Here is a 115,343-nt window from a genome sequence, read left to right on the forward strand (position 1 = left end):
ATCGGAGAATAAGCGAATGGCTGATCAATCATATAATTTCTTTCATATTTTTAGAGTAATGAAAGATAATATCATTGCTTAATATAGCGAGATAAATACATATACGAAAAGAGGAATAACGTATGCGATATATTACAGCTGGTGAATCTCATGGTCCACAACTTACAACGATTATAGAAGGTATTCCAGCAGGACTGCCTTTAGTAGCGGATGATATAAATGAAGAGTTAGCTAGAAGGCAAAAGGGATATGGGCGTGGTAGACGCATGCAAATTGAAACAGATCAAGTGCAAATTGCAAGTGGTGTTAGACATGGAGAGACATTAGGTTCTCCAATTGCACTTGTTGTTGAAAATCGTGATTTTGCACACTGGACAAAAATTATGGGTGCAGAGTCGTTAACGGAACAAGAAGAAAAAGAAATGAAGAGGAAAGTAACAAAACCAAGACCTGGACATGCTGATTTAAATGGTGCGATTAAATATGGTCATAGAGATATGAGAAATGTACTTGAACGTTCTTCAGCACGCGAAACGACAGTGCGTGTTGCTGCTGGTGCGGTTGCTAAAAAAGTGTTAGCGGAACTTGGTATTACAGTGGCAGGCCATGTAATTGAAATTGGCGGTGTACAAGCTAAGGAGATTACGTATCGTTCAATTGAAGAATTAAAAAGTATTACAGAAGCATCACCTGTACGTTGTTTAGATGAAGAAGCTGGCAACCAAATGATAAAAGCAATTGATGATGCGAAAGCAAATGGTGATTCAATCGGTGGCATCGTTGAAGTAATTGTGGAAGGAATGCCAATTGGAGTAGGAAGTTATGTGCATTATGATCGAAAACTGGATGCGAAATTAGCAGCCGCGATTATGAGCATTAATGCCTTTAAAGGTGTTGAGATTGGAATTGGTTTTGAAGCAGCGCATAGACCCGGAAGTGAAGTTCATGATGAAATTCTGTGGAATGAAGCACGTGGATATACACGAAGAACGAATCATGCAGGTGGATTAGAAGGCGGTATGACGACTGGAATGCCAATTGTTGTGCGCGGTGTGATGAAACCGATACCTACACTATATAAACCTCTTCAAAGTGTGGATATTGATACGAAAGAACCTTTTACAGCAAGCATTGAACGTTCAGATAGTTGTGCTGTACCAGCAGCTAGTGTCGTTGCAGAAGCTGTTGTGGCTTGGGAATTAGCGACTGCTTTAATAGAACAATTTGGATTAGATCGTATGGATCTTATTCGTGAAAATATGGAGAAACATAATGAATATGCGAGGGGATTTTAATGGAAAACATACATATTCAAACGAAATCAAAAGAATATGATGTACATGTTGGGAAAGAGGCATTATTACATTTGACAACATTTGTTCAAAATATGCAGCCAGTTGTATCTAACGTAATGATCATTTCAGATGAAGTTGTTGCATCTTTACATTTACAGACAGTTGTGAATGCATTGCAAGTAGAGCAAGAAGTATTTTCATTCGTTGTACCGAGTGGTGAAAAAGAGAAGTCTTTTGAAAATTTCTATGCGGCTCATACGTCAGCTCTTGAAAAAAAATTAGATAGAAATTCTTTAATTATCGCACTTGGAGGCGGAATGATTGGAGATTTGGCTGGTTTTGTTGCTGCGTCGTTTATGCGTGGCATTCGCTTTGTCCAAGTTCCAACGACTTTATTAGCTCACGATAGTGCAGTAGGCGGGAAAGTAGCCATTAACCATCCGTTAGGGAAGAATATGATTGGTGCATTCCATCAGCCAGAAGCGGTTGTATATCATACACCATTTTTATACTCTCTTCCTGAAAAAGAATGGCGTTCAGGTTTTGCAGAAGTGATAAAACATGCTTTGATTGGTGATGTTGAACTGTATCATTGGTTAAAAGAAGAAGTGCAAACATTGGCGGATCTTCGTGATGAGAAGTTAATTCACATATTAATGAAGGCGATTCCTATAAAAGCAAATATTGTATCGCAAGATGAAACAGAAAAAGGTGTACGTGCTCATTTGAACTTTGGACATACGCTAGGGCATGCTCTTGAAAAAGAGATTGGATATGGAAATATTACTCACGGTGACGGAGTAGCAGTTGGGATGTTATTTGCTTTATTTTTAAGTGAGCAAGTGTATAAAGTTGATCTTGCTTATGAAGAGATAAAGCAGTGGTTCTTGCAATACGGCTATCCAAAAATGCCAAGCGATTTGAATGTAGAGCGCCTCGTTCAACTGATGAAACAAGATAAGAAAGCAAATGCTGGAACAATTCATATGGTACTTATGCAGGAATATGGGGTGGTGAACGTCGTATCTATTCCTGATGAGACTGTTCATATTGCGTTAGAAGCATTTCAAAAGGATATGGCTTAAAAATATAGGGAACAGTTATGAAGTGCTTATTTAGAGATGTTTTCGTAATAGTGACGGTTATGATAAAAGATTACAGTAAGGGATTATAATCACTTACTGTAATCGAATTCAATAAAATGACTGGGGGAAGAAAAATGAGAGTGAAAGAGCAATTGTTAACTTTGAGAGCATATGTACCTGGGAAAAATATTGAAGAAGTAAAAAGAGAATATGGATTATCAAAAATTGTGAAATTAGCATCGAACGAAAATCCATTCGGTTGTTCTACAAATGTGACAGAAGCGTTAACATCATTAGTGAGTCAATACGCTCTTTATCCAGATGGATATGCTTTTGAACTTCGGACAAAAGTAGCTGATCATTTAGGTGTAAAAGCGGAACAACTGTTATTTGGTAGTGGGTTAGATGAAGTTATTCAAATGATTAGCCGTGCCTTACTACATGAAGGAACAAATGTTGTAATGGCGAATCCTACATTCTCGCAATACCATCACCATGCTGTTATTGAAGGGGCAGAAGTTCGTGAAGTATCACTTAAAGATGGCATTCACGATTTAGATGCAATGTTACAACAAGTAGATGATAAAACGAAGATTGTGTGGATTTGTAATCCGAATAACCCGACAGGTACATATGTAGAGAAACAAAAATTACTTTCATTTTTAGAATCAGTACCTAAGTCAGCGCTCGTTATTATGGATGAAGCATATTATGAATATGCGGAAGCAAAAGACTATCCGCAAACATTGCCACTTCTTGAAAAATATGAAAATCTTATGGTATTACGTACATTTTCAAAAGCATATGGCTTAGCTGCTTTTCGAATTGGATATGCGATTGGTGATGCGAAGTTAATCGGGCAGTTGGAAGTAGCAAGGTTACCGTTCAATACATCGACTGTAGCCCAAGCTGTAGCAATAGCTGCATTAGAAGATCAAACATTTTTACAAGACTGTGTGCAAAAAAATGCTGAAGGGTTAAATCAATACTATGCATTTTGTAAGGAATATAACGTATTCTATTATCCGTCTCAAACAAATTTCATTTTCTTAAAACTTGGTATTTCTGGTAATGAAGCTTTCGAACGATTAATGAAGAAAGGATATATTGTTCGTTCTGGTGCTGCATTTGGAATACATGATGGCATTCGTATTACCGTCGGATTGAAAGAAGAAAATGATGAAATTATAGAATTACTGAAAGAGCTTGTAAATGAGCAAGTTAAGAAAGAAGAAACCTATTCTTAAGAAATTGTGAAGGCTCCTTTTATAGGAGTCTTTTTTATCCCGCATGAACAGCTCCTAAAAGCTTGGTTGGTGTTGCTTCATAATTAATAAGGGAAGTTATTTGCACGGTCATGAAAGAAAACGGTACAATAGAAAGTAGTGAGGGATCGGTGTCACATCCGAACTTTTTGAACAAGTAGCTACGCTATAAGAAAAAGTACAAGAAGGAGCATGCTCATTCTAAAGGTTGCGTTATAAGAGTGCGTTGCTTATGATAAAGTGAAACTTTAATCAGTGGGGGATGTTTATCCCCCGCTAATTATTAGTTGAACCAATCGGGCTTTTACGGGCAGTTGATCCCAAAACTAACTTCTTTGCCTTAGCTGAATTTTGAGGTGGCGGTCTTACTGCCCGTTAATAGCGGGGTAAATGAACAGAAGAGAATATTTTTTAGAATTAAAGGAGACGTTTATGCAAAAGTTTGAACAAGCTGTGTCATATATTGAAAATGGTGAAGCGGAAAAAGGATTACAATTATTAAAAGAACAATTACAAGTTGCGAATGATGAAGAGAAGTATGATATCGCTCGCTACTATCATACACTTGGGTTTACGGATGAGGCGCTAGTAATAACAGAAGATTTACGCTTGCTATATCCAGAAGAGAGTGAATTTACGGTATTTTTAGCAGAATTATATATTGATTTAGATAAAGAAGATGAAGCGATTGAAGTACTTCATGATATTCCAGAAAATGATGATTTATATGTTCAATCGTTATTGCTTGTTGCAGATTTATTCCAAATGCAAGGTTTTGATGATGTAGCAGAGCAAAAACTATTAAAGGCGAAAGAATTGATGCCTGACGAACCTGTTATTACGTTTGGATTAGCAGAATTATATAGTAGTAAAGGTGAAGAACAAAAGGCAATTACTTATTACGAGTCGCTATTAGCGGAACATAAAGTAATGGGGGGTGTTGTCATTGCACTTCGTCTCGCAGAAACGTTAAGTGCAATTGGAAACTGGGAAGAAGCGATCTCTTACTATGAAGCAGGCTTAGAGGAGCAAAAAGATATTCACTCCTTATTTGGATATGCTTTCACATTATATCAAGGAGAAGAATATCAAAGAGCAATTGGTGCTTGGCAAGAACTAAAAGAATTAGATCCTGAGTACGCATCACTATACATGTATTTAGCGAAAAGCTATGAAAAAGAAGGAATGCTGCAAGAAAGCTATGAAACACTTCAAGAAGGAATTAAAATAGATGAGCTTGCTGTTCCGTTTTATGTAGAATTAGCGAGCATTGCAGCTAAATTAGGAAAAGTAGCAGAGGCAGAGGAAGTGCTTCAAAAAGCGCTTGAGTTAGATCCAGGACATTTAGGTGCAATATTAAAATATGCATATATTTTAAAAGGACAAGAAAAGTATGAAGAGTTAATCACAGTTGTAGAGCGTGCTATTGATAGCGGAGAGCCAGATACACAACTACTTTGGGATCTTGCGTTTGCAAAAAAACAATTAGAAATGTATTCGGATGCATTAAAGCACTATGAAAGTGCATATACTTCTTTTAAGAATCATCCAGACTTCTTGGAAGAGTACGGTTATTTCTTATTGGAAGAAGGAATGCGAAAAGAGGCCAAAGAAGTGTTTACTCAGTTATTACAACTAGACCCGACACAAATTCATATTGAAGAGTTGTTATATAATTTAGAGGATTTTTCATAAGTTGGAAGGAAACTGAATGCCGCTTCTTGAATCTAAAAAGAAAAGAGAAAGACAGAGGAGGGACTTAATTGCTATGAATACCCCTGTTTCTGTAAACGAGAAGAAGGATTTTGTAAAATGGTTTTTGAATAATTACCAACTGAAACAGCGTGAATGTGTATGGATTTTGAATTATTTAATGAGTCACGACCAATTAATGCATAAAGTCCACTTCGTAGAGCATGCAAAATATTGTCCGCGTGGCTTAGTGATGTCAGCAAATTGCGTGAAAGACACACCGTTTCACTTTTTTAAACAAAATGTTATGACCACAGATGCTGAAAAATCGTTTCATGATATTCGTTTAAATCGAGATGAGGATATTTATATTCAACTCAACTTTAAATCATCGTTCCAAAACGCAAACTATGTAGCTGTATTAGAAGACAATCCATATTTACCAAAGCATATTGAAGTAAATGAAAAAGATCGTTTACTTGCAGAGAGATTTTTAGAAGAGAGTGTATTTTCATTTAGAAGAGAACGTCTTTTGAAACAAATTGATGAAGCGTTGGATAAGCAAGATAAGGAAGCGTTTCATAGGTTAACAGCGGAGTTAAAGACTTTATAGGATTTATTTGAATTATTAAATTTTTACAAATTTCGGACTTTTTTAAGAAAAACTACCTATCTTGGGTAGTTTTTCTTTTTTTACCCCTTTTAGTATGGTTTAATATATATAAAGTGAAAGTTCTGTCATTTTAGCTGGAGGGAGGGAAGAAATGTGAAATGGATTGTAAAAGACGTGGAACAGTTTGAGCAAGCAAGGGAGTATGTAGATACAGGGGTAATACCTCTTTTGTCAATTTCAGCAGCAAAAGAAATGAAAACGGTAGTAGAACAAGGTGAATTTATTGAATTGTTGAGTATGGAGTTGGAAAGAGAATATAAAGGAAGAGTGCTGTTACTACCTGCATTTACGTATTTAGTAGAAAGTCAAAAGAATGAAAAAGCTCGTTTGCAAGAATGGACAGATCATTTACAAAGTCAAGGCTTTAAACATATTGCTTATGTTACAAGTGATTTTTCATGGAAAGAAGATATGCAAGAGTTACAGGGGGATTTATTTTGGTTACCCTCATTAGCGTTAGAACAATTTAGTGATCAAGCGAAGAGAGAAGTCATTCACGCTCATATAAAAAATATAATGGTAATGTTAGAAGAAAAATGGGGAAAATAGCAATAAACAGAAAGTTCTTATTATTATGAGTAGTATGATATTGACCTGTGCATGAGGGTATTATATCATGATAGTGTCCTAGTATTTATTTTTTATATTATTTTTCACGAGGGGACAATTTCTGATAGAGGGGGGAAATTTTCGTGAGCGAGAAAGAACATCGTGTGTCAAGAAGACAGTTTTTAAATTACACACTTACAGGAGTAGGAGGCTTTATGGCAGCGGGTATTTTAATGCCGATGACGCGATTTGCGCTTGATCCGGTGTTAAGAAAAGAAGCGGGAACAGATATGGTTGCTGTTGCGCAAGTAAAGGATATTACAACAGAGCCGAAGCGTTTCGACTTTAAGGTGAAACAGGTTGACGGATGGTACAAGTCTGAAGAGCCAAAATCTGCTTGGGTGCATAAAGATGAAAGCGGAGACATCGTTGCATTTTCTCCAGTGTGTAAACATTTAGGGTGTACAGTGAACTGGAATTCGGACAAAGCACATCCGAATCAATTCTTTTGCCCGTGTCACGGAGGACGTTATACAAAAGATGGTATGAACATTAAAGGCACACCGCCACTTGCTCCGCTTGATGTGTACGAGTCTAAAGTGAAAGATGGAACGCTGTATTTAGGAAAAGCGAAGCCAAAAGGGGGTGCAAAGTAGATGCTAAATAAAATTTATGATTGGGTAGATGAACGTTTAGATATTACACCGATATGGCGCGATATCGCTGATCATGAAGTACCTGAACATGTAAACCCGGCACATCACTTTTCTGCATTCGTTTATTGCTTTGGAGGACTTACCTTTTTCGTTACTGTAATTCAAATTTTATCTGGAATGTTTTTGACGATGTATTATGTGCCTGATATTAAAAATGCGTGGGAATCTGTTTACTATTTACAAAATGAAGTTGCGTACGGGCAAATTGTTCGTGGCATGCACCACTGGGGTGCTAGTCTCGTAATTGTAATGATGTTTTTACATACACTCAGAGTTTTCTTCCAAGGTGCGTATAAAAAACCTCGTGAGTTAAACTGGATTGTTGGTGTTCTTATTTTCTTTGTTATGTTAGGTCTTGGTTTTACCGGATATTTATTACCGTGGGATATGAAAGCGTTATTTGCTACGAAAGTAGGGATTCAAATCGCAGAGCAAACGCCGCTCATTGGTCCTTATATTAAAACATTACTCGCTGGTCATTCCGAAATTGTTGGCGCTCAAACATTAACTCGCTTCTTTGCTATTCATGTCTTCTTCTTACCAGCAGCACTTCTAGGTTTAATGGCCTTCCACTTCATCATGATTCGCAAACAAGGTATTTCCGGTCCACTATAAGAGATTGCTAAATTAAAGGGGAAAGAACTAAAGGAGGGAGATTATGCATCGCGGCAAAGGAATGAAATTTGTAGGAGATTCTCGAGTACCAGTAGCTCGGAAACCAAATATTCCAAAAGATTATTCTGAATACCCAGGAAAAACAGAAGCATTTTGGCCGAACTTCTTGTTAAAAGAATGGATGGTTGGTGCAGTTTTTTTAATCGGTTATTTATGTTTAACAGTGGCACATCCGTCACCGCTTGAGAGAATGGCGGATCCGACAGATGCCGGATATATACCACTTCCAGATTGGTATTTCTTATTTTTGTATCAGTTACTAAAGTATTCTTATGCTTCTGGTTCATTTACTGTAATTGGAGCGTTTATTATGCCAGGGATTGCGTTTGGAGCATTACTGTTAGCTCCATTTCTCGATCGAGGTCCAGAAAGACGCCCGTTGAAGCGTCCTGTAGCAACTGGATTTATGCTTTTAGCAATTGCATCGATTATCTTTTTAACTTGGGAATCTGTAGCACACCACGACTGGGAAGCCGCAAAGAAACAAGGCGCAATTGTAAAAACAGCACCAGTTGATAAAAATGATGACGGCTACAAGTTAATGCAAAAAAATACTTGTTTAACGTGTCATGGTGATAATTTACAAGGCGGGGCGGCAGCACCAGCTTTGCAGAACTTAACTTTAAAACCTGAAGAAATCGCTAAAATTGCGAAAGATGGAAAAGGTTCCATGCCTAAAGGTGTATTTAAAGGTACGGATGAAGAACTGAAAAAGCTTTCGGAATTCGTTGCAAAGTATAATAAAAAGTAATAGAAAAGCTGACTACAAATTTTGTGGTCAGCTTTTTATTTTGATGACAGAAAGTTTACTATATAATAGAGTAGAGTTTGAGGAGAGAATGAAAGGTGTTGGACATACAGCTTGGTTTACTTGTATGCAATGTTAAGACAACGCTCAGTATTATTATTTTTATTGATTGTTAACATACTAGGTACAATTTACGGATTTATATGGTATGGAAATCAATTAAAAGAAACGTCACCTATATTTTGGCCGTTTGTACCAGATAGTCCTATGGCGACTCTCTTTTTTGTCTTTGTTTTAATTGCTTTCTTGGTAAAGCGAAACTGGGGATTAATAGAGGCGCTGGCAATTGTAACTTTAATAAAATATGGTGTATGGGCTGTTGTTGTAAATGGGGTTATGATTTATGTAAAAGGTCCTATTGGCCTGATGGGGTATATGTTAATGCTATCGCATTTTGCAATGGCAGTGCAGGGAGTGTTATATGCTCCGTTTTACCGTATAAAAAAATGGCATTTTGTAGTAGCAGGTATATGGACATTACATAATGACGCAATTGATTATTTATTTTGGCAAATGCCGAGATACGGAATTATGCATTTGTTTGTAGAGAAAATTGGTTATTTTACATTTTGGTTAAGTATTGTCGTACTGTGCATCACATACTATTATTGCTTACGTGAGCGCCGAAAACAGTTTTCTTTATGATGGTGTGAACATTTAGGGGGAGAAAATGAAGAGAAGTAAGAGTGGAAAAATATTGGATCGATTGATTACGTTAGTTGTTTCATATAGCATAGCATTTTCTATTTTTGCACTTGCAACAATGGCAGTTGTATATGGAAAATGGCTGTATTATTTTGAAATTGATTTTTTAAACATTCCAGATTTAGCGGATATGACAAAAGATGAAATTAAGAGAAATTATGATGTGCTAATTACATATTTATCTCCGTTTTATGACGGAGCATTACATTTACCGACATTAGATATGTCTACAAATGGTCGTATTCATTTTGTAGATGTTAAAAATATTATAGTAAAGATTCAATATGTGATGTATGCGACAATTATGATTGTAGTGATAGGCGGCGTTTATTTATTAAAAAGAAAAAACGAAAAATTTTTACTGCATGGATCGATTGTAACAATTATATTTCCGATAGCACTGGTGTTGCCAATCGCTATTAATTTTGAAAAGAGTTTTGTATTATTCCATAAGCTGTTATTCAGTAACGATTATTGGATGTTTGATATTGAATCGGATCCGATTATTTTAATGCTACCAGAAGAATTTTTTATGCATGCGGCGTGTGCTATTTTATTATTCATTTTAGGTGGTAGTATACTTTGTTACAGCTTGTATAGATATTTCGTAAAAAAGAAAAGGATTTCAAAGGAAAAATTCTCTGCTTAAAGAGAATTTTTTTGTTTGTAAAACGATAATATATTTTTCGGGACAGTTCTGTTCTATTCTTGTCCAATTCCACATATTTTGTACTAGTAGTTATAGGGGGGACCGGGATGAAGAGAACATTAATTGGATTGATAGCATTTCTAATTATAATGTTTCCGTTACGTATATATGCTGAAGAGTGGAGTGAACTAACGGGGTTGCTAGACGACTCGTTACAGTTAGTGAAGCGTAATGAAGATGAAAAAGCAGTACAAGTATTACAATATTTCTCGGAGCAGTTTTTAGTGAAGGGGAATGAAAAGAAGCAAGAAGTAACACCAGATCAAATTAGAGTCATTTCTTTAGCTTACGACAAAGCGAAACAATCTCTCTCGGAAGAAGATTTAGGTAAGCAAGTTAAAATTGATAATGTGATAGCATTACAACTTGCTGTTGATGCGCAAGTATCGAAATATCAACCGCTTTGGATGGAAAGAGAAGGGAAAGTAATGGATGCTTTTTCTCAAATGGAAAAAGCGATGAAAAAAGAAGATACTGGACAGTTTCAGCAAACGTTAAATACATTCTTAAATGAATTTAATATTATTTACCCAAGCCTAATGATTGCTTTGCCAGAAAACGAGGTGCAACGTGTAAATGCTCATTTATCTTATTTGGATGAATTTCGTAACGTTATGTTAAAAACGAAAGGTGGCCAAATGCAATTAGGAATCATTAAAGGAGATTTGCAAAAGATATTTCACACAGTAAAAAAAGATGAAATTGCCCCCTCTCTCATTTGGTTTATGACAATTACTGGAGGACTTATTTTATTCACATTAACTTATGTTGGATGGAGAAAGTATAAAGGCGAGCGAGAGAAAAGAAAAAGTAATGTACATTCTAAAAATAGATAATGCGATAAAGTGAAACTTTACTCAGTGGGGAGGTTCATCCCTCATTGATTATTAGCCCTCATCAATCGGGCGTTTACGGGCAGTGGATATACCGCCTAACTTCTTTGCTCCAGCAGAATTTTGAGGTGGGAGTCTAACTGTCTACAAATAGCGGGATAAATAAAGATACGGATTGTAAGGTTTATTCATTGACAATGGTGGCAGAAAAAAATAGAATGAGAAGTACTATAATTAAAACTTCAATGGAGGTTCATGATGTTTTATTTAATTTACTTCGCGATCATTTTGATCATACCGTTGTATGCACAGTCAAAAGTACGTAGTGCCTATAGCAAGTATTCACAAGTTTATTCAACATCAGGTATGACAGGAGCAGAAGTGGCTCGGAAAATTTTAGATGAAAACGGATTATACAACGTAGCTGTAGAAGAAACGCCAGGTCATTTATCAGACCATTATGATCCAACTGCCAAAACAGTTCGATTATCAACAGATAACTATTATGGCCATTCAGTTGCTGGTACAGCAGTAGCAGCACACGAAGTAGGGCATGCGATTCAAGATGCAAAAGATTATAATTTCATGCGTGTTCGTCATTCATTAGTGCCAGTTGCTAATTTTGGCTCGAATATGTCTTGGGTTTTCGTCTTAATTGGTGTGTTTGCACAAATGTCTGGTTTATTGTTGCTAGGAATTATTTTGATGGCAGCAGGTGTTGTTTTTCAACTTGTTACATTACCAGTTGAGTTTGATGCATCAAAACGCGCAATGCAACAAATTGAAGCACTTGGTATCGTATCGACAGATGAGTACGGCCAAGCTCGTAAAGTATTAAATGCGGCAGCATTAACATATGTAGCAGCTGCAGCTGTAGCGGTATTTGAATTATTACGTCTTGTATTAATATATACTGGTATGCAGCGTAGCGACGACTAAAGACTATCAATTTTGATAGTCTTTTTTTATTATCTGTAATAAATGGACAGGATAAAATGAAAGAAATATTGTAGGGAAATCATAATTAAGTAGCATACGATGAGGGGGAAGATAATGGAATATCCAGACTATATAGTAAAGCAAGTGAAAGAGCGTAGTGCTTCGTATCAGCTAGAAGGTTTTCTAAGTGGACAAGGCCCTGGAAACCCCAAAATTATGCTCGTTGGTGAAGCACCTGGTGAAACAGAAATTCATAATGGGATTCCGTTTAGCGGTAGAGCTGGAAAACATTTAATGGAGTTTTTAGAACGTATTCATGTTACAAGGGAAGAAGTATATATTACGAGTGCGGTCCGGAGTAGGCCATATAAATGGCGAGAGAAAAAAGAACGAAATGGCGAAAAAATACAGAAAAAGTATAATAGAACACCAAATCAAGGAGAAATACTTGCTCATGCACCTTTATTAGATTATGAGTTGGAATATATAGACCCTCCTGTTATCGTTACGCTTGGTAATATTGCATTACAGCGTTTAGTCGGTAAAAATCATAAAATTACAGATGTTCATGGAGAATTGTTAAAACAACCCGTGCAACAATTGAAAGATAGTTGCTGTACAGAATTTGTATGGACAGAAAAAGAATATTCTATTTTTCCGACCTTTCATCCAGCTTCTATTTTTTATAATCGGAGTTTGTTGGAGCTTATTTATGAGGATTGGGAGAAGCTTAAAAGATATGTAATAAAAAACTAGAAAAGCTAAAGAGCTTTTCTAGTTGAATTTAATTATGTACCGGATTTTTATTTTCATCTAATGTAAAACCTTCACCAACTACATCATGTACGTCACTTACAGCAACAAAGGCATGAGGATCTACAGAAGTAATAATATTTTTTAATTTCACGATTTCATTTTTAGCGACAACGCAATACAATACGTTCCGTTCCACTTTCGTATACGATCCAACAGCTTTTAAAAAGGTTGCTCCGCGCTCCATGTCAGATAAAATTTGGGCAGCAATTTCATCGTTTTTATCTGAGATAATAGTTGCTCCTTTTGCCGCATAGGCTCCTTCTTGCATAAAGTCAATGACTTTCGCTCCGATAAAAACAGCAACTAACGTATACATGCCTTCGCGGTATGATAAATAGGTAAGAATAGAGACGATAATGACGATAGCATCAAACATAAACATTGTTTTCCCCATACTCCAGCCAACATATTTATGAGCGAGTCTTGCGATAATATCTACACCGCCAGTAGTCCCCCCATATTTAAATATTATGCCAAGACCGATACCGATAAATGCCCCGGCGAATAAAGCCGCGAGTGTCATATCATTTTGTAAGTTTAAATGTAAGTTAAGAACGTCGTAACGCTGAAAAATCCATAGAAATAAAGATACGCTGAATGTGCCGATTAGTGTATAGATAAATGTCGTTCTTCCGAGTAACTTCCAACCAATAAAAAATATAGGGATATTTAAAATTAAGTTTGAATAAGAAGGGTCAAACTTAAATAGAAAATACAATAATAGTGTAATACCGGTAAATCCACCTTCTGCAAGGTGATTTTCAATATTGATATTCACAATACCGAAAGAAAAAATAGCGGAACCGATTAAAATGAAAATGATATTTCGAATCTTCAAACTCGATGTCATATAGAAATCCCCCTAATTATGTAGATTGCATTGCTCCGCTGAAACGGTAAAACATAATGATAAGTAATTTCTAGTTGTTAATAAAAATAGCGAAGGCTATAAAAAAACAATTGATTTTAGCTGATTTTTTGCCAAAACCGCAAAAGAAAGTTTCACTTCATTATAGTCTATCCAAAAAAGGGTCGCAAATAGGTGTTTGGCGGGGAATAATATTTGTCAAATCGCGATGAATTGGCTAACATGAAAGAGGAAGGATTAGAGGTGATTAGTATGGAAGCAAAAACGATGAAAGATATGCAGAAAGAAGTAGATGCATATATTGGTCAGTTTAAAGAAGGTTATTTCAGTCCGCTTGCAATGATGGCTCGTTTAACGGAAGAAATGGGAGAGCTTGCGAGGGAAGTAAACCATTACTACGGTGAGAAACCGAAGAAAACAACTGAAACAGAACGTAGTATTGAAGAAGAGCTTGGAGATGTATTGTTTGTTATGATTTGTATGGCAAATAGTTTAAATATTGATTTAGAAACAGCGCATAACATTGTAATGGAAAAATTTAATACACGTGATAAAGATCGCTGGACACGCATTGATGAGGGAGAGAAAGAATAATGAAAGAAATTAAAGTAATTATCGCTGGACCAAGAGGGCGTATGGGACATGAAGCAGTCCTTCTTATGGAAAGAACAGAACATTTCAATTTAGTAGCAGCAGTAGACTATAAGCACGGTGGAGAAAAGATTTCAGACTTACCTGGTATGCCGATGTTAGATACACCGATTTACGCAGATTTACATACTTGTTTAGATGAAGTGGAAGCAGATGTATTATTAGATTTAACAACACCAGAAGTTGGAAAGAAACATGTGACACTTGCAGTTGAACGTGGACTTCGATCTGTTATTGGTACAACTGGATTTACGGAAGAAGAACTAAAGCAATTAACAGAAAATGCAAAAGATAATAAAGTAGGAACAATTATCGCTCCAAACTTTGCAATTGGTGCAGTTCTTATGATGAAATTTTCACAAATGGCAGCGAAGTACTTCCAAGATGTTGAAGTAATTGAATTACACCATGATCAAAAATTAGATGCACCATCTGGTACAGCTGTCAAAACAGTAGAATTAATTCGTCAAAATCGTGAATCAAAGCAGCAAGGTCATCCAAACGAAGTAGAGCAACTAGAAGGTGCTCGTGGTGCAAATGTAGACGGTATTCACATTCATAGTGTACGTTTACCGGGACTTATTGCACACCAAGAAGTAATGTTCGGCGGGGATGGACAAATGTTAACGGTTCGCCATGATTCATTCAATCGTGCATCATTTATGTCAGGTGTAAAATTATCAATTGAAACAGTAATGAACATTGATCATCTTGTGTACGGTTTAGAAAACATTATCGACTAAAGGGGAGACAACGGATGAAAATTGCCTTAATCGCACATGACAAAAAGAAAAATGACATGGTTTCGTTTGCGTACGCATATAAACCAATTTTTGAAAAACATGAATTGTTTGCAACAGGAACGACAGGACTTCGCATTATGGAGGCAACTGGCTTAGTTGTAACAAGATATCAGTCGGGTCCTCTTGGTGGCGATCAAGAAATCGGTGCCATGATTGCAAAAAACGATATGGATATGGTGATTTTTTTCCGAGATCCACTAACTGCTCAGCCGCATGAGCCAGATGTAAATGCATTACTTCGTTTATGTGATGTATATGCGATTCCACTTGCAACGAACATGGCAAGTGCTGAAATGTTAATGCACGCATTAGAACGAGGGGATTTAGATTATCGCAAGTTAAGAAAATGAGGGGAACAATTATGAGTGGATTACATATATTAGCGTTTGGTGCTCATGCTGATGATGTTGAAATCGGCATGGCGGGTACCATTGCAAAATATACGAAGCAAGGGTTTGAAGTAGGTATTTGTGATTTAACAGAAGCTGACCTTTCTTCAAATGGAACGATAGAGTTGAGAAAAGAAGAAGCAAAGATCGCAGCTCGTATAATGGGAGTAAAAACGAGACTGAATTTAGCGATGCCAGATCGTGGTTTGTATATGAAAGAAGAGTTTATACGTGAAATTGTAAAGGTGATCCGTACATATAAACCAAAACTCGTTTTTGCACCATACGATGAAGATCGTCATCCAGATCATGCAAATTGTGCAAAGCTTGTGGAAGAGGCTATTTTTTCAGCAGGAATCCGTAAATATATGCCAGAACTTCCACCACATCGTGTGGAGTCTTTTTATAATTATATGATTAATGGTTTTCATAAACCGAATTTTTGTATAGATATTAGTGAGTACCTATCGCAAAAAGTGGAAGCATTAGAAGCGTATGAAAGTCAGTTTTCAACAGGGAGTGATGGTGTTAAGACGCCGTTAACAGAAGGTTACGTTGAAACTGTGGTCGCTCGTGAGAAGATGTTTGGGAAAGAAGTTGGAGTCTTGTATGCCGAAGGATTTATGAGTAAGAAACCGGTTTTATTACATGCTGATTTAATAGGGGGATGTAAATGAAATTAAAAATAGGTATTACATGTTATCCTTCTGTAGGTGGTTCTGGAGTTGTTGGAACAGAATTAGGAAAGCAATTGGCGGAACGCGGGCATGAAATTCATTTTATTACATCGGGTTTACCATTTCGATTAAATAAAGTGTATCCAAACATTTATTTTCATGAAGTGACGGTGAATCAATACTCTGTATTTCAATATCCACCATATGATTTAGCGTTAGCGAGTAAAATGGCAGAGGTTGCACAAAGAGAAAGTCTTGATATTTTACATGTGCATTACGCAATACCGCATGCAATTTGTGCTTATTTAGCGAAACAAATGATTGGTGAGCGTATTAAAATTGTTACAACCTTGCATGGAACAGATATTACTGTGTTAGGTTCCGACCCTTCGTTAAATAATTTAATTCGTTTTGGTATTGAGCAGTCTGATGTTGTTACTGCTGTCTCGCATTCATTAATTGACGAAACGCATGAGCTTGTAAAACCAAATAAAGACATTCAAACGGTATATAACTTTATAGACGAACGTGTATATTTCAAGCGTAATATGTCTCAATTAAAGAAAGAATACGGTATAAGTGAGAGTGAAAAGGTACTTATTCACATTTCAAATTTCCGTAAAGTGAAACGTGTGCAGGATGTTGTTCAGGCATTTGCTAAAGTTGCTAAAGAAGTTGATGCGAAATTGCTTCTTGTTGGAGACGGACCAGAATTTTGTACAATTTTACAGATAGTGAAGAATTTACATATTGAAGATCGCGTTTTATTCCTAGGGAAGCAAGATAATGTTGCAGAACTGCTTGCGATGAGTGATTTAATGTTGCTTCTATCAGAGAAGGAAAGTTTTGGTCTTGTTTTATTAGAAGCGATGGCGTGTGGTGTACCTTGTATCGGAACAAGGGTTGGAGGTATTCCAGAAGTCATTCAACATGGTGAAACAGGATATTTATGTGAAGTTGGCGATACAACAGGTGTGGCCAATCAAGCCATTCAGCTATTAAAGAATGAAGAGCTTCACCGTAATATGGGAGAGCGAGCAAGAGAAAGTGTTTATGAGCAGTTCCGCTCAGAAAAAATCGTCTCACAATATGAAGCAATTTACTATGACATACTAAGGGATGACAAAAATGGAAATATTTAAAAAAGCTAGTTCTATTATTGAGATATTAAAACAACAAGGACATGAGGCTTATTTTGTTGGTGGGAGCGTACGAGATCTTATTATCGATAGGCCGATTGGAGATATTGATATTGCGACATCTGCTTTACCAGAAGAAGTAATGGATATATTTCCAAGACATGTTCCTGTTGGTCTTGAGCATGGAACTGTAATTGTTGTAGAAAATGGTGAACCTTATGAGGTAACCACTTTTCGAACAGAAAGCGAATATGAAGATTTTCGAAGACCTAGTAGTGTTCAATTTGTTCGTTCATTAGAAGAGGATTTAAAACGTCGTGATTTCACAATGAATGCGATTGCTATGACAGAAGAAGGCGAAATAGTGGATTTATTTGCTGGGCAGGAAGCGATTCAAAAGAGAGAAATTGTAACAGTTGGAAATGCAGCGAATCGTTTTCAAGAAGACGCACTAAGAATGATGCGTGGCATTCGGTTTGTAAGTACGTTAGGGTTTTCTTTAGAAACAAAAACGAAGCAAGCGATTGAAACGTATGGACACTTGCTAGAACATATAGCAATTGAGCGCATCACAGTAGAGTTTGAGAAACTGTTAACTGGTACCTATTGTGTGAAGGGCCTCAAAGAATTAGTAGAGACGAAGTTATTTTCTCATTTGCCCTATTTACAAATGTCAGAAGAGAGACTGTTAAAAGCTACGCAGTATAAATGGGATTCTTTTGAAACAGACATTGAGGCATGGGCATTTTTCTTATATTGTATCGGAGAAGAGCATCCATCTGTATTTTTACGTCAATGGAAGTTTTCGAATAAAAAAATAAAAGATATTGTCGCAGTTTTATTAACAATTCGTACGAGAAAGGAGAAGGATTGGGATACAGTCCTTCTTTATAAAACGGGAATTCATATCGCTGAAATGGCAGAGAGAGTATATGAAGCGATGATTGAAAACTATAACCCTACATCTGTTAAACGAGTACAATCAATGTTTCATGCATTGCCAATCAAGGGTCGTCAAGAAATGAATGTGAGTGGGAATGATCTATTAAACTGGGCGAATAAAAAGCCTGGTCCGTGGGTTGCTGAAATGCTTCAAAAAATCGAAGAAGCGATCGTACAAGGAAATGTAGTTAATGAGAAAGAGAGTATAAGGGAGTGGCTGCAAAGATGCAATCTACTATAAGAAAGCAGTTGTTGCAAGTTTTTTCTGAAGCGGATGGAGAGTTTGTATCTGGCCAAACGATTAGTGATAAACTTGGTTGTTCAAGAACCGCTGTGTGGAAACATATGGAGGACCTTCGGAATGAGGGATATGAACTTGAAGCTGTGCGTCGATTAGGTTACCGCATTGCGGGTAAGCCAGACAAAGTAACTGCTAATGAAATTCAGTTAGGATTACAAACAGAGCGTATCGGTAGAACGGTTTATTTTGAAGAATCAGTTGAATCTACTCAGCATATTGCAGCAAAACTTGCTTATGAAGGAGTAGAAGAGGGAACAATTGTCGTTGCGGAAGAGCAAACTGCAGGTAGAGGCCGTTTAAGTAGAAAGTGGCATTCGCCAAAAGGAACAGGAATTTGGATGAGTATTATTTTGCGTCCATCGATCCCGGTTCATCATGCCCCGCAGCTCACTCTGCTAGCGGCTGTTAGTGTTGCACAAGCAATTGAAAAATGCACAGGTGTAAATGTAGGAATTAAATGGCCGAATGATATTTTAATTCAAGGTAAAAAGGCTGTAGGTATATTAACAGAAATGCAAGCGGATCCTGATAAAATCAATGCTGTCATTATGGGAATTGGTATTAATGCGAATCAAAAACAAGAACATTTTGATGAGGAAATTCAGCAAATTGCCACTTCTTTAGCGATTGAATCAGGTAAGCCAATTGTTCGTGCGGAACTTATGCAACAAATCTTTTTACAACTAGAAAAATTATATGAAGAGTATTTACAAAATGGTTTCTCTGTAATTAAAATTCTTTGGGAAAGTTACGCTGTGAGCATCGGGAAAGAAATTACTGCCCGAACGATGAGACAGACGATTACGGGGCTAGCAAAAGGGATTACAGAAGAGGGTGTATTGCTTCTGGAGGACCATGAAGGGAAAATACATCATATTCATTCTGCGGATATCGAAATGAAGTAAAAGAAGTTCCTTTTTTGGAACTTCTTTTTTATTTCAACATTTTTGAGTAGGCTTTGTAATGTGACAATATACTTTTTACAACTTAAGTTGTATGTAGAGTAACGTTCGATTAGCGCTGCTTATTATTTGATTATTACTTTTCCTTCCATTCCTTTAAGGAGATGGTATCTACATATTAATTCATATGTACCAGTATTTTTAGGTTTTATGGTAATGTTTTTTTCTTTTCCTGACTCAACTACGACGTCAATTCCGAGTCTTTTCACTGTAAAGGTGTGCTCGTTCTTACCTTTATTTTTTAATAACAATGTTGTTGTTTCTTCAATCGGAATAGTGATGACATTCGGATTAAAGTAATCATCGTTCAGTTCGACTTCAATCACTTTCGTTGACTCAATAGGTTGTGTTACGACGTTAGCTGAGGCAACTACGTTGATGGAGTCTAAAGTTATCACACTCACAATCATTACAAACAAACCGAGTAATGGAAATAACCACTTGTTCATAGACATTCGCAATTCTCCTTTTCTAAGTGCTTTTCTTCAATTAATCTGCATCATTAGTTTTAGGCTTATACTATACAGTCAAATAAAATATCAGTATCTTTAAATCAATTTTTCGCATTTAAATGGATTACAAAAGAAATTAACTTGGAGTTGTAAGGTATGTATGAGAAACACACCCACTTATTTTTTAGGACTGAATTCTCTGTAAAAACTATATAGCATATACACTATCTAATTAAATTTCACATACCGTAATGGAAATAAAAAATTATTTTTTCAAAAAAATGTAGTAATTTCTTTTTGTAGTTTGCTATAATTAGTTCGAATGTGGGCAGTATCAGAGCGAACTGCACCATGATTCGAAGCAGTACAAAAAATAATAACTTGGATTCTGCCTTGATCCAATAACGGACTGGGACAGAGGGATGAATAATGCCGACTAACACACAACCCTTCTGCCCTTTTATGGCCAGAGGGGTTTTTTATATGATTTCGGCCATCGCCTCTCTCCTGTATAAAGGAGGAGTAGTTTTTGAAAACAAAAACAGATTTTTTGAAGATGAAAGAGCAAGGTGAGCCGATTACGATGCTAACGGCGTATGATTATCCTTCTGCTAAATTAGCAGAAGAAGCTGAAGTCGATATGATTTTAGTTGGAGATTCTCTTGGGATGGTTGTACTCGGATATGATTCAACAGTACCTGTAACAGTAGAGGATATGATTCATCATACGAAAGCTGTACGCCGCGGAGCGAAAGAAACATTTATTGTAACTGATATGCCGTTTATGTCTTATCACATATCGTTACAAGAAACGATGGTGAATGCACGCCGCATCGTTCAAGAGAGCGGAGCACATGCACTAAAAGTAGAAGGTGCTGGAGAAGTTATATCAACGATTCATTATTTAACGAATGCAGGAATTCCTGTCGTAGCGCATTTAGGTTTAACTCCTCAATCTGTGGGAGTATTGGGTGGATATAAAGTGCAAGGAAAAGATGCTGAAAGTGCAAAGAAATTAATAGACGATGCAAAGAAATGTGAGGAAGCTGGTGCGATAGCACTTGTGTTAGAATGTGTGCCAATGCAGTTAGCAGAATTAATTTCGAAGCAATTAACAATTCCAATAATAGGGATTGGAGCGGGACAAAAAGTAGATGGGCAAGTTCTTGTATATCATGATCTCATCTCATATGGGGTAAATCGTGTTCCGAAATTCGTAAAACAGTATACGTCTGTTCAAGAGGAAATTGTACGTGGGATTTCTCAATATGTTGCTGAAGTGAAGACAGGGCAATTTCCTGAAGAGAAACATTCGTTCACAATGAAAGAAGAAGAATGCTTAGCGTTATACGGGGGAAAACAGTAATGAAAATCATAACTACAGTGCAAGAGATGCAGCAAATTACGAGCGAACTTCGTACAAGTGGAAAGAATATTGGTTTTGTTCCAACGATGGGTTATTTACATGAAGGGCATGCTACTTTATTACGCAAGGCAAGAGAAGAAAATGAAATTGTAGTTTTAAGTGTGTTTGTAAACCCACTACAGTTTGGGCCGAACGAAGATTTAGAGCGATACCCTCGTGATATTGAGAGAGATGAAAGTGTAGCAAAAGAAAACGGTGTGGATTATTTATTTTATCCGAGTGTAGAAGAAATGTATCCGGCAGAACAAACAACAACAGTAGAAGTTGTAAAGCGTACTGACGTATTATGTGGAAAACAAAGACCTGGTCACTTTTCTGGAGTTGCGACTGTACTAATGAAATTATTTAATATTGTAATGCCAAATCGTGCTTATTTCGGTATGAAAGACGCACAACAAGTTGCTGTAATTGAAGGATTTGTAACTGATTTCAATATTCCAGTAACGATCGTACCAGTTGATATTGTAAGAGAAGAAGATGGATTAGCAAAAAGTTCTCGTAATGTGTATTTATCACAAGAAGAACGTGAAGAGGCTTCTCATTTATACCGCAGTCTATGTATAGCGAAAGAAAGAATTGAGGCAGGCGAACGTAATTCAGAAATCATTACAAATCTTGTGAAAGAACATATTGAGACGTATACGAAAGGTACTGTAGATTATGCGGATTTATATGCATATCCGTCATTGGCAATAGTAGGGGAAATGGAAGGAAGAATCATTTTAGCTATTGCAGTTAAGTTTGAAAATGTAAGATTAATTGACAATATAACATTAACGGTTAAATAAGGGGGAGCATCTATGTTTCGCACAATGATGAGAGCAAAGTTACATCGTGCAACTGTAACGGAGGCAAATTTAAACTATGTAGGTAGTATTACAATAGATGAAGATTTAATGGATGCAGTAAATATTGTAGAGAACGAAAAAGTTCAAATTGTAAATAATAATAACGGTGCGCGCTTAGAGACATATGTTATTAAAGGCGAACGCGGTAGCGGTGTTATTTGTTTAAACGGTGCTGCAGCAAGGCTTGTACAACCGGGAGATAAAGTAATTATAATTTGTTATGGCTTAGTTACGGAAGAAGAGGTTCATAAACAAGAACCAAAAATTGCAGTGTTAGACGATCAAAATCAAATTGTTGAAATGTTAGGTGCTGAAAAGGCTGGTACAATATTATAAAAGAGGAAAGCTATCTCTATATCAGGAGATAGCTTTTTTGTGCATCTTTTCATTAAGATGAGATAAAACGTGGTATAGTAACATTATATGAATTATTGTTGTTTGAAAGGTAAGAAATTGAGGTGTTACATATATGAGTAAACGTTATGTCGTTGTTGATTTAGAGACGACAGGAAACTCCTGGAAAGACGGGAAAGATAAAATTACCCAAATTGCAGCTGTTGTAGTAGAAGATGGAGAGATATTGGAGATTTTTTCATCTTTTGTTAACCCAAAGAGAGAGATTCCCGTATTTATTACAGAATTAACAGGGATTGATGAAAGTCTTGTAAAACAAGCCCCGTTATTTCAAGATGTAGCCCCGATGATTGTTGAGCTATTACAAGGTGCCGCTTTCGTTGCGCATAATGTTCACTTTGATTGGAATTTTTTAAACGAAGAATTAAGGCAGGCTGGATATACAGAAATACATTGTCCTAAAATCGATACGGTTGAATTGGCACAAATTCTTTTGCCAACAGCCGATAGTTATAAATTACGTGATTTAGCTAAGAAACATGAACTCGAACACGATCAACCACATCGTGCGGATAGTGATGCTCTTGCGACAGCAGAGTTGTTTTTACAATTTTTAAATGAAATTGAAAAATTACCACTTGTTACATTGCAATCACTTTATGAATTGAGTGATGTTTTCCAAAGTGATATAGCTGATGTGCTTTCTGAAAATATTTTAAAGAAAGTAATGCATGGTAAAGAAATAAAAGCGGAATATGAAGTGTATCGCAATATTGCACTGAGAAAACGGAACTATTCCTTAAGTCTTGGAGAAACATATTCATTAAAATTTGATGCTTTCTTGAATAAAACGATGGATAAACTGGAATTACATATGCCGAAGTTTGAAAGAAGAGAAAGTCAGCAAATGATGATGAAAGAGATATATACGGCGTTAAGAGATTCTCGTTTTTCTCTTATTGAAGCAGGTACAGGGACGGGAAAGACTCTTGCTTATTTACTTCCTAGTCTTTATTTTGCGAATAAAAAAGAAGAACCTGTCGTTATCAGTACACAAACGGTACAACTTCAACAACAAATACTTGAAAAAGAAATTCCGTTATTGCAAAAAATAATGCCATTTTCATTTGAGACAGCTCTTCTAAAAGGGAGAAAGCATTATCTTTGCTTACATAAATTTGAATATGCTTTGCAAGAGGAAGAAAAAAATTACGATATGGCACTTACGAAGGCGAAAATTTTAGTTTGGTTATTAAAAACTGAAACAGGTGACCGAGATGAATTAAATATTCCAGAGGGCGGAAAGTTACTTTGGAATCGTATTTGTAGTGATGCGTATAGTCCGGGCGGTATGCAAAGTAATTGGTTTAGTCGATGCTTTTATCAGCGAGCGAAAAATAAAGCTTTATTTGCAGATATCGTTATTACAAATCATGCATTATTATTTCAAGATTTTTCAAGTGAAGAACCACTGTTTTCTTCATGTGAACATATAATTTTTGATGAAGCTCATCATATTGAAGAAGCTGCGAGTAGAACACTAGGTGAGCAGTTCTCTTGTATGTATTTTCAATTGATTTTATCTCGACTTGGTACACTAGAAACGGATGATGTGCTTTCTAAAGTATATAAAATGATGAAAAAATCAGAGCAAGCATCTCGTTCTACTTTCCGTATGATAAGCCATAGTTTGAAGGAACTTAAATTTGATGCGGATGAACTATTCCAAATGTTACGTACTTTTATATTTAAACAAACAAAGCAAGAACAAGGAACAAACAATATGCCGCTCATTTATCGATATAACACGGAAGTAGAGCAAGGTAAGTTGTGGGATAGTATTGTTGAGTTAACAAATCGTTTTGTATATGAATTAAGAAGAATAGTGACCATATTTGAGAAACAAGTAGATATATTGCAAAGTAAGTTAGAGTGGGAAATGCATGTTGTTACGGGTGAATTTATGCATTTAAGTGGGTTACTGAGAAAGATGGCAGAATCATTACAGTTGCTCATATTGGAAAAAAATTCATATGTAACTTGGATGGAGACGGAGACGAAAGGAACGATTCATTCAACCATTTTATACGCGCAACCAGTTCATATTGGTGAAAGGTTTGCTGATGAATTTTTAACAGAAAAAAAGAGTGTTATCTTTACATCTGCAACATTAACAGTTAACGATACATTTGACTATATAAAAGAAGAGCTTGGCTTACATGATTTTGCTCCAAATACTTTACAGGTTCAATCGCCATTCCATTATGAGAAACAAATGAAATTAATGGTTTCAACGGATGTACCGTTTATTAAGCGAGTAAGTAATGAGGAATATATTGAATCTGTATCGGAACATATTGCCAAGATAGCAAAAGTTACAAAAGGGAGAATGCTCGTTTTATTCACTTCGTATGAAATGCTGAAAGAAGCGTATGCGAATTTGAAAAGCAATGATGAATTAGAAGGCTATCTATTATTAACGCAAAGTGTAAACAATAGGAGTCGAAGTCGCTTAATTCGAAAGTTTCAAGAGTTCGACAAGTCAATATTGTTAGGCACGAGCAGTTTTTGGGAAGGAATCGATATTCCAGGAGATGCCTTGAGTTGCCTTGTCATTGTCCGTCTTCCTTTTACACCTCCTCATCAGCCGATGATGGAAGCGAAAGGTGAATGGCTAAAAAATCAAGGTGAGGACGTATTCGCAAAATTAGCGCTCCCGCAAGCAATATTACGTTTCAAACAAGGATTTGGGCGTTTAATTCGAACGAATACTGATACGGGGACGGTAGTAGTGTTAGACCGTCGATTGACGAGTTCTTCCTATGGAAAAAGATTTTTACAATCAATTCCTAACGTACCTCTTTATGAAGGACCGTTAGAAGAGTTGTTGGTGCAATTAGAAGAACCGTCAAATGAATAAAAATTGGAAGAAAAATACGCCTGAAGTACTTATAAACTTCAGGCGTAAAAAATGTGGGTAGGAGGAATTTTATTTTTCTTACTTCTTGTATACAAAATGTATTGGTTTTCGACTTGAAACCTTTTTTTGCTGTACATGTCCTGCTATAATAGATGGGTGATGAAGCAGGGGTTGTAAAGAATGTACTCTTATTGTAACCGCATTGCGTTCTTCTATAATTAGAAATTTTTGTGTAACGGAGGAGTTTTTTCATGGAGAAGAAAATCGAAGTACTATCAACGACGCGTATTAAATATTCGTCAGATTTGTATAAAATTGTTGATAGTTTGAATCGTACGTTAAAAGAGCAGGACCTCATGTTCGGATTAGCATTAGACGAAAAAGACAAAGAAACAGCTGTATTTACGATTTACAGAACGTAGTGATACAATGAAAAAGTGGATCTTTGCAATCATTATCGTTATCGTTGCTAGCGGAATATATGGGGCGTATGTTTATAATAAAGCGATGGATAAGAAAATTCCCAAAGAGTCGAAATCTGTAGAAATTGCTAAAGAAAAAGCAAAGCTTACAAAAGTGACATCTGTTGATTATTACAACGGAAAAGCTGCATGTACAGTCGTACAGGGTACAGATGAAAAGGGAGAACATCTTATCGTTTGGGTGCCTGAGAAAAAAGGGGATACCGTAGTAAGGAAAAAGAGTGAAGGTATTTCCGAAAAAGAGGCTATACAAAGAACAATAGAACAAGTCGGCGATAAAGAATCAAAAAGAAAGCCGAAAGAAATTCTGAAAGTGAAATTAGGCTTTGAAAAAGGTATTAGAGATGGTGTACCAGTAGAAGTACCATTATGGGAAGTTACATATATTGATTATGACAATCGTTATAATTACTACTATCTTGAATTTAAAGATGGGTCGTTTTTAAGACGATATAGCGCTCAAAAATAGATGTAGGGGGAACTACAAATGAAATTAGCAAAGCGAGTAGCTGCTTTAACACCGTCTTCAACTTTAGAAATTACAGCAAAGGCACAAGCGTTAAAGGCAGAAGGTCATGATGTAATTGCATTAGGGGCAGGAGAACCTGACTTTAATACACCAGAGCATATTATGGAAGCTGCGCATAAAGCGATGTTAGAAGGACATACGAAATATACGCCAACAGGTGGATTACAATCGTTAAAACAAGAAATTGTGAAGAAATTTACGCGCGATCAAGGAGTTCAGTATGATCCATCTGAAATTATTGTATGTAATGGTGCAAAACATGCATTATATACATTATTCCAAGTGTTGCTTGATGAAGGAGATGAAGTTATCATCCCAACTCCTTACTGGGTAAGCTATCCAGAACAAGTAAAGCTTGCTGGCGGTAATCCGGTTTATGTAGAAGGTTTAGAAGACAATGAGTACAAAATTACAGCAAAGCAGTTGCGTGAGGCAATTACAGAGAAAACGAAAGCAGTTATTATTAATTCACCGAGCAATCCAACAGGAATGATTTATAGCAAAGAAGAATTACAACAGCTTGGAGAAGTATGTTTAGAACATAACATTTTAATCGTTTCAGATGAAATTTATGAGAAGTTAATTTATGGTGATGCGGAATATACTTCAATTGCCCAGCTTTCTAATGCATTAAAAGAACAAACCCTAATTATTAATGGTGTATCTAAATCTCATTCTATGACAGGATGGCGTATTGGATATGCAGCTGGAAATAAGCAGCTGATTAAAGCGATGACGAACTTAGCGAGTCATAGTACGTCAAACCCTACTTCAATTGCTCAATACGGCGCAATCGCGGCATATGCAGGCTCACAACAACCTGTAGAAACAATGCGCCAAGCATTTGAAGAGAGATTAAACATTATTTATGATAAATTAATTCAAATCCCTGGGTTTACTTGTATTAAACCGCAAGGCGCCTTTTACTTATTTCCTAATGTAAAAGAGGCTGTAGCTTTATCAGGATATGATACAGTTGATGAGTGGGCGAAAGCTTTATTAGAAGAGGAAAAAGTTGCTCTTGTGCCGGGTACAGGATTTGGGGCTCCAAATAACGTTCGTTTATCATATGCGACATCTCTTGAACAAGTAGAGAAAGCATTAGAACGCATTCATACGTTTATGAAAAGTAAAGTGAAAGCTTAATTGTATATTTCGTTAATAAAATAAAAAACCTCTCTATATAATAGGGAGGTTTTTTTGACGAATTGTGGCAAAAAGAAATAGCGAAAGGTGTGTTATACTAGAGAACGAGGTGTTTGGTGATGAAAAAGAAAATGATGTTACAGTGGTTTGAACAGGGAAGCATTGCGATTCCAAAATTACTTATGATGCATTATAAAAAATTAGGGTTAAATGAAACGGAATTTATGGTTTTACTTCATGTGCATACATTTTTAGAATCGGGAAATTCGTTTCCGACTCCGTCGGAGATTTCCGAACGAATGACAATAGCGGAAATGAAATGTATGGAAGTAATTCAAACATTGATTCAAAAAGGTTTTTTATCACTAGAAGGTGGACAAAGATCAGAAGCGATGATGTGTGAAAGTTATTCTTTACAACCGCTATGGGAAAAAATATTGCATTTCTTAATGAATGAATCAATAGAGGAAGAACAAAAAGAAAAAAAACAACTGCAAGTAAATTTATATACAGTATTTGAAAAAGAATTCGGAAGACCACTTTCTCCATTTGAATGTGAAACATTAGGAATGTGGGAGGATCAAGATCAACATCATCCGAATTTAATTCAAGCGGCTCTACGAGAAGCTGTGATGAGCGGTAAGCTGAACTTCCGATATATTGATCGTATTTTATTTGAGTGGAAAAAGAATGGAATTAAAACAGTAGATCAAGCTCAAAATCAAGGACGGAAATTTAGAGCAAATCAGCAACGAGCGCAACAAGTAACAACACAAGAGACGAAATTTACTGGGAAAGTGCCTTTTTATAATTGGTTGGAGCAGTAATGTAGGAGGAAGTATATGTTAAATAAAACGCAAATTCGTTATTGTTTAGACACAATGGCGGATATGTATCCAGAAGCACATTGTGAATTGATTCATGATAATCCATTCGAACTTGTAATTGCAGTGGCATTATCTGCACAATGTACAGATGCACTTGTAAATAAAGTGACGAAAAATTTATTTCAAAAATATAAAACACCAGAAGATTATTTAAGTGTTTCTCTAGAAGAGTTACAACAAGATATACGTTCTATTGGATTGTATAGAAATAAAGCAAAAAATATTCAAAAATTGTGCCGAATGTTATTAGATGATTACAATGGAGAAGTGCCGAAAGATCGAGATGAGCTTACGAAGTTACCTGGTGTAGGACGGAAGACAGCAAATGTTGTAGTATCGGTAGCATTTGGGATACCGGCAATTGCTGTCGATACGCATGTAGAGCGGGTGAGCAAACGATTAGCGATTTGTAGATGGAAAGACTCTGTATTAGAAGTCGAAAAAACATTAATGAAGAAAATTTCGATGGATGAATGGGGCGTTACACATCACCGTTTGATTTTCTTTGGACGTTATCACTGTAAAGCGCAGCGACCACAATGTGAAGAGTGCCGATTGCTAGAAGTGTGTCGCGAAGGAAAGAAGCGAATGAAGGGGAAATAAAGGATGGAGCGAGTTATAGGAGTACCGAAAGAATTTCGGTACTTACCATTTTTTCAAAAAAACGCAAATTCGATTAAGTATCATACAGACCAATCTTTTGAAGAAATCATACAAAATACTTACTTTATATTTGATATAGAAAGACAATATGAGCCGTGGAATGAAATTGAAAACAGTATTCCGGTAATGTTGAATGTATGGAAAACTAAGCATGAAGACATTGCCACATTATTTCGAAACAGAAAGAAACAAGAAGCTGAAGGCCCGATGATTCTTTTTGCAGCACATTTGTTATCAATTGTATATTGGCTAAATGAGCAACCTGTTCATAGTTTGAATGAAATGGAAGATTACACGAGTGAATTGGAAGTACAACCAGTTAATTTTATGGAGCGATATTCGTTCATTATAAAGAAACCAAATAATTATCATTCTTATATTCAGTTAGCACAGTTGTATATTGAAATAGAAAAGTTATATGTAAAGAAAATGATAACAAAAAAGAAGTCCTTTCCTCGTTAAGAGAAAGGACTTCTTTTTTTGTATTAAGACTCTGTTGTAACAACATTTCCGTCTGCGTGAGGTGTATCTTCACCTGTATTTTGTTGTTTCTTAGCCTCTTCTTCAGCTTTCTTTTGAGCCTCTTCTTCAGCTTTTTTCTTAGCTTCTTCTTCGGCTTTCTTTTTGGCTGCCTCTTCCTCAGCTTTTTTCTTAGCTTCTTCTTCAGCTTTCTTTTGAGTCTCTTCTTGTTGTTTACGTTGTTGTTCTTGTTGCTCTTGTTGTTTACGCTGTTCTTCAGCAGCCTTTTTCTGAGCTTCTTCTTGTTTTAGTTTATCTTCATTAGCTTTTTTCTGAGTTTCCTCATCAGCTTTTTTCTTAGCTTCTTCTTCGGCTTTCTTTTTGGCTGCCTCTTCCTCAGCTTTCTTAGCGTCTGGAGTTCCACCAGGGGCAGTGAAGGATGCACCAACTGCAGGACTTGTTCCAGTACCTTTTTTCGCTACTACAGAGAAGCTGTAAGTAACACCAGGCTTAATACCACCAAGAGTAGCTGTTGTACCGCTAACTGATAAGCTACCGCTAGAACCGTCTGTAGCTTTATAAGTTGCCGCATAAGCATCAACTGCTGTTGGGCCAGACCAGTTTAGTGTAACTGTACTAGCGCCATCGAAAGCGACATTAAGGCCACTAGGTGGATCTACTTTAATTTCTTTAATTGCATCTTTTTTCGCACCTTTTACGTATAACTCGCCGTTTATTTCTTGTACAGAAGAAGGGCGTTCGAAACGAGATTTATCTGTAGCGAATTTGCTCATCATTACTTGGAACATTTGTTGCGCAATTTTAGTATAACGATCGCTAATGTAATTTTCTGGACCATTCTTTTCGTAACCAGTCCACACAGCCATCGTATATTGTGGTGTATATCCAGCGAACCAGCTATCTCTGTTAGCATCAGCTGGGATGCCATATTTTTTTACATCTCTTGCATCAAAGTTTTGTGTTCCTGTTTTACCAGCAACGTCAAAGCCAGAAACATATGCTGTTGGCCCTGTACCGCCGGAACCAGGTTTTACTACGTCACGAAGAACGTCAGTAACCATGTAAGCTGTATGGTCGTGCATTGCACGTTGTTCTTTCGGTTTAAAGCTTTTCTTTTTTCCGTCTGGGAAAATAACTTCTTTAACGAAATGAGGTTTATTGTATACACCGTCATTTCCAAATGCTGCATAAGCCCCAGCGACATCTAACGGAGAGCTTTCATTACTACCGATTGCAGTAGATTCATGTGCTATCCCGTCTTTAAACGTCATGCCTAAACCTTCAGCAAACTCTTTTGCCTTAGGAATACCGACTGCTTGAGCTGTTTTTAAAGCCGGGATGTTTAATGACTTCTTCAATGCTTCACGAAGTGAAACGTCACCTTTAAAATTACCTGTAGCATTTTTAATCTTTGTGCCATCAGAGTAAGTATATTCAGAGTCATTTAATTGATGATAAGTAGACCATTGAAGGTTTTCAATTGCAGGACCATAGTCGAAAATTGGTTTCATTGTTGAACCAACTTGGCGTTTTAAATCAACAGCCATATTATGACCTTTGAAAGTAGACTTACTTTCTTTACGCCCAGCACCAATTGCTCGAACTTCTCCAGACTGTGTATCCATAAATACAAATGATCCTTGGAACTGATCGTTTGGATACTTAATGATATTGCCATCCATAATTTGTTCAGCGTACTCTTGAGCACCTCGATCAAGGGTTGTATGAATCGTTAAACCATCTGAACCGATATTTACATCAGGGTATTCTTTTTCAACTTCTTTTACGACAGCATCTAAAAATGCTTGAAACTTCATTTCAGTTAGTTCTGATTTTTTTAGACCCTCAGTTACAGGGATCTTTATTGCGTTATTCATTTCTTCTTTTGTTATATAGCCGTGTCGATTCATTAATGTTAATACAATATTACGACGATTTGTTGCTCGTTCAACATTTTCTGGTTTTGTTGGATCATAAATGTTAGGACCTTGAGGTAAGCCAGCGAGCATCGCAGCTTCATGTAATTGTAAGTCCTTTAAATCTTTTTGATAATATTTTTGAGCCGCTGTTGCAATACCGTAAGAGCGATTACCTAGATTAATCTTATTTAAGTACATTTCTAAAATCTCATGTTTAGAGTATTGTTGCTCTAATTTGTAAGATAAGTACCATTCTTGCACTTTTCGTTTTGCGGTTTTTTCCATCGTTAGAAAATAGTTTTTAACTACTTGTTGTGTAATCGTACTACCACCTTGGGAACCGAAACCACCAGTGACATTTTCCATAACTGCTTTTGTAGTTCGTTTAAAATCAATTCCATTATGGTCATAGAAACGTGAATCCTCAGTTGCAAGGAATGCATTTTCAACTACTTTTGGAATTTGATCATAAGTAACATGGGTTCGTTTTTCCGCACCGTATTCATAGAAGAAATCTCCGTTCTTATCAAGAAACTTTGTTGATAAAGGATTGACAAGTTTTGATTTGTCTAATTTTGGAGCGTCCTTTACCATAACAAAGAAAGCGGAAACGCCAGCTACGAGACCAACGATACCAAGAAGTAGACAGCCTATAAGGAACTTCTTAAAAAAGGAGCCTTTTTTCTTTGGTTTTTTTTCTTTATTTGTTTCTTCCGTTTGATTTTTCGCGTGATTTCGTTCTGTACGAGAACGATAATTATCTGACATTATACTTTCTCCTACCTTTCATTCTCTCCCTCAAAAGTCGAAAAAAGAGCCTTAGTGATGACTCTATCACGAAAAATAAACCGTGTCTAGTACACGGATATAATCAATCCGAGGGTGATAACCGCATGATAACAATGATCCATGCGCTTCTATTTCTTCTTTAGTAATTGACTTACGCCCACCATTATTTTGACGGTTCCAAAATGCAATAATATGTTTCGCATCGAGTAAATAAAATTCATCAAAAAGTGTAAATTTAATAATAACAAATGCAACTCCATTATGAGCAATTACTTGCTTCATATGTTCAATTTGATGAAGGTGGAAGTTTTGAAGTGGGAAACTAGTTTTGTTTTTTGTTTCCTTCGCTTCAAAATCGATGTATTTCCCTTTGTATACACCGTTGTAATCCGTTGTAGAAGGTTGTTTAAAATACGCTTCTTTTACCACTGCAGCACTTCGAGCGGGGTAATCTACTTTTACAATTTGAAGAGGTGTAGGTTTTTTATGTACACATGCAATATTATGGGTTAAGTAATATTGATTTGTTTCATTCAATTCCTCTTCAAGGGACATACCTCTATTACTATAAGTATGTTTTTTTATTGGTGTTTTAGGAGGTAGTGAAGCTTGATTGTACCTTTTTCCATTTGGGTAACGAATGGTCATAGTGTGTCCACTCCCAACTTGTTAAGAATTACTTACAAAGGTGATTATATCAAAAAATGAAAAAAGATGTGACCTTTTTGAAGAAAGGCATGATGACTTATTTATGTTTACATGGAATGATTACGAAAAAATAAAACAATATCGTAAAAATATGGTTTGTACAAAAGAAGAAAAAGCAATCATTCACACTATTAAAAAGAAAATAGAAATAGCTAATATGGACAACATTTCTCGGACACAATCGTATCAAAAATTTTATGTAAGAAATAGTGAAATCAGGTGGTCTTTTTTAGCGAGTATGGTTTCGAGAAATGCAGGCTGGAATATGACTGATTTAGAAGGAAGATATTATGCTACTGTTTTGCCTCGATTAGTAAAAAAACATTTGTTTCTCATATATGAACAGGCTAATTGGATTATTTTCTTAGATGCATTTCCTCAGTTACTACTATATGAAGAAAGCAAGAGGAGACGTATACCTCTCTTTCATTTGTTGCAATTTTTCAACGTATCACTTTTCATGGAAAAAGAATGGACATTTTTCTGGGAGAAAAAAGATATGAATAGGCTTATGACAGCGCTTATTATAAATGAGCAAAATAAAATTCAAAAACCAGTTATTGAGAATAGCTACTTTAAAAAACATGTATTTCATACGGCGCTTTTTAAAGTTCAAGACATGTTGCATATTAGTGCAGTTATTTTTCCAACCATTGAAGGAGGGATGTATGGGTTTTCAGTTTATCAATTTGAAACGTTGCAAAAGCGTATAGAGCTTGGGAAAAAATTAGCGTGGTTATTGTTTCATCCGACTTATAAACGTTTATTTTATAAGTTTGCACTACAAACTACACATACTGGCTCTAGAGAAGATTATGAATATTACTTAAGGGGAACTAGAAAATCCTATACACCAGCACTAAGAGATGTGTATTCTCTTGTTGCACATGAGGAAATAACAATGAGGGATTGGTTTTGTGAAGATTCGAAAATGAATGCATTGTTTTTATTTGAAGAACCGAAGGATGAAGTTAATATAAAGGAATGGTATAGAAGAAAGAGGGAGCAGATCTATGCTGTTTCTATCGTGAATCGTTTTGTTAAAAGAATAGACGAGTTCATGATATAATAAAAAAGAAGTCCCATCTTTATAAATGAAGATGGGACTTCTTAATGTGAAGAAATCCTGCTAAGTGTGTTAAGATTCTAATCTCAAAACTGAATGAAAGTAGAAGATTAAGGGGGATTTAGAAATTAGTAGTTTGGAAAAGCCCCATTAATTAAACTTTCACTTTATGTAGCAGGGAAGTTTGGACCATCAAGCTTTGGATTACCAGTCTCGGGTTTATTTTGTTGTTTGTTTTGTTTTTTCTTTTTTTCGTTTTTGTTCTTTGCCATCTTCATACACCTCCTTTTTGTATTGTTACCATTTCTATAAATGACATTCAAAATGATTTCTTTGACGAATAACAACTAGTTTTGTCATGTGTGCAGGAGTGAAGAATTATCCGGCGAAATTACATGACAAAGGAAAAGCAAAGAAGGGGGCGTTTTGTATATGGCGATGGTTCAGAAAGTAGATGTAATGAAAAAAATGGATCAAATGTTAAGTTCTCTCGATTTGCTGGAAATGAATATAGGAATTAGAATAAATCATGCATTGAAGGATAAGAGCGAAAAAATATGTAATAAGATAGAAATAACAGAAATGCATATTGAGCATATGGAAAATAAATTAGTGCATCACGAAGAAAAAGGGAATTGGGTGAAGACGTTTCAAAACATCGTAGTGAGTGCATAATAAGGTGGGAATGAAATGGAGTATGAAGCATTAATACAGTCTTCAGAAAAACTCATGCAGTATAATAATGAAGCGAATGTAAAAAAAAGAGAAATAATTGAATATGACTTTTATAAGGATATGAAGCCGTTTGTAGACATAGTAGATGAGGAATTAAAGGTGTGGAAAGAATTAGCTTATACGTGGATTAAGGAAGAAAAACCGAAGTATATACATGTACAGCAAATTGATCAAGTGTACGATAATTTACAAACGAATGTGTTACAATGTTTTGTAAATAAAGGAAAAGGTAAACGTTTTTTTGAAACACATCAAGCCATTTCGTATACTTTGCAAAATATAGTTGAGCAATGTAAATAACAAGAGGGGAAACCCTCTTGTTTTTTTAAGCTTCTGTCATTGTTGTAGGTTTTGTTGCACCGTTTATTTCTAATTCTTTTATTAATGTTCGGTAATCCGATATACATATTTTTCCTTCGAGATAACAATGTCTCGCAAAGTCTAATAATTCATTTACATTCTCTGTGTAATACCCCTTCTTTTGAGAAAACGCTTGTTTTAAATCCCCTAATACCATGTTGATTCCTCCCCCATGAGAATCTTCTTCTTAATTATCATAGCATGGAAGGGTTTTCTTTTTTAATTTTTTAAAAATTTAAACTTCCGACAAAAATAGACAGATACTCCGTCACACAAATTATTTTACAAGTACATATTATATATGTAGAAACTTATGTGAAGGAGGAGAGAATGCATGTTTCAACAATCTAACGTATATCAGCAACCAAATCCATATGCACAGCAAAATATGTACGAATATAATACGGATACATATTTACGGTATAATATGTATCCTTTCGAGCCTCATTATGGAAATCAAAATTATTACCAGCCATTTGAAGTATCGTTTATGAATCAACAGCAACCCTATATGAATCAATCGCAACAAGAGCAACAATCATATATGAATCAGCAGCAACCTTATATGAACTCACAATATTATATGCCACCACCATCTCCCTATGGAAATCAACAAGCGATGTTTTATCCGCCAAAACAACCGTATCCGACGATGAATAAACAAAAGCAACAACAGCAACCAAGTCAGTTTTCGAGCTTTGTTTCCCAATTTAAAAATTCAGATGGTAACTATGATGTGAATAAAATGATGAATACAGCTGGACAAATGATGAATGCGATGAATCAAGTGACGGGGATTGTTAAGCAGGTTGGAGGGTTCTTTGGTAAGTGATAATGGATTGTTGTCCATAATGAAATAGTATGAATGAAGTGTAGCACTAGACAAATTTCCATGAAACAAATGGGTATATATAACAAACGGCTTCACCTCTTTTCTCATATTGTAAAGTGTAATCAGATTTTCTTAACGAGAGAGGAGAGAAAAAACTATGCATCATTGTCATCCTTGTTTTGGAGGGCATAAGCCTGTAGGACCTATTTGTACGACTGCTCCTGTCATTCATCCGACGAAACAGTGTGTAACACATTCTTTTTCAACAACGGTGGTGCCACACATTTTCCCAACGCATACGACACATGTACACCATCAACAAATTAAAAACCAAAACTTCTTCCCGCAAACAAACTCAAATGTAAATGTTGTAGATCCAATCGATCCAGGATTTGGCGGTGGATGTGGACCATGTGGTCATGGTCACCATCACCACGGTCATCAAATATCTCCATTTGGACCAGGGCCGAATGTATCTCCATTTGGACCAGGACCAAATGTATCCCCATTTGGACCAGGACCGAATGTATCCCCGTTTGGACCAGGACCGAATGTAGGACCAAATGTTGGACCAAACGTTGGTGGAATATTTAAAAAGTAAATGATATGTTAGAACTAGCAAAATGCTAGTTCTTTTTTTGTAATTGGAGTGTTGATATGAAAGTTGTTGCTGTAACAGGATATAAGCCATTTGAACTTGGAATATTTAAAAAGGATCATCCAGGAGTAGACTGCATAAAAAAAGCGCTGCATCGTAAATTAACTGCTTTTGTAGAAGATGGTTTGGAGTGGGTTATTATAAGCGGCCAGCTAGGTGTAGAATTGTGGGCTGCTGAAGTTGTTTTTGAAATTCAAGTAGAATATCCAGATTTAAAATTAGCGGTATTTACTCCTTTTTTAGAACAAGAAGAAAATTGGAAAGAAGATAACCGTGAATATTACGAATTTATTCTTTCACAAGCAGATCACATTGATAGTATTACGAAACGGAAGTACGAAAGCCCAGAGCAATTTAAATTAAAGAATCAATTTTTTATTGAAAAAAGTGATGCTCTTTTAGCTGTATATGATGAAGAAAAGCCTGGGAGTCCTAAATATATTGTAGAAGTAGCTAAGAAAAAAGGAGAAATAGAAAATTATCACAGTTATTTCATTCTTTTTTCTGATTTACAAGATATAATAGAAGAGGAACAGTGGAATAATGCAGAGTAATATGTAATATTGTACTCGTATATATGATTGACAAAAGGCATTGTTTCTGAAAAAATTTAGTTAATGAAAGTTTTGGCAAAAATTTGAGGTGAAGAAAATGATTTCGGATAAAATTAAATTAACGGCGAAAGATATTTTGGAAAAAGAATTTAAAACAGGTATGAGAGGTTATCAACAAGAAGAAGTAGACAAGTTTCTTGATATGATTATTAAAGACTATGAAGCTTTCCACAAAGAATTTGATCAATTGAAGCAACAAAATGTTCGTTTAAAACGAGAATTAGAAGAACAAAAACTAGCTGCAACACAAGCTCCACAACAACCTGTACAAACACCAGTTGCACAACCGGTATATAACAACACGAATACGGATATTTTAAAACGTTTATCCAACTTAGAAAAAGCTGTATTTGGAAGTAAGTTATACGAATAAAATAAGGTGGAAACAAGGTTGAGGCATTGTACATAGAAAAAAACATTGCAAAATCTTTTTGTTTCCACTATACTAATGGATGTCATAACGTTTGGGCAATCGCTGCAACGCCAACGTTGTAGAGGAAAGTCCATGCTCGCACGGCCTGAGATGGCTGTAGTGTTCGTGCCTAGCCAATTCATAAGCTAGGGTATTCTGGCTGTAAGGCTGGTTTAACGGCAGGGAAAAAACCTAAGTCCTTTCGGATATGGTTTGACTACCTTTAAAGTGCCACAGTGACGAAGTCCTTGAAGAAATGATAGGAGTGGAACGAGGTAAACCCCACGAGCGAGAAACCCAAATAATGGTAGGGGAATCTTTTCCAAGGAAATGAACGACGGAAAAGGACAGGTTTTCATAACCTGTAGATAGATGATTGCTACCGGAGTACGAGGCGTGGGCCGTTTGCAGTACAAAGGAACAGAACATGGCTTACAGAACGTTATGAACCAACTATGAAATAACTCAGCTCTCCTTTGTTAGAGGAGGGCTTTTTATTTGTATGAAGTTATAAATTATGAGTTACAATGGTTAATGAGAAAAATTTTCGTAAAATGTAATGATTAATAGGACAAATTGCTATTAATTATTGTTTGAATATACATAAGAGGTGAATGCAAATGGGAAAAGTTACTTTAATTGCAACAGCGGCAATGGGTATTGAAGCGTTAGTTGCCCGAGAAGTTCGCGATCTTGGTTATGAATGTCAAGTAGAAAACAGCAAAGTAACATTTGAAGCAGATGAAAAGGCGATTTGTCGCACGAATTTATGGTTACGTACTGCGGACCGTGTGAAAATTAAAGTTGGCGAATTTAAAGCAACAACATTTGATGAGCTATTTGAAAAAACGAAAGCATTAAACTGGGGAGATTATATTCCAGAGAACGGAGAATTCCCTGTTATCGGTAAATCTCTAAAATCTGAGTTATTCAGTGTTTCGGATTGCCAACGTATCGTTAAAAAAGCTGTCGTTGAAAAATTAAAAACAACATATAAACGTACAACTTGGTTTGAAGAAGATGGTCCGTTATTCCGTATTGAGATTGCAATGTTGAAAGACATTGCAACATTAACAATCGATGCGAGTGGTGTTGGACTTCATAAACGTGGGTACCGCATGGATCAAGGGGAAGCTCCTTTAAAAGAAACATTAGCTGCGTCTCTAATTAAGTTAACGAACTGGAAGCCAGATCGTCCTTTCGTGGATCCTTTCTGTGGATCTGGAACAATTCCGATTGAAGCTGCATTAATTGGACAAAATATCGCACCAGGATTTAACCGAGGCTTTGCATCGGATGAATGGGGCTGGGTTGGTAAACAAAATTGGCGCGAAGCTCGTCAAGAAGCTGAAGATTTAGCAAATTATAATCAACCATTACAAATCATTGGATCTGATATTGACCATCGTATGATTCGAGTTGCACAAGAAAACGCAGAAGAAGTAGGTTTAGGTGATTTAATCACATTTAAGCAAATGCAAGTAAAAGATTTCACAACAAAAGAGGATTATGGCTACGTCGTAACGAATCCTCCATACGGAGAACGTTTAAGTGAAAAAGCACTCGTTGAACAACTGTATAAAGAAATGGGACAAGTATTTCGCCCATTAGATACGTGGTCAGCGTATGTATTAACAAGTTACGAAGCATTTGAGAAGTGTTATGGAAAAGATGCATCGAAGAAACGTAAACTATTTAACGGATTTATCCGTACAGATTACTACCAATACTTTGGAAAACGTCCACCGCGTAATTCATAGTATAAAACTCCTCCAGCACGCATATACTGGCTATTATGTAATGCGTAAAGGAGGCAGTGATATGGATAGTTTTCAATTATCGATGATTCAAAAAGCTATTCACCGTACGTATGATGAGCTCGGAAAAGAAGTGGATAGTCAAGGCATAATTGTAGATGAAATACAAAAAGCGCAAGAAGAATATTTATCAGCTCTTTCACATGAAACAGCGATTGATAAACGGTATTTAAAGTCATTAATATAGAAGAAAATTTTCCTTTTTCGAAAGGAAAATTTTTTTTCGTGTATTTCTAAGTATTGCAACAGGGGAAAGTGGCTGCACACATATGAGTAGCAGTTACTATATCGTTTTATAGAAAAACTTTTTGGTTGGAGGCTAAGGATGTTTACTGAGAAGAGATTACCATTTGAAGTAGGAAAACAAGATAATTTTTATGATAAGTTGAATGAGTGGATTGGAGATGTATTTTACGACATCCTTCCGGAAAAAGGCTTTGAAGAGCGTGATGAACAAATCTTTATGGCGTTTCAATTAGAGCGTGCTTTCCAAGAGAAAAAAGTTATGTTCGCAGAAGCGGGTGTAGGAACAGGGAAAACGATTGTATACCTTTTATATGCAATTTGTTATGCGCGTTATACAGGAAAACCTGCTATTATCGCTTGTGCAGATGAAACATTAATTGAGCAGCTTGTGAAAGAAGAAGGGGACATTGCTAAGTTATCAGAAGCATTAGGACTATCTGTTGACGTAAGACTTGCGAAATCGATGGATAACTATTTATGTTTACGTAAACTTGAAGATGTTATGAGTGGACGAGCTCCAGAAGTAATTGAAGACGTATATTATGAATTACCACAGTTTGTATTTGATCATGGTACGATGCAAAACTTTACTCACTATGGTGACAGAAAAGAATTTCCACTTTTAAATGATGAGGAATGGTCAAAAGTAAACTGGGATTACTTCCAAGATTGCTTCACTTGTGATTCACGTCATCGTTGTGGACAAACTCTTTCTCGTGAACATTATCGTAAAGCGGCAGATTTAATCATTTGTTCTCAAGATTTTTATATGGATCATATTTGGACGTACGATGCTCGTAAACGTGAAGGACAAATTCCGTTATTACCTGAAAGTAGCTGCGTTGTATTCGATGAAGGACATCTTGTAGAATATGCAGCTCAAAAAGCTTTAACGTACCGTTTAAAGCAAACGATGATGGAGCAGCTTTTAACGAGATTGTTACAGAACGATATTCGTGAAGAGTTTGCACATTTAGTAGAAGAAACAATTTGGCAAACAGAGCGATTCTTTGATGTGTTACAAGAGAATAAAAAGGAAATTGAAGGTTCTGATCGTTTAGAAATTACTGTGACAGAAAAAGTAACCGCAGAAGCGAAAAGACTTTATGCAAAAATCGGTGAAGTCGGTGATGCACTAGTATTTGAGAGTGAAATGCATACAGTAAACACATACGATTTAAATATCGTTGATGAACATTTAGATGTGTTAGAACATTCACTTCGTCTTTTCATGCATGAGAAAAATGTAATTACGTGGGGTGAAGAAGGTGATGGTGCCTTCACGTTAGTTATTATGCCGCGTGCAGTTGAAGAAGTGTTACAAGAAAAAGTATTCTCGAAGAAAATTCCATACATTTTCTCTTCTGCGACATTATCGGACAACGATTCGTTCGCATTTACTGCAAATAGCTTAGGGGTAAAAGATTACTTATCATTCTCAGTTGCCTCACCGTTTAATTATGAAGAGCAAATGGCAGTAAACTTACTATCGCATACGAAAGAAAATGAATGGGAAAGAAAGTGTCAATATACACTTGAAAATATACAGAAAACGAATGGACGTACGCTTGTATTATTCCGTACAACGCAAGAACTTGCAGCGTTCAAAGAATATGTAAGTAAAGAGCAAATGTCAGTTCCGTTCTTATATGAAGGGGATCAAGAAATTAGTCAGCTCGTTTCTCGTTTCCAAAATGAAGAAGAGACTGTACTTTGTGCCGTTCATTTATGGGAAGGTTTAGATATTCCGGGTTCATCATTATCACATGTAATAATTTGGTCATTACCATTCCCTCCAAACGATCCTGTGTTTGAAGCGAAACGTAAGCACGTAAATAATCCATTCTGGGATGTAGATGTGCCATATATGATTTTACGCCTTCGTCAAGGGATTGGACGTTTAATTCGTACGAGCGACGATAAAGGTGCTATATCAATCTTCCTATCAGATACGGAAGATGAAAAAGTGATAGAAGCAGTGAAAAAAGTACTTCCGGTAGAAGGTAAAGAATTATAAGGAAAAGCTTGGCGCTTGCCAAGCTTTTTTTCTATTATAAAAGGAATTTATGTTTTCGTGTCGAAATAAGTTTGAGGTAGAAAAAGGAGGTCTTTTATACGATGACAGTTGCTACATATGAAGTAGAAAAACAATTTTTAACATATGTGAAGAAGATAGAAAATTACGGAGAAGCATTAAGCTTAATGTTTTGGGATTTAAGAACGGGTGCACCAAAAAAAGGTGTGGATCAGCGTTCAGAAGTCATAGGGATGCTTTCGTCAGAAGTGTTTGCTATGTCGACTTCAGATGAGATGGGGAACTACTTAACTGAGCTTGAAGCTTTAATATCTAAAGATAAACTTTCTGAAACGACGAAGAAAATGGTTGAAGAGTGTCGTAAAGAATATGATAGAAATAAGAAAATTCCACAAGCTGAATACGAAGCGTATGTGAAATTAGAAGCGAAAGCGGAAAGTGTGTGGGAAGAAGCACGCGAAAAATCTGATTTCGAAATGTTCCGTCCGTATTTAGAAAAAATTGTTGAATTCAAAAAGAAATTTATTGCATATTGGGGTTACGAAACATATAAATATAATACATTATTAGACATGTATGAGCCTGGTATTACAGTAGAAGTGTTAGATCACGTATTTGGTCAACTTCGTGAGCGTATCGTGCCGCTTGTAAAAGAAATCTCAGAGTCTAAAAAGGGATTAAAAACAAGTGCTTTATCGGAACACTTTTCGAAAGAAAAACAAAAGAACTTTACATTAGAGTTATTAAAGCAATTGAATTATGACTTTGAAGCAGGGCGTCTTGATGAAACGGTACATCCTTTCGAAATTACATTAAATAGAGGGGATGTTCGTATTACAACACGCTATGATGAGAAAGATTTCCGTATGGCTGTGTTTGGAACAATTCATGAATGTGGTCATGCTGTATATGAACAAAATATTGCAGAAAAGTTTGAGGGTACACCGCTATGTAGTGGAACATCTATGGGTATTCATGAATCGCAATCATTATTCTTTGAAAACTTTATCGGTCGTAATAAATCATTCTGGAAGAAAAATTATGATTTATTAAAAGAGTATAGTGACGGTCAATTTAACGATATATCAGTCGATGAGTTTTATGATGCGATTAACGAATCGAAGCCTTCATTCATTCGTATAGAAGCAGATGAGCTTACATATCCGCTTCATGTTATGGTTCGTTATGAGCTTGAGAAAGAATTATTTGATGGTACACTACAAGTGAAGGACTTACCAGCGGCTTGGAATGATAAGATGGAAGCATATTTAGGAATTCGTCCAGAAAATGATGCACAAGGTGTATTACAAGATGTTCACTGGGCTGGTGGCTCATTTGGATACTTCCCATCTTATGCGCTTGGTTACATGTATGCAGCGCAATTTCAGCAAAGAATGCTAAAAGATATTCCAAACTTTGATGCATTATTAGAAGAAGGTAACGTGACGCCAATTCGTGAGTGGTTAACAGAAAACATTCATCAATATGGCAAAACGAAAAAGCCACTTGAAATTTTAGAAGATGTAACAGGTGAAGGGCTAAATGCAAACTACTTAGCTGATTATTTAGAAGCGAAGTATAGAGAGATTTACGAGTTATAAAAAAGAGCTGCTTAATTGCAGCTCTTTTTTTAAAGGGGATGGGAGAATGGATTATACATTTACAGTAATGAACCAAAAGGAAGCAGAGGAAATTGCATACAACTGGCATTATGAAGGGAAATATTCCTTTTATGATATAGAGGCAGATCAAGAAGATTTAGCAGAGTTTTTAAGTACTGAAATGAGAGGAGACGATACGTTTGCTGTGAAGGAAAATGGTACTCTCATTGGTTACTTGAGTTTTTCTAAAATGAATAATCAAACGGTTGATATAGGACTTGGAATGAGACCTGATATAGCTGGCAATGGATTAGGGTTAAAGTTCGTGAAGGCTGGACTAGATTTTAGTGAAGAAAAATACGGCTGCAACTATATAACACTATCAGTAGCGACATTTAATGAGAGAGCGATTAAAGTATATAAAAGGGCAGGATTTGAAGCGGTTGGAACGTTTATCCAGGAGACGAACGGTAGTTGTTTTGAGTTTTTGAAAATGAATTATATATGTAAAAATGACTAAAAAACAGAGGGGATCTTCTGTTTTTTTATTTTGATGCAGATATATATGATACATGTTTTGCACTTGTTGTAATTGGAATTTTTGCTAGAGGGTGTGTATGATTGAACTTTAGTAGCAAATAGCAAGCTTAGCAAGGAGAGGTAGAATGATTACAATTAAAACGAAAAGTGAAATAGATTTGATGCATGAATCTGGGAAATTACTTGCTTCATGTCATAGAGAAATTGGAAAAATGATAAAACCAGGAATAACAACACAAGAAATTGAGACGTTTGTTGAAGTGTATTTAGAAAAGCATGGCGCAACATCTGAGCAGAAAGGTTATAACGGGTATCCATATGCGATATGTGCGTCTGTAAACGATGAAATGTGTCATGGGTTTCCAGCCGATGTTCCTTTAAATGAGGGAGATGTTGTCACAATTGATATGGTAGTAAACTTAAATGGTGCGCTATCAGATTCTGCATGGACATATATAGTAGGGGATGTTTCTGACGAAACAAAAAGGTTATTGCTAGTGGCTGAGAGTGCTTTATATAAAGGAATTGATCAGGCGATAATCGGTAATCATGTAGGGGATATTGGTTTTGCAATTGAAAGTTATGCAAATGCTGAAGGTTTTTCTGTTGCAAGAGATTTTACGGGGCATGGGATTGGTAAAGAGATTCATGAAGAACCAGCAATTTTTCATTTTGGTAAACCGGGACAAGGACCTAAGCTGCAAGAAGGCATGGTAATTACAATTGAGCCGATTGTAAATGTAGGTATGCGCTATTCTAAAGTTGATTTAAATGGATGGACTGCAAGAACGATGGATGGGGAATTATCTGCTCAATACGAGCATACAATTGCGATTACAAAAGATGGGCCAGTCATTTTAACGAAGTTGTAATAGAGAATGTAAGAGTTTGCAAAAATCGAACGAAAATAGTGTTTTTATAAAATTTGTACGTGTTTTATTAATAAATACTTTTCAAAGTATAAAAATTGCGTTATAATCCTTCTATAAAATAAATAGTTAGCTACACTCATATAATCGCGGGGATATGGCCTGCAAGTTTCTACCGAAGTACCGTAAATACTTTGACTATGAGTGAGGACGAATATATTTGCTTGTTAAGCATTCTTTTTTGCGAAACTCCAAAAGCACGTCTCTCACTTGTAACGAGTGGTGGCGGCTTTTGGAGTTTTTTTATTGCATAAGAGGAGGAACAAACATGAAAGTATTACAAGAAAAGATTTTGAACGAAGGAAAGGTTTTATCTGGTGACGTATTAAAGGTAGATGCATTTTTAAATCACCAAATTGATCCGGTACTTATGCAAGAGATTGGAAAAGAATTTGCTAAACGTTTTAAAGAAGAGAACATTACAAAAATCGTGACGATTGAATCTTCTGGCATTGCACCAGCGGTTATGGCTGCATTGGAGCTGGGTGTAAAAGTAATTTTTGCAAGAAAACGTAAATCGTTAACGTTACAAGATAATATGTATGTTGCAAACGTATATTCATTTACAAAACAAGAAACAAATGAAATTTCACTATCTCGCACTCATATTGATGAAAATGATCGTGTATTAATCATTGATGACTTTTTAGCAAACGGTCAGGCTGCTTTGGGTTTAATGAGTTTAGTAGAGCAAGCTGGAGCAAGCATTGCGGGAATTGGAATTGTTATTGAAAAAGCATTTCAAGATGGAGGAAAGAAGCTTCGTGAACAAGGCGTTCGTGTTGAGTCACTAGCAGAAATTGCATCACTTGATAACGGCACAGTTACATTTGTACAGCAAGAAACTGCGGAGGTGAAATAAGCGATGAAGCAACATCCATTTAAAATCGCATCGCTAGGTATGCAGCATATGCTTGCTATGTATGCCGGTGCAATTATCGTTCCACTTATTGTGGGAGGCGGACTTGGCTTAAATCAAAAAGAGTTAACATATTTAGTCTCAATTGATTTATTAATGTGCGGCGTTGCAACAATTTTACAAGCATTATCAAATCGCTTTTTCGGTATTGGACTTCCAGTTGTACTAGGTTGTACATTTACAGCGGTTGGGCCGATGATTGCAATTGGGAAACAATACGGCGTGTCTTCTATTTATGGAGCAATTATTGCTGCCGGTTTGTTTGTTGTTATTTTTGCGAAATTATTTGGAAAGCTTGTAAAATTATTTCCCCCTGTCGTAACAGGGTCTGTTGTTACTGTAATTGGAGTTACACTTGTTCCAGCAGCGATTAATGATATGGCTGGCGGAGTAGGAAGCAAAGATTTCGGAAGTCTTGAAAACTTAGCGTTAGCATTTGGCGTATTATTATTTATCATCATTATGTATCGTTTCTTTGATGGATTTATCCGTTCTATTTCTATTTTATTAGGTCTTTTGTTCGGTACAATCGTTGCAGCGTTTATGGGGAAAGTAAGCTTGCAAGCTGTTGGAGAAGCAGATTGGTTCCACGGTATTCAGCCGTTTTACTTCGGTACACCGACATTTGAATTAACGCCAATTATTACGATGATTCTCGTTGCTTGTGTAGGGATTGTAGAAGCAACAGGTGTATACTTTGCGTTATCTGATATTTGTAATAAAAAGATCGGTGAAAAAGAATTAACAAAAGGCTATCGCGCAGAAGGGTTAGCGATGGTGTTAGGTGGTATTTTTAACGCATTTCCATATACAACTTACTCTCAAAACGTAGGACTTGTTCAATTAACAGGAGTAAGAAATCGCGTTATTATTTATACTTGTGGTGGTATGTTAATCGTTCTTGGGTTCATTCCAAAAATCGCAGCTATTACAACAATCATTCCGAAATCAGTACTTGGTGGTGCGATGTTAGCGATGTTCGGTATGGTTATGGCATATGGTATTAAAATGTTAAGTAGCGTTGATTTTGGAAAGCAAGAAAACTTATTAATTGTTGCATGCTCTGTCGGAATTGGGCTTGGGGTTACAGTCGTTCCTACATTATTCTCACAACTTCCAGAAAATATTCGTATTTTAACAGATAACGGAATTGTGCTAGGAAGTGCATCAGCAGTACTTTTAAATATTGTATTTAATATGGTGCCGCAGCGAAAAGGGAAAGTAAAAGAAGAGCCAGTTTCGATGCAAAATGCAGTAAGAGAAGCATAGAAAAGCAAGGTCTCATTATGAGACCTTGCTTTTCTTTTTAAGTGGCATCATTTTCCCATACGTACCAAGCCGCCAAATGTACTCAAGTGGCCCGTATTGATAATGTGAAAGCCACCAGCGGCTAATAAAGATTTGTAACGTATAAAAACTGATGCAAAATAGAGGTCCTACCCATAATGGAGCAAGATAATCGTTTTTGAACAATAGTCCGAATACAAGTAATGTAACAATTGTATGTGAGATGTAATTTGTTAACGCCATTCGTCCAACGTATTGGAATGGGCGTAATAATGTTTGCCATTTTTCTTTTTGTAATAAACGCATTAGCGTGAAAATGTAGAAGATGAATAATGTTTTTCCACTGAACATTGTAAAGGCCTGCATATAAATTGGTTCATAAAATGGTTTTGATAAGAAGTAACGAACCATGAAGAACCACATTGGTAATGTTAAAATGAACGTAATAATTTGCCATTTTTTAAGTTTTGTATCTAACTCTTTCGTGCGGCGGAAAATATCCTTTTTACCGGCGTATAAACCAAGTAAAAATAGCCCAACTGTTTCTGGGAGCATTGTAATATTTAATACTATTCCATCAGCATAAAATGCATGGAAACGATTTTGTATTTGTGACACCCAGTCTTCAAGTGGCATGACTGGTAAGGAGAATCCAAGTTCAGCCTTTGACATTAAGGCAACACTAATACTAGCAATTAGTATAAGAAATTGAAAAATACTTAATAAAGCAATTGCCCATATTAAAATGGTACGAGGTTCTCTCTTATAAAATAAAAATAAGAAAAATCCAGCGATTGCATAAGTATGTAAAATGTCTCCGTCCCATAAAAGCACATAATGTAAGAAACCAAATAATAATAAAATAAGTAAGCGACGAACAAATAAAGTTTTTGGTCGATCTGTTTTCGCTTCAGCACGAGTCATAAAAATATAAAAGCCTAGTCCGAATAAAAACGAAAAGATAGTATAAAACTTTGTTTGAATAAACATATCGTAAATTAGACGGATATAACTATCTAGTCCCTCATAAACTCCTGAAAGATCACGTGAGTCAATTCCAGCAATAATAGGCCAGTTAACAAGAAAAATACCTAGTACAGCTATTCCCCTAATGATATCAATTGAGTGTATCCTCTCGCCTTGCGTGAGATTTTGTGTCATTATTTTCCTCCTTAATAAGTAATTCCCTTTTATTATACAAAATGTAAGGGGGAGGGGATAGAGGGGATTTCCAATTTTTAAAACTGTTAAGATGTGTATTATGAGATATAATAAGAGTGCACAGCAAGTTTTAAACTTCTTTAAAACAGGCAGTAAAGCTCCTTTTCCCGAAGGAGCTTTCTTTTTTAGAAATTTGTTGATAATGATTCTCTTTAATGATAAAATGTATTCAAAAGTGATAATCATTATCAAAAAAAGGTTGGTGCGCGAGTATGGTATATGCATTAGTAGCAGGTACAGTCGCTGTATATGCAGTTATTGCGAAATATGTTTTAAATGGAGTAGGAACAGCAAAATGAATAAAATGACATAAAATCCCTTTCATTTGTAAAAAGAATGAAAGGGATTTTTTATTTTTAATGAGAATATGCTGAAAATTTAGTATGATAGTAAAGTGAAACTGTAATCAATGGGGAGATGCATCTCTCACTGATTAAGAGCTCGCAAATAGCGGGAAAAAGTATATACATCTTGGATAAAGGGGAACAAGGGGATGACAAACATAGTACAGACAAACGGTATGAAAAAACTTGTTTGTTTTTATGAAGAGTGGCAAAAACACGGCGATGCAGAGAATAGCTTAAAGTTGTTTGAAGTGATTCAAAAATATAAACAAGAGCAGCTTATGATAGCATTCTGCGGCCACTTTTCGGCAGGGAAATCAACCATGATGAATCATCTATATAAAGCGCAGTTGTTACCAACAAGTCCGATTCCGACAAGCGCTAACGTCGTCAAAATTGAAAAGGGATTAGATCGTGTTGTTGTAACGGTCAAATCTGGAGAACAGTACGAATATGACGGTGCATATTCAGCAGAAGAATTAAAACAGATTTGTAAAGATGGCGATGAGGTAATTGGTGTTCATATTTATCGAAATGATGCGCCAATTCCTGAGGGAGTTATGTTAGTTGATACACCAGGAATTGATTCGACAGATGATGCCCATCAACTAGCGACAGAATCGACACTTCATCTAGCAGACGTAATTTTTTATATGATGGATTATAATCACGTCCAATCGGAAGTGAATTTGCAATTTGTTAAAGAATTGAAACAACGTAATAAAACGGTTTATCTCGTTGTAAATCAAATAGATAAACATAAAGAAAATGAATTATCATTTGAGGATTATAAAGATAGTGTGAAACAATCGTTCTCTAACTGGGATATTGAAGTAGATGGAGTTTATTATACGTCATTACGAATGATGAACCATCAACATAATGAAATTGGAAGTTTAGAAACATTAATTACTTCTATTATGAAAGAAAAAGAGCAGTATGTAAGAGAGGGAATGGAGCGAGAAACAGAATATTTAATGGGAGAACATTTCTCGTTTATTGTTTCTGAAAATGAAAAAGCTCTTTTGACATATGAGGAAGAGTTAGCATCACCGCTTTCGATTTCAGAAATAGTTGAAAAGAAAGAAGAGCTAACGGAAACTAAACATCGCGAGGCTAGTAAAGAATCTCATGTGAGAAACGAATTTATAAAAGGTTTACAAGCTATATTAGATAACGCGTATTTAATGCCATTTGAAATGAGAGAATTGGCAAATGCATATTTAGAAACGAAATTAACAAAGTTTAAAGTTGGTTTGCTATTTGCGAAAGGAAAGACGGAGCAAGAAAAACAAAGACGTGTAGAGGCGTTTTATTCTGCCCTTCAAAAGACTGTTGAAACGCAACTTGATTTTCATGTGAAAGAATTTATTGTAGCCTTCTTAAAAGAAGAAGGATTGTTCACGGAGGAAATTGGGAAAGACATATATGCTTTAGAAATTGCTTTTGGACCAGAAATGTTAGCTGAAGTCATTAAACAAGGTGCAGGTTTCACAGGTGATTACTTACTTCTTTATACAGCGGATGTAGCGAATGAACTGAAGAAACGTTATTTTACAAAAGCACAGCAAATTTTTGATAAAAGTGCAGTCGTTTTAAAGCAAAAAGTGAAGGAAGCAGTTGCTCGTATGGAAGAAGAGATTGAAAAATATACGATGTTGCAAACGGCAAAAGAGACGGAATTACAATACAGTAACAATTTAGAGACATATGAAAGTTATTTACAAAATGTTTGGCACGAGCGTGTTGCTACACCAGATGGATTGCAAATAGAGGAGATATTGCAACGTGAAAAACAAATTGTTAGTGAGAAATTCACACTACAAGAGCAGGAAATTGTAAATGATAATGTAGCGGCTCATGAAGAAGAGATAAAAGGAACGGCAGCTTTAAATATTCAGCGTATATTAGAGAAAGTGAAGAAAGCTGAAATGATATTAGAGCCATTGCCAGCGCTGAAACATGTACAGCAAGAGGTGATAGAAAAAAGGCGTCGTGTGGAAACGAAACAATTTACAGTAGCGTTATTCGGAGCTTTTAGTGCTGGGAAATCATCATTTGCCAATGCCTTACTTGGTGAGAAGGTACTTCCTGTATCACCAAATCCGACGACGGCAACGATTAATCAAATTTTGCCGGTTACAGAGGAAAAACCACACGGAACAGTAATGGTTCAATTCAAATCAAAGCAAGCTCTATTAGAAGATATGAAAGCTGTTTATAAGCTGTTTCATTATGAGATTACTACGTTAGATGAGGCGTTAGCACAAATTGATAAAGTTATGAAATATCCTTCACCGAATGGGAAGCAAAAAACAACATTTAGCTTTTTACGAGCGGTACAAAAAGGGTATGATGCAGTTTCTACTTATTTAGGAGAACAAGTACAAGTCACATTAGAAGAGTTCTCTGATTATGTAGCGAATGAAGAAAAATCATGCTTCGTTGAGTATATGGAGCTTTATTATGATTGTGCTTTAACAAGGCAGGGAGTAGCGCTTGTAGACACACCTGGAGCGGATTCTATTAATGCTCGCCATACTGATGTTGCATTCCAGTATATTAAAAACGCAGATGCTATTTTATTTGTAACATATTATAACCATGTATTCTCTCGTGCTGATCGTGAATTTTTAATTCAGCTTGGTCGTGTAAAGGATACTTTTGCTCTTGATAAAATGTTCTTCTTAATTAATGCGGCGGATTTAGCAGAGTCTGAAGAAGAACTTGAAATGGTAAAAGGTTATATCGCAGATCAGCTACTGCAATACGGTATTAGAAATCCGCGTTTATTTGCAATTTCAAGTTTATGTGCGCTTGAAGAGAAACAAGGAAAGAATGTTAAAAAAGAGAAGTATGGTATTTTACAAAACTCTGGAATTACTAAGTTTGAGGAATCATTTACGTCCTTTATGATGAGAGATTTAATGCTTGTTTCTGTGCATGCTCTATATGGTGCGTTGAAAGGGGCAGATCAGCTTTTAGTAAACATGATAAATGGTGCAAAGCAGGGGAATGAAGAGAAAGAGAAGCAAACGAAAAAATATGAAGCAGAGCGTGATCAACTACTTCATATCATTTCATCATATAGTGTACTTGCTGAAGAACAGGCGATGCAAAATGAAGTGAAAGAGTTGCTTTATTACGTGCAACAGCGTCTATTCCTACGTTATAACGATGTGTTTACTGAATTTATTAATCCGGCGTCACTTCGAACGGATGGAAATGTGAAAACACAATTGCAACAGTGTGTTATGGAATTAGTAGCATTTATTCAGCATGATTTATTACAAGAAATGCGTGCGACATCATTACGTCTTGAAAAATGGATAGACGAAGCGATGAAGCGTGCAAAGGACGAAATTGTAGTGAACTGTAAAGTAGAAAATCAATCAATTTCTATGAATGGAACAGTGGAGTATGAATATAAAGATATTACACATAAAGAACCGTTCCCTTCAGTTGAAATAAAAGATTTCAAAAAAGCACTGGCACATTTTAAAAATGAGAAAAGCTTTTTTGAAAAGAATGACAAAGCTTTTATGCAAGAAGACGCTAAATCTGTATTAGAACCGCTTGTATCAAACTATGTAGCCGATGAAAAAGATTTATTTGTTCATCATTATAAGCAAGAATGGGATATGAAGTGGAACTTATTCCAAAAAGTGATGCAACAAGATGTGATGAACTATTATGAAAGTATATTGTTTGCATTGGCTGAAACGATCGATGTATTTCTATATGAACAAAGTAAAGAACAATTGCACAAGCAGTTAGTAGAGATTGAAAAAGAAATTTATGTTATATAGTCGTTATGAGAAAAAGATTCGTTCAATTTTCTTTTGCAGTACAGTATCTAAAGATTTGACAAATCCAGCAAATTCATCGGTAGAAATCATATGAGTAAGAACGAGTCGTCTGCCATCTGGTGTTTCACCGCATAAGACGAATGAAGAAAATTCGTATGTTTTATTTTCAACTACTAATTTTGGATAGGAATACGTGTCGCTTTTCTTCTTCTTTCCATCAATAGAGATGACGTTGCATTTTTTCTCATTGTTGTCCATGGTGAATCCCTCCTTTCTATTATTTATGGTAGACAAGGAGGGTTTAGAACAATAGAGATGGGGGGATTTTTTATGTCTTTTGTAATAGAACGTATTTTAAAAGAGGCTATACCGAAGTCTTTATTGCTACTTGCTGATCCAAGTGAACGGCAAATAGCTATATATGTACAAAGAGGGTTAACATACGTAGCAAAGCAAGGGGGCAGCGTCATCGGTGTGTATGTTCTTTTGGAAACAAGGCCGAAGACGATGGAAATCATGAATATTGCGGTTGCAGAGCATTTGCAAGGAAAAGGGATTGGGAAGAAGCTATTAAGGCATGCCGTAGAAACTGCTAAAGGATATGGTATGTCAAAACTTGAAATTGGTACAGGCAATTCTAGTGTTTCACAACTTGCTTTATATCAAAAATGTGGATTTCGTATTTTTTCTATTGATTTTGATTACTTTTCGAAGCATTATGAAGAAGAGATTATTGAAAATGGCATTGTATGCCGTGATATGATTCGGCTTGCAATGGAATTGAATTAGAACGTATAACTTATTTAGGGGGAAGAGAAGATGGAAGTACATAAAGCAATTACAGCACATTCTCGTAAACAAAATGAAAGTGTAAAAGCATGTTTACAATTAGATGCGCAGCGTGAAGCAGCTATTGAAGCAGCCGTATCTCTTGCGTCAAATGGGAAAGAATTTTCGGTTGATGTCATTAATGTTGTAACAAAGCAAATTAATGATCTTGCAAAAAATGGTGTTACCTTACAGCGTAAATATGTTACAGAAGAAATGGTTATGGAGTATGTAAGTCGTTTACAAGAGAAAGAAGGTCGTTAAAGATGATAGTTACAGTCGAATGGTTACGTGAGCATATAGAAGATGAGAACGTCCGTGTAATCGATTGTCGTTTTGATTTAGCGAATCCTAATTGGGGTAGAGAAAAGTATGAAGAAGAACATATTCCTCATGCGTTATATTTTGATTTGAATTTAGATTTATCAAGTCCTATAGCAGAACATGGTGGCCGCCATCCGTTGCCAAGCATTGAAGAGTTTGCGGACAAGCTTTCGGAGGTTGGTATTGATGAACATACGACAGTAATTGCGTATGACAGTCAAGCTGGTGCAAATGCTGCTCGTTTATGGTGGTTATGTAACTATGTAGGACATGAGAAAGTATATATATTAGATGGTGGTTTCCCGGTTTGGAAAGAGAATGGACTACTGACAACAACGGAAATTCCTGTTGTTATACGAAAAACATTCAAAACAAACATACAAGATCATATGCTTGTATCGATGGAAACAGTAAGAGAGAATATCCAGGCAGGTGCAGATGTTACGTTAATTGATTCAAGAGAGCCGAAACGTTATGCTGGTGTAGAGGAACTTGTCGATTATAAAGCAGGACATATTCCGACAGCAGCAAACTATTTTTGGAAGGATGGAATGTTGCAATCAGGACAATTTAAGAATGAAGCTGAGCAACAAGAACGATTCCAAAATCTGTCGAAAGATAAGGAAACCATTGTATATTGTGGTTCTGGTGTTACGGCATGTCCAAATATCATTGCGTTAAAATTGGCTGGATTCCAAAATGTTAAATTGTATGCAGGTAGCTGGAGTGATTGGATTTCTTATCCAGAAAATCAAATTGCAAAAGAAGAAGATTAATCACTTGCATGCAAAAATAATTTGTATTAAAATAAGGTCACAAGCAAGAGATTGCTCGAAAAACTTTGTATTTTACACATTGGAAACAATGTGATAATATAACGACAAGTAAATAATACATCCTGCGGTGTACGTAACTTATTTATGTCTAAAACCGATGTTAGTTATACGGAAGCTCAATATTTAGCGACCATCATCAAGCCTTCCTTGTGGAGGAAGATGTACGGTAACTGTGAGGGCATCCACCTGCGAGTAGCGGGTTTTTGGACATTTACGAGGAGCGGCACGTGCGGGGGTCTTATTTCAACTAACCTTATATAAAATTCCTACGGTGTACGTAGCTTATGCATGTCTTAAACCAATAAGTTTAATATGGAAGTTCAATATTTAAATGTAGCTAACATGCCATCTTTTTAAGAAGGAAGTTACAAACATTTGTGAGAGCATCCACCTGTGAGAGCAGGTTTATGGACATCTAGAGAGAACGGCATATGTGGGGCTATATAAAAACCTTACGTTTTATACGTAAGGTTTTTTTGTTGCATAGATATATCAATATTATCTTGATTCACCTGTGAAGTTTCCGTAATAAATGTAGCACTTTCTGTCTTCATCAATCTCTCTTGAATCCAAGGAGAATTCCATAGACATGCCGTCTCGCTGAATATATATAATATCTGAATGAAGAGATGGTAAAATTTCTTCGTAGTTCCATACATCTTGACTATCTACTAAGCTTGAACTCGTTTCACTTAGTTCTCTAATTTCAAAACCGATGTGGGAGTATGTAGGGTCTGAAGGGTCATTGGCGAAAACTTCTTTTTGAATATAAATAACTGCTGTTCCGTCTGGATCAACCGAAGTTGCAGTAACAACATAAGTATTTTTCTCTTTAATAAAATATTCACAAGTCATGCGTGCGATAATTTCAGAATTAGAAATATTGGCGTAGTTCCATAAAGCAGGATACCCTTTCGTTTCATCATTAAGTCGATATTCTAAGCGCATTTAATCCCTCTTCTTCCTTTTTCTTCTACTTTATCATGCCATCCTATATAATAGGAATAGAATTTAAAAAGGGGAGTGCGAAGGTGACAAAAACGAAATGGCTAGTAGGTGGTGTCGTAACGTCTTTAATGACTGGCACTTTATTTGGTTGCGCACAAGATCTTCCCCCAAAACCGAATGATAATAGTTGTTCTGATTGGGATTGGGATGATGAACTTGGGGTATGGCAGTGTGATGATAGTAGTTCAGGTTATCGTGGGCATTATTTCTATGGTGGGCGATACTATCAAAATAAATCCACTTTTAAAAATTCATCGGCGTTTAAATCGTATCAATCGTCTGCTGAATTTAAAGGTGGAATTGGAAGCGGTTCAAAGGGAGGATTTGGAGGCTAAAATATGTCGCAATACATAAGGGATCGAAAAGAATTTTATTTAAAATATCCGAATTTTTGGTCGGATTTATATGAATGTGAATATAGTTTGTTTCATGTTTTTTCTATAACAAATCAGACTTTGGAACAATTACACTTAGCGACTGAACGAATGGGTAAAATATTTTTTAAGACTGCTAGACTTTTGCGAAATTTAAGTGACGAACAGCTTCTTGAGCTTGGTTTTCCTCCTGCGAGCTTATCATTCATTAGAATGATAGGATTATATCCTGAATCTGTTATTTCACGATTTGATTTCGTTATAACGGTTGATAACCAAATTAAAATGCTTGAGTTTAATAGTGATACACCAACTTTTATTATGGAATGCTTTCAAATGAATGGAAAAGTTTGTGAAAACCTAGGTTATGATGATCCAAACTCGGATCAAGAACGATTACTATCTTCTGGTGTTACGAAAGCTGTAATGGAAGCGACAAAGGGATTAGACAATCCAAATGTTGTTTTTACAGCACATCATGAACATATTGAGGATTGGAATACGACTATGTATTTAAGTCAGTTATGCCATGTTGAAAATAAAGTAGTGCCAATGTCAGAACTTAGAATTACGAAAGATGCTCTAGTTGATAAAGATGGGGCGAAGATTGATGTTTTATATCGCCAAACGTATCCGATAGAAGATTTAATTGAGGATCAAGATCCTGAAACAGGAGATTTGGTAGGTGTGGAACTGCTGCAACTTGTAAAAGACGGAAATCTCTTTATTATAAATCCTTTGTCTGCCTTTTTACTTCAGCCAAAATCAATTCAGTGTCTTATTTGGGGATTAGCAGAAGAAGGGGCTTTTTATACAAATGAGGAACAACAGTGGGTTAAAGAATATATGCTACCTACATATTTAGAACCAGATTTATTTTTAGGAAAAGGTTCTTTCGTTCAAAAACCTTCGTTTGGTAGGGAAGGTGACACAATTACAATTCGCGATAAAGACACGAATATTATGATTCGAAATGCACATGAAACATATAAAACGTCATTGCCGATATTTCAAAAGTATATAGAGCTTCCAGTTGTATGTTTGGAAACTGAAAAAGGAGTGGAGAAACTATCGTATGTGTTTGGGGCGTTTTTAATCGCTGGAAAAGCGAGCAGTATCGGTATACGTGCTGGGGAAAAGATTACAGGAAATGAATCTTATTATTTACCAGTAGGTATTAAGAAGGGGGAAAATAAATGATTAATTTTTTACTATATTTAGCAGTATCACTCGCACTTTTATGTATAGGTTTGTTCCTTATGGAAGTGACAACGAAAGTGAAAGAATTTAAGTTAATGGCTCAGGGTAACAAAGCGGTCAGTTATGTACTTGGAGGAAGGGTACTCGGGCTAGCTATCGTTTTATATTCAACGGCCGCTAATTCCATTTCACTTTTGGATATGGTTTCGTGGGGAGCGGTTGGTATTTTGGCCCAAATTATTGTTTATTATTTAGCTGAGTGGCTTACACCACGCTTTAATATAAATAAAAGCCTTGAAGAAGATAATCAAGCAGTCGGCCTGTTTCTTATGTTTTTATCACTTTCAATTGGTATTGTAATTGCTGGTTGTGTAACTTACTAAAAACTTACGTTTTATACGTAAGTTTTTTTCGTTCGCTAACTTGTACTATATATGAGAAAATAGGCTAACAACAGAGAGGGCTTTTCTGTAATAAGGAAAAGTTTCCATACAAAGTGTTGACATCTATTTTAAATAAGAGTAACATTTTCTATGTAATTAAAATAAGTCTCTGTTAGGTGAGGCTCCTGTATAGAGAAATGCTACTGCCCAAAAATGTCGAGAGACGCCAATGGGTCAACAGGAATGATCGAATTAAGGTTTTTCTTAACGTAGCTGGTAATGAACCTATGCTATACAGTGCTAAAACTCGGCGAGGGAGAGGTCCGTAGATTTCTAATTATATTAGGAATCGTTTATTTGTGTATGCAATGACCTTTGCTCTCTTATGAGTAAGGGTCTTTTTTGTTACCAATCTATGAGTCATTTCATAGTATAAACTATAAAAATAAACGAGGAGGTGAGGAGCATGTCAAATTCTGACTCGGTTCCGTTACCCATATACTTCAAATCAAAAATATATGATGTAGGCAGGAAACGACTTGTTCCTCCCTCTATATTTATCATAATGTAGCGTTTATATACATAATTAAGCGCTAGACACTTTCACGGTAAAGTGGATAAATTGAGAAACAAAGCGTTTCTTCCTATGTTGTAAAGGAGGAGACGATAATATGTTATATGTAAACAAAACTGTGGGTAACACGTCATATAAACAAAGTAAAAAATCAATGAAAGAACAAACAATGCTTCAAAAAAATAAAGATTTATTAATTGAAATTGCAACAAGAGATGTAAAATCTGTATTTGCGTATTTTAAAACAACAAGAGACGGATTATCTATGAAAGAGGCGCAAAAACGTATTCAAGTATACGGTCGAAATGAATTAACTTCAAAAAGAGCGCGTATTGCAGAAGTAATAATGAAGTTAAGTGGAATGATTCCAGGTTTTTCAAAACAACATGTGCGTGATCAATTGCAATGTGAAACAATTACTGTGTCTAGAGTAGAATGTGCTAGTAGTACAGGGCTAAATAACGAACTGAAAATGATGAAGTTACCAGTACAAGAACTTGTACCAGGAGATATGATTTTTCTTTCAGAAGGTGATATAGTACCGGCAGATGTACGTATCATTTATGCAAATGATTTATTAGTAAATGAATCTGTATTGACAGGGAACGATGCAAATGTTGAGAAATTTGAAAGTTGCTACCACCTTGAACGTAAAAGATTTATTCCATTAAAACGGATGAAAGACTATAATCCACTTGAACTTGAAAATGTATGTTTTAAAGGTACTAATATTATTGGTGGAAATGCAAAGGCTGTAGTTGTTTCAACAGGTAAAAATACGTATTCAGGAATACTTCATACTTGTTGCAGTAGAACGTCTTAATGTGTTAATGATGCTAAATATATAAAAACAATGTATAATAGACAAAGTTGAAAAAACGTAGAATGGTAATCTATTTATATAACCTTACGTGATAACGTGGGGTTATTATTTTTTGTTAGTAGGAGAGGAATTATGAAAAAAGTATTATTAGTTGATGGTATGGCACTATTATTTCGTGCTTTTTACGCAACAAGTGTCTACGGACAATTTATGAAACGACAAGATGGTACCCCGACGAACGGGATTCATGGTTATATGAAGCATTTATTAACAGCAACACAAGCAATCGAACCAACGCACATTGTAACGTGCTGGGATATGGGAAGTACGACATTTAGAACGGAATCTTTCTCGAATTATAAAGCAAATCGTGCAGCACCGCCAGAAGAATTAATTCCGCAATTTGATTTAGTGCAAGAAATGACTGCGAAATTATCTATGCCTGTAATAGGCATGAAAGGTTATGAAGCGGATGATTGTATTGGTACGCTTGCAAAACAATATTGCAATGAGGCAGAAGTTTATGTTTTGACAGGTGATACAGATTTACTTCAACTTGTTGATACGAATGTTACAGTTATGCTTCTTCGTAAAGGAATTGGAAATTACGAGTATTACACACCGGAAAAAATCATGGAAGAGAAAGGTGTAGAACCTTGGCAAATTGTCCATGCGAAAGCTTTCATGGGAGATACGAGTGATAACTATCCAGGCGTAAAAGGTATTGGTGAAAAAACAGCGTATAAGCTTATTCAAGAATACGGCACAGTATCGGCAGTACTAGAAAATATAGCATCATTAACGAAAGCGCAGCGTACAAAAATTGAAAGTGATTTAGAGAATTTAAATATCTCTTTACAATTAGCGCAAATTCATTGTGAAGTTCCAATTTCATGTTCGTTAGAAGAAGGGTTACACACAATGGACGAAGAAAAACTACGCTTTGTATGTAACGAAATGAATTGGGGAAGACCTGAAATATTAATAAACATGTTATAAATACTAGAAAGACCGATTTAGAATGAATCGGTCTTTCTTTTTTTGTTCACAAAGTTGTCAGAAAATAAACGGAATTTTCATGTGAAGTTCAAATGGATTTCACAACAATCAATTATTATAAGTCTACACAGATAAATCCTTATCCCGCATTAACGGGCGGTGGGACTTCTATATCAATATTATCGCTGAATAAAGAGTGATGATGGAAGAGTAACTCCCTGTAAAGGCCCGATTGATGTAGGCTAATAATTAGTGAGGGTACATCCTTTCATTGATTAAAGTTTCAAGTTATCTTTTATATAAACCATCCCCCAAGGAGGAAAATAAACATGCGAAAAAAAGTGAGAAAATCCTTTAAACAATTATTAATAGAAAATAAACAATCCCTACTAACTAATAAAGAGAATATGAAAGAAATTGAAGAACGGATTGAGAAACGACATGTAGCATATAGTGCTGCTAGCAATTGATAATTTTGTTTATGAAAAAAGCTTGTAGGTTGGATATTATCCGAACTACAAGCTTTTTCTTTTTGATTAACGCCACCAAATCCAAGTCCAAAAGTAATTTCGTATATTTCGAGGAGTAATGCGTATGAAACGTTCACCGTCAAAGAAACAATTAAAATTTGGTAGTGTTTCATCTGGATTTTCTGGAATAAAGGTGACGATGTTTTCGTTACTTGTAACGGTTACTGTAATTGGTGGATCGGTAGGCGAGATTTGAAGTTGTAAAGAAACGTTTGCTGTGTTTTTAAATTCATTATGAATAGGTGGACTTATCACTTGTACCGTGAATAACACGATAATTGTTTCGTTCGGTTCCAAATTAGTAGCGACTAGGAAACCGATATTCGGGTTCGCTAATGGCGAGCGTTCCCCATTAATGAAGACAGTGCCATTTATAAATTGTAAACCTGCTGGAATGGTGTCTTGTAACGAGATATTTGAAAGTGAAATCTCGGAAGTATTCGTAATACGCACCGTGTAATCAAAATATTGATTTAAATAAGCTGAGCTGACGGAAGCGTTTTTCGTGACTGTCGCAGTAATAAATTGAACAGGTATACGAACAATATTCGAATTAACAATGAAAGTAATAATCGGATCCTGTGGTGTTAATTGAAAAGCGGCTGTAACGGTTGCAAAATTGATAATCGTACTGTTTGAAGGAATAGAAGTTACGAGAACTTGGAATGTTATAGTTGCTACTGCATCTGCAGACAAAGAACCGATATATATACCAGTGTCTGGACGAACATTTGGAACCGGAGTGCCGTTAATTGTTACGCTGTTTTCTATAAATGTTGTACCAGCTGGAATCGTATCTGAAACGGAAGTACTTACTGTAGGAATTGGTGAATGATTAAATATTTCTAATGTGAATGTAATAATATCTCCTATAACGACAGTAGATTTGTCAGCGTTTTTCTCGATGCTCACCATTGGATCAACGATCGTGATTGTCACGGTGTTTGTTTGCTTTGTAATTGTAATAGGTGGTTCATTCGGATCAATGGTAACAGTATAGGAAACAGAAGCATCATTATTGATTACAGATTGGGTAGTTGAAGAAGATATTGTTACTTGGAATGTGATAATAGCAGATTCATTAGGAGCAAGGTTTCCTAACATAATACCGTTTTCGGGATTCGCATTAGGTTGATTAATTCCGTTAATCGTAACACTGCTAGTAACGAAGGCTGTATCTATTGGTACGGTATCTATGGCAAGAAGATCTTCAATCGTTACATTTCCACTATTAGTAATCGTAATAGTATACGTTAAAGTTTGACCAGGTAAGGCATTCGTGACATCAGCAGATTTTATAGCAATAACATTATCATTTTGGACAGTTGTTGTGACAGTATTTGTTGTAGTCGTATTTGTAACAGGTAAGTTATTTGGGTTGACTATATAGTTAAAAGTAGTAATTGCTTCGTTGTTGAGTTCATTTGGTGTTGGGATAGAAGTCACAGAAACTTGGAATGAAGCGATAGCATCTCCACCAACAATTATAGTACCAATTGGTATGCCGCTTACTGGATTTACTCCTAGAAGCGTTTCTCCGTTTACAATGACGCTATTTTCTATAAACGTAGTACCTTGAGGAATAATATCTTGAATGATTACATCATTTGTTGCAACATTACCGGTTTGATTTAGGGTAATCGTATACGTTAACGTATCACCAACCGTTGCAAATGCAAGGTCAACAGCTTTATTACTATTCAAATTCGCGTGATTAATTTCTGTTGCGGCAGCTGATGAAATAATAGTTTCGGTAATAGGTGGTCGATCTGGTACCGTGTATTCATATTGAATTGTACTCGTGTTAGAGATTGGATTTGTTTGCGGAATCGAAGTAATCCGTACTTGGAATAGAACAGTTGCTGTCGTATTAGGCGGAATGTTATCAATTTGTATACCGTTAAGTGGATTATCATTTGGACGAGCGTTGCCATTCACAATAACACTATTCTCTATAAAGCTCGTATTTGCTGGGATGATATCTGTAACAATAATGTTTTCCACTTGTATATTCCCATTATTGGTGATGGAAATTGTATAAGGGATGATAGTTTGTAGGTCAGCATATTGGATAGGTGTTGTTTTTGTTGCAATTACATTTGCAGAAATAACTTCAGTGAAGGTAATATTACTACTTGATATTTGTTCTTCACCATTTATTGTATAACGAGAAGTTGCTTGATTTTGAACATGGCCACTAGCTGGAAGAGCTACCACAGTAACGGAAAATGTGACTGTGATCGTAACGTTAGGAGCAATCGTGCCTACAAGTATACCGTTACTTGGATTGGCATTAAGCTGCGGAATGTTATTTACTAAAACGCTACCGTCTATAAAGGTTGTTCCATCAGGGATATTGTCTGTAAATACAACAGCAGTAGCATCCGTATTCCCTGTATTCGTTAAAGTTGTTGTATAAGTTAAAATGTCACCAATCGTTACAGAAGTCAAATCAACAGTTTTTAGTGAAACGATATCAGCATCATTAATTTGAACGAAAGTAGTATTGGAAGTAGTAGATTTTTGAATTGGTGCAAAGTCAGGATTGAAAATAAAGTCGTAGACGATGTTTGCAGTATTAGGTGTTGGATTTACAGCAGGTAAATTCGTAACGGAAACTTGGAATGTTATTGTTGTCGATTGACTTGACGCAATATTAGGAATAGAAAAACCGATATTTGGATCTGCTGCAGGAAATACAGTGTTGTTAACTATTACACTTCCCGGAATAAAGACTGTTCCATCTTCTATCGTATCTGTAAAAAAGATGGAGTTAGTTGTAGTGGATCCGTTATTTTGAATGAGTACTGTATATGCAATGGTTTCATCAATATTAGCTAATACTGTATTAGCGGATTTTGTAGCGATAAGAATAACATCAATAAATTGTATATTTGTAGTATTGGAAGAGGTCGTTTCTGAAATTGGTGGTAAGCTTGGGTCTGGTTGATACTCATAGTGAATGACGGCGATATTATTAATGTTATTTTGTGGTGGTATAGAGACTACGCTTACTTGGAACGTAACAATAATCGTATTATTTGGAAGAATTATATCAAGATTGATACCGGTAATTGGATTTTCGTTAGGTCTTGGTACGCCATCTACAAGGATGCTATTTGGAACGAATGTGGTGCCAGCAGCAATTGCGTCAAGTAGAAGCGTATTTATAATAGGTATTGTACCAGCGTTTGTAACTGCGACTGTATATGTGATGATTTGACCGATACGTGTAATGGATCTATTGGCGGATTTAATGGCACTAACATTTGCTGTCCGTACTTCAGTATTTACTGCATTTGATAACGATCTACGCTGAATAATTGGAGAACTAGGGTCAATTTGGTATTCGTACGAAGTGTCTGAAATATTAATGACTGTATTGCCCTCTGATATATTTGTAAGTTGTACTTGGAATGAAATAGTGACTGTTTCATTTGGTTGTATCGTGCCTAGAGCTACTCCGTTTTCAGGATTAGCGCCAGGCTGAGTTACATTATTTATTGCTAAGCTATCTTCAATGAATATAGTACCTTCTGGAATGTTATCAATGAACACGGTATTGTTAGCCGGAACGGTTCCTATATTTTGTAGTGTATTTGTGTAGGTAATAATTTGCCCGATTGATATGAAATTTACATCCGCGCTTTTAACAGAAATAATATTTGCATTTTGAAGTGATGTTGTAACAATGTTAGAATTTGCAGAGCGATTTACTGGTGGGGCTGTAGGAATACTTACATATTGGTAAGTTGCTGAAGATTGATTTGCAATTTCGGTTTCAGTAGGTGGATTATTTGTTTGCACTTGAAATAGTATCGTTTTGGAACTGTTTGCTGGAATTGTTCCAATCGGTATTCCGTTTTCAGGATTTACACCTGGCTGCAGGACACCGCTAATTGTGACACTATCGGGAACGAATGTAGTCCCGGCTGGAATAGAATCTGTGAAAATAATATTTATTGCATCAACATTACCGATGTTTTTCACTTCAGAAATATAAAGGATAGTTCCACCGATATCTACAGTTATTGGATTGGACGTTTTTGTAATTGTCAATTGTGCTTGCACGAAATTTGTAATGACAATATTACTTGTAGATGTTTCAGTAATAGGTGGTTGCCCTGGGTCTGGTTGAATTGTATATGTTGTATTAGATTGATTTGTAATCGATTCTTGCGAGAATGGATCGTTAATAAGAATTTGGAACGCAATAAGGTGAGTAGCGTTTGCTGCTAGGGTAGGCAAAGTAACACCTACATTTGGATTGGCACCAAGTATAGCTGTTCCGTTAAGTGTAAAACTATTTTCTACGAATGTGGTACCTTCTGGAATAGTATCTGAAAATATGAGATTCGTAGCTGGAATATTTCCGGTATTTTCTAGTGTTATCGTGTAGGTTAAAATGTCGCCAGTTGTTGCTTGTTGTGCATTGACTGCTTTTAAAGAAAGAACATTCGCATCTGAAATTTGTGTGAAAGCTGGATTCGAAGTAATTGTTCGAGAGATGATAGGAGCAGTTGGATCGGCGATAAAAGTATAGTCAATACGGGCTATATTAGAAATTGGATTCACGCTTGGAATAGATTGAACGATAACTTGGAATGTGACGGTGACAATTTCTGACGACGCGATGGAGTTTAATGGTATTCCTACGTTTGGATCGGCACCTGGAACTGAGATGTTATTAATGGTCACGCTATTCGGAATAAATGCAGTACCTTCTGGGACTAAATCTGTTAAAGTAACTGTATTTGCAGTTGTATTTCCGTTATTTTGAACAACTACTGTGTAAGTGATTGTACCGTTAGTAGATTGTACGAGAGAATCTGTATTTTTAATTGCGGATAATGATGCATCAACGACAGCTGTAGTCACCGTATTAGATGAGGATGTTGCTGTAACTGGAGGTTGACTCGGATCGACAATATACGTGTAATTTGTAAGTGCTTGATTTATTATTGCCCCTTGCGGTGGAATAGAACTTGCAAGAAATTGGAACGTAATAGTAGCAGAATCACCTGGTGCGATAATACCAACTGGAATGCCGAGAGTTGGACTTGCATCTGGAAGTGAAATCCCGTTAAGCGTAACACTATTTGGAACAAATAATGCCCCTTCAGGAATTCCATTAATGAGTAATACAGAATTTGCAGGAAAGTTTCCAGTGTTTGTTAATGTTGCAGTGTACGTAATTATATCTCCAATAGATACGATTGTTCGATTTGCTTCTAAAATCGTTGTAACAGTAGCGTTATTAATTTGTGTAGAAGCACTATTAGAAGTTACTGTGCCTGTAACAGGAGGAGAGGCCGGATCAACAATGAATGCGAATTGAATAGATGCAACGTTTGTAATTGGATTTGAAGGTGGAGTAGATGTAACTATGACTTGGAAAGTAACGGTTAAGGAACTGTTCGTACTAACGGTTCCGATGTTAACTCCGTTATTTGGATTTGCACCTGGAATGGTACTTCCATTTACAGCAAAACTATTTTCAACAAAGGTCGTTCCTGCTGGAAGTAGGTCTGAGAAATTTACATTCGTAGCGTTCGTATTGCCGCTATTTTGAATTAAAACTGTATAAGTGATCGTGTCTCCAATATTCGCAAAGGCTGTACTAGCAGTTTTTACAGCTGAAAGTATTGCTGAATTAATAGAAGTAACGAAGACGTTCGTTTCCACGTTGCCAGGCTGAGCCTGTAATGCATTGCCTACGTTATATTGGAAGTTAACAAATCCTAAGTTTTGGAGTTCGGGTGTGAACGTTGTTGGATTGCTTAAGATTTGCACTTGGAATATGATTGTTACAGTTTGATTTGGATTGATTGTATTTATACCAACACCGTCAATAATGGAAGCGGATGAAAATGGAGTGCCATCAACAACAACGGATTCTGCAACAAATTGTGTCCATGTCGGTAAAGGGTCTGAGAAAACAACGTTGTTAGCTGGAATATTGCCTGTGTTCGTAATAGTCGTTGTATACGTAATTGTATCACCGACCGCTGCAAATGCTTTATCTCCTATTTTCATAGTGTTTAAAATAGCACTTTCAATTTTTGTTGTAACATTGTTAGAAGTAATGTTTTTTGAAACTGGAGGATTGGCTGGATTAACGATATGTTGAAAGCTAACGCTAGCTTGATTGGTAATTGGATTTATAGGCGGAATTTCATTGGCATTAATATGAAATGCTACAATGGCAGATTCGTTTGGCGCGATATCACCAATTGGAACGCCTGTAACGATATCCGCATTTGGGATGCTAGTTCCATTAAGTGTAAAACTATTCGGTTCAAAGGAAGTTCCGTCTGGAATAAGATCGGTAAAAATAACATCCGTTGCACTAACATCTCCGCTATTTGTAATTGTAACGGTGTAGGTAATATCCTGCCCGATATCTACCGTAGATACATTGGAATTTTTTTGCGCAGTAAGGATAGCGCTATTAATTTGTGTTGTCGTTGTATTAGATTGATTGGAAATTGTAATAGGTGGCTGGCTAGGATCAACGACATAATGATATGTGGTAGAAGCAGAGTTAGAAATGGGATTAAGTGTTGGAAGTGTAATAACAGTTGCTTGGAATGTAACGATTGCCGTATTACCACCATTAATGGAACCAATATTTACACCAGTTGATAAATCGGCGTTTGGAATGGTTTGCCCATTAACTGTGAAACTATTTGGAACGAAACTTAAATTGCTATCAAGTATATCGATAACGGTAACATCAGTTGCAGCCGCATTCCCAGTATTAGGAAGGTTAAGTGTAAATGTTATTGTATTACCAACATCCGCAAAGGTAAGATCTGCCGTTTTTGTACTTATAATATTTGCATTGTTTATTTGAAGAAGCGTAGTGTTAGAATTAGCTGTACTTGAAGCGGGAGGATTAACAGGATCAACAGTAAACTCATACGTCGTTGATGCTGTATTTGGTGCTGGGTTACTAAGGGGAATACTATTTACTTTAACTTGAAAGACGATACTATATATTTCATTTGGTGGAAGTGTTGCAAGTAATACACCTGTATTTGGATTCGCGTTAGGTTGTAAAACACCATCGACAGTTAATGTGTTAGGAACAAATGTGAGTCCACTTGGTAATACATCTGTGAATACTATATTCGTTGCATCCGTATTTCCTATATTCGAAATAGAAGTAGTGTAAAAAGTAGTTTGCCCGATATCTGCAAAGGATACACTTTCATTCTTCGTCATAGATAATATGGCTTCCTTAATTTGTGTTGAAACAGGATTACTAATTGAAATTTCTGCATCAGGTGGTGAGACTAATTGATACGATGTTGATGAGAAATTTACAATTGGGTTTTTGGTTGGTAATGATGTTACAGTAACTTGGAACGAAACTGTTACTGTAGTCCCGGCTGTTATTGTCCCAATATTCACACCGTTCGATGGATCCGCCCCACTTTGAGGAACTCCATTAATAGAAAATGTGTTTGCAATAAATGTAGTGACGCTTGGCACGGTATCTGTAAATATAACATTTTGTGCGGATGAGTTTCCATTGTTTGTTAAAACGACAGTATAAGTGAGTGTGTCTCCAATACGACTAAAGGATTTATCGACTTGTTTTAATGAAAGAATGTTAGCTGTATTAATCGTAGTAAACACTGTGTTTGAAGTAACATTTCTTGAAACAATTGGTGCATTTGGATCAGCTATAAATGTGTAAGAAGCAGTAGCGGAATTGGCAATAGGATTTTGAACAGGGGTAGAAGTAGCGGCCACTTGAAATGCTATAGATATTGAACTGTTAGGGGCAATTGATCCAATCGTTATGCCGGTATTAGGATTGAGCCCGATTTGTGTGATACCACCTATTGTAACGCTATCAGTAATAAACGTTGTACCATTTGGTATAAGATCAGTGAAAGTGATATTAGTAGCACTTGTATTACCGGTATTTGTCAAAAGTGTCGTATAGGTGATGGTATCACCTAGTGTTACAAGTGTTTGATCTACAGATTTCACCATCGTTATCATAGCATCTAGTACAGGGTTTGTAGCAATATTCGTTGAAGTAGAAGTGGTAACAGGAGTTCCGTTTGGATCAACAGTATAAGAATATAAAATGGTATCATTACCCATAATTGAACTGGAAGGGGGAACAGAAAGAACAGTTACTTGGAAAGTAACGGTTACGGTTTCACCAGGAGCGATATTGGTTATATTTACTCCAAGTGCTGGTTGCACACCAGATTGCTGAACCCCATTTATTGTGACTGAGTTTGGTATAAAGGTAGTGTTAGCTGGAATTGCGCTCGTGAACGTTATATTCGTTGCTACCGTATTTCCTGTATTTGTAATAGTAGTTGTATACGTAATCGTATCTCCAACAGAAATGATAGATTTATCAGCACTTTTTTTGGTTGTTAATATCGCACTATTAATTGTTGTCGAAACAGCATTAGATATATTCGTTTGTGTTACGGCAGGTTGGCTAGGATCGACTACATGTGCAAATTGTACAGAACTAAAATTAGAAATTGGATTTATACTTGGAATGTTTGTAACAAGTACGTTGAGAGCAATAATGGCCGTTCCACTTGGATTTATATTTCCAATCTGAATCCCGTTACCTGGATTTCCGATTTGCTGTGTACCAGAATCGTTTGTAAGAGTGCCAGATATGAATGTCGTTCCATCAGGTAAAGTATCCGTGAAAATTATATTTTGTGAAGTGACATTTCCAGGGTTACTTAATGTAATTGTATAAGAAATTGTATCGCCAATCGTAGCGAAAGTTTTATCTACAGATTTGATTGCCACAATTTCCCCAGAATTTATTTGTGTCGAAACAGAATTAGATGTCGTACTTCGTGAAACAAGTGGTAAATTAGGTCCTGTCATAAATTGATAATTAATGGAAGCGCCGTTGACAACTGGTGAGTTTGGTCCGCCTGGTCCAATTGTGAAAATTGGATTTGGAATGCTAACTACTTGCACACGGAAGGTAACGTTTATAAAATCTCCTGCAATAATATCCCCAATCGGTATCCCATTCGCTGGATTTACCCCAGGTAATAAAACTCCGCCTACTCGAACGCTATCTTCTATAAATACTGCGTTATTTGGAATCGGATCTGTAAAAATGATATTCGTAGCAGTTGTGTTTCCTATATTTTCTAATAAAACAGTATACGTTAAAAATGAATTTCCAGGTGCTACGTCAGAAAATAGTCGATCTACACTTTTCTTTGCTTGAATAATCGCTTCGTTAATTTGAACTAAAGTTGGATTACTTGTAGCTGTTTCTGTCACCGGCGGCTGGGTAGGATCAACAATGATTGAGTATGTTGTGCTAGATTGGTTCAACGTTGGGTTAGTAGCTGGAATTGAGCCAACGATAGCTTGAAAGCTAATTGTTGTCGTTCCTCCAACTGGAATTGAGTCTAAAGAAATCCCGCTATCTGGTCTAAATCCAAGTTGTGGGATGGTATTAATTTGTACGCTATCAGGAACGAATGAAAGTTCGGGTGGTAATATATCGATAAAAACAGGTGTGTTTGCGGTAGTATTTCCGCTATTGGTAAGGGTAGTTGTATACGTAATTGTATCTCCAACAGCAGCAAAAGCACTGCTTGCAGTTTTTGTTGCGATAACAGAAGCAGTATTTACTTGTGTAAAAGTTTTATTAGATTTAACTGTTCGTGAAACTGGCGGTTCATTTATATCTACAATAAAGCTATATTGAAGCGATGATTTATTCGGGATTGGATTAGGGTTTGGAAGTGTTGTAATGTTTACTTGAAAACTGAGTGTAACAGATGCATTTGAATTCATGTTACCAATATTGATGCCATTTTGTGGGTTTGCATTAGGAATGGTTGTTCCATTTATCGTAAAACTATTTGGAATAAAAGTTGTTCCATTTGGAATTAAATCTGTAAAAATAACATTGTTTGCGGTAGTATTACCGGAATTAGTAATGGTTGAAGTGAAAGTAAGTGTATCTCCAATAGTAGCAAATGTTGAATTGACAGTTTTGTTTATAGATAGAGTAGCATCAATAATTGGGGTAACCGTCGTATTTGTAATTGTGCTACCAACAGCAGGAGATTGGTTTGGATTCACGGTATATTCATAATTTACAAGAGCATTATTTGTTAATGTGCCACTAGGTGGTATCGCTAAAATTTGTGCTTGAAAAGTAATGAATACAGTATCTCCTGGCGAAATATCTGCCAAGTGAATACCAAGTGATGGATCTAATCCTGGTTGTGGAACATTATTGATAGTTACGGAGTTTTGGATAAATGAAGCTCCTGCGCCAAGCCCATCCGTTAAAACAGTCGCACTAGCAGGGGTATTACCTGTATTTGTTACTGCAATCGTATAGGTAACGATATCACCAATTGCAGCTGTTGGTGTATTCACAGACTTAGTAGCGACAATAGTAGCGTTATTAATTTGAGTTGTTATTACGTTACTTAACGCATTGGCGGATGCTGGAGGTAAGTTAGGATCTACGACGTACTGGTACGTTGTATTGCTTTGATTCGGGATTGGATTTGGATTCGGGATAGAATTTACTTGTACTTGGAACGAGATGATCGTATTGGCATTCGGATTTATTGAGTCGATTGCAATTCCGCTTGCTGGATTGACATTAGGCAGTGTATTCCCGTTTACAGTAACACTATTAGGAATGAACGATGTCCCGTTTGGAATTACATCTGTAAATATTACATTTGATGTAAGTGTGTTCCCGTTATTCATTAAAGTAGTCGTGTAAGTAATAATATCATTTACGTTCGCAAACTGTTTATCTGCAGATTTTGCAGCGGTAATCGTTGCATTATTAATAGTTGTCTGTACAGTGTTAGAAGCAATCATCTGCATTACAACTGGTTTGGATGGATCGTACGTGTATTGGAATGTAGTGCCTGATTGATTTGTAATCGGATTTACAGCAGGGATACTTGGTACGAAAATCTGAAATGAAACGATACGTGATGCATTCGCTCCTATCGTACCGATAAAAATGCCGTTAGCAGGATTTGCATTGGCTATAGGGATATTGTTAATCGTTACAGTATTAGGAATAAAGAGGGTACCCGCTGGAATGATATCTGTAAATGTTACATTAGAAGCAGGGATATTCCCGTTATTCGTTAAAATAGTTGCATATAATATGACATCACCAACATCAGCGAAATTTGTGCTTGTTAGCTTCGTAGCAACAATATTAGCAGTATTAATTTGTGTAGTTACTATATTACTAGTAGCGTTTCTCACAACAGCAGGTAAATTTGGATCGGCGATAAAGCTATATTGAAGTGCAGCGCTGTTTTGAACTGGATTTGGTAAAGGTAAACTATTTGCACTAATTTGGAAGACAATTGTTGTAATACCACCTGCTGGAATAGTACCAACTTGAAGACCAACGCTTGGATCCGCACCTAACTGTAAAGCACCACCTATAAAAATACTATTTGGTACGAGAGTCGTACCAGGAGGAAGTATATCGGTAACAACTACATTATTCGCTGGAGTATTCCCAGGATTAGCTAGGGCAATTGTATATGTGATTGGTTGCCCAACATCAGCAATAGTTAAATCTACCTGTTTGACAATAACTACATTTGCTACATTAATTTGTGTACTTACAGTATTACTTAAAGATGTTTCTATAGTTGGTGGATCACCCGGATTTAAAATGAAACTATATTGTGTACTAGATGAATTTGTTGTTGGGTTTTGTGCTGGTAAAGAGATGACAGTTACTTGATAAGAGACGGTAAGTGAGCTGTTAGCAGGAATGGCAGGTAATGGAACACCTATATTTGGATCTGCATTATTTTGAAGTACACCGTTAATAAGGAAAGTGTTTGGAATAAAGGTAGTGCCATCTGGATTTGTATCTACGAAAGTTGGATTATCAGCAGAAACACTTCCTGCATTCGTTAAAACGACGGTATAAGTTAATACATCCCCTACAGTAGCGAACACTTTATCCACTGTTTTGGCTGAAATGACATTTGCATCGTTTACTTGAGTAAATGTAGTGGTTGAAGTTGTATTTTTACTTACAGGTGAAGCATTTGGATCAACGATAAAGTTATAGGAAATGGAGGCACTATTCGAAATAGGATTTGGGTTTGGAATGCTAGTTATTAATACTTGGAATGAAGCTGTAATTGTAGCATTAGCATTGATGCTACCAATAGTGATGCTAGCTGGTGTTGCGCCCGGTTGAGAAACACCGTTAACTATAACACTGTTCGGTACAAAGGCAGTACCATTCGCAATCGAATCGGATAGTAATACATTGTTCGCCGCAACATTTCCATCGTTTGTAAGAGAAAAGGTATAAGTTAATACATCTCCAACTTCCGCAAACGTTTTATCTACAGATTTATTAGCATGGAGATTTGCTAATCTAATTGTTGATGTAACAGAATTAGAATTTGCTGTTTTTGAAGTCGGTGGCAAACTTGGATTTACAGTATATAGATAAGAAGCGAAGGCGTTATTAATGATAGGATTTTGGGTCGTAATATTGATGACTGTTACTTGGAAAGAAAGGGTAAAAGTAGCTCCGCCAGGAATTGTACCGATAGGTAATGCAACGAGAGAATCTACATTTTGCAAAACCCCGTTTAGTGTTACAGTACCAGGAGTTAATATCGTTCCATTTGGAAGTGGATCTGTTAGTTGAACGTTATTAGCGGCCGTATTTCCACTGTTTGTAATAAGAATTGTATAACTTATCGTTTCGCCAATTGTGGCAAATTGTTTATTTGTTGATTTTGTTAATGTTAAGTTCGCGTTGTTAATTTGTGTAGTAACGACGTTAGAAGAAATGTTTTTCGTAACGGGTGATTGGCTAGGATTGACGGTGTACTGATAAGAAGCGCTTGATCCGTTAGATACGACATTTGATGCGGGTATTGCATTTACTACTACTTGAAATGAAACATTTTTTGTTGTGCCAGTTGGGATGGATCCTATGTTCACACCGTTAGCCGGATTTGTTCCCGCTTGTGTCGTGCCATCTATTGTTAAACTGTTTAGGACAAAAGTTGTTCCTGTAGGAATGACATCTGTAAAAATAACATTGTTCGCATTCGTATTACCTGTACCTGTAAAGGAAACAGTGTAAGTCAGTGTATCACCAATATCTGCAAAATTTTTATCCACTGCTTTTGCCATAGTTACAGTAGCATTATTCACTTGAGTAGATACGATATTGGTCGTATCAGTCCCACTTACTGCCGGTTGATTTGGTACAGGAATGTATTGATATGTTGTTGTACCACTATTTAATATTGGATTTGTTTGAGGGATAGAAGGAACGAATACTTGAAATGAAATAGTAGTAGTGGAATTTGCAGCAATCGATCCAATTGATATACCATTAGCCGGATTTGCTCCCACTTGAGTAACCCCGTTAACAGTTACGCTCCCTGGAATGAAAGTAGTCCCGTTAGGAATCGGATCCGTATATATAACGTTCGTTGCAGCGATATTTCCTACATTAGCTAAGGCAATACTGTAAGTTAATGTTTCACCAATATCGGTAAAAAGTTTGTTAACTGATTTTGTGCCATTAATATCTGCGAGGTTAATTTGTGTTCCTGCAGAGTTACTTGTTGCAAGACCGTTAAAAGTCGTTCCCCCGGCAATTGGTGTATATTGAAATGTAATATTCGCAGTGTTAGAAATCGGGTTTTGATTTGGAAGAGAAACGACAGTCGCTTGGAAAGTTATTGTACGAGAGGCACTATTGTTAATTGTTCCAAGAGATATACCAGCGGCAGGATTTGCATTTGTTTGTGGTACGTTATCTACCGTTACAGTGCCAGGTATAAAGGAAGTACCATTAGGGAGACTATCTATAAAAATAACGTTATTGGCGGGAAGAAGTCCGGTGTTAGGGATAGTAACGGTATAAGTGAGAATATCTCCAATGGCAGCAACACTTTTATTCACAGTTTTTGTTGCTTGTATGTTAGGTGAATTTATATTAATTTGTAAACCGACTGTATTTAACATATATGCATCTCCGTTAGTAGTTAAACGGATTGCGGCGGAAACTTGTGAGTTTGTTAAATAAGAGGAAATATCGATGGAAGTAATATCCCAACCTTGCCTTCCTGCGGAGATATTTGTACTTGTAGAAGCGCTTTGATTTCGCGTTCCAAATGTCCCCGTTGTATCTAAGTTCCCTGCGGCATTATTAATTTGAGAGCCGAAGAAATTATTTATAGCATTGTTTGGTCCAGATAAAGCATTTAATGAACTGAAATTTGGTCCGAATAAAGCTTGATCCCCGGTTAAATCAGCATCTCCTTCGGTAGAGCTTAAAAATAACCGCCCGCTTACAGGTCCTCCTGAAGGTGTTAAAAATCCTGAAACAGAAACATCGGCACTACCAGTTTCTGCAGAAACACGGTTACCAGCTACGTAAATGGTTAAGTTTCTTGCAGGTAATGTCCCATTTTGATAAGCGACGATAAGCGTCCATCCAGCCGAATTGATTGTTCCATTAGAAGCATCTATAGGATCTACAAGTCCAGGGACAGAACCTGTTGTATAAGATCCAGATCCAGCGGCTTGAACGAGTGACGTTACATCTGCTGATCGTGTATAAAATCCAAATGTGACAGATCCAGAAACGAAAGTTTGATTTGAAGCTGTAACAGCTGAAGGGGTAATGGAGTATGTTGACACAGGTGTTGTGAAAGAAACTGGATTTCCTAATACACTCGTAATGTTTTGATCACGAGATAAATAGTTTCCACCCCAAACGAGTTCTGCGTAAAGAATCGTACTGCCAGCAGGGATATTTAAAATAGCGGTAGAACTATTTTGTGTATAGTTTAATGTTGTACCAGCAGGAAAAGTAGTTACTTGTAAAGCAGTATTCGTAGTTGCGAATGCACCAATTGCCCCGATTGTACCAGCACGGTTTTGGTTACTAATTTTACTTAAGCCTAAAGTGTTTCCTGTAATAGCGAGTGCGCCGTTAGTGGTGGTAGAAAATCGATTCGTAATGGGCATGTTGTCACCTCATTTACAATATAGTCTTGGTCAAAATAGGATATGTGTGTGTCAAATAAAGGGAAACATGTACAAGTTGATTTCGTAATAATGATTTAAATGTCTAGATAAGGGGATGGAGTATGGTTGAATTAGAAATTAGGTTGGAGCGTCTTAGGGAAGAACAAATAGGCGATATTGTAGCATTATCATCTTATATTGGTTGGGATTATAACAGAGAAGAAGTTGAAACAATTTTCAACTCAGGTATTGTATACGGCGTATGGAATGAGAGAAAGGAACTTATTGCTAGCGCAGCAATAATATTATATGGGGAGGCGTTGGCATCTATCGGAATGGTAATTGTACATCCAGATTATAAGGGAAGAGGAATTGGAAAGGCGATAACGCATTCATGCATGAATAGCGTATCAGCTCGAACACCAATTATGCTTATTGCAACGGATGAGGGGAAGCATTTATACGAAAAGCTAGGATTTAGGGTGGCAAGCTATGTTTCTAAATACATATGTAACTCGTACAATCCGAATCATAAATGTGCAAGAAATGAAGAATATATGATGGATTATGAAGAAGGTGATTTAGAAGAAATAATAAAAATAGATGAATATGCGTTTGGAACAAATAGAAAAGAGTTTTTAAAGAAAAGAATGATGCAAAGTGAACAGTGCACTGTTGTGAAGGATAAGGAACAAAATATAATAGGATATGGTTTGAGTATACAAACGCCGGAAAATAAAATATTAGGACCGGTAGTTGCTAAAAATGATGAGATGGCAATAAATATTGTTCATTATTTAGCAAAAGGGCATAATGGGAAATTAAGAATAGATGTACCAGAAGTAAAGAAAGATTTTGTGAAAGAATTAGAGGTTACTGGTTTTAAAAAGGTGAATACACCACCAATTATGATGAAAAATAGTGATCAATTTTTGAAAAGAAATGGAGAACTATATAGTATTGCAGCACAAATTTTTGGGTAACAAAGAATCCTTCTGAATGAAGGATTCTTTGTTTATTAATCACGATATTGGTCGTGAGTTGGTTGGAAGAGGTCTTCCTCGATATCTCTCACCATAGAAAAATGATCAACGTTATAATGACCGTGTAAAATTTTATTGTGATGACCAATAATTTGCTCTGCAGACAATACGTTAGAATCAGTTGTGGAATGACCGTTTTTAATTAATGTAACGTCAAATCCTTGTACAGTTGCTGTCCTAACAGCTGTGTCAATACAATGTTCAGTTTTACATCCACCTATCACAATATGATTAATTTTTTCTTCTTTTAAAAGTTCAAGTAAAGAAGTGCCATAGAATGAATTCGTTGCTGCTTTATTAATAAGGATTGCAGACTGAGGTACTTGAATTTGATTATGTACTTCAAATCCCACTCCGCTACCAGAAGCAACATCGATATCTCTTACGAAAACAATAAGGGCATTTGAATCAATTGCTTTCTGTACAGCTGTATTTAGTGTAGCTAATAACTCAGTTTTACGAAAAACTTCATTTTCTTGCTCATTTCCATCAATTAATTCTTGTTGAGCATCGATAATTAATAGTGCTTGTTTCATCGTGTCTCCCCTTTAATATGAAATAAGTTCCACTGTACATATTCCTTCAGATTGTTAGGAAATCCTCCATTGCAAGCGAAGTAAACGATTGATTTACAAAGTTGTCAAAGAAATTTCATTCTCATAGTGTGTAAAAACATGTATGATAGGAAGTGGAGAATTTTTGAGTAGGTGGGAATATCATGCAAACAGTAGAAGATTATCTTTCATTCTTACATACGAAAGGATTTAAATTATCAGAGGAAGCACAAGGGTTTATTATGTTCGGGCAAGGATATACTGGTGCATCTGATGGAATTGTGAACGCAGCAATAGAAGCGACAATTAAACATCAATTACAGTTTGATGGCAGTTATTTTGTTGCGTTATTAGAACGATTGAAAGAAGAAGAAATTACAGATAAAAAAAGCGCTAAGGCTTTTATGCGGAAGTTACAAGCGTAACTTCACGCGGCCTGCGCTTCTTTTTTTGTTTTGGAAGGTAGTTCAACAAAAATCATGCCTAGAAAAATACATAGACATCCGAAAATAGCAGACATAGAGAGTTGTTCGTTAGCAACGAGAACACCTGTTAATGCAGCAAAAACGGGCTCCATTGCGAAAATAATTGCTACTCTCGTTGGGGAAGTATGTTTCTGAGCTGATGTTTGAATGAAAAAAGCAATGGATGTCGCAAATAAGGAAGTTAGAAATAGGGCGAATAAAAAGGAATGATTCGTCCATAGCGATACTGAAAATAATTTTTCCCAATCTTCAAACAAAAAAGCGCAAATAGAAGAAAATATACCTACAGCTAATACTTGAGATGTGCTTAGTAATAAAGGTGATATTTTCTTAGAAAAGAAACCGTTAATGAGAATATGGGCAGCGAATGCGATTGCGCAACCGAGAACAAGTATATCTCCTATATTTAATTGAAAAGAATCAGCAGCTGTTAATAAATATAAACCGGCTGTTGCCACAGTGATACCGAGTACGACGAAAATGGTAGCCTTTTGTTTTAAAAAGATAAAAGATAAGATTGGAACCATAACAATGCTTAGTCCTGTTAAGAAACCTGCTTTTGAAGAAGTTGTATAGAGTAAGCCGAATGTTTGTAATAAATAGCCAACGCATAAAAAGAATCCAACAATTAATCCGGCAAAACTACTCTGCTTTATATCTTGTTTCGAAGTTTTTTGTGAGAAAATCATTTGAACAAATAATAAAATAATTCCGGCGAATAAAAAGCGAAGGCCATTAAAAGTAAATGGACCAACGAAAGACATAGCATTTTGAACGACAACAAACGTAGCTCCCCAAATAAAAGAGACAAATAATAAAGCGAGAGGAGCAAGCCACTCTTTTTTCACACTCATACCCCCGTTAATTTTGTAAGATAGCTTTTCTAGCTAATTCATCAGCGACTTTATTTTGACTACTTGGAATCCACTTAATAAAAAAGAGATCGAAACTTTTTATGTACTGTAGTGCTTCCTCTAATAGTGGTGCAAACATTTTATTTTTTGCGTATTCTTTTTCAACAGCTCGCTCGACAAGTTGCGAATCTGTACGAAAAGAGACAATGTTATAATTATGCTCCGTGCAATACTTTAATGCTGTAAGTAAAGCATGATATTCCGCTTCATGATTGGACATTGTTCCAAGTGGTAATGATAATTGTACAGGTGGCTGTATGCCTTTAATAAATACTCCCGCACCAGAAGGACCAGGATTTCCTTTTGATGCACCATCAATATACACTTCAATCAAAATGAGAAACCTCCAAATTATAAGATTATCCCGCGTTAACGGGCAGTAAGACACCCACCTCAAAACTCGGCTGAAACAATGAAGTTAGGTGGGTGATCAACTGCCCGTAAATGCCCGATTGGTGAAGGCTAATAATCAGTGGGGATGAATATCCCCCACTGATTAAAGTTTCACTTTATCCGATTGTGATGCTATAACGACATGTAAATGTTTCATTCGCTTGTAAAGATTGAATTCCTTTTTTTTCCTTGAAATCTTTTGCTGGATTTATTTCATCAGCGATTCCATACCAAGGTTCAATACATAAGAAAGATGCGTTATCCCCTGGTGTCCATACGCCGACAAATGGAAATCCTGCAAATTCTACTTTTACAAATTTATTATGTTTATGAGAACGAATAGAAATTTCATTCGTATTCATATTTTCAAAAATAAGTGCATCATTTTTGAATAAATCGTATGTAAGTGGCAATTCATTCGTATTTTCAGCGATTAATTGTTTTTTACTTGAAAGATAAGGTCCTTCTAATACACTTGTTTCTAAGCGTTCAGAACCGTTAAATGATAGATGATAATCTGTAAATGATTCGCCGTCTAATAGAGGGAAGTTGAATCCAGGGTGCGCTCCGATTGAGAAGAACATCTCTTTTGAAGCAGGATTGTTTACTTCATATGTAACATGTATATTTTGTTCTTCTACCTCATAAGAAATGAGTAGTTCAAATTCGTAAGGATATTTTTTTAATGTTTCTTCATTACTAGTAACGATATAAGTGATTTTTGTTTCACTTTGTTCTTTTACAGAGAACGTAAGATCACGAGCGAAACCGTGTTGAGTTAAAGAATATGGTTTACCATCTACGTAGTATGTATTATCTACTAATCGGCCGACAATTGGGAATAAAATTGGTGCGCGACGTCCCCAATAAGTAGAATCACCTTGCCATAAATATTCTGTGTTATCTTCTTTTAAGCGAACGCTTTGCAATTCTGCACCTTTGTCAGAAATGGAAACGATTACTTTTTCATTTTGTATTGTTGCTGTCATGAAGTGAAACCTCCTAAATCTTTCATATGTTCCATTATACGTTGTCTAAAAGAAAAAAGGTAGTTGATGATAGGAATCTATTGACGAAAGAGTGTCTAATGCGTAAAATATAATCTTGTTGCTTAAAAAACGAATAACGTGGTTCGAAACCATCCCACGTAAAAAAACTAAGGAGATTTTGTCATGAATATAAGAACAATAGTCGGTAATGGTATTATAGCGGCATTATATATTGCTGTTTCTATGCTTATTCAGCCATTTGGCTTTACAGGTGTACAGTTTCGTATTTCAGAGATGTTTAATCATCTCGTTGTATTTAATAAGAAAGCAAGTTACGGAATTGTATTAGGTGTATTTTTAACGAATCTCTTTTTCTCACCTATGGTCGCTTATGATTTAGTATTTGGAGTAGGGCAATCTATTCTTGCATTAGTTGCAACGATTATTTCTATGCGATTCATTAAAGGTGTTTGGGCTCGTATGATTTTTAATACAGTTATCTTTACGATTACAATGTTTATGATTGCAATTGAACTTCATCTTGCATTTGATTTACCATTTATGTGGACTTGGTTAACATGTGCAGCAGGTGAATTCGTAGTAATGGCGATTGGGATGCCTGTAATGTACTGGATTAATAAGCGAGTACAATTTGAAAGATTTATGTAATAGATGAAAAAGCTATTCCTATAGGGATAGCTCTTTTTGTATGTGATTATATTGAATATAATACTGTGACTCTTGATAAAATATAATAAAATATAAATAAGAATTCTTATATAAGGGGAATTTAGCATGAAATATAAAATTCATTGGTTATATAAAACAAAACGCGGATTGCAGACGGAATTAACGACAGATTATATGAACATAGAAGAAGTACTTCAATTTGCGGAGGATTTTGAGAAAACAGGAAGAGCGAAAGAACTTTTATTTTACGATGAAATGGATGCAGAATGGTCATTAAAAGAAATGAAGAAGCTGAGTAAACAAGTGGAGGAAGAGATTCAAGAAATATATGTTTATTTTGATGGTGGGTATGATCTTCAGACGAAAGAAGCTGGAGTAGGTATATGTGTGTATTATAAAAAAGGAAATACAAACTACCGAATTCGCCGCAACGCATATATAGAAGGTATATATGATAATAATGAAGCCGAATATGCATCATTATTATACGGTATAAATATACTCGAAGAATTAGGGATTAAGTATGAAGCAGTTACGCTTCGTGGAGACTCTCAAGTTGTACTGCAGCAATTGGCTGGAGAATGGCCTTGCTATGATGAGCATTTAAATCATTACTTAGATCAAATTGAACGAAAGGCGAAGCAAATGAAATTAAAGCTTGTATGTGAGCCAATATCTAGAAAACAAAATAAAGAAGCACATCAATTAGCAACGCAAGCATTAGAAGGGACAGTCATTGATAGTCATAAAGAAATAACCGAATAGAGAGGTGCAAAGGTGGATAAAAAGCAACTCATTACAGAGGTAAATGACTTATTAGAAACGTATTGTGAAGGATGTTTTTTGCGAGAACATAATCGGAAAACGAATAGTAAATATTATGCCCATTCATTTTGTATTAGGCAATGTACAGTTGGAGAAACGTTGAAAAAATATGGAGAACAGTTGTCATAAAAAACATCCAGAGAAAACTCTCTGGATGTTTTTTTAGTGCTTCGCTTCATGTAATTGATGCTCGCACTTACTTAATTTCTTTTCCTCATTCATTAAAAATGGCTCATCTAAATCTGTTGCAACAGATTTCATAATCTCAAGTTGAGAGCGAGCTGCTTCTACTGCAGTAGTGGCATGCTCCAGTGTGTCTGGATCCATTGAAATTGTTGCAGAACCTACCATTTTTTGTGCTGTTTCTACACGAAATTTCACTTCTTCAAAATCATTTACTTCTGAACCCATTGTAATTGCCTCCTTTGTGAATTGCGCATTTCACATAGTTTTCGCTCTGTAAAACGGAAATATACAAAGGAATAACAAAGGAGGTTACCAAGTAAGGTAACCTCCTGTCATATGTTGGATTAAAGTTTTACTACGTTAGCAGCTTGAGGTCCACGGTTTCCTTCAGTGATATCGAAAGATACTTCTTGACCTTCTTCTAAAGCTTTGTAGCCGTCACCTTGAATAGCAGAGAAATGTACGAATACATCGTCAGCGCCGTCCATTTCGATAAATCCAAAACCTTTTTCGTTGTTAAACCATTTTACTTTTCCTTGCATGTTACAATTCCTCCTAAAAACATTTGCTTTTTTCATTTAGTGAAATTCATTTGAAAAGATAATATAAACTAAAAATGCTATAATCTTGAATATTCTGCTAAATGATTAATTTAAATATACACGAATTGGTAGAAATTAGTCAAGTAAGCGATTTTATTTTTTTGTATTTTTAAATAATTTTCTGGTCAAATGTTTAAAAAGGTATAGGACAGGCCGGTTATGTAATATTCTCTATTGAATGCTATACATAATGAGGTGAAAGAATGAATAAGTCTTACTTATTAGATAATGAAGGAATGAGAACGAGAACGGATATACCGAATTGGGTTGCGAAAGAATTTCAAAATTTTTCAAGCATCGTGTTAGAAGCAACTTTCCCATGTTATTTCGGTTTAACAGCATTGAAAAAGAATGAACTTCGTTATTCATTTCTTTCTCATAATGATTGGAGTCATTTGCCACATACAATGTTATCTTTTTTAGAATTAATGAAAGAGCGGCCAATTGTAAGAAGAGGATTTTTTCTTTTTGTGGAACCAGAATGGGAAGAACAATCACTTGAATATTATCGTGATTACTTTTGGAAAGTACTACAGTATTTACATGAACATGATAATCAAACATGGCCGCAGCAAATTCCTGAAGATCCAGATCATTATTTATGGGAATTTTCATTCGGTGGTGAACCGATATTTGCATTTGGGAATGCACCCGCTTATAAACAGAGAAAGACTAGGCATTTAGGGAATTCACTCGTTATTGGGTTTCAGCCACGTACCATTTTCGATGGATTAGAAGGTGATCGTCCTAAAGGGGCCTATTCAAGGCAAATGGTTCGTGAACGAGTTGAAAAGTGGGATCAGCTGCCGAAACATCCTAACATTAGTCATTACGGTGATCTTGACCATCGAGAATGGAAACAATATTTTATTGGAGACGATATTGAGCCAATAAAAGGGAAATGTCCTTTTCATCATAAGGTAGAGAAATAAGAGCCATCATCTAGATGGCTCTTTTGTATATTTTGGATAAAAAAGGGTATTTTATTATGAAAGCTAGTCTATTTTTAAAGGTTACATCATTACTTAATAGTAAAGGAAGTAGAAAGGATAGAGCGATGTTTGGAGCAATTATACAGCAAATTGTATTAGGTATTTCATTAGCGGCACCAGTAGGTCCAATTAATATTGAAATGTTAAAACGAGGAATTGAACGCGGGTTTTGGCATGCGTGGGTTGTTGGAATTGGTGGAATGACTGCAGATGTTTTGTTTATGCTTCTCATTTATTTCGGTTTATCTTCTGTGTTTATGTATACATACGTACAAGCTCTTATGTATTGCACGGGGTTTTTCTTATTATTTTATTTAGGATTTCAAAGTGTAAAACAAGGAATTTCCCACTCGAATATGGAATATAAAAAAGAAGAGGTAGGTGGCCTTAAACAATCGTTTATGGCAGGATTTTTAATTGCTATATCCAATCCATTAAATCTTGTTTTTTGGTTTGGTATATATGGAAGCACACTTAGCTCATTGCTTACGAAGGTAACGAAACAAGAAGCTTTCTTGTACAGTCTATGCATTATTGTTGGGATTATTTTATGGAATTTAAATATTGCTTTTTCTGTACATTTTGGAAGGACTTTATTAAAACAGAAAGCACTTGGCTACATAACAGCCGGAGCAGGTATTATTTTAGTAGGATATTCTATCCATTTTGCATACAAAGCTTTACAGTTGTTCACATAAGATTGAAGGGGAGATTTTTATGTATCGAACCACTATTGACGGAAAAGAAATTATTATTACGTTAGCACCAAAAATCCGAAAAGAAGTTACTGATAGGGATCCATTATATGAAGCGGTATTTAATACTGCAGCCAGATTGCTACAAACGAAACAACCAACGTTTGCAGTAAATCATGAAGTATTTGGACTCATTATTGGAGAGGTACAAAGGGGAGAAGTAACAGTGTTTGCAGTAGAACACATTATTCCGAAGCAAAATATATTTGGAACAAACAATTTTTTCTCGACAATAGAACAGCGGGCAAATTTGTAAAGTGAATAGAAAAGAAATAGTCGTAACGATACGTTGCGGCTGTTTTTTTGGAAAAAGGGGAAGTAAGATGAAGAGAGTAGGGAAAGAGTTCTTTTTACAGCATGATATTGTTATTATGTATAGTATTTTATTTATTTTCATCATTATTTTAAAAATGCAATTTTTCACATGGATCGGTATGTTAGCGTGTCTGTTTGGTATTGTTTTTTATACGCTTAACGAATATATGACCCATCGTTTTTTATTCCATTTAAAGCCGCCTAAAAACGTATTTTTATTAAAAATGTTAAGAAGATTACATTATGATCATCACGTATACCCAGATGATTTGAAACTTTTATTTTTGCCTGTATGGTTTAGTGTACCTAGCTTTACTATATATTTACTTATATCATATGGTATTACAAAAAGTGTTACTGTTACACTTTCATTTGGAATCGGAATGATTATCATGCTCCTTGTTTATGAATGGAAACATTATATTGCACATAAGCCGATTCGTCCCGTCACTAAGTTTGGAAGGTGGCTAAAAAAACAGCATATATTACACCATTATAAAAACGAAAAGTTTTGGTTTGGTGTTTCAAATCCAGTATTCGATTTTATATTTGGAACGCTTAAAGATGGAAAAGACGTTGAATTAAGCGAAACAGCTCGTAATTTAGAAAAGGAAAGAAGTGGTGCGATAAGCACCACTTCTTTCTTAACGAGGAAAAAATGTGTACGGGTATTTGTTAGAATCGGGCTAATAATCGGTGTGGGGTGTACGAAACCCATACGGATTTAAGTTGCACTTTATTGTGAAAAAGTATATTAAAAATTTAGAGAAAATTGACGAAAAATGTCTACCGAAAAATCTTTGCAGGAATGTATGGATTGTCTAAAATGAAAATAAGTTTCTGAATATTTATAAAATTTAGCCTTTGTGTATACGAAGGGGAAGTGTATTTCGAGTTGGAGAGGGGAGTAGGGGATGAAACGAGATGATACGTCAGCACGTAAGTTGCAAAATGAAGTGAATTATACAGAGGTTGTTCAGTCAGAAGAATTTCAATTGTTATTAAATACGAAGAAGAAGTTTATCGTTCCAATGAGTATTTTCTTTTTCAGTTTTTTTATTGCGCTACCTATTTTAACATCGTATTCGAAAGTGCTTAATACACCAGCATTCGGTGATGTGACATGGGCATGGGTATTTGCTTTTGCGCAATTTATTATGACATGGTCATTATGTATGATTTATAGTAAGAAAGCTCAATCCTTTGATGAAATTTCGCGGAAAATTCTACAAGATATGCAAAAAGGGAGGAGTTGAATTTGAATACTACTGCGTTTGCACTATTTTTAATTATTGTTCTTGGTACGCTCGTCATAACCTATTTTGCATCGAAAAAAACGAAAAATGCGAGTGAGTTTTATACGGCTGGAGGGGGATTAACGGGTTGGCAAAATGGTCTGGCCATCGCTGGGGATTATATGTCTGCTGCGTCATTCCTCGGTATTGCTGGAGCGATAGCGTTAACTGGATTTGATGGATTTTTTTATAGTATTGGATTTTTAGTTGCGTATTTAGTCGTATTATACCTAGTTGCAGAACCGCTTAGAAATTTAGGGAAGTACACATTGGCGGATATGATTGCAGCGCGTTTTGATGCGAAAAAAGTTCGCGGTATTGCTGCCCTGAATACGATGACAATTTCAATTTTTTATATGATTGCCCAATTAGTCGGTGCGGGTGCACTTATTAAATTATTATTAGGAATAGAATATACGACAGCAGTTTTAATCGTTGGCACATTAATGACAGTGTACGTTATTTTTGGTGGTATGACTGCTACGAGTTGGGTACAGATTGTTAAAGCTGTATTACTAATGGCTGGTACATTTATTATTTCTGTTATCGTTTTTGCAAAATTTAATTTTAGTGTGACTGAAATGTTTGCTCAAATGAAAACAGCTACGCCATTAAAAGATTCGTTTTTGAATCCAGGAGTAAAGTATAAAGATGGTCTTGATACACTTTCTTTAAATTTAGGACTAGTACTTGGTACAGCTGGATTACCACATATTCTTGTGCGCTTTTTTACAGTGCGAGATGCAAAAACGGCACGTCAATCTGTTGTGTATGCGACATGGCTAATTGGCGCATTTTATATTATGACAATTTTCTTAGGGTTTGGAGCAGCAGCGTTTGTAGGAAATGAGGCGATTATTAAAGCAAATCCTGCTGGTAATATGGCAGCACCTTTATTAGCTAAAGCATTAGGTGGGGACTTCTTATTTGCTTTCGTATCAGCCATTGCCTTTGCAACCATTTTAGCTGTAGTAGCAGGACTTGTATTAACAGCAGCATCAGCATTTGCGCATGATTTTTATAACGAGATTATCCGTAAAGGAAAGTCTACGGAAAAAGAGCAAGTGTCAATGGCTCGTTATGCTTCGATTGGAGTAGCTGTAGTATCTATTATACTTGCGTTATTTGCGCAAACCTTAAACGTAGCATTTTTAGTTTCATTAGCATTTGCAGTCGCGGCTAGTGCAAACTTACCAGTTATATTATTTACAATCTATTGGAAGCGTTTTAATACAACGGGTGCCATTTCTGGTATGGTCGTTGGACTCGTATCAGCAATTGTTCTTGTAGCGTTAAGTCCAAACGTCTGGAACCCTGTAGCTGGAAAAGCTATTTTTGTTGGAGAAGCCTTATTCCCATATACGACACCTGGCATTATTTCGATTCCGCTTGGTTTCCTAGCAGCATATTTAGGAACTATTTTCTCTAGTAAGAAAGAAGATGTAGCGAAGTTTGATGAAATTCTTGTGAAATCGAATACTGGTCATGGTATTAGCGACGCATCTTCACATTAAAAAAGAGGAGCTTTTCGTATTAAAAGAAAAGCTCTTTTTCTTTTGTCATTTTCTTATAAAGTGAAACTTTAATCAGTAGGGGGGCATACTCACTGATTATTAGCCCGCACCAATCGGGCTTTTACGGGCAGTTAATCTCCCACCTAACTTCTTTGCTCCAGCTGAATTTTGGGGTGGGAGTTTTACTACCCGTTAATGCGGGATAAATATTACTGTGTTGTAAGTAGGATTTGTCATAATTTTGTGGAATGAAAATAAGCAAGAAGAAATTTAAATCATCATGGCACCAGCGCAGCTTTTGTGAAAAATAAGTTGTTATGGAAGGTGGAAGAAATGATGAAAACGAAACAAACTGACGAATTATTAGCAAAAGATGAGCAATATGTTTGGCACGGCATGCGTCCATTTAGTCCAAGTAGTACAATGGTAGGGGCAAAAGCAGAAGGGTGCTGGGTTGAAGATATACATGGAAAAAGATATTTAGATGGTATGAGTGGTCTTTGGTGTGTGAATAGTGGGTACGGAAGAAAAGAACTCGCAGAAGCGGCTTATGAACAATTACAAACATTATCGTACTTTCCGATGTCGCAATCACATGAGCCAGCAATAAAGCTTGCTGAAAAGTTAAATGAGTGGCTTGGAGGAGAATATGTTATTTTCTTCTCAAATAGTGGGTCAGAAGCGAATGAAACAGCTTTTAAAATAGCAAGGCAATACTATGCACATAAAGGTGAACCACATCGTTATAAATTTATGTCACGTTACCGAGGATATCATGGAAATACAATGGCGACAATGGCAGCGACGGGACAAGCGCAGCGTAGATATCAATATGAGCCTTTTGCCTCAGGATTTTTACACGTAACACCGCCAGATTGTTATCGTATGCCAGAAATGGAATCACAAAATATTTATGATGTAGAGTGTGTGAAAGAAGTAGATCGTGTTATGACATGGGAATTAAGTGAAACGATAGCCGCATTTATTATGGAGCCGATCATTACAGGCGGAGGTATTTTAATGCCACCACAAGACTATATGAAAGCTGTTCATGAAACATGTCAAAAACACGGTGCGCTACTCATTAGTGATGAAGTGATTTGTGGTTTCGGGCGTACAGGAAAAGCATTTGGATTTATGAACTATGATGTTAAGCCTGATATCATTACGATGGCGAAAGGTATTACGAGTGCATACTTACCATTATCAGCAACAGCTGTGAAAAAAGAAATTTATGAAGCATTTAAAGGAACTGGGGAATATGAATTTTTCCGCCATATTAATACATTTGGTGGAAACCCGGCGGCTTGTGCATTAGCACTTAAAAACTTAGAGATTATGGAAAATGAAGATTTAATTGGACGCTCTGCACAAATGGGCTCACTTTTATTAGAGCAATTAAAAGAAGAAATCGGGGAACATCCGCTAGTTGGAAATATTAGAGGGAAAGGTCTATTAGTAGGAATTGAACTTGTAAATGATAAAGAGACGAAAGAACCGATTGATAACGACAAAATCGCGACTGTTGTAAATGCTTGTAAAGAAAAAGGTTTAATTATAGGACGAAACGGTATGACAACAGCAGGGTATAATAATGTTTTAACATTAGCGCCGCCTCTTGTTATTTCAAATGAAGAAATTGCTTTCGTTGTTGGTACGTTGAAGACAGCGATGGAGCGTATTTAATCAAATAAAAGAACAAAAGTGAGCTGTAATATAAGGCTCGCTTTTGTTTATTACTTGAAATATGGTAGTTTTTTAAAGGGAGGGGATATGAATGGAGAAATATGACCCTAGTCAACATTATCACATCGGATATTATGAAGATGGATATGATTTAGAAGTGACAGCGTACAAAAGAATAAAGGAACCAGTTTGGGATGCTTATATTCCGCACTATGAGGTAGACGATTTTTATAAGAAAGTGGAGGAAATGAAGCTAGGTGAATATATCGATGACTATGGCATTAAAGTATATTCATTTCGTGATAATATTGATGATGAAGAAGCAAGGACTATTTTTGAAAAATGGTTAAAGACGAATGAGATTGTTTAAAGGGAAAATGAAAAAGGAGATTACTATTTTATAAAATAGTAATCTCCTTTTATTATAGTAAACTTATTTACTTGCTTTCATTGCTTTATCTTTGGCACCAAAAGTGTATTTTAACATTGGTGGTGTAATCATTGTAGTTAAAATAACGACAATAACGATAGCTGTAAAGTAATCTTGTGCTAATAGTCCAGAAGAAAGACCTGTTCCTGCGATGATAAGTGCAACTTCACCACGTGAAACCATTCCAGCACCGATAATTGCAGAAGACTTTGCATCAAATCCAGTCATGCGTGCACCAAATCCACAACCGATTAGTTTTGTGAAGACAGCGATAACTGTTAATGCTAAGATGAACCAAATTTGATTACCAATACCATCAAATGTAATATTCATACCGATACTAACGAAGAATACTGGAACGAACATTGCGTAAGCAATCGGTTCTACTTTCTTTTCTACTTCATGTTTGTAGTTCGTTTGAGAAATTGCGATACCAGCTGCGAAAGCACCGATAATACCAGCAATTCCTAATAATTCGCCGAAATATGCGAATGAGAAACAGATAATAAGAGCCGCGCTCACGATAGACTCAGATACGCGTAATGGTGATAACCAACGCATAATCGCTGGAACACCTTTCCATCCGATTAAAATAATAGAAGCGAAGAATACGACCTTCTTCAAGATAACCATTGTTAAGTTAACATCGTCTGTGCCTAAGAAGCTCATTGCGAATGCTAATAAAATAACAACAAGAATGTCATCAAATACAGCTGCTCCAAGCATCGTTGTACTTTCACGTGTTTTCATCTTACCTAAATCGCGAAGTGTTTGAACGGAAATACTAACACTTGTCGCACATAGAAGTAATCCTAAAAATACAGCGTTCCCTTGTTCCATTCCCATAACAAGACCGGAAACATAACCACCTACGAATGGAAGAATGATACCTCCGAGTGCAACTGCTAAAGAAGAGTTACGATTTGCATTTAATTCTTCTAAGTCTGTTTCAAGTCCAGCCATAAACATTAAAAGAATAACACCAACATTACTTAATTGTGTTAGAAGTTCTGAGTTTTCAATCCAACCTAATACAGCTGGACCGATAACGATACCGACAATTAATTTACCGAGTACAGAAGGTTGACCTAATCTAACACTAAGGTCACCAGCAAGCTTTGTACTTAATAAAATAAGTGCAATTTGAAAGAAAAATTCGAATTCCATTTGATCCTCTCCTTATCACTTTGTATTTTTATTAAACGATTTCTCGGAATTTGCCTAATGAAAATATGTAAAACCCATTAAACAAAAGGTCTGATTACAAGTTCTTTTGAACTTGTAATTTGAACCTGTAATCAATATATAATAAAATTTATAAAAAATCAATGAAAAAATAGCAGATTTTCATGATGAGATTCGATTTAGGTATGGAGGGAATCAATATATAATAAGAAGAAATAAGGAAACATTTTTAATGAATTGGAGAATGGAATATGTTAATAAACAAACGCTTTACAATTGGAGAAATGGCAAAAATGCATAATATCGCAGAATCTACATTAAGGTATTATGATGAAAAAGGAATTTTTCACCCGTCTATTGTCGATCCGCAAACGAATTATCGTTATTACACAATTGATCAGTTTTCACTGTTAGATACGATTAAATTTTTACGACAGTTAAATATTCCGTTAAAGGAAATTAAGAAATATATTGATGAGCGGAATCCATCTTATGCGCTTAATTTACTTGAAAAGCAACAAGAAATGATGTTAAAGAAGCAAAGAGAAATTGAGTATGCTTTAGCAAAAATGGAACATAGAATTTATGTAATTAAGGAAGCGACGAAAGTAAAAGCTGAAAAAATCATAGTTAAAGAAATCCCGCAGCGAAAGATTACAGCGATTGCGGTTGCACCAAATACAACAGATGATATGTTTGAGTATTATATCCATTCGTTGCAGAAAAATATGAAACAAATAGATAATAGCTTATTCTCTGGAGATATCGGTGTAACGGTTGCCAAAAAAGCATTAATTCAAAATGAATTTCAATCATACAATAGTGTTTTTATTCTTTTGGATTATATGCCTTTTCAAGTACATAGTTCAGATGAAATTAAAGCAGGTATATTTGCGTGTGCTTATCATCATGGACCATATGAAGAAACAGATGAAACATACAAGGAGTTAATGAAATACATCTCTCAAGAGGGATATGAAGTGAGCGGAGATTCGATTGAGATTGCATTAATTGATTGGTCTGTAACAGAAAATCCAGAGGAGCAAGTAACGGAAATTCAAATCCCTATAATGAAAAAACAATGAAATAAGGTGTAAGACTCGTACTAATTACAAATCGGCATCAATGACGATAATTAAGTTACCTATTTTTAAATTCTCTCTTGACCTTCAAGTTACTTGAAGGTTTAAACTGTGAACAGAGTGTTGAAAAAAGGAGCATATTAGTATGGAAGCAACAGAAAAATTAAGAGAAAAACCGATAAAAAGTTTATTTATTTCATATTTAATACCAGCAGTTCTCGGAATGGTATTAATGTCAGTTAATATTGTGATTGACGCGGTCATGATTAGTAGGGGAGTTGGAGCGAACGGTTTAGCGGGAGTAAACGTCGCTATTCCAGCATTTTCGATTTTCTTCTCCATTTCATTATGGATTGGAATGGGTGGAGCAACATTATATTCGATTGCACTAGGCGAAAATAAACTTGAAAGAGCAAGGTCTATTTTTACGCAATCTATGACTGTAGCAGTTATTATCGTAGGCGTTTTAGCGGCTATTTGCGTATGGAGAATAGAAGATTTAGCATACTTATTCGGTGCAAATGAAGTGATTTTACCGTATGCGTTAGACTATTTACACGTGTTATTAACATTTGGAATGATATACGTGTTAGAAAATATTTTAAGTACATTTATACGAAATGATGGAAATCCTAATTTAGCAATGGCAGGTCTTGTTGTAACGGCTGTATTAAACATAGTGTTTGACTATATCTTTATTTTCATCTTTGGATGGGGTGTAACAGGTGCTGCTTCAGCGACTATTCTTTCGGCAGCAATTGGTTTCCTTGTATTATTAACTCACTTCTTTAGAAAGAGTAGTATTTTAAAGTGGACGAAATTCCATTTTGAATGGGATACGGTTAAACAAATAATGGTGATTGGTTTCCCAAGTTTTACAGCAGAAAGTACAGTAGCAATCGTAACGATTGGTTTTAACATCGCATTCGTTCAATATGCAGGAGAAGTAGGAGTCGCTTCCTATGCAATGGTGAATAGTATTCATGCGATGGCATTACTATTATTCTTTGGTGTTGGAGCAGCATTACAACCAATCGCAAGTTTCCATTACGGTGCAAATTTATCAGAAAGATTGCGTGAAGGATTACAGTTTGCTGTGAAGATTGCGGTTGTACTCGGAGGCATTGCGATAATTGTCGGATTATTCTTCGGGAAATATATCATTGGTCTATTTGATGTCCAATCGCCAGAACTATTGGAGTTAACGTTAACAGGTATTAGCTTGTTCTTTATCCAATACGTATTTTTAGGCTACAACATTGTGTATGGAGAGTACTTCCAATCAGTGCGACAAACGAAGAAATCAGTACTTATTATAATGAGCCGAGGGTTACTATTTATTATTCCGTTGTTATGGATTATGCCAAAGTTATTTGGAATAAACGGAATTTGGCTCGTTATGCCGGTTGCGGAAGTATTGACAGCAATTATCGTATTTATGATGAATCGTATGAAACATCCTGTTCCGTTACATATGGCAGGAAAGAAAGAAGCAATATAATGAAGAAAATCCCCTTGAGCAAGTAAGGGGATTTTTTCATTCTTTTAAACTAATCGCAAAAGACCCATCCGTTTCTTGAACAGACGCAAAAGCCACATTTTTAATATTTGTGATGCCTTTTTCTTTTAACTCTTTATATAACCACTTTTCGTCTTTATGGATCAACTTTAAGTTATCGTATTGAATTTGAGAATCGACAATAAGGGCGATTGGTAATCCAGCATACTTAACATGTATATTCATATCCTTTGGAGTCAATGGTACAAGTTCTCGCTTTGGTAAAATGCTAATGGCTCCATTCGCTTCTAAAATAGCGTATTCAATTTCATGAACACTTGGATATCCGGCGACGCGAAGGTTAGAAAGCAATTCGGGTATGGGATATCTACTTTTTTGTAAGTTCTCAAAAATAATATCACCATGTTTAATTAAAATAATGGGGTGTCCGAGAATGAAACGATTTAGTTTGTTGAGTAAGCTTAATTTTGTAAGAAGTAAGTGCAAACATGTAATAACGACCATACCGAGAAATGCTTGTAAAGCACCAGCGACTGGTATGGCTTGAAAAGCTAAATAAGATAAAAAAATAATAGCCCCAAAATCATGAGGAGTTAGTTGTGCTAATGCGGATTTACCGAGTAACTTAAGCGATAGTAAAAATAAAATAAAAAAGAATGATACGTTACATAAAAAGAGAAGCAATAGGGACACTCCTTCGTGCGAAGTTGTACTTACTATTCCCAAAAATAATAGAAATATTACCTTTTAGAGGATAAATAAGGGTTATTTGGAATTTGTCTGTATACAAACGAATAAATGGATATTATGATGAAAGAAGCAAAGAACATAGGAGTATATGGATATGAGAAAGAAGAAAATAATTAAGTATATTATAGCAATTATAACGGTTTGCGCTGTGTACGCGGTTTTTTTACAATATAACATTTATAAGCATGGGCATATGAAAGCTACCGACGATGCTGATTATATCATTGTATTAGGCTCGAAAGTAAATGGGACGAAACCATCGTACTCATTACAATATCGTATTGATAAAGCAGCTGAATATTTAAAATCACATGAGAAAACAATCGCTATCGTATCTGGCGGACAAGGAAAAGGTGAAGATATTTCAGAAGCATTAGCGATGAAACAAGGATTAATGAAACAAAATATTGCAGAAGACCGTATTATAATGGAGGATAAATCAACGAGTACAGATGAGAATATTACATTCTCAAAACCGTTAATTCCAGCCAATATGAAAAAAGGTATGATCGTAACGAACGATTTCCATATGTTTAGAGCGAAAAAAATAGCAGCAAAACAAGATTTGCAATTAGAAGGGCTTCCTGCCAAAACACCGAAGCCCATTATCATTTCATCAAATGTCCGAGAATATTTAGCGATTACGCAATATTGGTTTATGAATCGAATATAGTGAAAGTGATCCCGCCCGAAATTTGAGGCGGGATTTATTTTGAGGAAAATCTTACAAAACTGTCATCTTAGTGAAAGGTAAAGCGATAGTTTCTAGAATGGATTCCTGACATAATAAAGATAACAAAAACTATTTAGAGGTGAATCGGATGAAAGGAAATAATATTCTATCTTCACTATGTTACTTTAGTATCTTTTTTGCGCCATTTTTACTACCAATTATCGTGTACTTCGTTGCGGAAGATGAAGTGAAATATCACGCGAAAAAAGCATTTTGGTCACATGTTTTTCCGTACGCAATCTTATTTGCTGGATTAGCAGTATCAGGTGTATACGGTTTAGGCTTCGATCAATCTGATGGTGCGGGAATTGGGATGACTATCACATATGCAGTATTCATTCTTGTAGGAATTTACTACTTCATTTGGAATATCGTAAAAGGTATTAAAGTTTTGAAAGCAGCATAATAAGACAAGAAATAAATTGGTGTAATCCTGTCGTTATTTGTCGGTAAATTGATATCTCTTGTCGAATCGTTGATATATTCGAAAAATCGTTGATATAGTGCAAGGAATCGTTGATATATTTAAATTATCGTTGATATAATTTCATTTACCGTATTGATAGACATTTTAAAAAGAGCAATTCAAAAAGAATTGCTCTTTTTGTGCTTATAAGTTGTGAATATTGAAAAAGATATGTTAATTTTTCATTATGAAGAGAAAAAAGGAGTGTTTTTCATGAATGAGATCATACATAAAATGGAGCAACACGTTTCAGTTCGTAAATATAAAGAAGAATCCATTCCGAAAGATGTAGTAGAAAGAATGGTTCAAGCTGCGCAGCATGCCGCTTCTTCGCATTTTGTACAGGCCTATTCTGTTGTATATGTAACCGATCAAGACCTAAAGGCTAAACTAGCAGAACTATCCGGAAATCGTCACGTGAAAGAGTGTGCAGCATTCTTTGTTTGTTGTGCAGACTTAAAGCGACTTGAAATGGCGTGTGAAAAGCATGGTACAGAGATAAAGCATGAAGGAGTGGAAGATTTTATCGTTGCGACGGTAGATGCTTCACTTTTTGCGCAAAACTTAGCACTAGCAGCGGAATCATTAGGATACGGTATTTGTTATATTGGTGGTATTCGTAATAACCCGAAAGAAGTGAGTGAATTGCTTCATTTACCGGATAAAGTATATCCTGTGTTTGGAATGACAGTCGGTGTGCCAAATGAAGAACATGGAGTTAAACCACGTTTACCGGTAGCAGCAATTCTTCATGAAAATGGATATGATGAAAAGAAATATGATGAATTATTAAACAAATATGATGAAACGATGAGCGCATATTACAAAGAAAGATCATCAAATCAAAAAAACATAACATGGACGGAATCAATGAGCTCATTTATGTCCAAAGAGAAAAGAATGCATATGAAAGAGTTTTTAAGTGAGAAAGGGTTAAATAAAAAATGAGTAAAAAGACAAACCTGAGATGCGGGTTTGTCTTTTTTAAAAGGAGAAATGAGATAGTTTTCGAATAGCTATAGAGGGAGGAGATAAAATGAAGAAAGCTTTAATATTTCTATTTGATGGATTTGCAGAATTTGAAGTGAATATAGCGAGCTTGTTTTTGAAAAGTAAGGAATTTGAAATAACAACGGCAACTGTAGACGGAAAAACAGTTACAGGAGAAGGCGGTTTTTTGTGTCAACCACATGCCTCTATTGAGCAAATTAAAATAGAGAACTATGAAGTGTTTATCGTACCAGGCGGACATATTTTTGATCATTTAGAAAATGAACAATTGTTATCTATTGTGAACAAATTACATAAGCAAAATAAATGGATAGCGGGTATTTGTGCCGGAACATCTTTATTACATGCAGCAGGAGTGCTGAATAAGAAGAGATTCTCAACATCATTAACATCAGATGAAAAACAATTAGCACATTTACATGAATGGGAATATAAACAAAACAAAGATGTAACTGTTGATGGAAAAATAATAACAGCGGTAGGATCTGCGTACGTTGAATTTGCTACTGAAATAATGAAGCAACTCAATTTATTTAATGAAGCTGAAGCGAAGGAGAACTTGCAATACTTTAAAAATGTAACAGAGCTTTGTGATGAAACGTTAGTATAAGTGAATAAATTAATTGTTAATACCTAAGTTCAGATTGTAGATACTACTTTCTGAACTTAGGTATTTTATTTGTTATCATATACATAGAAATAAAAAATTGATAAATTTTTACAAAAAATGATAGAAAATGAGAATGAAATGCCAATAGTAAGTAAAAGCAGCTGCTAAAGGGGAACTGAGGAAGGATGATGTTTATGATTTTCGATTCTGAAGAGGATTTAATTATAGCAATGAAAAAACGTGATCAAGATGCTTTGAAAGAAGTGATTGATCAATATGGAAAATTAATTTTGTACATTATTCATAAATCATTAAGTACCCCTATTGAAAAACAATATGTGGATGATTGTTATAATGATGTATTTACTATCATTTGGTTTCAAATCGAACAATTTGATATAGAAAAGGGCAACTTAAAATCTTGGATGATTGGTATTACTAAATTAAAGGCATTGGAATATAAAAAGAAAGTATATAAAGAGAATAAAATTGATAAAGACGTAGAAATAGATGCAGGTATCCATGATAAGTATGAAATAGAACAAGAAGAAGAGATTATGGAAATCGTACAAGATTTAAATACAAAGGATCGATATATCTTTTTAAAGAGGTATATTGATGGATATTCCATTGACGATATTGCAAAAGAATTAAAAGTAACGGCTGACTATATATACAATCGAATCTCTTGTGGAAAGAAAAAACTTCAAAAACTGTGGAAAGGGAGTGTGTAATATGGATAAAAGATTATTATCGATGTTAAATGAGCTCCAATATTCAGAAGAAGAAATTACACGTTTAGAGAAAGAAGCGAATGAGTCTATAAATATAGATAAGTATTATTTAAGAAATGGAGAACTATTAAAAAAATTAACTGTACAAATGTTAGAAGAATCAATTCGCAACGAATTACAAGCTGATGAAGAAATTCAGAAGGAACTGTTAGTAGACGAAGGATGTATGGTAAATAGTAAAGTCATACCAAATATATTATACGCAGGAGCTACCTTTTATTATTATATCGTTTTAACGAATAAAAGGGTGATAATGAAAGGGTTAGATTGTTATTTTAAAAAGACAAATGAACATAGCGTGCCAATAGAGGATATACAATCTATTTCGCAACATAAAAAAATGAAAAACGTTTTTGAGATTAAATATAATAACAATTATATACAGTTTGGAAGTATTGCGTATGCACATGAAGTTGCGATGATTATTATGGAGTTGAAAAAACGCGGAGTAAAAGTAGAAAAGTATACAGATTTCGAAAAAGGTTTTTTCTTATTCTTTAATATACTCGTGATAGTAAGTTCAGGTCTTTGCTTTATAAAATATTTAATGTAAAAGGCGGCATAATAGCCGCTTTTTATCGGATGATTTTGTAGCTTAAAAATACAACAATAATTTCATTTAAACCAAGCTGTTATTGCGCAATCTAAAGCATTTTCTATAACAAATGCAAACTATCAATAAGAAGATAAATACCTGTACAGCTCAAAAGGATATATGTAAATATTTTAAAAACTTGTTGATTAAGCCATTTGAAAATAATTTGACCTATAAACAAACCTAAAAATACAATTGGAATTGCATAAAAACTTGATTTCCAAATTGTTATGTCCGTTCCAGTAAAGAGTATTTGAGTTAGTAGACTAATGAAATATATAAACAGATAAAAAGCCAAAGTAGTTGCTCTCAACTTCTCTTTTTCAGTATCAGTTCCTGTAAAGTAAAGTAACAAAGGAGGTCCGGGCATACCGATACTCGTCGTTAAAAGTCCTGATAATCCACCAACTACGAAATCTCTAAACGGTGTTGATCTAACTTTAACATTGCATATTAGCAACAATGTTAATAGTAAGAGTAGGATGCTAATTGTTAATTTAAAAGTGTTTATGTTAACGGAAATGAAGATTAAAATTCCAAAAGGTACACCGGCTATACTTCCAAAAATAAACCGTTTCAGTAAAATAAAATCAACGTCCATTCTTATTTTCCAAATGAGTGATATTGAAATAATTAATGATAAAATAATGTTTATTTGTATAGCTTCTTGCGGTAGAAATAACATGAGTAAGAAAGGTGTTGCCATTATAGAAAAGCCAAAACCTGTACTGGCTTGCAAAACAGAAGCCACCAATATTATACATATGAAAATTAATGTAATCTCCAAAATAGCCCTCCTATTTAATCAAATTCAATACATATTTTATTACTACGAAAATCGAATGTAGCTGTTTGGAGCCTATAGAATAAGTGCAATCTTTCACAATCTTACTTTTATTTTAACATAAATATTTGATTTCCTCTCAAATGGTGTTCAAGTAAAGGGCCTTTTCATGAAATGAAATGACTTGTATTTTATTTAATTTGATTGTTATATAACGATAACAAATGAGAGTAAATAAAAATTAGCAGTGAGCTATATAGTATCGGTAGGATCTTCACTAAGCTTCCCGCGATAAAATAAGAAAAGCCATATAAAACTAACAAAAATACAACATATAGCTAACAGGCAACCAATTACTTGCGGAGAAAGGGTTTCTAAAAGCCAGCCTGTAATAAACATAGATAGCTGAATGAGAGAACCATATATGGAATAATGAAATGAAAAAACTTTACCAATCATGTTTTCTTCGGTATACATTTGTAATAAGGTTGTGTCTAAAGGGACGATAATGCCCCCTGCGATACGCATGCAGAGTAAAGTAATAATACCGATAATAAGCTGATTGGATAGAACGAATCCGAGAAAGAAAAATCCTTGTAGTAAGTACGCCAAGCCAAATGCTTTTTTCATTGTCTCCTTATTTTTACATACATATAGATTAACGAATAGACTACCAATAATAAGACCTAATCCTTGAACAGTATATAAAATTCCAATATTAGCATGGAAGATCCTTTCGGCATAAATTGTTAAAAGAAGTTGATAAGCACCACCAATAATCCCCCATGAAACTCCGACAAGAATTAATGCTAATATAATTTTTTTCTGTAATATGTACGTGTATCCATCTTTTATATCCACAAAAAATGACTTTTTTATGTTAAATTTTTTGTGAGAAGGGATATTCAACTTATAAATGATTAAAGCGGAAACAAAGTATGATAGGCTATTAATGATAAAAGCGATTTCTATACTTAAAGCCTGGGCGATAATCCCACCTAATGAGGCGCCCATAATTGACATAAAGCCATTAACTGTACTAGAAAGTGTATTTGCAGTTACTAAATGTTTTTGCCTAATAATCATTTTTAAAGTTGATTGTTTAGCAGGCTCAAATAAGCAAGAGAGGACCGACAAACATATATTAGCTACGAAAATAATTTCAATCTTATAGGTTGCTAATAAGTAAGTGAGTACAATAACTCCTCTTAAAACATCGGTGGAAATCATAATCTTCTTTGTTGGAAATCGATCCACAAACCCTCCAATAAAAGGACTAAGAAGAAGTTGAGGTAACCCTTTACTCATAAAAGTTAGTGCGATAATAAACGGAGATTCTGTTACGCTATAAACGAATGTTAATAAAGCTACAGTATGAAACCAATCTCCCAGTACACTTAATGTTTGGCCATAAAACAGCTTTCTAAAGTTTGTATTTGTTTTAAGCAGTGTGGAATAAGAAACTGACATAAAAGATTAATCCTTATGTATTAATGATGCTTGAACTTGTCTTTTCCATTCACTTAAATACATGTTCTCTGCTGCAGAAAGTTCAACAGGTAATTGTGCAATCAATTCTAAACTATTTCCATCAGGATCGTTAAAGTATACGGAGGCGTGTGCCAATTCTGGAAAAACGATCGGTTCAATTGGCTCCATTCCAAAGTCTTTTCTTGCTGAAATTCCTTTTTGACTTAGCCAATGTATTGCATTTTCTAAATCAAGCAAGCTTACTTGGAAGGCAATATGTCGCAAAGATGGGTGATAAGTAACTTTGTATTCTGTTCCTTCCCAAAGTCCGAGCCAACTCTCATTTTCTTTAATCCAAAAGAAAGCAATAGCGTCACCTCTTGTATATAATTTTAGCCCTAGTGATTCATAAAAAGGTATTGATACTTCTAAGTTACGGACGGGTAAATGTGCCTCATAAAGACCTTTAATCATTGTAATCCCCCTTAGTAAAAATGTTTCTTATTTCATAGTAAACGATATTTTGTTAGATCAAATCAGAAATAAGAGGGATATAAATTCATACGAAAGTATGAAAAAACAGCTCAAATATGAGCTGTTTTCGTATAGTTTTTAGTTCATTTAGTAAGGATAGGATGATTAATATCCGTATCCGCCGCCACCCCAGCAGCTACATCCGATAATGATTAGAAGGATGAATAGTACGATAAGCAAAGCAAATCCACCGCCGAAACCAGCACAACTACCACCATAGCTCATGTGTTTTCCTCCTTTTTGTAAATTAATCTATATAATTCATGGACTACTATATACAATATGTTTTTCATGTGGAAAAGGAGCCAGTCTGTATTTGAATTAGACAAATGTCTGTGTGATTCAGGTTTTTCTATATTACATGTGCGGGAAATCTTACTAAATAAAGCGTTTACGGATTAAGAGTATGTTAAAAACGTAAAAATTGTAAAAAAAACCATTTTTATATTTTTTTATGAGGGAATATGTACTATAATTTTACAAGTAATATTATGGGAAAAGGGAGTTTTAGTTTAGAGATGGAGATGGGACGATTACAAAATAAAATAGAAAACAAAAAGAAAGAGTTAATTCAACTTGTTGCGAGACACGGATTGGATCATGATAAAGTTTTGTTATTTAGCCGAGATTTAGATATACTAATTAATAAGTTTATGAATGTAAAAGATAAGGTCCATAAATGAATAATTTATAGTTTTTTATATTAAGATATTAAACGAAAGAAAGGGGAGAAACGTTATTGGAACATTTACAAGATGAGCTTTATAAGCAAATAAAAGAAGAAAAAGGTACTGTTACAGTTTTCTTAAAGAGTGGTGTGAGAATAGTCGGAGAAGTTGCTGGCGTAGACAAATTTACAGTTTTAATGTTAGTAGATGGAAAGCAACAGCTGATTTACAAGCAGGCAGTATCAACAATAATGAAATAAGACACTCTAGTAGAGTGTCTTATTTCATTATTTCTTACAAGCTTCAACGTCAATGCCAGCAGCTAATAACTTCTTTTCTCCATCTTGTTCAATAAGTTTTTGTAATTTAGATAGGAAAGAGTCAAAGTTTGTATGTTTTGCGACTTGGAATGTCATTTTATGTTCAATTGGTAGCCACGTATTAATGTCAGCCTCGTTATGCTGAATTTTTACTTCCAATTTATCAAGCGCATTAGCAACTTTTGCTTCGTACGTTTCTTTCGCTTCAAACTCCATCCATAAATCATATAATTCCTCACCGAGAGAACCTGTTAATGTTTGTTTAATATTTAAAATTGCTTCAAGTTCATTTTTTTGTTTTTGTAATTGTAATTCGTGACTATTCATTGTATCAAAAGCAGGGATATCGCCAGCTTCAGCTTCGACTAGGTCGTGAATAATAACCATTTTAAGTAACTTTTCAATATTTACTTTTTGATCTAAATAAGGCTCAACTAAAATGGCCATTAGAGACATGCGCCATGTATGTTCGGCAACACTTTCTTGGCGTCCGTTAGAAAGCCAGCTATGTCGCATTTCGTATTTTAGTTTTTCTGCTAATGCAATGACTTGTAAAATGTTATGTTCCATCGTGATCCTCCTCTTATTTCCATACCATAATTCTAATATGGAAATGAAATGTGTCAATTTTATGAGTATATTGCGATAAATAGATGATAAGCGTATAATGAACGTTATATGTGAAAACGCATTATTAAAATAAAAAAATGTTTTATAAAAATGAAAAGGAAAGGGCAGGAATATGGGAGACGAAAAACAAGTATTTGCTAGACCAGAAAGAAAAAAAAGGAAGTTTGATATTTCTAGTCCAATGGGCATTATAGTAGGCTTCGCTATTGTAATAGCGGCGATCGTACTTAGTGGCGGTGGAATAAAAGCTTTTAAAAACTTCTTAGATATTCCATCTATTTTAATTGTCATAGGGGGAACGGCAGCGACAATTGTTGTGGCGTATCGATTTGGAGAAATAAAAAAATATACGAAAAGTATTTTTACTGTTTTACATAGAAGAGAAGAAGATTTAGAACAGTTAACGGATTTGTTCGTTGATTTTTCGAAAAAGTCTAAAAAGAACGGTTTGCTTTCTTTAGAAGTTGATGGAGAACAAGTAGACAACCCTTTTATTCAAAAGGGGATTCGTTTAATGTTAAGTGGCTACGATGAAGATGAATTAAAAGAAGTGTTAATGAAAGATATAGAAACAGAAGTGTATGAGCTAAGAAAAGGGGCAACATTATTAGATAAAATTGGTGATTTCGCTCCAGCTTGGGGTATGATAGGGACTTTAATTGGTCTTATCATTATGCTTCAAAATTTGCAAGATACATCACAAATTGGTACAGGAATGGCAGTGGCGATGCTAACGACATTATATGGATCAGTACTTGCGAATATGATTGCAATACCTCTTGCGGAAAAGGTGTATCGTGGTATTGAGGATTTATATACAGAGAAGAAGTTTGTAATTGAAGCAATTTCAGAATTGTATCGTGGGCAAATTCCTTCTAAATTAAAGTTGAAACTTGATACGTATGTGTACGAAACAAAGATAAAAAAAGAAAAACGAGCAGCCTAATATTTCAAGGAGTGGTATGATGATAAAACGACCGCAAAAGGGATCGCCTCGTTGGATGACGACTTTTACAGATTTAACGATGTTATTATTAACTTTCTTTGTATTACTAGTTGCTACATCAAAGCAGGATGCAGTAAAATTGTCAAAGATGCTTGAAAAGTTTAGCGATGCGGAGCAAGTAGATGCAAAAGTAATGGAAAATACAATACCAGATATAACACATGAAAAAAATGATGAAAAAATGATCTCAAAAAAGAGAATGGATGAATTATATAAAAAGTTAAAAGCATATGTAGATAATAACGGTATTAGTCAAGTGAATGTATATCGAGAAGATACAGGGGTAAGTGTCGTTATCGTAGATAATTTAATATTTGATACGGGTGATGCGAACGTTAAACCAGAAGCAAAAGAGATAATGAGTCAATTAGTCGGATTTTTCCAATCAGTACCAAATCCAATCGTTGTGGAAGGACATACAGATAGTAGACCTATTCATAATGAGAAATTCCCTTCTAACTGGGAATTATCTTCAGCACGAGCAGCTAATATGATTCACCACTTAATCGAAGTGTATAATGTGGACGATAAGAGGTTAGCTGCGGTAGGATATGCAGACACAAAGCCAGTTGTACCAAATGATTCACCGCAAAACTGGGAGAAAAATCGTCGCGTTGTTATTTATATAAAAGAATAGTATATTGTTATTTTAATAATAAAATAATAAAAATACGAAAATTCTTTTAAAAAAATATTAAATTTTATCATTTTATTTTGTATAATGAGTGAGAATGATAAGGTGAAATATTAAGATATATTTATACATAGAAGGAGAGAATCAAAAAGAATGGCACATAAAATTTTAGTTGTAGACGATGCGATGTTCATGCGAACGATGATTAAAAACTTATTAAAAAGTAATTCTGAATTTGAAATTATCGGTGAGGCGGAGAATGGAGTAGAAGCAATTCAAAAGTATAAAGAACTTCAACCTGATATTGTAACATTAGATATTACTATGCCAGAAATGGACGGACTTGAAGCATTAAAAGAAATCATTAAAATTGATTCAAGTGCAAAGGTTGTTATTTGTTCGGCAATGGGACAACAAGGTATGGTATTAGATGCAATTAAGGGTGGGGCGAAAGACTTTATTGTAAAGCCATTCCAAGCGGATCGTGTTATCGAAGCTTTAACAAAAGTAGCAAATAGCTAATATAAAAGGGGTGCCACAAGGAATCAAAACAGTGATAGAGGATACACGTGTGGCCCCCTTTTTTCTCGTTTTAAAACACTAAATTGTTATACATAAATGAAATGTTTGTTAGACAGGTAGGGGATTAAAATGCAAACAGATCTATTGAATATATTTTTTGAGGAATCAGAAGAACATTTACAATCGCTAAATGAAAATGTGCTAACTTTAGAACAAAATCCAGCTGATATGGATGTTGTAGGAGAAATATTCCGCTCAGCCCATACATTTAAAGGTATGTCTGCAAGTATGGAATTTGCGGAAATGGCGGATTTAACGCATAAGATGGAAAATGTGTTAGATGAAATCCGTCATGGGAATATCGTGGTCAATGCGGATATTATTGATGTGATTTTTGAGTGCATTGATAATTTAGAGAAGATGGTTGCAGATGTACAACAAGGCGGAATGGGTAATATTGATGTAGTTTCTACTAAACAGAAATTAGAAGCATTATTGCACGGTAATGTAGTAACGCCTACACAACATATAGAGCAAGATCATATAGGTAACGATGGTGGAGTTTCGCATGAAGTACATATAACGGTAGAACAGCAAGCTATTTTAAAAGCAGTACGTGCCATTATGTGTATAGAAGCATTGCAAAATGTAGGTAATATACAAAAAACTGTTCCGAGTATTGAAGAAATTGAAGCGGATGCTTTCGGATTTGAGTTCACAGTATTTATGGATACTGATTATAATGTAGAAGAATTGAAACAAGTAGTGCTTCATATTTCTGAAATTGAGAAAGTAGAAGTGAAGCAAGGACATACATCACAAGAAGCTGTGCAAATAGAGAAAATGATACAATCTTCTGCAGTTGCGCAGGTTGTATCACCTGTAGAAGCACCGAAACAACCAGCTAATACTACACCAGCTAAAAGCACAGTAAAAACGAAAAATGCTAAAGTGGAGAATCGCTCCATTCGTGTTCAATTAGAGAAAATCGAAACATTAATGAATATGTTTGAAGAAAGTGTAATTGAGCGTGGGCGCATTGATGAATTGGCACAAACGATTCAAAACAAGGAATTAATTGAGCATTTAAATCGATTAGGAGATATTTCAAAAGATATTCAAAATGTACTTTTAAACATGCGCATGGTTCCAATTGAAACGGTCTTCAATCGTTTCCCACGTATGGTACGAATGTTAGCGAAAGATTTAGGTAAAAAAATCGATTTACAAATTACAGGAGAAACTACTGAAGTTGATAAAATTGTAATTGATGAAATCGGTGATCCGCTTGTTCATTTAATTCGAAATGCAATTGATCACGGTGTTGAGACTGTTGAAAAACGACGTGATGCAGGTAAAAATGAGACAGGAACGATTAAATTAGAGGCGTTTCATAGTGGAAATCATGTCGTTATTCAAATTACGGATGATGGAAACGGTATTAATAAAGGGAAAGTATTAGAAAAAGCGATTAAAAATGGTGTTGTAACAGAAGCAGATGCGAATAGATTAACAGATCGTGAAGTGTTTGATCTTATATTCCAACCAGGATTTAGTACAGCTGAAGTTGTATCGGATCTTTCTGGGCGTGGTGTTGGATTAGATGTTGTAAAACATACGATTCATAGTTTAGGTGGACATTTAATTATTGATTCTGAGGAAGGAAAGGGAAGTACATTCAGAATTGAACTTCCGTTAACTTTGTCTATTATTCAATCTATGCTTGTTCAAACGAACGATAAGCGTTATGCTTTACCTCTTGGAAATATAGTGGAAGCAATTCGAATTAAGAGAGAAGACATCCAATCCTTACAAGGAAAAGATGTGTTAAATTATCGTAACCAAATTATTGAAGTGAAACATTTAAGTACAGTATTTGGTGAAAAAACAGTAGATGAGGCGTTTGCGTCATATGATGGTCAAATGGTTCCTGTGTTAATTGTTCGTAATACACATCGTAGCTATGGGCTTATTGTAAACACAATTATCGGTCAAAGAGAAATCGTCTTAAAGTCATTAGGTGACTTCTTTGCAGAGAGTTCTAACTATTTCTCTGGTGCGACGATTCTCGGTGATGGACGAGTGGTCCTCATTTTAAACCCAGAAGGTTTATAATAGGAATGAAGGAAAGCTCCCCACTTGTATACAATTGGGGAGCTTTTTGGTTAATTATTATGAATGTATAAAAATAATTATATAACTGGAAATAAATACAGCGTAACGATTTGTATAATCAGTTTGTTAAAATATAATGAGTGTAATAAATTGAGAGTTTATCCTGCTAGTTGCGGGTTAATAATCAGTGAGGAATGGATAGAAGTCCCACTGATTAAAGTGTCACTTTATATCATTAGATAGAAAAACAGAAATGAGGAGGCAGGGAAAATGCCTGAGCAACACACAAACGGGGAAACGAGCACAATTGTGCTAGAAAAAGAAAATGAGCATTTAACACCTCAAGAATGCGATATTCTTGGCGAAATCGCAAATATATCATTTGGTTCAGCTTCGACTGTATTATCAACAATTTTAAATAGGCAAGTAAACATTACTGCTCCTCGTGTAGAATTGGTAGATTTATATGATACAAGTGATGTTGAAGTTCCACATGTTGTGTTAAATATTCATTTTACAAAAGGATTAGATATGGAAAACCTTCTTGTTCTTAAGCAAGATGTTGCATTATCAATTGCTGATTTAATGATGATGGGGACAGGTGAAGTGGAAGAAGGAAAAGAACTTGGTGAATTAGAGCTAAGTGCTGTACAAGAAGCGATGAATCAAATGATGGGATTCGCAGCTACATCTATGTCGGAATTCTTCCAAGATACAGTAGATATGTCTCCGCCGACAATTAAAGTCGTAAAGCTATCAGAAGAGATGGAGAAAATCTCTGAAATAACTGGAAATAACACAATAGTTAAAGTATCGTTCGATCTAAAAATAGATAATCTTGTAAACTCTAAACTTGTACAAATTGTTTCGGTGGAACATGCGAAACGAATGATAAATAAATTACTACAATTATCTGGTGAAGTAGAAGAAAGAGATGAACCGGCGGAACTGGTTGAAACTGAGATTGTAGAGGAACATGTTGAAAAAGAGCATTTAACACAAGAAGAGAAAGATGTACTCGGTGAAATTGCGAACATTTCAATCGGTTCAGCTTCAACGGTATTATCAACGCTTTTAAATCAGCCAGTCACGATTAGTACACCAAATGTAGAGGCGATTAATGTTCGTCATTATGATGGAGTACCAGTGCCATTTGTCATTTTAAATGTCGACTTTGTTGAAGGGCTAAAGAATGAGAACGTATTCGTATTTACGAAAGATGTTGCCTTAACAATGGTAGATTTAATGATGATGGGAACAGGGGAAGTTGATCCGGAAAAAGAGCTTAGTGAATTAGAACTAAGCGGTATTAAAGAGATCATGAACCAAATGATGGGGCATGCTGCAACAGCGATGTCGGAAATGTTTCAAGAAAAAATGGACATGACGCCGCCAAATGTCAAATTTGTAACGTTAAAAGAAGAAATGGAATACTTGGGAGAGTCAATGGAAGTGGACGAACTCGTTCAAATTACGTTCAATCTTGAAATTGGCGATCTTCTTCAATCGAAAATGTATCAAATTTTACCCATTTCCGAAGCGAAAGAAATGGTAAGAAGACTTCTGTATCCAATGGTGGAGGAGCAAGAAGAGATTATCCCGGAAGAAATTGAAGAGGAAGAAATTGCGGCACCAGTTGTACAACCTATTGAATTTAAAGAAGTAAAACAGATTGAACCAGTATATATGGATACATCCATTCTACAAAATGTAGAAATGAACGTAAAATTTGTATTTGGAAGTACTGTGAAAACCATTCAAGATATATTAAGTTTACAAGAAAATGAAGCGGTTGTACTAGATGAAGATATTGATGAACCGATTCGAATTTATGTGAATGATGTATTAGTGGCATATGGTGAACTTGTAAATGTAGATGGGTTTTTCGGAGTAAAAGTGACGAAATCGCTATAAGGCGTTGAAATAGGAGTTTGAACGAGTAGATGAAAAACGTAAAGTTTTTTCTAATGAGTTGGCTATGTATACATGTGTGCTTGTTCTTCCCCCTGCAAAGTCAGGCGGAAGAACAAATTGAGCCAGAGCAAAAAATAAATAAATTGGAAGTAATAGAAGAAAATAAGAAACTTCAAGAACAGCCAGAGCAAGTAGAAATAAATCAAGGTGAAGATGAACAAAAAGAAGTGACGAATGAACAAAAGAGCGAAAGAAAGATAGAAACGGATCAAGGTGTTATTACAGTAAATAAGCCAGAGCTAAAAGTTGGCGAAGAAATGCGGATTACTGTAGAACCAAACGAGAAAGACATTCAAAGTATGAAAGGTATATTGCAGTTACAAAGAAATGGCGAGCAGTATGCACAAGAAAGAATGCTATCTTTTGAGTATGATGAAGAAACGAAGCGATGGATTGCTAACTATAAAGTCGAGAGTTTTGATTTACAAGGTGATTGGAATCTTCATCTCGTTCAAAGTTACAAAGAAAATGAGAAGGAAGAGCTCATAGAAAATGAAGTGAAAGTCCCGCTCGTTCGTATTGGAAATGAAACACCAACTATAGATAAAGAATTGCCGAAGTTACATAAAGTTACTATTGATGAAGCAAAAGAGAACTTAATTGAACGGAAACAGGGAGATTCTATACATATACGAGTGAAAGCTGTCGATGTAGAATCCGCTGTGAAAGAAGTGCGCGTTACATTAAAAGGAAAAGATGATAAAGAAATTCCCTTTTTATTAGACTACAACAAGCGTGACATGGATTGGCAAAAAGTATTTGAAATAACTGATGCCTTGCCAAATGGACAATATAAACTATTTGTAGAAATAGTGGATGCTGCAGGCAATAAACTTGTTGCGGAAAGTGAGTATATCGTTTCTGTTTTGGGACAAAAAATGGAAGATGATAAGAAAACAGAAGAGCAAGAGAATGAAAATAAAGTAGAAGATAAGAAAGAAATTAGTAAGCAAGAAGATTCGAAAGTAGAGATCGTGCTTCCAGAAGAAAAACTTCCAGTTGTTCAAATTCCGAAGCAAGACGAGAAAGTAAATGAGTTTATACAAGAAACATTGAAAGAGAAAGAGGAATTCCCTCACGTTATAAAAGATCCATTGGCAGATAATAAGGAAGTAAGTAATGTAAAGGCTCAAAAAGAGAAAACAGGTAAAAATGACAAGCAAGACGTTTCGAAAAAGAAAGCAGAGCCAGAAGATAAGAAAGAAGAAAGAAGTGAACAAGGAGTACAAGCTTCTAATGTGTTTACTATTATGTCAGGTTTATTTGTACTATTTTTAGTTTTAAAGAGTAATAAAGAATGGGGCTAATTATTTCGTAGTAGTGGAGGCATTTAAATGGAAATTAACCGTACGACAGTTGAAAATAAGACGCTACAACCATTAAAACAGCCTGCAGCTATTTCGGAACATGAAATTCAAAAAGAACGAAAGCATAGTAATTTAGTGTTTAGTGGGCAGTCTAAAATCATTTCGAAAAATAATGAAATAGGCATTTTACTTGCAAGTTTAGGCGACGGGAAAATTATGAAGGAAATACTTTCTAAAGAGATGGATACAGTGTTACAACTCTTTAAAAAGTTACATACGTTATCTGGAGAAGGTAAGCAAACAGAAAAAATATTTGAACAAGTAATTAGAAGTTTACAAGGACTTGCTAAGCAGGCGCATATAAAAGATCTTCCTTTATTAGATGGAACATATGATTTCGCTGAAGTACAACTATCATTTGGTAGAAAGGTACATATTCCGTTATTAGATGTAAGTGCACTTATCTCTAGAGTGGAGAGCGATTCTTCAGAAGGAAATATAAATTTAATGGTAACGGTTATTACTGCTTATATAACGAAGTTGTCTAACGAAACCATTTTAATTAGCGTTACAGACCGCACGGCAAAAGATCGGGATGTCAGTGTATGGAGAGCGCTCGCAGAAATGAATATGACACAATTGTCACAGGCGTTGAAACATACAATGCAAGAACATAAATGGTCTATGACGTTTCTGTTTCTCTTTATATGGATTGTTGGTATCATTTTAATTCGAGTTATATAAAAAGGTCGTCACTTCAATGTGACGACCTTTTTAATCCCGTAAAAGCCCGATTGGTATGGGCTGATTAAAGTTTCACTTTATATTTTTTCATAGAAGAATGTATCGAACCGCTGAAGGTTGTAACGTTCGGGTGTTAAAATTTGTTCTGTACTACCAACAAATAGTACACCGCCTTTTCGTAAAGAACGACTAAACTTTTCATAAAGCTTTACTCTTGCTTCTTCTGTAAAGTAAATCATTACATTACGACATATAATTAAATCATAATTTGTATCGAATGACTGCATTAAGAGGTCATGTTGTTTGAACGAAACGTTTTGCTTAATGTTTTGATGCAATGAATATGTATCATTCTCTTTTGTGAAATGACGCTCTTTCAAATCGATAGGTAATTCTTTTAAAGAACGTTCTGTATATTGACCGCGTTTCGCAGTTTCTAAAATATGAAAATCAAGATCCGTTGCTTGAATTTCATAGCGAAATGGAGATAGATGTTTTGATAAAATTAAAGAGAGTGTATATGGTTCTTCACCGGCAGCGCAAGCAGCACTCCATATTTTTAATTTCCCATTATTTTGTTCAAGTAATTTTGGCAGTGCTTTCGTCTCTAACGTTTGCCAGCGTTCTTTATTTCTGAAAAATTCTGAAACGTTAATTGTAATATAGTCTATAAAACTTAAAAATAAATTTTGATCGGTACGTAAATGATTTAAGAAATTTACGTAGTTGTCAAATCCTTTTCTTGAAATGAAAGCATCGATTCTACGGCGCATTCTATCTTGTTTATACGAAGCGATATCCATATTGAATTGTTGTTTAAAACTCGCGATAAAATGATCATAATCTTGTTCAATTATCATATTTACAATGGGCACAATAATGATATTGTGCCTCCCCCTTTACATCATACGAATTTTTTGTTCAAAGCTTTTTTTCATCTGTTTTTCATGTAAACCTGGTAAATCATAAATAACAGCATCAATACCCGCTTCTTTTGCAACGTCAATGGGAATGACAGATGTATGTTTGTCCCCGTTATAAAAACAGAGAACTAAATCGGTATCTTCAATAATTTGTTTTACAAAAAACATAAAATCTGATCGATAAATGGAGTCGGAAGGATGATCAAAAGCAACATACTCGGCTCCGTGTTTTTTTAAGTAATGAACGACTTCTTGAAATTCATCTGTTAATGCTTGTAACGGTTGTAGCGTGTAAAGGCATAAATTTTGAGCGAGTCTTTCGTTTTCGATGAAAAAACGAAGAACTTCATTTTCGATAGATTTATAACATAATATGTAAATTTTATGTTTGTGAGCATAGTCAGTTAAAAATTTTTTAATTTCATCTTGATCTAATGCCGTTAATTGATTTGAACCACAAAGAAAAATATTCATAGAATTGTGCCACCTCATGCTAAATTGTAACATATCTTTTATAAAAAATAACTGCAAAATATTACTGTTCAGAGTATAATTATAAATAACTGGATTTTACGATTAAGTTTAGGAAGAAATAAAAAAATAAATAGGTGATATATATGCTACGTTCTATCTCGCATAATCCAATTTTATCGCATATACCGCCTGCTACTCAAATGCCGAAAGAAGCAAATGTCAGGACAGGACTTGCATTTTCGGATAATTTGCATGCAGATCCGAAAAAAGATAAATTGCTAGAACAAATGGAAGCGTTTGTCGATAATATTGGAGAAATAAAAGAGAAAATTGAAATGGAATTAACGCTTGATAATGTCATGGAATACAAAAATACAGTGAAATCATTTTTGAATTTTTACGTAGATAATGTATTGCAATATAAAGACGTTATGTCTCGTCATCCGCGTTATGGATATTCACAGAAAATGACGATTGTGAAACAAGCAGAAATGGGATTAAATGAATTAGAAGATGTGATGAACTTAATTAATACAAAAACTGGACATTTAGAAATGTTAAATCAAATTGGAGAAATCCACGGTTTAATTGTAAATTTAGTCTTGTAAAAGGAAGGAAGCTATATGTACATACAATTATATGAGAAGCTCGTTATTATTCAAAAAGCATATGAAAACATTCAAACGCTTGGAGAACAAATATATGAGAATTTAAAACATAAAAATGTAAATGCAGTTCAAAAGTTGCAAGTAGAGCAATTGCAGTACATTGATGGTTTAAAAGGATTATCGAGCGCATTTGAAGAAATGGTTGTTCAGTTTTGTAAAGAAAAGGGCGTTGAACCATCTCGCGTGAGTGCATTATTTTCGTATTTTTCCCATGAAGAAATTGAAAAAATGGAAAAAACACAAAAAAACGTAGTTGAATTAGAAGAGAATGTAAAAATGATTCTTTTAAAAAATCAATATTACTTAAACGTACTATTAAAAACTACAGAAAGCATTGTGGATTCCGTTTCTGAATATAATTTGGAGCGAAACAATAATTCGCAAATCTTTATGAATGAACTATTGTAAAGGAGAAGTGAAGCTTTATGAGATTATCTGATTATAATACACCGCTGTCGGGTATGTTAGCGGCTCAAATGGGGTTACAAACAACGAAACAAAACTTGTCTAACATTCATACACCGGGTTATGTACGTCAAATGGTGAATTACGGATCTGTTGGAGCAAGCAATGGTCATACGCCAGAACAGAGAATTGGTTACGGTGTACAAACGTTAGGTGTCGATCGTATTACTGATGAAGTGAAGACGAAACAGTTTAATGATCAATTATCGCAACTCTCTTACTATAACTACATGAATTCAACGTTATCACGAGTAGAATCTATGGTTGGGACGACAGGAAAGAATTCGTTATCTAGTTTAATGGACGGCTTCTTTAATGCTTTTCGTGAAGTGGCAAAAAATCCAGAACAACCAAATTACTACGATACATTAATTTCTGAAACTGGGAAGTTCACAAGCCAAGTAAATCGTCTTGCGAAAAATTTAGATACAGTGGAAGCACAGACGACAGAAGATATTGAAGCACATGTTAATGAATTTAATCGTCTTGCTGCTAGTTTAGCAGAAGCGAATAAAAAAATTGGACAAGCAGGCACACAAGTACCGAATCAACTGTTAGACGAACGAGATCGCATCGTTACAGAGATGTCTAAGTATGCCAATATAGAAGTATCTTATGAATCTATGAATCCTAATATTGCAAGCGTTAGAATGAATGGTGTTTTAACAGTAAATGGACAAGATACATATCCACTTCAATTAAATAAAGAAAAAGACCCAATGTCAGTTGAGATTTACGGTTCAGAAATCTCTGTAAATAGCGGAGCAATAAAATCAGCGATTGATACGAAAGCGAAGATTGTTGAATATAAAAAAAACCTTGAAGGTTTAATGAGTTCAGTGAAAAATCAAGTGAATACAGTGATGGGAAAAGATTTCTTCGTTGGCGATTATGCGAAAGATATGAAATTAAATCCAGAGTTTGCAAAAGACATTTCGAAAATGAAAATATCTGCTGAAACAGCAAATAAACTAGCAGCAATTACAGATGGCGATTATAAAGAAGGCCTTTCTAATAAACAAGCATTAGACCAATTCATAGTAGGTGTAGCTTCTGATAAAAGTGCAGTGAATGCTTATCAAAAAATTCATGGAGACTTATTAGAAGGTATTCAGCAAGAGAAGATGAGCGTCGAAGGGGTAAATATGGAAGAGGAAATGGTAAATTTAATGGCCTTCCAAAAATATTTCGTGGCGAACTCTAAAGCGATTACTACGATGAATGAAGTGTTTGATAGTCTATTTTCGATTATTAGATAATGTGAATTAGAAAAGAAATCCCCTCTTTTTTATGGTTAGAAAGAGGACCTACGGATGGTAGAGGCGTTCAATGCCTATCATTGGCCCAATCGATGTGAGACTAGAAATATAAAATAGTTGTAGGTTAAGTGAGTTAAGAGGATAGCGATAGGAAGCTGTGGATTCTTCTTAACGCCAATTCAAATATAGATAAAGGAGAAGAGAGAGATGAGAGTATCTACATTTCAAAATGCAAGCTGGGCAAAGAATCAGTTAATGGATTTGAACGTGCAACAGCAATATCACCGAAATCAAGTAACTTCGGGGAAGAAAAACCTTCTTATGAGTGAAGACCCACTTGCAGCAAGTAAATCATTTGCAATTCAACATTCATTGGCAAATATGGAACAAATGCAAAAAGATTTAGCCGATTCGAAAAATGTATTAACACAAACTGAGAATACTTTACAAGGTATTTTTAAATCTTTAACGAGAGCAGATCAATTAACGGTGCAGGCATTAAATGAGCCAAATGGTGAAAAAGAATTGAAAGCCATCGGTGCAGAGATTGATCAAATTTTAAAACAAGTTGTATATTTAGCGAATACGAAAGAGCAAGGTCGTTATATTTTCGGTGGTGATAGTGCGGAGAAGCAACCATTTACAGAAGATGGTACATACCAAGGTGGAAAAAATGATGTAAATTGGCAATTAAATGACGGTTATGAATTAAAAGCGTTTCGTAACGGAGAAGCATTATTATCTCCGGTTATAAAAACGTTAAAACAGATGAGCGAAGCGATGCAAAAAGGTGACCAAAAAGCGTTACAACCGTTATTAGGAGAAAATAAGAAAAACTTAGATGGCATCATTAACCGTACAACTGAAGTTGGTTCAACAATGAACACAATGGAAACATTTAAAACAATTTTAAGCGAGCAAAATTTAGCGCTTCAAGAAAATCGTAAAGAAATTGAGGATGTCGATTTAGCGGTAGCAATTTCTGACTTAGCGTA

Annotated in this window: 114 protein-coding genes, 3 other RNA genes and 3 riboswitches (1 of these 120 only partly in view); of the genes, 93 read left to right on the forward strand and 24 right to left on the reverse strand. The window is 35.5% G+C overall.

The window, feature by feature from the left end:
* Positions 1-122 precede the first annotated feature (122 nt).
* The 14 genes from aroC to JDS98_RS04475 all read left to right on the forward strand — a co-directional run bounded on the left by aroC (position 123) and on the right by JDS98_RS04475 (position 12,700).
* The gene (gene aroC, locus JDS98_RS04410; RefSeq protein WP_001269353.1) at positions 123-1,295 is read left to right on the forward strand and encodes a chorismate synthase; all 1,173 of its coding nucleotides are present in this window, start codon (positions 123-125) and stop codon (positions 1,293-1,295) included.
* Positions 1,295-2,380: a 3-dehydroquinate synthase gene (gene aroB, locus JDS98_RS04415; RefSeq protein WP_098911346.1), complete on the forward strand. Its 1,086-nt coding sequence runs from the start codon at positions 1,295-1,297 to the stop codon at positions 2,378-2,380. Before aroC ends, aroB begins: the two co-directional genes overlap by 1 nt.
* A 134-nt stretch (positions 2,381-2,514) precedes the next feature.
* The gene (gene hisC, locus JDS98_RS04420; protein WP_001264040.1) at positions 2,515-3,627 is read left to right on the forward strand and encodes a histidinol-phosphate transaminase; all 1,113 of its coding nucleotides are present in this window, start codon (positions 2,515-2,517) and stop codon (positions 3,625-3,627) included.
* A gap of 450 nt (positions 3,628-4,077) precedes the next feature.
* On the forward strand, positions 4,078-5,340 hold the full coding sequence (locus JDS98_RS04425) for a tetratricopeptide repeat protein (RefSeq protein ID WP_087970169.1): 1,263 nt from the start codon (positions 4,078-4,080) through the stop codon (positions 5,338-5,340).
* A gap of 73 nt (positions 5,341-5,413) precedes the next feature.
* Positions 5,414-5,950 (forward strand): ReoY family proteolytic degradation factor, encoded by a 537-nt coding sequence (locus JDS98_RS04430; protein ID WP_001095919.1) that lies wholly within the window; start codon positions 5,414-5,416, stop codon positions 5,948-5,950.
* Between the two features lie 153 nt (positions 5,951-6,103).
* Positions 6,104-6,559 carry a YpiF family protein gene (locus JDS98_RS04435; RefSeq protein ID WP_000871316.1) on the forward strand — a complete coding sequence of 152 codons (456 nt, stop codon included), beginning with the start codon at positions 6,104-6,106 and terminating at the stop codon, positions 6,557-6,559.
* Positions 6,560-6,702: 143 nt separating this feature from the next.
* Positions 6,703-7,215, forward strand: a complete 513-nt coding sequence (gene qcrA / locus JDS98_RS04440; protein ID WP_001290419.1) for a menaquinol-cytochrome c reductase iron-sulfur subunit — start codon at positions 6,703-6,705, stop codon at positions 7,213-7,215.
* Positions 7,216-7,890 (forward strand): menaquinol-cytochrome c reductase cytochrome b subunit, encoded by a 675-nt coding sequence (gene qcrB, locus JDS98_RS04445; RefSeq protein WP_000932700.1) that lies wholly within the window; start codon positions 7,216-7,218, stop codon positions 7,888-7,890. It abuts the gene before it with no gap.
* Between the two features lie 43 nt (positions 7,891-7,933).
* A complete protein-coding gene (qcrC, locus tag JDS98_RS04450) occupies positions 7,934-8,701 on the forward strand; it encodes a menaquinol-cytochrome c reductase cytochrome b/c subunit (protein ID WP_000554601.1) in 768 nt (255 codons plus the stop codon).
* Between the two features lie 111 nt (positions 8,702-8,812).
* Positions 8,813-9,403 (forward strand): lipoprotein heptaprenylglyceryl N-acetyltransferase LhaT, encoded by a 591-nt coding sequence (gene lhaT / locus JDS98_RS04455; protein WP_106080500.1) that lies wholly within the window; start codon positions 8,813-8,815, stop codon positions 9,401-9,403.
* Positions 9,404-9,428: 25 nt separating this feature from the next.
* Entirely contained in the window at positions 9,429-10,112 is a 684-nt protein-coding gene (lit, locus tag JDS98_RS04460; protein WP_000830608.1) for a lipoprotein intramolecular transacylase Lit, read from the forward strand.
* Between the two features lie 107 nt (positions 10,113-10,219).
* Positions 10,220-11,008 (forward strand): sporulation protein YpjB, encoded by a 789-nt coding sequence (gene ypjB / locus JDS98_RS04465; RefSeq protein WP_000831603.1) that lies wholly within the window; start codon positions 10,220-10,222, stop codon positions 11,006-11,008.
* 255 nt (positions 11,009-11,263) lie between these two features.
* Complete coding sequence (locus JDS98_RS04470) at positions 11,264-11,944, forward strand: zinc metallopeptidase (protein WP_000499539.1); 681 nt, start codon at positions 11,264-11,266, stop codon at positions 11,942-11,944.
* Positions 11,945-12,058: 114 nt separating this feature from the next.
* Positions 12,059-12,700: a uracil-DNA glycosylase gene (locus JDS98_RS04475; RefSeq protein ID WP_097957069.1), complete on the forward strand. Its 642-nt coding sequence runs from the start codon at positions 12,059-12,061 to the stop codon at positions 12,698-12,700.
* 28 nt (positions 12,701-12,728) lie between these two features.
* On the opposite strand, the gene JDS98_RS04480 is transcribed toward JDS98_RS04475, so the two are convergent.
* Positions 12,729-13,610, reverse strand: coding sequence for a YitT family protein (locus tag JDS98_RS04480; RefSeq protein WP_199633588.1), 882 nt, complete (start codon positions 13,608-13,610; stop codon positions 12,729-12,731).
* Positions 13,611-13,880: 270 nt separating this feature from the next.
* Between JDS98_RS04480 and JDS98_RS04485 the strand changes: the two genes are divergently transcribed.
* From JDS98_RS04485 to JDS98_RS04515, 7 genes are read left to right on the forward strand one after another with little or no spacing between them, the layout of a single operon-like run.
* Positions 13,881-14,222: a nucleotide pyrophosphohydrolase gene (locus JDS98_RS04485; RefSeq protein WP_044810165.1), complete on the forward strand. Its 342-nt coding sequence runs from the start codon at positions 13,881-13,883 to the stop codon at positions 14,220-14,222.
* Positions 14,222-15,022, forward strand: coding sequence for a dihydrodipicolinate reductase (gene dapB / locus JDS98_RS04490; protein WP_000658815.1), 801 nt, complete (start codon positions 14,222-14,224; stop codon positions 15,020-15,022). The genes JDS98_RS04485 and dapB overlap by 1 nt, the downstream gene beginning before the upstream one ends.
* A 14-nt stretch (positions 15,023-15,036) precedes the next feature.
* Positions 15,037-15,432 carry a methylglyoxal synthase gene (mgsA, locus tag JDS98_RS04495; protein WP_000684760.1) on the forward strand — a complete coding sequence of 132 codons (396 nt, stop codon included), beginning with the start codon at positions 15,037-15,039 and terminating at the stop codon, positions 15,430-15,432.
* A gap of 11 nt (positions 15,433-15,443) precedes the next feature.
* Positions 15,444-16,148, forward strand: a complete 705-nt coding sequence (gene bshB1, locus JDS98_RS04500) for a bacillithiol biosynthesis deacetylase BshB1 (RefSeq protein ID WP_000015657.1) — start codon at positions 15,444-15,446, stop codon at positions 16,146-16,148.
* On the forward strand, positions 16,145-17,290 hold the full coding sequence (gene bshA, locus JDS98_RS04505) for an N-acetyl-alpha-D-glucosaminyl L-malate synthase BshA (RefSeq protein WP_098227065.1): 1,146 nt from the start codon (positions 16,145-16,147) through the stop codon (positions 17,288-17,290). Before bshB1 ends, bshA begins: the two co-directional genes overlap by 4 nt.
* The gene (locus tag JDS98_RS04510) at positions 17,277-18,470 is read left to right on the forward strand and encodes a CCA tRNA nucleotidyltransferase (RefSeq protein WP_199633589.1); all 1,194 of its coding nucleotides are present in this window, start codon (positions 17,277-17,279) and stop codon (positions 18,468-18,470) included. The genes bshA and JDS98_RS04510 overlap by 14 nt, the downstream gene beginning before the upstream one ends.
* Positions 18,455-19,435 (forward strand): biotin--[acetyl-CoA-carboxylase] ligase, encoded by a 981-nt coding sequence (locus tag JDS98_RS04515; protein ID WP_001192037.1) that lies wholly within the window; start codon positions 18,455-18,457, stop codon positions 19,433-19,435. Before JDS98_RS04510 ends, JDS98_RS04515 begins: the two co-directional genes overlap by 16 nt.
* Before the next feature lie 122 nt (positions 19,436-19,557).
* On the opposite strand, the gene JDS98_RS04520 is transcribed toward JDS98_RS04515, so the two are convergent.
* The gene (locus JDS98_RS04520) at positions 19,558-19,947 is read right to left on the reverse strand and encodes a cupredoxin domain-containing protein (RefSeq protein WP_199633590.1); all 390 of its coding nucleotides are present in this window, start codon (positions 19,945-19,947) and stop codon (positions 19,558-19,560) included.
* 526 nt (positions 19,948-20,473) lie between these two features.
* On the opposite strand from JDS98_RS04520, the gene panB reads away from it, so the two are divergent.
* The 10 genes from panB to JDS98_RS04570 all read left to right on the forward strand — a co-directional run bounded on the left by panB (position 20,474) and on the right by JDS98_RS04570 (position 29,661).
* Positions 20,474-21,310 carry a 3-methyl-2-oxobutanoate hydroxymethyltransferase gene (gene panB / locus JDS98_RS04525; RefSeq protein WP_000851101.1) on the forward strand — a complete coding sequence of 279 codons (837 nt, stop codon included), beginning with the start codon at positions 20,474-20,476 and terminating at the stop codon, positions 21,308-21,310.
* Positions 21,310-22,158 carry a pantoate--beta-alanine ligase gene (gene panC / locus JDS98_RS04530; RefSeq protein WP_000692376.1) on the forward strand — a complete coding sequence of 283 codons (849 nt, stop codon included), beginning with the start codon at positions 21,310-21,312 and terminating at the stop codon, positions 22,156-22,158. The genes panB and panC overlap by 1 nt, the downstream gene beginning before the upstream one ends.
* A gap of 12 nt (positions 22,159-22,170) precedes the next feature.
* A complete protein-coding gene (panD, locus tag JDS98_RS04535; protein WP_000490175.1) occupies positions 22,171-22,554 on the forward strand; it encodes an aspartate 1-decarboxylase in 384 nt (127 codons plus the stop codon).
* 133 nt (positions 22,555-22,687) lie between these two features.
* On the forward strand, positions 22,688-25,492 hold the full coding sequence (dinG, locus tag JDS98_RS04540; protein ID WP_199633591.1) for an ATP-dependent DNA helicase DinG: 2,805 nt from the start codon (positions 22,688-22,690) through the stop codon (positions 25,490-25,492).
* 251 nt (positions 25,493-25,743) lie between these two features.
* Positions 25,744-25,914, forward strand: coding sequence for a YpmA family protein (locus JDS98_RS04545; protein WP_000412179.1), 171 nt, complete (start codon positions 25,744-25,746; stop codon positions 25,912-25,914).
* A 7-nt stretch (positions 25,915-25,921) separates the two neighbouring features.
* Positions 25,922-26,443, forward strand: coding sequence for a cell wall elongation regulator TseB-like domain-containing protein (locus tag JDS98_RS04550; RefSeq protein WP_199631737.1), 522 nt, complete (start codon positions 25,922-25,924; stop codon positions 26,441-26,443).
* A gap of 18 nt (positions 26,444-26,461) precedes the next feature.
* A complete protein-coding gene (gene aspB / locus JDS98_RS04555; protein WP_199631738.1) occupies positions 26,462-27,649 on the forward strand; it encodes an aspartate transaminase AspB in 1,188 nt (395 codons plus the stop codon).
* A gap of 119 nt (positions 27,650-27,768) precedes the next feature.
* Entirely contained in the window at positions 27,769-28,476 is a 708-nt protein-coding gene (dnaD, locus tag JDS98_RS04560; protein ID WP_000728536.1) for a DNA replication protein DnaD, read from the forward strand.
* Between the two features lie 15 nt (positions 28,477-28,491).
* Positions 28,492-29,139, forward strand: coding sequence for an endonuclease III (gene nth, locus JDS98_RS04565; protein WP_098156744.1), 648 nt, complete (start codon positions 28,492-28,494; stop codon positions 29,137-29,139).
* 3 nt (positions 29,140-29,142) lie between these two features.
* Positions 29,143-29,661, forward strand: coding sequence for a YpoC family protein (locus tag JDS98_RS04570; protein ID WP_070172937.1), 519 nt, complete (start codon positions 29,143-29,145; stop codon positions 29,659-29,661).
* 23 nt (positions 29,662-29,684) lie between these two features.
* On the opposite strand, the gene JDS98_RS04575 is transcribed toward JDS98_RS04570, so the two are convergent.
* On the reverse strand, positions 29,685-32,366 hold the full coding sequence (locus JDS98_RS04575) for a PBP1A family penicillin-binding protein (RefSeq protein ID WP_199633592.1): 2,682 nt from the start codon (positions 32,364-32,366) through the stop codon (positions 29,685-29,687).
* A gap of 66 nt (positions 32,367-32,432) precedes the next feature.
* Positions 32,433-33,035, reverse strand: coding sequence for a Holliday junction resolvase RecU (gene recU, locus JDS98_RS04580; RefSeq protein WP_000155587.1), 603 nt, complete (start codon positions 33,033-33,035; stop codon positions 32,433-32,435).
* A gap of 103 nt (positions 33,036-33,138) precedes the next feature.
* On the opposite strand from recU, the gene JDS98_RS04585 reads away from it, so the two are divergent.
* From JDS98_RS04585 to JDS98_RS04595, 3 genes are all read left to right on the forward strand, one after another.
* Positions 33,139-34,164, forward strand: a complete 1,026-nt coding sequence (locus JDS98_RS04585; protein ID WP_199633593.1) for a DUF2515 domain-containing protein — start codon at positions 33,139-33,141, stop codon at positions 34,162-34,164.
* Positions 34,165-34,593: 429 nt separating this feature from the next.
* Positions 34,594-34,836, forward strand: a complete 243-nt coding sequence (locus JDS98_RS04590) for a hypothetical protein (RefSeq protein ID WP_001252045.1) — start codon at positions 34,594-34,596, stop codon at positions 34,834-34,836.
* A 15-nt stretch (positions 34,837-34,851) separates the two neighbouring features.
* On the forward strand, positions 34,852-35,196 hold the full coding sequence (locus tag JDS98_RS04595; RefSeq protein WP_000455491.1) for a YppE family protein: 345 nt from the start codon (positions 34,852-34,854) through the stop codon (positions 35,194-35,196).
* Between the two features lie 25 nt (positions 35,197-35,221).
* Here the strand turns inward: JDS98_RS04595 and JDS98_RS04600 are convergent, their stop codons facing one another.
* The gene (locus tag JDS98_RS04600; RefSeq protein WP_000242658.1) at positions 35,222-35,413 is read right to left on the reverse strand and encodes a YppF family protein; all 192 of its coding nucleotides are present in this window, start codon (positions 35,411-35,413) and stop codon (positions 35,222-35,224) included.
* 177 nt (positions 35,414-35,590) lie between these two features.
* On the opposite strand from JDS98_RS04600, the gene JDS98_RS04605 reads away from it, so the two are divergent.
* The 13 genes from JDS98_RS04605 (at position 35,591) to pbuX (ending at position 47,128) form a co-directional block, all read left to right on the forward strand.
* Positions 35,591-36,088 carry a YppG family protein gene (locus tag JDS98_RS04605; protein ID WP_199633594.1) on the forward strand — a complete coding sequence of 166 codons (498 nt, stop codon included), beginning with the start codon at positions 35,591-35,593 and terminating at the stop codon, positions 36,086-36,088.
* 157 nt (positions 36,089-36,245) lie between these two features.
* Positions 36,246-36,689, forward strand: a complete 444-nt coding sequence (locus JDS98_RS04610; protein ID WP_000546286.1) for a spore coat protein — start codon at positions 36,246-36,248, stop codon at positions 36,687-36,689.
* Positions 36,690-36,745: 56 nt separating this feature from the next.
* Entirely contained in the window at positions 36,746-37,300 is a 555-nt protein-coding gene (locus JDS98_RS04615; protein WP_000869384.1) for an SLOG family protein, read from the forward strand.
* Positions 37,301-37,397: 97 nt separating this feature from the next.
* Positions 37,398-37,733: a cell division regulator GpsB gene (gpsB, locus tag JDS98_RS04620; RefSeq protein WP_000622427.1), complete on the forward strand. Its 336-nt coding sequence runs from the start codon at positions 37,398-37,400 to the stop codon at positions 37,731-37,733.
* An 87-nt stretch (positions 37,734-37,820) separates the two neighbouring features.
* Positions 37,821-38,212, forward strand: an RNA gene (rnpB, locus tag JDS98_RS04625) — RNase P RNA component class B.
* Positions 38,213-38,392: 180 nt separating this feature from the next.
* Entirely contained in the window at positions 38,393-39,532 is a 1,140-nt protein-coding gene (locus tag JDS98_RS04630) for a THUMP domain-containing class I SAM-dependent RNA methyltransferase (protein WP_000521231.1), read from the forward strand.
* Positions 39,533-39,593: 61 nt separating this feature from the next.
* The gene (locus JDS98_RS04635) at positions 39,594-39,776 is read left to right on the forward strand and encodes a DUF3921 family protein (RefSeq protein WP_199633595.1); all 183 of its coding nucleotides are present in this window, start codon (positions 39,594-39,596) and stop codon (positions 39,774-39,776) included.
* A 138-nt stretch (positions 39,777-39,914) separates the two neighbouring features.
* A complete protein-coding gene (locus JDS98_RS04640; protein WP_000493722.1) occupies positions 39,915-41,852 on the forward strand; it encodes an ATP-dependent DNA helicase in 1,938 nt (645 codons plus the stop codon).
* Positions 41,853-41,953: 101 nt separating this feature from the next.
* On the forward strand, positions 41,954-43,471 hold the full coding sequence (gene ypwA / locus JDS98_RS04645; protein ID WP_199633596.1) for a carboxypeptidase: 1,518 nt from the start codon (positions 41,954-41,956) through the stop codon (positions 43,469-43,471).
* A 46-nt stretch (positions 43,472-43,517) separates the two neighbouring features.
* On the forward strand, positions 43,518-43,991 hold the full coding sequence (locus JDS98_RS04650) for a GNAT family N-acetyltransferase (RefSeq protein ID WP_000386699.1): 474 nt from the start codon (positions 43,518-43,520) through the stop codon (positions 43,989-43,991).
* Positions 43,992-44,136: 145 nt separating this feature from the next.
* The gene (locus tag JDS98_RS04655; RefSeq protein ID WP_199633597.1) at positions 44,137-44,883 is read left to right on the forward strand and encodes a type I methionyl aminopeptidase; all 747 of its coding nucleotides are present in this window, start codon (positions 44,137-44,139) and stop codon (positions 44,881-44,883) included.
* Between the two features lie 116 nt (positions 44,884-44,999).
* Positions 45,000-45,101, forward strand: a riboswitch (purine riboswitch).
* A gap of 107 nt (positions 45,102-45,208) precedes the next feature.
* Positions 45,209-45,802: a xanthine phosphoribosyltransferase gene (locus tag JDS98_RS04660; RefSeq protein WP_000866492.1), complete on the forward strand. Its 594-nt coding sequence runs from the start codon at positions 45,209-45,211 to the stop codon at positions 45,800-45,802.
* A 3-nt stretch (positions 45,803-45,805) separates the two neighbouring features.
* Positions 45,806-47,128, forward strand: coding sequence for a xanthine permease PbuX (pbuX, locus tag JDS98_RS04665; RefSeq protein WP_000809217.1), 1,323 nt, complete (start codon positions 45,806-45,808; stop codon positions 47,126-47,128).
* A 15-nt stretch (positions 47,129-47,143) separates the two neighbouring features.
* Here the strand turns inward: pbuX and JDS98_RS04670 are convergent, their stop codons facing one another.
* A complete protein-coding gene (locus JDS98_RS04670) occupies positions 47,144-48,307 on the reverse strand; it encodes a DUF418 domain-containing protein (protein WP_000193176.1) in 1,164 nt (387 codons plus the stop codon).
* A gap of 553 nt (positions 48,308-48,860) precedes the next feature.
* Between JDS98_RS04670 and JDS98_RS04675 the strand changes: the two genes are divergently transcribed.
* A complete protein-coding gene (locus tag JDS98_RS04675; protein WP_199633598.1) occupies positions 48,861-52,520 on the forward strand; it encodes a dynamin family protein in 3,660 nt (1,219 codons plus the stop codon).
* Between the two features lie 3 nt (positions 52,521-52,523).
* Here the strand turns inward: JDS98_RS04675 and JDS98_RS04680 are convergent, their stop codons facing one another.
* On the reverse strand, positions 52,524-52,778 hold the full coding sequence (locus JDS98_RS04680) for a DUF3931 domain-containing protein (RefSeq protein WP_000369740.1): 255 nt from the start codon (positions 52,776-52,778) through the stop codon (positions 52,524-52,526).
* A 72-nt stretch (positions 52,779-52,850) separates the two neighbouring features.
* On the opposite strand from JDS98_RS04680, the gene JDS98_RS04685 reads away from it, so the two are divergent.
* The 5 genes from JDS98_RS04685 to ssrS (JDS98_RS04705) all read left to right on the forward strand — a co-directional run bounded on the left by JDS98_RS04685 (position 52,851) and on the right by ssrS (JDS98_RS04705) (position 54,952).
* The gene (locus JDS98_RS04685) at positions 52,851-53,309 is read left to right on the forward strand and encodes a GNAT family N-acetyltransferase (RefSeq protein ID WP_000011414.1); all 459 of its coding nucleotides are present in this window, start codon (positions 52,851-52,853) and stop codon (positions 53,307-53,309) included.
* Positions 53,310-53,339: 30 nt separating this feature from the next.
* The gene (locus tag JDS98_RS04690; protein WP_000451820.1) at positions 53,340-53,612 is read left to right on the forward strand and encodes a YpbS family protein; all 273 of its coding nucleotides are present in this window, start codon (positions 53,340-53,342) and stop codon (positions 53,610-53,612) included.
* Positions 53,613-53,614: 2 nt separating this feature from the next.
* The gene (locus JDS98_RS04695) at positions 53,615-54,448 is read left to right on the forward strand and encodes a sulfurtransferase (RefSeq protein WP_000637579.1); all 834 of its coding nucleotides are present in this window, start codon (positions 53,615-53,617) and stop codon (positions 54,446-54,448) included.
* Positions 54,449-54,564: 116 nt separating this feature from the next.
* A non-coding RNA gene (gene ssrS, locus JDS98_RS04700) (6S RNA) lies at positions 54,565-54,747 on the forward strand.
* 21 nt (positions 54,748-54,768) lie between these two features.
* Positions 54,769-54,952, forward strand: a non-coding RNA gene (ssrS, locus tag JDS98_RS04705) — 6S RNA.
* 54 nt (positions 54,953-55,006) lie between these two features.
* On the opposite strand, the gene JDS98_RS04710 is transcribed toward ssrS (JDS98_RS04705), so the two are convergent.
* The gene (locus JDS98_RS04710) at positions 55,007-55,456 is read right to left on the reverse strand and encodes a hypothetical protein (RefSeq protein WP_001235522.1); all 450 of its coding nucleotides are present in this window, start codon (positions 55,454-55,456) and stop codon (positions 55,007-55,009) included.
* Between the two features lie 83 nt (positions 55,457-55,539).
* Here JDS98_RS04710 and JDS98_RS04715 point away from each other — a divergent pair, with 83 nt between their 5' ends.
* The 6 genes from JDS98_RS04715 to JDS98_RS04740 all read left to right on the forward strand — a co-directional run bounded on the left by JDS98_RS04715 (position 55,540) and on the right by JDS98_RS04740 (position 60,339).
* Entirely contained in the window at positions 55,540-55,851 is a 312-nt protein-coding gene (locus JDS98_RS04715) for a hypothetical protein (protein WP_000169030.1), read from the forward strand.
* A gap of 3 nt (positions 55,852-55,854) precedes the next feature.
* A complete protein-coding gene (locus JDS98_RS04720; RefSeq protein WP_000084943.1) occupies positions 55,855-57,090 on the forward strand; it encodes a glutathionylspermidine synthase family protein in 1,236 nt (411 codons plus the stop codon).
* Positions 57,087-57,473, forward strand: a complete 387-nt coding sequence (locus JDS98_RS04725) for a DUF350 domain-containing protein (protein WP_000606849.1) — start codon at positions 57,087-57,089, stop codon at positions 57,471-57,473. The genes JDS98_RS04720 and JDS98_RS04725 overlap by 4 nt, the downstream gene beginning before the upstream one ends.
* A 161-nt stretch (positions 57,474-57,634) precedes the next feature.
* A riboswitch (M-box (ykoK) riboswitch) is annotated at positions 57,635-57,800 on the forward strand.
* 344 nt (positions 57,801-58,144) lie between these two features.
* Positions 58,145-58,870: a P-type ATPase actuator domain-containing protein gene (locus JDS98_RS04730; RefSeq protein WP_000967618.1), complete on the forward strand. Its 726-nt coding sequence runs from the start codon at positions 58,145-58,147 to the stop codon at positions 58,868-58,870.
* Positions 58,871-59,002: 132 nt separating this feature from the next.
* Positions 59,003-59,869: a 5'-3' exonuclease gene (locus JDS98_RS04735; protein WP_000757079.1), complete on the forward strand. Its 867-nt coding sequence runs from the start codon at positions 59,003-59,005 to the stop codon at positions 59,867-59,869.
* A 329-nt stretch (positions 59,870-60,198) separates the two neighbouring features.
* Positions 60,199-60,339, forward strand: a complete 141-nt coding sequence (locus JDS98_RS04740) for an FbpB family small basic protein (protein WP_001228051.1) — start codon at positions 60,199-60,201, stop codon at positions 60,337-60,339.
* Between the two features lie 66 nt (positions 60,340-60,405).
* Here the strand turns inward: JDS98_RS04740 and JDS98_RS04745 are convergent, their stop codons facing one another.
* On the reverse strand, positions 60,406-75,438 hold the full coding sequence (locus tag JDS98_RS04745; protein WP_199633599.1) for a DUF11 domain-containing protein: 15,033 nt from the start codon (positions 75,436-75,438) through the stop codon (positions 60,406-60,408).
* A gap of 122 nt (positions 75,439-75,560) precedes the next feature.
* Here JDS98_RS04745 and JDS98_RS04750 point away from each other — a divergent pair, with 122 nt between their 5' ends.
* Positions 75,561-76,421 (forward strand): GNAT family N-acetyltransferase, encoded by an 861-nt coding sequence (locus tag JDS98_RS04750; protein WP_199633600.1) that lies wholly within the window; start codon positions 75,561-75,563, stop codon positions 76,419-76,421.
* Positions 76,422-76,456: 35 nt separating this feature from the next.
* Here the strand turns inward: JDS98_RS04750 and JDS98_RS04755 are convergent, their stop codons facing one another.
* The gene (locus tag JDS98_RS04755; RefSeq protein ID WP_000806314.1) at positions 76,457-77,017 is read right to left on the reverse strand and encodes a cysteine hydrolase family protein; all 561 of its coding nucleotides are present in this window, start codon (positions 77,015-77,017) and stop codon (positions 76,457-76,459) included.
* Between the two features lie 182 nt (positions 77,018-77,199).
* Between JDS98_RS04755 and JDS98_RS04760 the strand changes: the two genes are divergently transcribed.
* Positions 77,200-77,460: a DUF6123 family protein gene (locus JDS98_RS04760; RefSeq protein ID WP_001195212.1), complete on the forward strand. Its 261-nt coding sequence runs from the start codon at positions 77,200-77,202 to the stop codon at positions 77,458-77,460.
* A gap of 2 nt (positions 77,461-77,462) precedes the next feature.
* On the opposite strand, the gene JDS98_RS04765 is transcribed toward JDS98_RS04760, so the two are convergent.
* The 3 genes from JDS98_RS04765 to JDS98_RS04775 all read right to left on the reverse strand — a co-directional run bounded on the left by JDS98_RS04765 (position 77,463) and on the right by JDS98_RS04775 (position 79,816).
* Positions 77,463-78,368, reverse strand: coding sequence for a DMT family transporter (locus JDS98_RS04765; protein WP_199633601.1), 906 nt, complete (start codon positions 78,366-78,368; stop codon positions 77,463-77,465).
* A gap of 13 nt (positions 78,369-78,381) precedes the next feature.
* Positions 78,382-78,768, reverse strand: coding sequence for a reverse transcriptase-like protein (locus JDS98_RS04770; RefSeq protein WP_199633602.1), 387 nt, complete (start codon positions 78,766-78,768; stop codon positions 78,382-78,384).
* A gap of 175 nt (positions 78,769-78,943) precedes the next feature.
* Positions 78,944-79,816: an aldose 1-epimerase family protein gene (locus JDS98_RS04775; protein ID WP_199633603.1), complete on the reverse strand. Its 873-nt coding sequence runs from the start codon at positions 79,814-79,816 to the stop codon at positions 78,944-78,946.
* Between the two features lie 132 nt (positions 79,817-79,948).
* Positions 79,949-79,993, forward strand: a riboswitch (PreQ1 riboswitch).
* Positions 79,994-79,999: 6 nt separating this feature from the next.
* Between JDS98_RS04775 and JDS98_RS04780 the strand changes: the two genes are divergently transcribed.
* From JDS98_RS04780 to JDS98_RS04790, 3 genes are all read left to right on the forward strand, one after another.
* Positions 80,000-80,485 carry a QueT transporter family protein gene (locus JDS98_RS04780; protein ID WP_001026463.1) on the forward strand — a complete coding sequence of 162 codons (486 nt, stop codon included), beginning with the start codon at positions 80,000-80,002 and terminating at the stop codon, positions 80,483-80,485.
* 126 nt (positions 80,486-80,611) lie between these two features.
* Positions 80,612-81,271 carry a ribonuclease H family protein gene (locus tag JDS98_RS04785; protein ID WP_000875538.1) on the forward strand — a complete coding sequence of 220 codons (660 nt, stop codon included), beginning with the start codon at positions 80,612-80,614 and terminating at the stop codon, positions 81,269-81,271.
* 12 nt (positions 81,272-81,283) lie between these two features.
* On the forward strand, positions 81,284-81,460 hold the full coding sequence (locus JDS98_RS04790; RefSeq protein WP_000358801.1) for a zinc-finger domain-containing protein: 177 nt from the start codon (positions 81,284-81,286) through the stop codon (positions 81,458-81,460).
* 33 nt (positions 81,461-81,493) lie between these two features.
* Here the strand turns inward: JDS98_RS04790 and JDS98_RS04795 are convergent, their stop codons facing one another.
* Both JDS98_RS04795 and cspB read right to left on the reverse strand, forming a co-directional pair.
* Positions 81,494-81,742: a DUF2564 family protein gene (locus tag JDS98_RS04795; RefSeq protein WP_000534393.1), complete on the reverse strand. Its 249-nt coding sequence runs from the start codon at positions 81,740-81,742 to the stop codon at positions 81,494-81,496.
* Between the two features lie 119 nt (positions 81,743-81,861).
* A complete protein-coding gene (gene cspB / locus JDS98_RS04800) occupies positions 81,862-82,059 on the reverse strand; it encodes a cold shock-like protein CspB (protein ID WP_001161728.1) in 198 nt (65 codons plus the stop codon).
* Positions 82,060-82,322: 263 nt separating this feature from the next.
* Here cspB and JDS98_RS04805 point away from each other — a divergent pair, with 263 nt between their 5' ends.
* From JDS98_RS04805 to JDS98_RS04840, 8 genes are all read left to right on the forward strand, one after another.
* Positions 82,323-83,051 (forward strand): YqcI/YcgG family protein, encoded by a 729-nt coding sequence (locus tag JDS98_RS04805; RefSeq protein WP_001043781.1) that lies wholly within the window; start codon positions 82,323-82,325, stop codon positions 83,049-83,051.
* 14 nt (positions 83,052-83,065) lie between these two features.
* Positions 83,066-83,809: a LysE family transporter gene (locus JDS98_RS04810; RefSeq protein ID WP_001196845.1), complete on the forward strand. Its 744-nt coding sequence runs from the start codon at positions 83,066-83,068 to the stop codon at positions 83,807-83,809.
* Between the two features lie 19 nt (positions 83,810-83,828).
* Positions 83,829-84,122 (forward strand): hypothetical protein, encoded by a 294-nt coding sequence (locus tag JDS98_RS04815; protein WP_000286380.1) that lies wholly within the window; start codon positions 83,829-83,831, stop codon positions 84,120-84,122.
* A gap of 67 nt (positions 84,123-84,189) precedes the next feature.
* Entirely contained in the window at positions 84,190-84,909 is a 720-nt protein-coding gene (locus JDS98_RS04820) for a sterol desaturase family protein (RefSeq protein WP_199633604.1), read from the forward strand.
* A gap of 186 nt (positions 84,910-85,095) precedes the next feature.
* The gene (locus tag JDS98_RS04825; protein ID WP_000817371.1) at positions 85,096-85,437 is read left to right on the forward strand and encodes a DUF485 domain-containing protein; all 342 of its coding nucleotides are present in this window, start codon (positions 85,096-85,098) and stop codon (positions 85,435-85,437) included.
* Between the two features lie 2 nt (positions 85,438-85,439).
* On the forward strand, positions 85,440-86,990 hold the full coding sequence (locus JDS98_RS04830) for a solute symporter family protein (protein ID WP_001098226.1): 1,551 nt from the start codon (positions 85,440-85,442) through the stop codon (positions 86,988-86,990).
* Positions 86,991-87,326: 336 nt separating this feature from the next.
* Positions 87,327-88,676, forward strand: coding sequence for an aspartate aminotransferase family protein (locus JDS98_RS04835; RefSeq protein ID WP_199633605.1), 1,350 nt, complete (start codon positions 87,327-87,329; stop codon positions 88,674-88,676).
* Between the two features lie 91 nt (positions 88,677-88,767).
* Complete coding sequence (locus JDS98_RS04840) at positions 88,768-89,046, forward strand: DUF3986 family protein (protein WP_000417075.1); 279 nt, start codon at positions 88,768-88,770, stop codon at positions 89,044-89,046.
* 63 nt (positions 89,047-89,109) lie between these two features.
* On the opposite strand, the gene JDS98_RS04845 is transcribed toward JDS98_RS04840, so the two are convergent.
* A complete protein-coding gene (locus JDS98_RS04845) occupies positions 89,110-90,273 on the reverse strand; it encodes a cation:proton antiporter (protein ID WP_000393900.1) in 1,164 nt (387 codons plus the stop codon).
* 269 nt (positions 90,274-90,542) lie between these two features.
* Here JDS98_RS04845 and JDS98_RS04850 point away from each other — a divergent pair, with 269 nt between their 5' ends.
* Both JDS98_RS04850 and JDS98_RS04855 read left to right on the forward strand, forming a co-directional pair.
* Positions 90,543-91,376 (forward strand): MerR family transcriptional regulator, encoded by an 834-nt coding sequence (locus tag JDS98_RS04850; RefSeq protein WP_000906738.1) that lies wholly within the window; start codon positions 90,543-90,545, stop codon positions 91,374-91,376.
* A gap of 142 nt (positions 91,377-91,518) precedes the next feature.
* Positions 91,519-92,874, forward strand: a complete 1,356-nt coding sequence (locus JDS98_RS04855) for an MATE family efflux transporter (RefSeq protein WP_199633606.1) — start codon at positions 91,519-91,521, stop codon at positions 92,872-92,874.
* A 36-nt stretch (positions 92,875-92,910) separates the two neighbouring features.
* Here the strand turns inward: JDS98_RS04855 and JDS98_RS04860 are convergent, their stop codons facing one another.
* Entirely contained in the window at positions 92,911-93,576 is a 666-nt protein-coding gene (locus JDS98_RS04860) for a DUF421 domain-containing protein (protein WP_000923918.1), read from the reverse strand.
* Positions 93,577-93,736: 160 nt separating this feature from the next.
* On the opposite strand from JDS98_RS04860, the gene JDS98_RS04865 reads away from it, so the two are divergent.
* From JDS98_RS04865 to JDS98_RS04890, 6 genes are all read left to right on the forward strand, one after another.
* On the forward strand, positions 93,737-94,315 hold the full coding sequence (locus tag JDS98_RS04865; RefSeq protein ID WP_199633607.1) for a YdcF family protein: 579 nt from the start codon (positions 93,737-93,739) through the stop codon (positions 94,313-94,315).
* A 148-nt stretch (positions 94,316-94,463) separates the two neighbouring features.
* On the forward strand, positions 94,464-94,781 hold the full coding sequence (locus JDS98_RS04870) for a magnetosome magnetite crystal formation protein family (protein WP_000678051.1): 318 nt from the start codon (positions 94,464-94,466) through the stop codon (positions 94,779-94,781).
* Positions 94,782-95,054: 273 nt separating this feature from the next.
* Positions 95,055-95,789, forward strand: coding sequence for an oxygen-insensitive NADPH nitroreductase (gene nfsA, locus JDS98_RS04875; protein ID WP_097957091.1), 735 nt, complete (start codon positions 95,055-95,057; stop codon positions 95,787-95,789).
* Between the two features lie 88 nt (positions 95,790-95,877).
* Positions 95,878-96,462, forward strand: coding sequence for a type 1 glutamine amidotransferase family protein (locus JDS98_RS04880; RefSeq protein ID WP_000709455.1), 585 nt, complete (start codon positions 95,878-95,880; stop codon positions 96,460-96,462).
* Between the two features lie 188 nt (positions 96,463-96,650).
* Positions 96,651-97,196, forward strand: coding sequence for a sigma-70 family RNA polymerase sigma factor (locus tag JDS98_RS04885; protein WP_141555909.1), 546 nt, complete (start codon positions 96,651-96,653; stop codon positions 97,194-97,196).
* A gap of 1 nt (position 97,197) precedes the next feature.
* Positions 97,198-97,809: a PH domain-containing protein gene (locus JDS98_RS04890; RefSeq protein WP_199633608.1), complete on the forward strand. Its 612-nt coding sequence runs from the start codon at positions 97,198-97,200 to the stop codon at positions 97,807-97,809.
* Between the two features lie 103 nt (positions 97,810-97,912).
* Here the strand turns inward: JDS98_RS04890 and JDS98_RS04895 are convergent, their stop codons facing one another.
* The 4 genes from JDS98_RS04895 to JDS98_RS04910 all read right to left on the reverse strand — a co-directional run bounded on the left by JDS98_RS04895 (position 97,913) and on the right by JDS98_RS04910 (position 100,864).
* The gene (locus JDS98_RS04895) at positions 97,913-98,638 is read right to left on the reverse strand and encodes a sulfite exporter TauE/SafE family protein (RefSeq protein WP_000406807.1); all 726 of its coding nucleotides are present in this window, start codon (positions 98,636-98,638) and stop codon (positions 97,913-97,915) included.
* A 249-nt stretch (positions 98,639-98,887) separates the two neighbouring features.
* Positions 98,888-100,105, reverse strand: coding sequence for an MFS transporter (locus tag JDS98_RS04900; RefSeq protein ID WP_098710917.1), 1,218 nt, complete (start codon positions 100,103-100,105; stop codon positions 98,888-98,890).
* A gap of 6 nt (positions 100,106-100,111) precedes the next feature.
* Positions 100,112-100,579, reverse strand: coding sequence for a VOC family protein (locus JDS98_RS04905; RefSeq protein ID WP_199633609.1), 468 nt, complete (start codon positions 100,577-100,579; stop codon positions 100,112-100,114).
* A 165-nt stretch (positions 100,580-100,744) separates the two neighbouring features.
* Positions 100,745-100,864 (reverse strand): YjcZ family sporulation protein, encoded by a 120-nt coding sequence (locus tag JDS98_RS04910; protein ID WP_000120179.1) that lies wholly within the window; start codon positions 100,862-100,864, stop codon positions 100,745-100,747.
* Positions 100,865-101,103: 239 nt separating this feature from the next.
* Between JDS98_RS04910 and JDS98_RS04915 the strand changes: the two genes are divergently transcribed.
* Positions 101,104-101,322, forward strand: coding sequence for an aspartyl-phosphate phosphatase Spo0E family protein (locus tag JDS98_RS04915; RefSeq protein WP_000291696.1), 219 nt, complete (start codon positions 101,104-101,106; stop codon positions 101,320-101,322).
* A gap of 56 nt (positions 101,323-101,378) precedes the next feature.
* Positions 101,379-101,567 (forward strand): RNA chaperone Hfq, encoded by a 189-nt coding sequence (gene hfq, locus JDS98_RS04920; RefSeq protein WP_000400654.1) that lies wholly within the window; start codon positions 101,379-101,381, stop codon positions 101,565-101,567.
* A gap of 27 nt (positions 101,568-101,594) precedes the next feature.
* Here the strand turns inward: hfq and JDS98_RS04925 are convergent, their stop codons facing one another.
* Positions 101,595-102,197, reverse strand: coding sequence for an HD domain-containing protein (locus tag JDS98_RS04925; RefSeq protein ID WP_097957098.1), 603 nt, complete (start codon positions 102,195-102,197; stop codon positions 101,595-101,597).
* Positions 102,198-102,369: 172 nt separating this feature from the next.
* On the opposite strand from JDS98_RS04925, the gene JDS98_RS04930 reads away from it, so the two are divergent.
* The 7 genes from JDS98_RS04930 (at position 102,370) to JDS98_RS04960 (ending at position 110,559) form a co-directional block, all read left to right on the forward strand.
* Entirely contained in the window at positions 102,370-103,203 is an 834-nt protein-coding gene (locus tag JDS98_RS04930) for a flagellar motor protein MotP (RefSeq protein WP_000502107.1), read from the forward strand.
* 19 nt (positions 103,204-103,222) lie between these two features.
* A complete protein-coding gene (locus JDS98_RS04935) occupies positions 103,223-103,900 on the forward strand; it encodes an OmpA family protein (RefSeq protein WP_000596044.1) in 678 nt (225 codons plus the stop codon).
* A gap of 150 nt (positions 103,901-104,050) precedes the next feature.
* On the forward strand, positions 104,051-104,419 hold the full coding sequence (locus JDS98_RS04940; RefSeq protein ID WP_000940571.1) for a response regulator: 369 nt from the start codon (positions 104,051-104,053) through the stop codon (positions 104,417-104,419).
* Between the two features lie 129 nt (positions 104,420-104,548).
* A complete protein-coding gene (locus JDS98_RS04945) occupies positions 104,549-106,534 on the forward strand; it encodes a chemotaxis protein CheA (protein WP_098710915.1) in 1,986 nt (661 codons plus the stop codon).
* A 270-nt stretch (positions 106,535-106,804) separates the two neighbouring features.
* Positions 106,805-108,448 carry a flagellar motor switch protein gene (locus tag JDS98_RS04950; protein WP_098710914.1) on the forward strand — a complete coding sequence of 548 codons (1,644 nt, stop codon included), beginning with the start codon at positions 106,805-106,807 and terminating at the stop codon, positions 108,446-108,448.
* 29 nt (positions 108,449-108,477) lie between these two features.
* Entirely contained in the window at positions 108,478-109,815 is a 1,338-nt protein-coding gene (locus JDS98_RS04955; RefSeq protein ID WP_098710913.1) for an Ig-like domain-containing protein, read from the forward strand.
* A 27-nt stretch (positions 109,816-109,842) separates the two neighbouring features.
* Positions 109,843-110,559: a hypothetical protein gene (locus JDS98_RS04960; protein ID WP_098710912.1), complete on the forward strand. Its 717-nt coding sequence runs from the start codon at positions 109,843-109,845 to the stop codon at positions 110,557-110,559.
* Positions 110,560-110,636: 77 nt separating this feature from the next.
* Here JDS98_RS04960 and cheR read toward each other — a convergent pair whose 3' ends face one another.
* Both cheR and JDS98_RS04970 read right to left on the reverse strand, forming a co-directional pair.
* The gene (gene cheR, locus JDS98_RS04965) at positions 110,637-111,419 is read right to left on the reverse strand and encodes a protein-glutamate O-methyltransferase CheR (protein WP_000582868.1); all 783 of its coding nucleotides are present in this window, start codon (positions 111,417-111,419) and stop codon (positions 110,637-110,639) included.
* A gap of 39 nt (positions 111,420-111,458) precedes the next feature.
* Positions 111,459-111,956 (reverse strand): hypothetical protein, encoded by a 498-nt coding sequence (locus JDS98_RS04970; RefSeq protein ID WP_001020087.1) that lies wholly within the window; start codon positions 111,954-111,956, stop codon positions 111,459-111,461.
* A 143-nt stretch (positions 111,957-112,099) separates the two neighbouring features.
* On the opposite strand from JDS98_RS04970, the gene JDS98_RS04975 reads away from it, so the two are divergent.
* From JDS98_RS04975 to JDS98_RS04990, 4 genes are all read left to right on the forward strand, one after another.
* Positions 112,100-112,564: a YaaR family protein gene (locus tag JDS98_RS04975; RefSeq protein ID WP_000946323.1), complete on the forward strand. Its 465-nt coding sequence runs from the start codon at positions 112,100-112,102 to the stop codon at positions 112,562-112,564.
* Positions 112,565-112,579: 15 nt separating this feature from the next.
* Positions 112,580-113,032, forward strand: coding sequence for a hypothetical protein (locus JDS98_RS04980; protein WP_098710911.1), 453 nt, complete (start codon positions 112,580-112,582; stop codon positions 113,030-113,032).
* Between the two features lie 17 nt (positions 113,033-113,049).
* Positions 113,050-114,348, forward strand: coding sequence for a flagellar hook-associated protein FlgK (flgK, locus tag JDS98_RS04985; protein WP_199633610.1), 1,299 nt, complete (start codon positions 113,050-113,052; stop codon positions 114,346-114,348).
* 207 nt (positions 114,349-114,555) lie between these two features.
* Positions 114,556-115,343 carry the 5' portion of a flagellar hook-associated protein 3 gene (locus tag JDS98_RS04990; RefSeq protein WP_001266434.1) on the forward strand. The gene runs 76 nt beyond the window's last position, so only the first 788 of its 864 coding nucleotides appear in the window; the start codon lies at positions 114,556-114,558; its stop codon lies beyond the right edge, outside the window.

The organism is Bacillus cereus group sp. N11, from assembly GCF_016483605.1.
GTDB lineage: Bacteria > Bacillota > Bacilli > Bacillales > Bacillaceae_G > Bacillus_A > Bacillus_A toyonensis.

Bases quoted from the DNA above. Each gene is read 5' to 3' on its own strand.
- nfsA (WP_097957091.1), top strand. From the start codon at position 95,055: ATGAATGAGATCATACATAAAATGGAGCAACACGTTTCAGTTCGTAAA.
- JDS98_RS04650 (WP_000386699.1), top strand. From the start codon at position 43,518: ATGGATTATACATTTACAGTAATGAACCAAAAGGAAGCAGAGGAAATT.
- JDS98_RS04900 (WP_098710917.1), bottom strand. From the start codon at position 100,105: ATGTCAGTTTCTTATTCCACACTGCTTAAAACAAATACAAACTTTAGA.
- JDS98_RS04585 (WP_199633593.1), top strand. From the start codon at position 33,139: ATGTTTACATGGAATGATTACGAAAAAATAAAACAATATCGTAAAAAT.
- recU (WP_000155587.1), bottom strand. From the start codon at position 33,035: ATGACCATTCGTTACCCAAATGGAAAAAGGTACAATCAAGCTTCACTA.
- cspB (WP_001161728.1), bottom strand. From the start codon at position 82,059: ATGCAAGGAAAAGTAAAATGGTTTAACAACGAAAAAGGTTTTGGATTT.
- JDS98_RS04615 (WP_000869384.1), top strand. From the start codon at position 36,746: ATGAAAGTTGTTGCTGTAACAGGATATAAGCCATTTGAACTTGGAATA.
- JDS98_RS04630 (WP_000521231.1), top strand. From the start codon at position 38,393: ATGGGAAAAGTTACTTTAATTGCAACAGCGGCAATGGGTATTGAAGCG.
- JDS98_RS04950 (WP_098710914.1), top strand. From the start codon at position 106,805: ATGCCTGAGCAACACACAAACGGGGAAACGAGCACAATTGTGCTAGAA.
- ypjB (WP_000831603.1), top strand. From the start codon at position 10,220: ATGAAGAGAACATTAATTGGATTGATAGCATTTCTAATTATAATGTTT.
- JDS98_RS04590 (WP_001252045.1), top strand. From the start codon at position 34,594: ATGGCGATGGTTCAGAAAGTAGATGTAATGAAAAAAATGGATCAAATG.
- JDS98_RS04670 (WP_000193176.1), bottom strand. From the start codon at position 48,307: ATGACACAAAATCTCACGCAAGGCGAGAGGATACACTCAATTGATATC.
- JDS98_RS04480 (WP_199633588.1), bottom strand. From the start codon at position 13,610: ATGACATCGAGTTTGAAGATTCGAAATATCATTTTCATTTTAATCGGT.
- JDS98_RS04780 (WP_001026463.1), top strand. From the start codon at position 80,000: ATGAATATAAGAACAATAGTCGGTAATGGTATTATAGCGGCATTATAT.
- JDS98_RS04910 (WP_000120179.1), bottom strand. From the start codon at position 100,864: ATGAGCTATGGTGGTAGTTGTGCTGGTTTCGGCGGTGGATTTGCTTTG.
- JDS98_RS04720 (WP_000084943.1), top strand. From the start codon at position 55,855: ATGTCGCAATACATAAGGGATCGAAAAGAATTTTATTTAAAATATCCG.
- gpsB (WP_000622427.1), top strand. From the start codon at position 37,398: ATGATTTCGGATAAAATTAAATTAACGGCGAAAGATATTTTGGAAAAA.
- aspB (WP_199631738.1), top strand. From the start codon at position 26,462: ATGAAATTAGCAAAGCGAGTAGCTGCTTTAACACCGTCTTCAACTTTA.
- JDS98_RS04865 (WP_199633607.1), top strand. From the start codon at position 93,737: ATGAGAAAGAAGAAAATAATTAAGTATATTATAGCAATTATAACGGTT.
- JDS98_RS04820 (WP_199633604.1), top strand. From the start codon at position 84,190: ATGAAGAGAGTAGGGAAAGAGTTCTTTTTACAGCATGATATTGTTATT.
- JDS98_RS04635 (WP_199633595.1), top strand. From the start codon at position 39,594: ATGGATAGTTTTCAATTATCGATGATTCAAAAAGCTATTCACCGTACG.
- JDS98_RS04605 (WP_199633594.1), top strand. From the start codon at position 35,591: ATGTTTCAACAATCTAACGTATATCAGCAACCAAATCCATATGCACAG.
- JDS98_RS04425 (WP_087970169.1), top strand. From the start codon at position 4,078: ATGCAAAAGTTTGAACAAGCTGTGTCATATATTGAAAATGGTGAAGCG.
- dapB (WP_000658815.1), top strand. From the start codon at position 14,222: ATGAAAGAAATTAAAGTAATTATCGCTGGACCAAGAGGGCGTATGGGA.
- JDS98_RS04835 (WP_199633605.1), top strand. From the start codon at position 87,327: ATGAAAACGAAACAAACTGACGAATTATTAGCAAAAGATGAGCAATAT.
- JDS98_RS04510 (WP_199633589.1), top strand. From the start codon at position 17,277: ATGGAAATATTTAAAAAAGCTAGTTCTATTATTGAGATATTAAAACAA.
- JDS98_RS04825 (WP_000817371.1), top strand. From the start codon at position 85,096: ATGAAACGAGATGATACGTCAGCACGTAAGTTGCAAAATGAAGTGAAT.
- JDS98_RS04595 (WP_000455491.1), top strand. From the start codon at position 34,852: ATGGAGTATGAAGCATTAATACAGTCTTCAGAAAAACTCATGCAGTAT.
- aroC (WP_001269353.1), top strand. From the start codon at position 123: ATGCGATATATTACAGCTGGTGAATCTCATGGTCCACAACTTACAACG.
- JDS98_RS04745 (WP_199633599.1), bottom strand. From the start codon at position 75,438: ATGCCCATTACGAATCGATTTTCTACCACCACTAACGGCGCACTCGCT.
- JDS98_RS04685 (WP_000011414.1), top strand. From the start codon at position 52,851: ATGTCTTTTGTAATAGAACGTATTTTAAAAGAGGCTATACCGAAGTCT.
- JDS98_RS04915 (WP_000291696.1), top strand. From the start codon at position 101,104: ATGTACTATAATTTTACAAGTAATATTATGGGAAAAGGGAGTTTTAGT.
- JDS98_RS04485 (WP_044810165.1), top strand. From the start codon at position 13,881: ATGGAAGCAAAAACGATGAAAGATATGCAGAAAGAAGTAGATGCATAT.
- qcrB (WP_000932700.1), top strand. From the start codon at position 7,216: ATGCTAAATAAAATTTATGATTGGGTAGATGAACGTTTAGATATTACA.
- bshB1 (WP_000015657.1), top strand. From the start codon at position 15,444: ATGAGTGGATTACATATATTAGCGTTTGGTGCTCATGCTGATGATGTT.
- JDS98_RS04870 (WP_000678051.1), top strand. From the start codon at position 94,464: ATGAAAGGAAATAATATTCTATCTTCACTATGTTACTTTAGTATCTTT.
- JDS98_RS04815 (WP_000286380.1), top strand. From the start codon at position 83,829: ATGTATCGAACCACTATTGACGGAAAAGAAATTATTATTACGTTAGCA.
- JDS98_RS04890 (WP_199633608.1), top strand. From the start codon at position 97,198: ATGGATAAAAGATTATTATCGATGTTAAATGAGCTCCAATATTCAGAA.
- JDS98_RS04600 (WP_000242658.1), bottom strand. From the start codon at position 35,413: ATGGTATTAGGGGATTTAAAACAAGCGTTTTCTCAAAAGAAGGGGTAT.
- JDS98_RS04760 (WP_001195212.1), top strand. From the start codon at position 77,200: ATGCAAACAGTAGAAGATTATCTTTCATTCTTACATACGAAAGGATTT.
- JDS98_RS04935 (WP_000596044.1), top strand. From the start codon at position 103,223: ATGATAAAACGACCGCAAAAGGGATCGCCTCGTTGGATGACGACTTTT.
- JDS98_RS04655 (WP_199633597.1), top strand. From the start codon at position 44,137: ATGATTACAATTAAAACGAAAAGTGAAATAGATTTGATGCATGAATCT.
- JDS98_RS04945 (WP_098710915.1), top strand. From the start codon at position 104,549: ATGCAAACAGATCTATTGAATATATTTTTTGAGGAATCAGAAGAACAT.
- JDS98_RS04470 (WP_000499539.1), top strand. From the start codon at position 11,264: ATGTTTTATTTAATTTACTTCGCGATCATTTTGATCATACCGTTGTAT.
- JDS98_RS04795 (WP_000534393.1), bottom strand. From the start codon at position 81,742: ATGGGTTCAGAAGTAAATGATTTTGAAGAAGTGAAATTTCGTGTAGAA.
- qcrC (WP_000554601.1), top strand. From the start codon at position 7,934: ATGCATCGCGGCAAAGGAATGAAATTTGTAGGAGATTCTCGAGTACCA.
- JDS98_RS04930 (WP_000502107.1), top strand. From the start codon at position 102,370: ATGGGAGACGAAAAACAAGTATTTGCTAGACCAGAAAGAAAAAAAAGG.
- JDS98_RS04785 (WP_000875538.1), top strand. From the start codon at position 80,612: ATGAAATATAAAATTCATTGGTTATATAAAACAAAACGCGGATTGCAG.
- nth (WP_098156744.1), top strand. From the start codon at position 28,492: ATGTTAAATAAAACGCAAATTCGTTATTGTTTAGACACAATGGCGGAT.
- JDS98_RS04885 (WP_141555909.1), top strand. From the start codon at position 96,651: ATGTTTATGATTTTCGATTCTGAAGAGGATTTAATTATAGCAATGAAA.
- JDS98_RS04735 (WP_000757079.1), top strand. From the start codon at position 59,003: ATGAAAAAAGTATTATTAGTTGATGGTATGGCACTATTATTTCGTGCT.
- JDS98_RS04430 (WP_001095919.1), top strand. From the start codon at position 5,414: ATGAATACCCCTGTTTCTGTAAACGAGAAGAAGGATTTTGTAAAATGG.
- JDS98_RS04725 (WP_000606849.1), top strand. From the start codon at position 57,087: ATGATTAATTTTTTACTATATTTAGCAGTATCACTCGCACTTTTATGT.
- JDS98_RS04810 (WP_001196845.1), top strand. From the start codon at position 83,066: ATGGCTCTTTTGTATATTTTGGATAAAAAAGGGTATTTTATTATGAAA.
- JDS98_RS04690 (WP_000451820.1), top strand. From the start codon at position 53,340: ATGGAAGTACATAAAGCAATTACAGCACATTCTCGTAAACAAAATGAA.
- JDS98_RS04980 (WP_098710911.1), top strand. From the start codon at position 112,580: ATGTACATACAATTATATGAGAAGCTCGTTATTATTCAAAAAGCATAT.
- JDS98_RS04545 (WP_000412179.1), top strand. From the start codon at position 25,744: ATGGAGAAGAAAATCGAAGTACTATCAACGACGCGTATTAAATATTCG.
- lit (WP_000830608.1), top strand. From the start codon at position 9,429: ATGAAGAGAAGTAAGAGTGGAAAAATATTGGATCGATTGATTACGTTA.
- JDS98_RS04695 (WP_000637579.1), top strand. From the start codon at position 53,615: ATGATAGTTACAGTCGAATGGTTACGTGAGCATATAGAAGATGAGAAC.
- JDS98_RS04840 (WP_000417075.1), top strand. From the start codon at position 88,768: ATGGAGAAATATGACCCTAGTCAACATTATCACATCGGATATTATGAA.
- JDS98_RS04610 (WP_000546286.1), top strand. From the start codon at position 36,246: ATGCATCATTGTCATCCTTGTTTTGGAGGGCATAAGCCTGTAGGACCT.
- pbuX (WP_000809217.1), top strand. From the start codon at position 45,806: ATGAAGCAACATCCATTTAAAATCGCATCGCTAGGTATGCAGCATATG.
- JDS98_RS04925 (WP_097957098.1), bottom strand. From the start codon at position 102,197: ATGGAACATAACATTTTACAAGTCATTGCATTAGCAGAAAAACTAAAA.
- cheR (WP_000582868.1), bottom strand. From the start codon at position 111,419: ATGATAATTGAACAAGATTATGATCATTTTATCGCGAGTTTTAAACAA.
- JDS98_RS04660 (WP_000866492.1), top strand. From the start codon at position 45,209: ATGAAAGTATTACAAGAAAAGATTTTGAACGAAGGAAAGGTTTTATCT.
- JDS98_RS04845 (WP_000393900.1), bottom strand. From the start codon at position 90,273: ATGGAATTCGAATTTTTCTTTCAAATTGCACTTATTTTATTAAGTACA.
- dnaD (WP_000728536.1), top strand. From the start codon at position 27,769: ATGAAAAAGAAAATGATGTTACAGTGGTTTGAACAGGGAAGCATTGCG.
- panC (WP_000692376.1), top strand. From the start codon at position 21,310: ATGAAAATCATAACTACAGTGCAAGAGATGCAGCAAATTACGAGCGAA.
- JDS98_RS04575 (WP_199633592.1), bottom strand. From the start codon at position 32,366: ATGTCAGATAATTATCGTTCTCGTACAGAACGAAATCACGCGAAAAAT.
- JDS98_RS04960 (WP_098710912.1), top strand. From the start codon at position 109,843: ATGGAAATTAACCGTACGACAGTTGAAAATAAGACGCTACAACCATTA.
- dinG (WP_199633591.1), top strand. From the start codon at position 22,688: ATGAGTAAACGTTATGTCGTTGTTGATTTAGAGACGACAGGAAACTCC.
- JDS98_RS04550 (WP_199631737.1), top strand. From the start codon at position 25,922: ATGAAAAAGTGGATCTTTGCAATCATTATCGTTATCGTTGCTAGCGGA.
- JDS98_RS04905 (WP_199633609.1), bottom strand. From the start codon at position 100,579: ATGATTAAAGGTCTTTATGAGGCACATTTACCCGTCCGTAACTTAGAA.
- JDS98_RS04680 (WP_000369740.1), bottom strand. From the start codon at position 52,778: ATGGACAACAATGAGAAAAAATGCAACGTCATCTCTATTGATGGAAAG.
- JDS98_RS04730 (WP_000967618.1), top strand. From the start codon at position 58,145: ATGTTATATGTAAACAAAACTGTGGGTAACACGTCATATAAACAAAGT.
- JDS98_RS04710 (WP_001235522.1), bottom strand. From the start codon at position 55,456: ATGCGCTTAGAATATCGACTTAATGATGAAACGAAAGGGTATCCTGCT.
- JDS98_RS04775 (WP_199633603.1), bottom strand. From the start codon at position 79,816: ATGACAGCAACAATACAAAATGAAAAAGTAATCGTTTCCATTTCTGAC.
- JDS98_RS04640 (WP_000493722.1), top strand. From the start codon at position 39,915: ATGTTTACTGAGAAGAGATTACCATTTGAAGTAGGAAAACAAGATAAT.
- ypwA (WP_199633596.1), top strand. From the start codon at position 41,954: ATGACAGTTGCTACATATGAAGTAGAAAAACAATTTTTAACATATGTG.
- JDS98_RS04755 (WP_000806314.1), bottom strand. From the start codon at position 77,017: ATGAAACAAGCACTATTAATTATCGATGCTCAACAAGAATTAATTGAT.
- JDS98_RS04940 (WP_000940571.1), top strand. From the start codon at position 104,051: ATGGCACATAAAATTTTAGTTGTAGACGATGCGATGTTCATGCGAACG.
- aroB (WP_098911346.1), top strand. From the start codon at position 1,295: ATGGAAAACATACATATTCAAACGAAATCAAAAGAATATGATGTACAT.
- JDS98_RS04805 (WP_001043781.1), top strand. From the start codon at position 82,323: ATGAATAAGTCTTACTTATTAGATAATGAAGGAATGAGAACGAGAACG.
- JDS98_RS04850 (WP_000906738.1), top strand. From the start codon at position 90,543: ATGTTAATAAACAAACGCTTTACAATTGGAGAAATGGCAAAAATGCAT.
- JDS98_RS04740 (WP_001228051.1), top strand. From the start codon at position 60,199: ATGCGAAAAAAAGTGAGAAAATCCTTTAAACAATTATTAATAGAAAAT.
- flgK (WP_199633610.1), top strand. From the start codon at position 113,050: ATGAGATTATCTGATTATAATACACCGCTGTCGGGTATGTTAGCGGCT.
- panD (WP_000490175.1), top strand. From the start codon at position 22,171: ATGTTTCGCACAATGATGAGAGCAAAGTTACATCGTGCAACTGTAACG.
- JDS98_RS04855 (WP_199633606.1), top strand. From the start codon at position 91,519: ATGGAAGCAACAGAAAAATTAAGAGAAAAACCGATAAAAAGTTTATTT.
- JDS98_RS04675 (WP_199633598.1), top strand. From the start codon at position 48,861: ATGACAAACATAGTACAGACAAACGGTATGAAAAAACTTGTTTGTTTT.
- JDS98_RS04975 (WP_000946323.1), top strand. From the start codon at position 112,100: ATGCTACGTTCTATCTCGCATAATCCAATTTTATCGCATATACCGCCT.
- JDS98_RS04515 (WP_001192037.1), top strand. From the start codon at position 18,455: ATGCAATCTACTATAAGAAAGCAGTTGTTGCAAGTTTTTTCTGAAGCG.
- JDS98_RS04570 (WP_070172937.1), top strand. From the start codon at position 29,143: ATGGAGCGAGTTATAGGAGTACCGAAAGAATTTCGGTACTTACCATTT.
- JDS98_RS04750 (WP_199633600.1), top strand. From the start codon at position 75,561: ATGGTTGAATTAGAAATTAGGTTGGAGCGTCTTAGGGAAGAACAAATA.
- JDS98_RS04475 (WP_097957069.1), top strand. From the start codon at position 12,059: ATGGAATATCCAGACTATATAGTAAAGCAAGTGAAAGAGCGTAGTGCT.
- JDS98_RS04520 (WP_199633590.1), bottom strand. From the start codon at position 19,947: ATGTCTATGAACAAGTGGTTATTTCCATTACTCGGTTTGTTTGTAATG.
- hisC (WP_001264040.1), top strand. From the start codon at position 2,515: ATGAGAGTGAAAGAGCAATTGTTAACTTTGAGAGCATATGTACCTGGG.
- JDS98_RS04880 (WP_000709455.1), top strand. From the start codon at position 95,878: ATGAAGAAAGCTTTAATATTTCTATTTGATGGATTTGCAGAATTTGAA.
- JDS98_RS04970 (WP_001020087.1), bottom strand. From the start codon at position 111,956: ATGAATATTTTTCTTTGTGGTTCAAATCAATTAACGGCATTAGATCAA.
- mgsA (WP_000684760.1), top strand. From the start codon at position 15,037: ATGAAAATTGCCTTAATCGCACATGACAAAAAGAAAAATGACATGGTT.
- bshA (WP_098227065.1), top strand. From the start codon at position 16,145: ATGAAATTAAAAATAGGTATTACATGTTATCCTTCTGTAGGTGGTTCT.
- JDS98_RS04955 (WP_098710913.1), top strand. From the start codon at position 108,478: ATGAAAAACGTAAAGTTTTTTCTAATGAGTTGGCTATGTATACATGTG.